Genomic DNA, 114,205 nt, shown 5'->3' with positions numbered 1-114,205 from the left:
CAGCTTCCTGGTATTTTTTATGAAAACCATCCATTGGCTGCTTGTTCTGATGCTGGCGATACAGGTCATACGCTACGTTATGTACGATAGGGTAGAGCATCCGGTGCAGGAAGATTTCCAGCATATCCTGATAATCAACGGCCATTGCGCTGGCGAAAAATATCGCCAGTCTGGGGTGCTGGTTCAGCGCTTCCTCCAGACGGTCACAGTTGCATACCGCCACGGTCAGCGGTTCTTCGGCTACGATATCAAGCTGGCAACGATACCCGGTAAAAAACTCCATTTCGCCAAACAGTTGCTCATCACATTCCATTGCACCCAGTTGAAAACGGCGACCATTCTCCGCGCTATAACGCAGAGAAATTCTTCCTGACTGCACCATGATAAGTCGATCGACTACCTGTCCCTGGCGGTAAAGATAGTCATCTTCCTGGATAATCTGTGTTTCAGAGAGCAACTCCTGGAATATCTTCTCAATTAAGGCATCATCTTGCTGCCAGATATTGTGAAAACGACCTTTTGTGAGGGGCTTAAGCTGCATGGCTCAACGTCTTATTGTTTGAGATAATTCTTATCGCTGACTGTATGCCATCTGCTGCGCAATGTCATTAAGAGCGGGTTGCGGATAATAAAAGGGCCAGCACCATGCTGGCCTTGACACACTAAGGATGGCTGATAAAGCGAGACAATCGCTGGCGCAGCAGGCGGTTTTCCTGCCGCAGTTGAGCGTTCTCTTCCAGCAATGTCAGCGCAACGGCAATTCCCGGCCAGTCAAGTTCCAGCTCCTGACGCAGGCGTATCGCGCGACGCATGACGTTCAGCGCATGATCGTCAAAAGTCTCGTCTTCATGAGGTTCTATCACCCCTAAGCCGACAATCTCATGTAGCTCTTCTTCTGACACACCGGTGTACAGACAAAACTCGGTAATGGTAAAGGTGACGGTGACGTTAGCCATTATGCTTTCCCCCACTCTTTGCGCGGATCAAAGGTTTTTTGTGCATCCGCCAGCTGCTGCCACAGGGCGGCGCTGGCGTCGTCAGGTTTCGGAGGCATGACGATTTTGATCACCGCATACAAATCGCCGGTATGTTTTTTACTTACCAGACCTTTGCCCTTAATGCGTAACCGCTGCCCGGCCTGGCTGCCCGCAGGAATGGTCAGCAGGATGCTCTCTTTTAACGTCGGAACGGTTACTTTCGCGCCCAGCGCGGCTTCCCACGGCGCCAGGGGAACGACCACTTCCAGATCCTGATTAACGATATCGAACAGCGGATGTGGCGCGATATGAATCACCAGCCACAAATCACCGTTTGGCCCACCGTTTTCACCGGGGGTGCCCTGGCCTTTCAGACGAATACGCTGACCGTTACCGACGCCAGCCGGAATTTTCACATTCAACGTTTTAGGAATTTCACGTTCGACCATGCCGAACGCATTGTAAACCGGCAGGGTGTAACTGATCGTGCGGCTATGCTCAGTAAGCGTTTCTTCGAGGAATACGGCGACTTCAATTTCAATATCGTGCCCGCGGCTGGCATGACGCTGGCGAGACTGTTGCGCATGCTGACCAAAAATGGAGGAGAAGATATCGTCGAAATCTTCGGCGTTATAGCGTTGATTCTCTCCTTGTTGGAATTGACGGTTGAACTGTGGGTCGTTGCGGTGCTGCCACAACTGGTCGTACTCGGCGCGTCGCTGTTCATCGCTCAGGACTTCCCAGGCTTCAGCAACCTCTTTAAACCGGGCCTCCGCGTCAGTCTCTTTGCTGACATCAGGATGATATTTACGGGCGAGTCGACGATAGGCGGTCTTGATTGTCTTGAGATCGTCTGTCGGTTTCACGCCCATAATGGCGTAATAATCCTTTAATTCCATAGCGTTCTCTCGTGTAAATCAACACTTGCAGAAGGTGAACCCTGACAACAGGTATCACCGCTAAGTTTAGGGTAATCCTGATAACGGAGAATGCCAACCGGGAAGGGAGGATATTGCTATAAACGATGCGGGCGTTGCACCACCAACAGCGCTTTTTAACGTTATGGCGTCTGTTGTGTGGTGCGAATAGAGAGATTAGCTAAACATCAGGATTTAGTGATCAGGAAGCGGACCGTATCAGCATAGTTTTGTACGAACGCGTTAAGGTCATCAGATTTCAGTCCTTTCGGATTGATCATATATTTACCGTTGATAAAAATGGCGGGCACCCCGGTTAAATCTACGGCTTTAGCCATTTCTTGCTGTTTGGCGGTTAGTGATTTTACGGCAAAACTATTCCATGCGGCATCATAATCACTGGCACTGACGCCCGCGCTGATAAATACGTTACGAATATCGTCCGCCGATTTAATGGTTTGTTTTTTCTGCACGGCATCAAAAAGCAACGGTTTAACTTTATCTTGCACGTTCAACAGCATGGCGACGGACCAGGCGTGCGTCATGTCTTGCCCCAGAGGGCCTAAAAAGTCGACGTGGTATTCGGTGAGTTTGACGTCAGCAGGCAAAACTTTTTTCACGTTATCAGTGATTTCAAAAATTTCATCGTACTGATAGCAGGAAGGACAATAGAATGAGAAAAACTTCAGCGCTGCCGGGGCTGAAGCGACGGGTTTTTCCAATGAGATAAACTCTTTGCCGTCGGTAAATGGTGCTGCCTGAGCGCTAACGGTAAAAAATAACCCAATCAGGGGTAATAAATATTTTTTCATTTCCATATACTCTAAATAACATTCAATAAACAAATTTTCTGCGAATGAATACGCTCTTCATTGCGTCGGGCTATAATACGATAATCACCTAAAAATGCGCTGACCCTTACTTTCATTTACGCATCAATACGTAGCGGACAGTATTTATGTACTGTTCTGCGAATATCCTTTGGTACTCTTCGTAAATAGTGAATGATCACTTCCGTGATATTTTCGTAATTACTTTGGTAATGTTATATTGTAATAAATAAAAACGAAAATATGATTAATTATCATTTAATTTATAAAACGTGAGCAGCAACGCGTTGCGCTATGTTCTGTCAACGCAGCCGTAAGATTTTCTTTTTCTTGTAGCGTTTGAATGAATAGGGTAAGTGTCAGTGATGAGCAACCAAAATGGATATCGCTATGATTGACCACCTGGATCATCTGGTATTGACCTCCAATAATGAAGAGGCATGCGTTCGTTTTTATGTCGAACTTTTAGGGATGAGGCTGGAAACCTTCGCGCAAGGGCGGAAAGCCTTCGTCTTTGGCAATCAGAAAATTAACCTCCACATTCGGGGAAAAGAGTTTGAACCCAAAGCTTACGCGCCAACGCCGGGGGCGCTGGATTTGTGTTTTATCACCACGCGTGCGCTGGAAGAGGTGATAGCCACGTTTCAAACGCACGGGGTAGATATTGTTGAGGGACCGGTTGCACGAACCGGTGCGATGGGACCGATTCGCTCGGTTTATGTCAGAGATCCCGATCTCAATCTGATTGAAATCGCGGTATATCCTGCTGATGACAGGACATAACTTTACAGCGCAAAGGTTGCCAAAACCTGGTGAGTGGTTAAGATAACTCGCATCAATCAGTGAGGGTATAATGGCGAAACGTCAACGGATGGGATGGTGGTTCCTCTGTCTGGCATGTGTTGTGGTGATGGTTTGCACCGCACAACGCATGGCGGGTCTGCACGCGTTGCAGATGGACACCGTTGCCACAAGCGTGGTCGTAAGCGCACAAGCGCAGACCGATGAGGCCTCGTCCGTTACCCCTTGTGAACTGAGCGCGAAGTCATTACTGGCGGCGCCCCCGGTACTGTTCGAAGGCGCTATTCTGGTGCTGTGTCTGCTGCTGTCGCTGCTGGCGCCAGTGCGGGCGTTTCGTCTGCCTTTTTTCCCACCGCGAGCCATCTCGCCGCCCACGCTAAGGGTACATCTGCGATTTTGCGTCTTCCGTGAATGACAGAACAGCCGTTGCTGACTGTTAGATAATTATTCACGGAGAAAATATATGATGACTGTTTTCAGGCAGGCGCTGTTCTGTCTGTTATTGCTATGGCTGCCCGTATCCTGGGCGGCTGAACCCGGCTGGCTGCGTTCACCCGATAACGATCACGCCAGCGTACGGTTACGCGCTGATACGTCCTCAGGCGGCGAAACTCGTCTGTTGCTGGATGTTAAACTGGAGGACGGCTGGAAAACCTACTGGCGTTCGCCGGGCGAGGGAGGCGTCGCGCCATCTATCGCCTGGCAAGGGGAAATACCTGCGGTCGACTGGTTCTGGCCAACCCCTGCACGCTTTGAGGTCGCTAATATCACGACCCAGGGCTATCACGATAATGTGACGTTCCCGATGGTTGTGCGCGGCAGATCGCCCGCCACGCTTAGCGGTGTTTTGACGCTATCCACCTGTAGCAACGTTTGCCTGTTGACGGATTTTCCTTTTTCCGTGACCTCCACGACCCAGGACCCGACTTTTGCGCATGACTATGCGCAGGCAATGGGGCAGATCCCGCTTGCCAGCGGCCTGACCGATACTTTGCGCGCTGGCGCACGGGCCGGCGAGCTGGTCGTCGAGGCTCACCGCGCGGGAGGCTGGGCTGCGCCTGGGCTGTATCTGGACGCCGTTGATGATGCTGATTTTGGCATGCCGCAAATTCACGTCGCAGGTGAGACGTTACGCGCCACGGTACCCGTTCATGACGGTTGGGGGGAAGGCGCGCCGGATTTACGCGGTAAGTCGGTCACGCTGGTGCTGGCAGATAACGGTGTTGCCCAGGAAAGTCGTCTTGCGATTGGCGAAGCCCCGGTTATTGAGAACGCCTCACTCCCATTGTGGCAGGTGGTGCTAATGGCGCTGCTGGGCGGTTTAATCCTCAACCTGATGCCCTGTGTGTTACCGGTTCTCGGCATGAAACTGGGCTCTATTTTGCTGGTTGAGGAAAAAAGCCGTCGCCAGATCCGCCGTCAATTCCTCGCATCGGTAGCCGGGATCCTGGTCTCCTTTATGGCCCTGGCGCTATTGATGACAGTGCTACGTTTAACCAATCAGGCGCTGGGCTGGGGGATCCAGTTTCAGAACCCGTGGTTCATTGGCGTCATGGTCGTGGTGATGCTGACGTTCAGCGCCAGCCTGTTCGGGTGGTTTGAATTCCGCCTGCCTTCGGCGATGACCACCACGCTGGCGACTCGCGGTGGCAACGGCTTGTCGGGACATTTCTGGCAAGGCGCATTTGCGACCCTGCTCGCCACGCCGTGCAGCGCCCCGTTTCTCGGAACGGCGGTAGCGGTGGCATTGACCGCTTCGCTGCCAACGTTGTGGGGACTGTTTATCGCACTCGGCCTGGGGATGAGCTTGCCGTGGCTGCTGGTGGCTCTGCGTCCCGGTCTGGCGCTGCGTTTGCCGCGTCCGGGACGCTGGATGAATATTTTGCGGCGTCTTCTCGGTGTCATGATGCTGGGTTCGGCTATCTGGCTTGCGACGTTGCTGCTCCCACATTTAGGGCTGGCCGGACACGCTAGTGCTAAAGAAAGCGTGAACTGGCAACCGCTTAGCGAGCAGGCGATTGAGGATGCGCTGGCGCAACATAAGCGAGTGTTCATTGACGTCACTGCCGACTGGTGCATCACTTGTAAGGTCAACAAATACAACGTGTTGCATAAAGATGATGTACAGGCCGCGTTGCAACAGCCGGATGTAGTGGCGCTGCGCGGCGACTGGACGCTCCCTTCTGAAGCCATCACCGAATTTCTGAAAAAACGCGGCCAGGTTGCTGTGCCGTATAACCAAATTTATGGCCCCGGTCTGCCGGAAGGCCAGGCGTTACCAACGTTGTTAACCCGCGATGCGGTATTGCAAACGTTGACCGACGCCAAAGGAGTAACCCCATGAAAATAATGATTGTTCTGCTGTTAACCCTGTTTTCTGCCGTCAGCGTAGCGAAAGAACCTGCACCGTTTACCCCGGAACAGGAAAAGCAAATTGAAGCATTAATCCAGGAGGCCCTGTTTAACGATCCCAACAGCCCGCGGATTGGCGCTAAGCAGGCGAAACTGACCCTGATAAACTTCACCGATTACAACTGCCCGTACTGCAAGCAACTGGATCCCATGCTGGAAAAAATTGTGCAGAAATATCCTGACGTGGCGGTAGTGATTAAACCGCTGCCGTTTAAAGGGGAAAGTTCGGAACTGGCGGCGCGGACCGTGCTGACTACCTGGCTTGAGCATCCGCAGCAGTTTCTGGCGCTACATGAAAAACTGATGCAGAAAAAGGGTTACCATACCGACGTCAGTATCAAACAGGCGCAGGAAAAATCGGGAGCCAGTCCGGTGACGTTGGATGCCCAAAGTGCTGAAACGCTAAGCACTAACCTGCAACTGGCGCGACTGGTGGGCGTGCAGGGCACCCCCGCAACGATTATTGGTGATGAGCTTATTCCCGGTGCGGTGCCGTGGGAAACCCTTGAGGAAGTGGTCAAAGAAAAGCTGGCGGCGGCCAATGCTCAGTAAACTGCGCCGCTGGCTGCGCGAAGGGCTGATCTTACTGGCGCTGTTGGCAGGGGCGATGCTGCTGATGGATGTCTGGCGCGCGCCGCAGTTCCCTGGCTCTTTTGACAGCACGCCTTTGCAAACGCTGGATGGTGAAACCGTCACGCTGGCGGCGCTCAGCAAAGACGAGCCGGTGCTGCTTTATTTCTGGGCGAGCTGGTGCGGCGTTTGCCGCTTCACGACGCCGGAAGTCGCCAGGCTGCGTTCGGAAGGGGAAAACGTGATGACCATTGCGTTACGCTCCGGCAGTGAAGCTGAGGTGTCTCGTTGGCTGTCGCGTAAAGGCGTGGACTTTCCGGTCATCAATGATGCGAACGGGGCAATTTCCCGCAGTTGGGCGATTAGCGTCACGCCCACGCTGGTGGTAGTGTCACAAGGTCGGGTGGTGTCAACAACCAGCGGCTGGACCAGCTACTGGGGCATGAAGCTTCGGCTGTGGTGGGCCAAAACGTTCTGATAATGTGCCGGGGAAACCCGGCATTTTTTATATTATTACCCGTAAGCGGGAAGACATATTTCGTTGCCTGGCGAAGCGAGCACCGCGATTAACGTCCAGAATGGGTCATCTTCTCTTTTTCAGGAAAGTGCAACATGACGAGTTCGTTAGCGTTTGGGCCCGCTCTGGTGATGATGATTGCCGCCACGTTTGTCCTCGCCGGGATGGTAAAAGGCGTCACTGGTATGGGATTGCCCACCGTGGCTATGGGGATCATCGGATCGCTTATTTCGCCGGTTGCGGCGGCGGCCATGCTGCTGTTGCCTTCGCTGATTAGCAATCTGTTTCAGTTTGGCGGTGGCGGAAATACGCGTCAATTAGTCAAACGACTGTGGCCGATGTTATTGACGGTGGTGGTGGCGACATTGCTTGCCAGCGCCTGGATTACCGGCGGCGACACCACCCGTACCCAGTTTGCGCTCGGCGTGGCGCTGGTGGCTTACGCTATCTGGACGCTGGCCGGAAAGAAAATCGCAGTGGCTCCGCAGCATGAAAAACCGTACTCCCTCGTCATAGGATTTGTTACTGGCTTATTGACTGGCGGAACCGGTGTATTTGTGATGCCCGCCGTGCCCTGGATCCAGTCATTGGGTTTTGAGAAAGATGAACTGGTTCAGGCGCTCGGGATCTCTTTTACGTTTTCGACATTGGCTTTGGCGCTTGGTCTGTGGTGGCACAACGCGCTGCCCGTACAGTCGTTGAGCTTATCGGCTTTGGCCATTGTTCCTGCGCTGATTGGTCAGTGGTTAGGAACCCGTGTACGACGGGTTATTTCTCCGCTCGTGTTTAAACGTTGTTTTCTGTTTTGTTTGGTCGGGTTGGGTATCGAGATGATGCTGCGTGCGGTATGACCTGTGCGGTGACTTTAGAACGCATTCATGGCATCGTTAATTCAGACATTCAGGGTCAAAGAGGTCGCTATGGCATCAGTGATGTTAAGTGAGGAAGAGGGCGCTCTGGAGTCGCGAATGGCGCTCACCGCGGCGGCGATGGCCGATAAATCGCGCTCGCGAATGTTGTGCGCCCTGATGGATGGCCGCGCCTGGACCGCGACCGAGCTCAGCGCAGTGGCGGATGTGTCAGCGTCGACCGCCAGTGCGCATCTGGCGCGTCTGTGCGAACAACGTTTTGTTGTGGCGCTCGCGCAGGGCAGGCATCGTTATTTTCGCCTTGCAGGCTCTGATATCGCTGAACTGCTGGAGCGCCTGATGGGCGTGGCGTGGGCTACATCTACGCCACGAAAAATCACGACGCCGCCAGGCTTACGACATGCCCGAACCTGCTACGATCATCTCGCTGGCGAGGTGGCGGTGAGGCTGTTCGATACGCTGGTTTCCCGTCAGTGGTTAACGCCGGATGGTGAAACGCTGACGTCTCTTGGGCAGGAAAAACTGGCACAAATGGGGATTGTCCTGGCTGCGAGCGCATCGCGGCGGAAATTAACCTGCGGTTGTCTGGACTGGAGTGAACGACGTTACCATCCCGGCGGCGTGCTTGGCGCATCGCTGCTACGCTGGCTGATTGAAAAACGATGGATAAAAACGGAGCTGAGTGGTCGCCGCGTCACCTTCACCCCGCTTGGCATTCGCAAATTAGAAACCGAGTTCGGTATTAAAACGACACCATAGATGGTGCGTTTTGCGAAAGCGTTCCGGGAAATATGTCATATTTCTGTCACACTCTGTTGTGATTGATAACAACAAGAGGTCGTAGGGATGAATAAATCGTTAATCGCCGCAGCCGTGGCAGGGGCTGTATTAATGTCAACCGCCGCGCAGGCGCAGACCGCGCCGGAAGGCTATCAGCTTCAGCAAGTATTGATGATGAGTCGGCATAACTTACGCGCACCTTTAGCCAATAATGGCAGTGTTCTTGAGCAGTCCACCCCCAAACAATGGCCAGAATGGGATGTCCCCGGCGGACAACTGACCACCAAAGGCGGCGTGCTGGAAATCTATATGGGCCACTATATGCGAGAGTGGCTGGCAGAGCAGGGGATGGTGAAATCGGGCGAATGTCCGGCGCCGGGTACGGTCTATACCTATGCTAACAGCCTGCAGCGTACGGTCGCGACGGCGCAGTTCTTTGTCACCGGTGCTTTCCCGGGTTGCGACGTCCCGGTCCATCATCAGGAAAAAATGGGCACCATGGATCCCACCTTTAACCCGGTGATCACCGATGATTCCGCCGCCTTCAGCCAGCAGGCGGTTCAGGCAATGGAGAAAGAGCGTAGCCAAATGCAGCTCAACGACAGCTATCAGTTGCTTGAGCAAATGACCGACTACAAAGACTCTCCATCCTGCAAAGAAAAACAGCAGTGTTCCCTGACCGATGCCAAAGATACGTTTAGCGCGAAATATCAGCAGGAGCCTGGGGTTTCGGGGCCGCTGAAGGTCGGAAATTCGCTGGTTGATGCCTTCACGCTGCAATATTACGAAGGCTTCCCGATGGACAAGGTCGCCTGGGGCGAGATTAAATCCGATCAACAGTGGAAGGTTCTGTCGAAGCTGAAAAATGGCTATCAGGACAGCCTGTTCACCTCCCCGGAAGTGGCGCAGAACGTCGCCAAACCGCTGGTGAAGTATATTGATAATGCGCTGGTTACTGAACGCGTAAAAGCGCCAAAAATAACCGTGCTGGTGGGGCATGACTCAAACATCGCATCGCTGCTCACCGCGCTGGATTTCAAACCGTACCAGCTTCACGATCAGAACGAGCGTACGCCGATTGGCGGGAAGATTGTCTTCCAGCGCTGGCATGACAGCAACGCGAATCGTGATCTGATGAAAATCGAGTACGTGTATCAGAGCTCGCAGCAGTTGCGTAATGCTGACGTTCTGACCCTGAAATCCCCGGCGCAGCGCGTAACGCTGGAGCTGAAAGGGTGTCCGATAGATGCGGATGGTTTTTGCCCGATAGATAAGTTCGACAGCGTGTTGAATGAGGCGGCTAAGTAAAAGAAAAACTCCCCCGTGTTCGCGGGGGAGTCTGAGCGCTAGACGTTTTTGCGTTCGATAGTCTGTTCACCCCAAAAGAGCGAATCTTTGTCTGTTTTCTTAAAGGCTTTGATGAGCACCTCGTCGCTACCTTCTTCCCAAATTTTTTCCGCCAGTTTCTCGTCATAATGCGCGACTTCAAAAATGGCTTCGGCTATTTCCGGCGATGTATTGCGCAGACTTGCCCATTCGCCGACGCGATGGGCTTTCGCTTCTTGAGTTGGCATTCGAATCCTCCTGTTGAAGATTAGCCGTTGAGTTTTACTGCCAGACCTGCGACATATTCACCCTGATAGCGGGCGATAGATAATTCTTCCTGACTTGGCTGGCGTGAGCCGTCGCCTCCGGCGATGGTGGTTGCGCCGTAAGGGGTACCGCCGCGAACTTGAGAAACATCAAACAGCTCTTGCGCCGCGTAACCGATAGGCACAATCACCATCCCATGGTGAGCAAGCGTAGTCCAGGTTGATGTAATGGTTTGTTCCTGACCGCCGCCGGTTCCTGTCGAGCTGAATACGCTGGCGAGTTTGCCGTACAGGCCGCCTGAAGCCCACAGCCCGCCAGTCTGGTCGAGGAAGGTGCGCATCTGACCGGACATATTGCCAAAGCGTGTGGGGGTACCAAAAATAATGGCATCGTAATCTGCCAGTTCTTGCGGGGTTGCGACTGGTGCGTTTTGTGTTTTGCCACCAGCTTTGAGGAAAATCTCCGGCTGCATGGTCTCTGGTACACGCTTAATAATTACTTCCGCGCCATCTACCTTATTTGCGCCTTCTGCGACTGCATGGGCCATAGTTTCAATGTGTCCGTACATGGAATAATAAAGCACCAGAACTTTTGCCATTTTACACTACTCCTCGAGTTAACCGTGTCCGTAGCGACTCGCTACCTACCTTTAAAGATATGACGTACTGTCAGGAGTGCAAATTTCACAATCACTTCTTTGATTTATAACAATTTTTATAACAACTTCTCTTGTTGCAAAATGATACATATTTAACCGGTTGGAATTTGGTAGTCATAAGAAAGACTTATTGATTTCTCGCTGTGATTATTTCTCTATCACCACCAATCCTGTTGCAGGATATTACAGTTAGCGGCTGCTCAGGCCACGCTTCACTATGCTTAATCCCACGCAGTTATTTTCAGGGTATCGCCCGTAACGCTGCGTGAGGTATCACTCCTCAGTACCTATGCAATATGATGTCTAATCAATGACGGAGGTCAGTAATGGCAAACCATCGAGGCGGTTCCGGCAACTTTGCGGAAGATCGCGAAAGAGCATCAGAAGCAGGTCGAAAAGGTGGCCAGCACAGCGGGGGCAATTTTAAGAATGACCCGCAACGCGCTTCAGAGGCAGGCAAAAAAGGGGGCAAAAATAGCCACGGCAACAACAAATCGTAATTGCCGGGCTAGCTGTCAGATATGCCGTGACGGCTGAGGATCAGAGTCAGACGTTACGTAGCCACCCACCGCCGCCGGTTTCTTCCGGCGGTTTTTTTTGTCTGCAAGGTTGAACTGTAACAAAACGCAACGCAGACTAACGACATTCAGTTAATCGGGTGTCTCATGTCATTACTTTCTCGTTATTCCTTCTCTGTTAAACCTCAGGAAGCGATCCTCATTGTGATCACTATGTTCTGGGGTGGCACGTTTTTGGCAGTGCAATATGCCGTTACCCTGAGCGGACCTTTTTTCTTTGTCGGCGTGCGTTTTGCCACCGCTGCGCTGGCGGTCGCGCTTTTGTCACTATGCACATTGCATAAACTGACGTGGCTGGAAGTCAAAGCAGGCGTTGCGATCGGTATCGCAATTGCGTTGGGCTATAGTCTGCAAACCTGGGGGCTACAGTTTATTCCCAGCAGTAAATCGGCGTTTATTACCGCGATGTATGTGCCGTTGGTCCCGCTTTTACAATGGCTGTGTCTGGGGCGTATGCCCGGCCTGATGCCGTGTGTCGGCATTGTGCTGGCCTTTATCGGGTTGATTTTTCTCGCCGGACCGGGAGGCAATTTGCTGGCTTTAGGCGAAGGAGAGTGGATCACACTCGCCGGCGCGGTGGCGATTGCGGCAGAAATTATCCTGATTAGCGCGTGGGCGGGAAAAGTGGATGTGCGGCGGGTAACGGTGGTACAACTGGCAACCGCTTCGATAGTGGCGTTTATTGCGATGGGACCGGCCGGAGAGACCGTACCCCCGATGTCTACGGGATTGCTGGTGGTGGCGCTGGGGTTGGGGATTTTCAGTGCGATTATTCAGGTTACCATGAACTGGGCACAGCGCAGCGTTTCGCCGACGCGCGCGACGGTCATTTATACCGGTGAGCCGGTGTGGGCGGGGATCTTTGGTCGCCTGGCGGGGGAACGCTTACCGCTACTGGCTTTGCTCGGCGCAGCATTCATTATTGTTGGCGTGCTGGTCAGCGAACTGAAGTTCAAAAAGAAAAAAGGGGTAGTGCAAGAGGCACCGCCGGAGTCGCTTTAATTTAACCATTCACCGCGTGATTTGGTATGCTGACGCCCTCACAAGAAGGAGAGGGCGCATGGTCCAACGCGCAGAGAAAAAAACAGGTAAGCGCTCGCAGGCCGTCAGTGCAAAACGCCAGGCCATATTAACCGCGGCATTAAATATCTTCTCCCAATATGGGATCCACGGCACGCGTCTCGAACAGGTCGCTGAGCAGGCGGGTGTGTCAAAAACGAATCTGCTTTATTACTTCCCGTCAAAAGAGGTGCTCTATATTGCCGTTTTGCGGCAAATCCTCGACGTCTGGCTGGCTCCGTTGAAGGCTTTTCGCGAAGACTTTGCGCCGCTAGTGGCCATTAAAGAATACATTCGCCTTAAGCTGGAAGTGTCGCGCGATTACCCTCAGGCTTCACGACTGTTTTGTATGGAGATGCTGGCAGGTGCGCCTTTATTGATGGCTGAATTAACGGGCGATCTCAAAACGCTAATTGATGAGAAATCGGCGCTGATTGCCGGTTGGATCAAAAGTGGGAAACTGGCTCCGGTCGATCCGCATCATCTGATTTTTATGATTTGGGCTTCAACCCAGCACTACGCCGACTTTGCCCCACAGGTAGAGGCGGTAACGGGCGCAACGCTGCGTGATGAAGCCTTTTTTAACCAAACGGTGGAGAGCGTGCAGCGGATGATTATTGAAGGGATCCGCGTGCGTTAACTGGCTGGCGGTAACGGACAGCTTAAATCGCCCTCTTCGCACTGTAAGAGCGAGGCGAGAAACGCTTCACGCTCGTTGGTTTTATCCGTCAGACACTGGCTGGAAATCATCGCCTGGACGCTACCGCCTTCGGTGCCGGAACTGATTAACGCGCAGTCCGCATCGCGCAGGGTTATCCATGAGATTTGCGCTTTTTTCAGTAAATCGCGCTGGGTTGGGGCGGCGCGCTTAAGCGCATTCTGATAAGTGTCATTAAGTTTGGTGTCGGCCGCCTTAAACTGCTCTGCCGCACAGGTGTTCATCTCAATCTGAGTGTTCGCGTTGGCGCAGTCATCCGCCAGCGCCTGGCCGCTCAACAGCAGCGCTGCACATGTCAGTACGATTCGTTTCATGCTTCCCTCTGGATCCATAAAAAAAGGCCCCGTTACCGGAGCCTTAATTAACCACAACCTTAGCCGATTGTCATCAGGCTGGCGTTCCCCCCGGCAGCGGCGGTATTGACGCTCAGGGAGCGTTCAATGTACAGCCTCTCCAGCAGAATATTGCTTTCGCCACGGGCAAAGCCCTGGACTGATACAATCGCCCCTTCGCGGGCAGCTACCGCTTCGCACAGTGAACGCAGTTGATCGGAATCGCCGTGGAAAATAACGGCATCAAACGGCTGCGTGGTTATGTTGTCCGCTTTGGCAAACTGAATGCGCCCGGAGACCGCGGCAGGCAGACGTTTTGCCAGTTCACGATGGAACGCATCATCTGGCCACAGGATTAAGCTACCAACGGAAGCTACGGCCGCAATCTGTACCAGCGCATCCTGTTCATCATCGGCGATACAGAGTACGCGTTCACGCGGCAACAGCGTCCAGGTATTTCGCTCGCCAGTGGGTCCTGGCAGCAGACGCTGAGTACCGGCCTGCGCCAGTTCGCCAAACTGCTGGCAGAGCGCCTGCAGCGAGGGTCGATCGGTTGCCCATTCGCTGAGCGCTTCCAGCGGCTGAACGAGTGCAGCTTTAAGCTGCGCATCGACCGGGTAGTCGGCATCCTGGCGGGCCAGCGTAATGCCTAACGCATTTTCTGGGCGGTTAGCCAGCAGGCGATACAGATACAGCGGTCCACCTGCTTTTGGCCCGGTACCAGACAAGCCTTCGCCACCGAATGGCTGCACGCCGACGACGGCGCCGACCATATTGCGGTTAACGTACAGGTTCCCCACGTGTGCCGATCCTGTGACCTGGGCAATGGTTTCATCGATACGGGTGTGTACGCCCAGCGTCAGGCCGTAGCCGGAGGCATTAATTTGCTCAATCAGGTTGCCCAGATTGTTACGGGTGTAGCGCACGACGTGCAGTACCGGACCAAACACCTCTTTTTGTAATTCGTCGAAGCTTTCCAGCTCGATCAGCGTCGGAGCAATAAAGGTACCGGTTTGCCATTCACGCGCATCGTCGCTGTTTTCGCGCACGGCCTGAAACACCGGGCGACCTTTGGCGCGCATGGCCTGAATATGGCGCTCAATATTCGTTTTGGCTTCTTCATCAATTACCGGCCCAATATCGGTGCTCAGGCGACCTGGATTACCCATGCGACATTCCGCCATCGCGCCGCGCAGCATTTTCAGCGTATGGTCGGCTACATCATCCTGCAGACACAGGACGCGCAGCGCGGAGCAGCGCTGTCCGGCGCTGTCAAACGCTGAAGCCAGAACGTCGACCACGACCTGTTCCGTCAACGCGGAGGAGTCGACAATCATTGCGTTCATCCCACCGGTTTCGGCGATAAGCGGGATTGGACGTCCCTGAGCATCAAGGCGGGTGGCAATATTGCGTTGCAACAGCGTGGCGACTTCCGTTGAGCCGGTAAACATGACGCCGCGTACGCGCTCATCGGAAGTGAGCTGCGCCCCGACGGTTTCACCCTGACCAGGCAACAGTTGCACCACGCCCGGCGGTACACCCGCTTCGAGCAAAATAGCGATGCCCTGGGCGGCAATTAACGGGGTTTGTTCCGCCGGTTTCGCCAGCACGCTGTTACCCGCCGCCAGCGCGGCGGCAATCTGCCCGGTGAAAATGGCCAGCGGGAAGTTCCATGGGCTGATACAAACCACCGGTCCTAACGGTCGATGGGTTTCATTATCGAAATCATCGCGAACCTGACCGGCATAATAATGCAGGAAGTCTACCGCTTCGCGCACTTCCGCAATGGCGTTGCTGAAGGTTTTACCCGCTTCGCGTACCAGGATGCCAATCAGCTGCTGCATCTGACCTTCCATCAGAACGGCGGCACGATGCAAAATGGCGGCGCGCTCTTGTGGCGGTGTGGCGAACCAGATCGGCGCGTTATTCGCTGCGTTCTGTAACGCCTGTTCCACTTCAGCGTGAGTCGCCTCACGCACGTAACCGACAATATCTTTCGGCTCGGCTGGGTTAACGACTGGCGTCATTTCGCCGTCAGCAACCGGGTGCTCGAGAATGGGTTTAGCGTGCCATTTTTGTAGCGCGCTGTTGAGCAGGGCAGAGGACAGCGAGGCCAGACGATGTTCGTTAGCTAAATCCAGCCCGCCTGAGTTTTCGCGGCCTTTACCGTACAGGTCACGCGGCAGGGCAATCTTCGGATGCGGCAGACCGGCCTGACCTTCTTGCTGCGCGAGTTTTTCAACAGCTTCGACCGGATCGGCAACCAGTTCATCCAGCGGCAGGGTCGTGTCGGCAATGCGGTTGACGAACGAGGTGTTGGCGCCGTTTTCCAGCAGACGACGCACCAGGTAAGCCAGCAGCGTTTCGTGCGTGCCGACCGGTGCATAAATGCGGCATGGACGGTTCAGTTTGCCATCCGCAACTTTGCCGGTGACCTGCTCATACAGCGGTTCGCCCATGCCGTGCAGGCACTGGAACTCGTACTGACCCGGATAGTAGTTTTGACCGGCTAACTGATAAATCGCCGCCAGCGTATGGGCGTTGTGGGTGGCGAACTGCGGGTAGATCAGATTCGGTACGGCAAGCAGCTTTTTCGCACAGGCCAGGTAGGAAACGTCGGTGTACACCTTACGGGTGTAGACCGGATAACCTTCCAGACCGTCCATCTGGGCACGTTTAATTTCGCTATCCCAGTAGGCGCCCTTAACCAGACGGATCATCAGGCGGCGGCGGCTGCGCGTGGCGAGGTCAATCAGATAGTCGATAACATACGGGCAGCGCTTCTGGTAGGCCTGGATAACAAAACCGATCCCGTTCCAGCCTGCCAGTTCGGGTTCAAAGCACAGTTTTTCCAGCAGATCGAGGGAGATCTCCAGTCGGTCAGCCTCTTCGGCGTCGATATTAATGCCGATGTCGTACTGACATGCCAGCAGAGTAAGCGATTTCAGACGAGGATAGAGTTCATCCATCACGCGATCGTACTGCGCACGGCTGTAACGCGGATGCAGTGCCGACAGCTTGATAGAAATACCTGGCCCTTCGTAGATACCGCGCCCGTTAGAGGCTTTACCAATGGCGTGGATCGCCTGCTGGTACGAAACCATATAAGCCTGTGCATCGGCGGCGGTCAGGGCCGCTTCGCCCAGCATGTCATAGGAGTAACGGAAGCCTTTTTCTTCCAGTTTACGTGCGTTAGCCAGCGCTTCAGCGATAGTCTCCCCGGTGACAAACTGCTCGCCCATCAAGCGCATGGCCATGTCGACGCCTTTACGCACCAGCGGCTCACCGCTCTTGCCGATAATACGGTTGAGTGAGCGTGAGAGGCTGGCTTCGTTATGCGTTGAAACCAGACGACCGGTAAACAACAGCCCCCAGGTCGCCGCGTTGACGAACAGAGACGGGCTGCGGCCAATGTGCGACTGCCAGTTACCGTTGCTGATCTTGTCGCGGATTAACGCATCGCGGGTCGCTTTATCTGGAATACGCAGCAAGGCTTCGGCCAGACACATCAGCGCGACGCCTTCCTGTGAAGAAAGGGAGAATTCCTGCAATAAACCTTGTACCATCCCGGCGCGACCGCTGGCGGTCTTCTGGTTACGCAGTTTGTCTGCCAGATCGTATGCCAGCTTATGCGCCTGCTCGGCGATGGGCTGCGGCAGACGAGCCTGCTCCATCAGCATCGGTACGGCGTCAGTTTCGGCGCGGCGGTAAGCAGCGGTGATTGCCGCGCGAGAAACTGACTGCGGCAGGATCTGTTCAGCAAATTCCAGGAAAGGCTGATGCGCTTCATTTTGCAGCGTGGTCGACTCATCGCCCTCATTCGCAGCACCCGCCAGCAGGGCCGGTAGTTCAGGAAGTGCGTCGTCATTTTCCAGTCTTTCGAGATAATTAAAAATGGCTTGTTTGATCAGCCAATGTGGCGTGCGATCGATTCGTGATGCTGCTGTTTTAATACGCTCGCGAGTGGCGTCATCCAGCTTAACCCCCATCGTGGTGGTTCCCATGCCGTTTACTCCTGTTGTACTGAAATACGGGGCTGATAGTTACCGAGAAATATCCACTATGTTGCAACTTTGTGCAACCGTGTTAAATGTGACTTGGTTTGCAAGCTTGGAAATGAATGAAATGTTAATAAACGTGAGTGTTTTGACGGGGGCTATAAAAGTTGCCGAATCTTTTTCTCTGCGGTAGTTAACACTTTTAAAAGGTGCAACCTAAAAAAGTGTGAGAGAGTGCAACCTACAGAAAAATGCTATCTACTCTGGATTAAATTTGATGTAAATGGTGTGTTAAATCGATTGTGAATGACCATCGCTTCCGGCAGGATACGGTCGCCCTGGTAAACATAGATATCTTTGCCACGTTCCGGCAGGGTAATAAAACGGCAAGCCACGGCATTGCTGATACATAATTTTGGAGAGTTTTGATGGCTATTAGCACACCGATGTTAGTGACATTCTGTGTCTATATTTTCGGCATGATATTGATAGGGTTTATTGCATGGCGTTCAACCAAAAACTTTGACGATTACATTCTGGGTGGACGCAGTCTGGGTCCATTCGTGACCGCGTTATCTGCCGGGGCATCTGACATGAGCGGCTGGTTGCTGATGGGCCTGCCTGGCGCGATTTTCCTGTCGGGGATTTCAGAAAGCTGGATCGCTATTGGCCTTATTTTGGGCGCGTGGATCAACTGGAAACTGGTGGCCGGACGTTTACGCGTGCATACCGAATACAATAACAATGCGCTGACGTTACCGGATTACTTTACCGGTCGCTTTGAAGATAAAAGCCGAATTCTGCGTATTATCTCCGCGCTGGTTATTCTGCTGTTTTTCACCATCTACTGTGCTTCCGGTATTGTGGCAGGGGCGCGTCTGTTTGAAAGCACCTTTGGCATGAGCTACGAAACAGCGCTGTGGGCGGGGGCGGCCGCGACGATTATTTATACCTTTATCGGTGGTTTCCTCGCGGTAAGCTGGACCGATACCGTCCAGGCCAGCCTGATGATCTTCGCCCTGATCCTGACGCCGGTGATGGTAGTCATTGGCGTGGGTGGGTTTGACGATTCGCTGGAAGTGATTAAACAAAAGAGCATTGAGAACGTGGACATGTTCAAAGGGCTGAATTTTGTTGCCATTATTTCCCTGATGGGCTGGGGTCTGGGCTATTTCGGTCAGCCGCATATTCTGGCGCGCTTTATGGCGGCTGATTCTCACCATAGCATTGTTCATGCCCGCCGCATCAGTATGACCTGGATGATCCTGTGTCTGGCAGGTGCAGTTGCCGTTGGCTTCTTTGGTATCGCTTACTTTAACAACAACCCACGGCTTGCCGGTGCCGTTAACCAGAACGCCGAACGCGTGTTTATTGAACTGGCGCAAATCCTGTTCAACCCGTGGATTGCCGGTATTCTGCTGTCTGCGATCCTCGCTGCGGTGATGTCGACTCTGAGCTGCCAACTGCTGGTGTGTTCCAGCGCAATCACCGAAGACTTGTATAAAGCGTTCCTGCGTAAAAATGCCAGCCAGAAAGAGCTGGTATGGATTGGTCGCATCATGGTGCTGGTTGTGGCGCTGGTGTCTATCGCGCTGGCGGCGAACCCGGAGAACCGTGTGCTTGGTCTGGTAAGCTACGCCTGGGCCGGCTTTGGCGCGGCGTTTGGTCCGGTGGTTCTGTTCTCCGTAATGTGGTCGCGTATGACGCGTAACGGCGCGCTGGCCGGGATGCTCATCGGTGCGGTGACGGTAATCGTCTGGAAGCAGTTTGCCTGGTTGGGTCTGTATGAAATCATCCCGGGCTTTATTTTCGGCAGCATCGGTATTGTGGTCTTCAGCCTGTTGGGTAAAGCGCCTTCAGCCGCTATGCAGCAACGTTTTGCCGAGGCTGATGCGCATTATCACACAGCTCCGCCATCACGTTTACAGGCAGAGTAATCCGCCTCGCTCCTTAAGCCCGCCGCGTGCGGGCTTTTTTATTTGTCCCCGCTGCAAAACCGCCCTAATCGTTACCCGCCTAACTGTTTACATTAAGTCATCATTCTCAAAACATTCTGCTTGAGTTTTTCTTTGCGGTAATGATAATCACTATCACTGTAATTTACTTTTCTTTTCATCAATTGACTGAGAATAACGTTTAAGGGTTCTTCGCATGTTTGTTCCATTTCTTATTATGTTGCGCGAAGGGTTAGAGGCCGCGCTGATAGTCAGCCTGATTGCCAGCTACCTGAAACGGACTCAGCGTGGTCGATGGATTGGTGTGATGTGGATTGGTGTTCTGCTGGCGGCGGCGTTATGCCTGGCGTTAGGCGTTTTCATCAATGAAACCACCGGTGAATTTCCGCAAAAGCAACAGGAGCTGTTTGAAGGCATCGTGGCGGTCATTGCCGTGGTGATCCTCACCTGGATGGTATTCTGGATGCGTAAAGTTTCGCGCAACGTCAAAGTCCAGCTTGAACAGGCTGTCGATAACGCGTTGCAACGCGGCAATCATCACGGCTGGGCGCTGGTAATGATGGTCTTTTTTGCCGTTGCCCGTGAAGGGCTGGAATCGGTGTTCTTCCTGCTGGCGGCATTCCAGCAGGATGTAGGCATTTGGCCACCGTTAGGTGCGATGCTGGGGCTGGCCACCGCGGTGGTACTGGGTTACCTGATTTACCTCGGCGGCATTCGCCTCAACCTCGGGGCATTCTTCAAATGGACCAGCCTGTTCATTTTGCTGGTGGCCGCTGGTCTTGCCGCTGGGGCCATCCGCGCGTTCCACGAAGCTGGGTTATGGAATCATTTTCAGGATGTGGCGTTTGACATGAGCAGCGTGCTTTCAACGCATTCGCTGTTTGGCACATTGATGGAAGGTATTTTCGGCTATCAGGAAGCGCCGAGCGTCAGTGAAGTCGCCATTTGGTTTATCTACCTGATTCCGGCATTGATTATGTTTGCACTGCCGCCGCGTTCAGGCACTACGGCATCGCGTACCGCACCCTGATAAAAACGCGATGCAGAACACTCCTTAGTTACAACATACTTATTTATAGGGATAGGTTATGACGTTTAATTTTCGCCGTAGTGCGCTGCAGTTGGGTATTGCCGCGCTGTTTGCCTCCGCTTTTTCTGCACAAGCCGCCGATATCCCGCAGGTGAAAGTCACGGTTAACGACAAACAGTGTGAGCCGATGACGATCACGGTTAACGCTGGGAAAACGCAGTTCATCATCCAGAACCACAGCCAGAAAGCGCTGGAGTGGGAGATCCTTAAAGGGGTTATGGTGGTTGAAGAACGTGAAAACATTGCGCCGGGCTTTAGCCAGAAAATGACAGCTAACCTGCAGCCAGGTGAATATGATATGACCTGCGGTCTGTTGACCAACCCGAAAGGCAAACTCATTGTAAAAGGTAGCGCAACGGCGGATGCCGCGCAGGGCGATGCTCTGCTGAGCCTAAGTGGCGCGATTACTGAATACAAAGCCTATGTGACAGCCGAAACTGCACAACTGGTTGCGGGCACCAAAGCATTCACCGATGCGATTAAAGCTGGCGATCTGGAAAAAGCGAAATCGCTGTATGCGCCAACCCGTCAGCATTATGAGCGTATTGAACCGATTGCTGAACTGTTCTCCGATCTCGACGGCAGCATCGATGCACGTGAAGATGATTATGAGCAAAAAGCCGCCGATCCTAAATTCACCGGCTTCCACCGTCTGGAGAAAGCGTTGTTCGGCGACAACACCACCAAAGGTATGGACAAGTATGCCGACCAATTAAACCGCGATGTTCTTGACCTGCAAACGCGTATTAGCGAACTGGCCTTCCCACCGTCAAAAGTGGTTGGCGGGGCAGCAGGACTGATTGAAGAAGTCGCTGCCAGCAAAATTAGCGGAGAAGAGGATCGCTACAGCCATACCGATCTGTGGGATTTCCAGGCCAATATCGATGGCGCGCAGAAAATCGTCGATCTCCTGCGCCCTCAGTTACAAAAATCCAATGCTGAGCTGTTGGCGAAGGTGGATGCGAACTTCAAAAAAGTCGATACCATTCTGAGCAAGTACCGTACCAAAGACGGTTTTGAAACCTATGACAAACTGACCGACGCCGATCGCAATGCGCTGAAAGGGCCTATCACGACGCTGGCGGAAGACTTGTCGCAATTACGCGGTGTTCTGGGTCTGGATTAAGCAAAATGCAGCAAGATAATGAAAACGGCGTGAGCGAACCTTCACGCCGACGTTTACTGAAAGGGATGGGCGCCCTGGGTGGGGCGCTGGCGCTGGCGGGTGGATGTCCGGTTGCCCACGCGCAAAAACCACAAAGCGCGCCGGGAACGTTGTCCCCCGATGCGCGTAGTGAAGTGCAGCCGTTTTATGGTCAGCATCAGGCAGGGATCCTGACGCCACAGCAGGCATCGATGATGCTGGTGGCGTTCGATGTTCTCGCCAGCGATAAGGCTGATCTGGAACGCTTGTTCCGCTTGCTGACCACCCGATTTGCGTTTCTGACCACGGGCGGGCCGGCGCCGGATACGCCGAACCCGCGTTTACCCCCTATGGATTCCGGTATCCTCGGCGCATACATTGCGCCAGACAACCTGACGATGACGTTGTCAGTCGGCGCCTCGCTATTTGATGAACGTTATGGCCTGAAATCGCAGATGCCGAAAAAGCTGCAAAAAATGACCCGCTTCCCGAATGATTCGCTGGATGCGGCGCTGTGCCATGGTGATTTGCTGCTGCAGATTTGTGCCAACACGCAGGACACCGTTATCCATGCGCTGCGCGATATCATTAAACATACGCCCGATCTCCTTAGCGTGCGCTGGAAACGTGAAGGGTTTATTTCCGACCATGCCGCGCGCAGCAAAGGCAAAGAGACCCCGGTCAACTTGCTTGGCTTTAAGGATGGCACCGCGAATCCGGACGCGACGGATGCGAAGTTGATGCAAGACGTGGTGTGGGTTACGGACGGGCAGGGCGAACCTGTCTGGGCGCAAGGTGGTAGTTATCAGGCCGTCAGGCTCATTCAGTTTCGCGTCGAGTTCTGGGATCGTACGCCGCTGAAAGAGCAGCAAACGATATTTGGTCGAGATAAACACACCGGCGCGCCGCTGGGTATGCAGCACGAGCATGATGTGCCTGACTATGCCAGCGATCCCGAGGGTGAGGTGATTGCGCTCGACAGTCATATCCGCCTGGCGAATCCGCGCACGAAAGAGACCGACTCCAGCCTGATGATGCGCCGTGGCTACAGCTATTCGCTCGGTGTGACCCCATCCGGTCAACTGGATATGGGACTGTTGTTTGTCTGCTATCAACACGATCTGGAAAAAGGCTTTTTGACTGTGCAGAAACGCCTCAACGGTGAAGCGCTGGAAGAGTATGTCAAACCAATTGGTGGGGGCTACTTCTTTGCTTTGCCGGGTGTCAAAACCGCAGATCAATATCTGGGACAGTCTCTACTCGAAGCCTGATGATTACGCCCCGTTGTACAGCGGGGCTTTTCCTGACATCTGTATGAATGAACAAATTATTTTTTATGATCGGCACGAGACTGAAATAATTCTGTCATCTCTCTGCAAGAGACTGTCTCTGGTGATTAGATAGAATTTAAGTTAACAGCAAGTAAAAATATTGTTGCATTAACGAAAGATTATGATGTAATTATAAGAAACAGCGGTAGTTCCCAGCGGTGATAGTCGTTCACTATGGAGATCGCGATGGAAAAGTCCTGTATTGGACACATTTTTCACAGTAGCTGCAGTACGTTACGCGGACGTTTCTCTTCCGGTAGCCACCTCGTCACCGCTAAATCTCTCTCCCTTTCACTTCTTATCTTCGTAACTGACACCTTGTACGGTGCGCGTAGCCGTGTGTGGCGTCTTATCCGAAAGCAAGCAATGGCTTACAAGGAAGCCAACCCTCAGATGTTCGTGCGCATAATCGTGCCGCCAACGGCACGTGTGATGTATACCTACAACTCAAGGTGCTATCCATGGGAAGACAAAAAGCAGTGATCAAAGCTCGTCGTGAAGCAAAACGTGTGCTGAGGCGGGATTCGCGTAGTCATAAACAACGTGAAGATGAATCGGTCACCTCGCTTGTGCAGATGGGCGGCGTAGAAGCGATTGGTATGGCGCGTGATAGTCGCGACGCCACGCCAATCACGGCGCGGAATGAAGCTCAGGCCCAGTACCTGAATGCTATCGAGAGTAAACAGCTGATCTTCGCTACCGGTGAAGCCGGGTGTGGTAAAACCTGGATCAGCGCGGCAAAAGCAGCAGAGGCTCTGATCCACAAAGACGTGGACAGGATCATTGTAACCCGTCCAGTTCTGCAAGCTGATGAAGACCTCGGCTTCTTACCTGGAGATGTTTCCGAGAAGTTTGCGCCTTATTTTCGTCCAGTGTATGACGTGCTGGTGAAACGTCTGGGCGCCTCCTTCATGCAATATTGCCTGCGGCCTGAGATTGGTAAGGTGGAAATCGCGCCATTCGCCTATATGCGTGGACGCACATTTGAAAATGCAGTGGTCATTCTTGACGAGGCTCAGAATGTTACTGCAGCACAGATGAAGATGTTTTTGACTCGCCTCGGGGAGAATGTGACGGTGATTGTGAACGGGGATGTGACCCAGTGCGATCTACCCGCCCACGTTCGCTCAGGGCTAAGCGATGCGCTGGCCCGTTTCGAAGAAGATGATATGGTTGGGATTGTTCGTTTCAATAAAGACGATTGCGTCCGTTCGGCACTCTGTCAGCGGACGCTCAATGCTTACAACTGATAAGTACTCCGTCTTCAAGGCCCGGGAAACCGGGCTTTGTTATTTGACGTCAGCAGATTACTTTCTTTTGCTGCTCCAGTAGTTGGCGCAGGCCTGGTCAAACAGCTGGTTATTTTCGTCTATTTTCTTTAGCGCTTGTGCCAGAAAGGTCAGCAGGTCATCCTTATAAATCCCACCTACCGTAGTCTCTTTTCGTAAGATCCCATTGCTGGTGTAGGTTTTTTTAATGGTGACGTTATGCCTGACGTTGCAAATAACCGTTCGCTGATACTCTTCGTAGAATCGGCTGTCAGGATCGAAAAACGTATTTATTTCATTCGGTGTACGTTTGAGGATTTTTCGCGAGAAAACCTTCAACGGAATAAATCCTGCTTCGTCTGCCTGCGACATGATCTCATCAAGCAAAGTTCCTTCTATGTTTAACATGCCGTTATTTTCCTGATTGCTTGAGAAAGCGGTAGTTACAGCATAAGAGTGGTTTAGATAATGTGCAATGGGGCAGGGGATGATGCTTGATAGCGCGATGCTTATCAGACCTACAGGTTAACGCTATTCAGGACGGCTCACATGCGAAAAAAAAAGCCCGTACTTGCGTACGAGCTCTTTCTCGAATATGGCGGTGAGGGGGGGATTCGAACCCCCGATACGTTGCCGTATACACACTTTCCAGGCGTGCTCCTTCAGCCACTCGGACACCTCACCATATTGTTGTTCCTGTGCTACCGGAACGGGCGCTAATTTAGGGAAATACCGCTCCGGCGTCAATCAACTTTTTGAAAAAAACGTGCATTTACACAAACTTCAATCAATATGCAGCTTAAATAAGCGGGAATTGTTTTTTTTGCCAGCACCCTAAAATTTGCTACTCTGATGTTCCCTCGAAAAATGATGATTATAAGTGCGAGTACGTTCCGCATAACAATGTTCAGGAGACGCTATGGATATAATTTTCTATCACCCAACATTCGATACAACCTGGTGGCTAAATGCGCTGACAAAGGCCATACCTGGCGCGCGGGTCCGTGAGTGGAAGGCAGGTGATAATGCGCATGCTGACTACGCGCTGGTCTGGCATCCTCCGGTTGAAATGCTCGCCGGACGAAAATTAAAAGCCGTATTTGCGCTGGGTGCGGGCGTCGATTCTATTCTCAGTAAACTAAACGCTCATCCGGAAATGTTGGATGCGTCGATCCCGCTTTTCCGTCTGGAAGATACGGGGATGGGCCTGCAAATGCAGGAATATGCGGTTAGTCAGGTATTGCACTGGTTCCGTCGCTTTGATGACTACCAGGCATTAAAAAACCAGGCGAAATGGCAACCGTTGCCAGAATATACCCGCGATGAGTTTAGCGTCGGGATCATGGGCGCTGGTGTTTTAGGCGCAAAAGTTGCAGAAAGTCTGCAAGCATGGGGGTTCCCGCTACGCTGCTGGAGTCGTACGCGTAAATCCTGGTCTGGTGTGGAAAGCTTCGCCGGTACCGAGGAACTGGGCGCGTTTTTGAGTCAAACTCGCGTGCTGATCAACCTCCTGCCTAATACGGCAGAAACCGTAGGCATTATTAACGCTGATTTACTAAGCCAATTGCAGGATGGCGCTTACGTGCTCAACCTGGCGCGCGGCGTTCATCTCAATGAAGACGATCTTCTGGCATCGCTGGACAGCGGCAAAGTGAAAGGTGCCATGCTGGATGTCTATAGCCGTGAACCGCTGCCGGAAACCAGCCCGCTATGGAAACATCCGCGTGTGGCAATGACGCCGCATATCGCCGCGGTAACACGCCCGGCAGAGGCGGTGGACTACATCTCCCGTACGATTTTGGACCTGGAAAGTGGGAAATCCGTAACGGGTCAGGTCGATCGCGTTCGGGGATATTGATGGTAACCCGGCAAGTGCCGGGTTTGAGCTAATAAATGGCGACGATACCTGCTATCCTTGACGGAAAATGACTACAGGAGAGAGTTATGTATCCCGTTGACCTGCATATGCATACCGTCGCCAGTACCCACGCCTACAGCACCTTAAGTGATTACATCGCTGAAGCCCATCGCAAAGGCATCAAGCTGTTTGCCATAACCGATCATGGACCGGACATGGCGGATGCGCCTCATCACTGGCACTTTATTAATATGCGCATTTGGCCTCGTATCGTCGATGGCGTAGGGATCCTGCGCGGTATCGAGGCGAATATTAAGAATATTGAAGGCGACATCGACTGTTCAGGTCCGATGTTTACTTCTCTGGATCTCATCATTGCGGGCTTCCATGAGCCGGTTTTTGCACCTCATGATAAAGACACCAATACCCAGGCAATGATAGCCACGATGGCCAGCGGTCACGTGCACATCATCAGCCATCCGGGGAATCCCAAATATCCCGTGGATATCACAGCGATTGCGCAGGCGGCAGCAAAATACCAGGTCGCGCTGGAAATCAATAACTCCTCGTTTTTGCATTCGCGTAAGGGGAGTGAGGACAATTGTCGCGCGGTCGCTGCGGCGGTGCGTGATGCCGGAGGCTGGGTGGCGTTAGGGTCGGATTCACATACCGCTTTCACACTGGGTGAATTTGGTGAATGCCGTAAAATTCTGGATGATGTATATTTCCCGGAAGACAGAATTTTAAACGTCACCCCTAAACGCCTGCTGGCGTTTCTGGAATCGCGAGGCATGGAGCCGATCGCGGAATTTGCTGAACTGTAATTGTTACTAACTGGAATATATCAATGAACGAGTTTTCTATCCTGTGTCGTGTACTGGGCTCGCTGTTTTACCGCCAACCGCAGGACCCTTTACTGGTTCCTCTGTTTACCCTGATTAGTGAAGGTAAACTGTCTGCCAACTGGCCGCTGGAACAGGACGAACTGCTCACTCGTCTGCAGAAAAGCTGCGATATGCCTCAGTTAGCTGCGGATTACAACGCGCTGTTTGTCGGCGACGAGTGTGCGGTGCCGCCTTATCGTAGCGCCTGGGTAGAAGGGGCGAAAGAATCCGATGTTCGTGCTTTTCTTTCTGCCCGCGGAATGCCGCTGGCAGATACGCCTGCAGATCATATTGGCACGCTGTTGCTGGCGGCTTCATGGCTTGAAGACCAGTCTGCGGAAGATGAAAGTGAAGCACTCGAAACCTTGTTTGTGGAATACCTGTTGCCCTGGTGTGGCACATTCCTTGGCAAAGTTGAAGCGCACGCAAACACACAGTTCTGGCGTACCATGGCACCGTTAACGCGTGATGCCATTGGCGCGATGTGGGACGAATTGCAGGAAGATACCGAAGAGTAAATGTGATTTAGATCTCATTAAACTGCAACTCAAATCACATCATTGCATGAATTGTGTGCACGATCTCATTCCCATGCCGTTTTTCTGCTAAGATACGCGGCATGAACATACTTCTCTCAATTGCAATCACAACGGGCATTCTCTCTGGGATTTGGGGATGGGTGGCCGTATCTCTTGGTTTACTCAGTTGGGCTGGCTTTCTGGGCTGCACGGCCTATTTTGCCTGTCCGCAGGGTGGGCTGAAAGGGTTGTGGATCTCGGCGTGTACGCTGCTAAGCGGTGTGGTGTGGGCGTTGGTGATTATTAACGGTAGCGCGCTTGCCCCGCATATGGACATTATTGGTTATGTCATGACGGGAATTGTCGCGTTTCTCATGTGTATTCAGGCAAAGCAATGGTTGCTTTCATTTGTGCCGGGCACCTTTATTGGCGCCTGCACAACGTTTGCAGGGCAGGGTGACTGGCAGTTGGTCGTGCCATCTCTGGCGCTGGGGCTGGTATTCGGCTATGCGATGAAAAACAGCGGATTGTGGCTGGCATCTCGTCGTGAGAATCGGCTATCGTCGACGTTGACCAGTAAATAAAAAAAGCGTGAGGGTTTTCCTCACGCTTTTTATGCTGTATCGACCACTCAGGATTCCGGAGGTACCGACAAATGGCGGTATTTAACCAGGATGTCATTATCAACTTGTTTCTTATCCTGCAAATCCCACAATCCGCGATCAATCCCGTCATTAATCAGGAAGATAACGCCGGTTTCAATTGCTGACATCAGACAAAGCATAACCGGTTCGTTAGAGGTGTAGCCAATTTCACCTTCCAGCAGTCGCTGGTAGTCAATGAAGCGGAATACCCCAGCCTGCACTTCATAAGACAAGATAGTTTTGCTGGTATTCACCGATGAGAGGATTTCACCAGTACTAACGTTAACCACACGCAGGTTGACCGCTATCTGGTCGAGCTGGTACTGCGTATCGGCGCCAATACCGAAATAGCGCGCACCAACGCCACCCGATTTAACGTTGCTTTCATAACCAATAATTGATCCTTCTACCATGATGTTTGCCGCGGTCAGAGACTGCAGAGGGATCCGGTTATTAATGGCAACTGTGCCGTTTTCCTGAGCTGCACGAATGATTTTTCGTTCGTTAAGCAAGTTCTGCAATCCCTGACGTTCCAGCGGAACGAACCAACGAGAATCCTTCAATGCGGTGACAAGCATCGCCGTGGCGCTTTGCGGGACGGCGGTTGAGAAGTTACTTGCCGGATAAGGTTTAAACTGGCCAGTCTCATCCTGAATATTGTATACCGAGACAAAAATCTTACCTGTAGGCATGGGCAGGTGCGTCAAGTCTTTATAGCTTTGGGCTCGGGGCATTAATGTCGGCTTAGCGGCTTCTTGCGGCGGGGCTGTTAAACATCCGCTGAGTAAAATTACTGCCACCATGATAAGTAAGCGCTGCATGATTTTTTCCTTTCGTGGCTATAATTTAGAAATCGGTCGACTGATTTTGTAAACCCGACACTTCAATAGTCGACGTTCTCCCCGTTTTCCTGTCCGTGACATTCAGTTGCAGTTGTCCATCCCGGTTGGCGATATCAACGATAAAATCGCTGGTTACCATCCTTCCCGGCTTACCGGTATTGATATTGGTAAGTAAGCCACCGAGTATTTGTGACTGGATCGCCTGGGTAAAGTTATCCAGCGCTGTTGGGGTTTCAATCCCGTAGTCGCCGGCACTCGGATCTTTATACGAGTTTTGCGCCTGTGCGCTGTTCAGTAAAAAAGAGCCGTTATTTGGGTTACCACCAAAGTTAGGGTTGCGGAACTGGAACGTCATATTTCCGGCCCAACTTAATGGTGAAATCAGCATGAGCAAAACCACTGCATGTTTGACACGCATGAAAGCCTCCGGACAAAATCATGTTTTAGAATTCATCGCGCGCTAAATCGCTCGTGCTTAATAGTGTTTGATCTATTTGCCGACGATTTAATGCTTCCTCAGTTTCTGCCAATGCAAAGACCACAATTTTGTCGAAGTCTCTTTTCGTCGGGAATAAAAAAGTCTGGAAGATAACGTCCTGATTGACCGTTATGGTGATCCAACTTCCCCAACGTGCACTGGGTCTTTCATTAATGGTTAAGTTTCCTGTGTACTTACTTTCCCACTTGTCACTAAAGGCCCGGTAAAAATCATGGCCAATGGAAGAGACAGTGTGGTCAGTTAACAGTCCGGGAACCTCCACCTCTACAGCCGCGTGTAGATTCCCGGCAGCAAGGAACAAATTTGCTGCCACAATCCAGGTCAAATAGCGTTTCATGGCTTTATCGCCTGAGGTTATCATTGGCCCACGAGACCGCCTGCGTACGATTTTTGACAGCTATCTTTTTGAAAAGATTATAAAGATGTGTTTTCACCGTATTTTCACTAATAAATAGTGAACGCGCGATTTCAATATTTGAGGCGCCGATACGCAGTTTATTAAGGATCTCTTTTTCACGGTGCGTAAGTAATGCCGACTCCGTGCTGTTATAGCGGTAGTTCCCGGAATGCGTGATCAGGTAGCTGGCGAGCTTTTGCGAAAAGTAACATTCGCCCCGCAACACACCCTGCAAACCGCTGACTACACGCTGCTCATCTTCAGTTGCGTAAAATACGCCATTGATATGCGGCCAGTTTTCAATATCCCGGTAAGGATAATCATCTGGGGTATTCAACAATAAAGTTTTTATATTGTTGTTTTTTCTGCTCAAATTATCTTGCCAGTAATGGATCAGTTTTTTATCTGCCTCCATCATATCCAGTAAAACAATGCAGCTGGAGGATATATCATCCAGAGAACGTTGAATATTATGTAGTTTTCCGGTTAACGCCAGCGATTGCTTTAAATGCTGTAATAACGCAGTTGCCTGCAGGGATGGTTTAGTGATCAACAATAATGTATGACCATGAATACTATGGACTTCATTAAACATGATGAAACTCCACTTTTTAGTCGCACACCTGACAGTTGCCTCTACTAAAATAGAGGCACCAGAAGTACTGACAGATGTTGCACTGCTGTGTAGAAATAAAACTTCGACCCAACGGGGTGAAAATATTAAAACAAATGGACTTCAACTGATTTCAATCTAGCTATTACAAATCTTAAAGCAAGTGTTAAACATGTTACATAATGTAAATTTATATATTAAAATGTGATTTTTGCGTTTTTGTGGAGTTTAGATTTGATAGTAAAGTTGTACATTTTAGCGTTATTGCATAGATTTAAAAAATCATACAAATTATAATATCTTATTGAATTTTAAGAAATAAAATTATAATTAGATGGTTTTAGATTTCTAATGAATTTTGATTTTTTTGTCTCACTTTAAGTTGAACAATTTTAGATAGAAAAAAATGACACTTGTCACGACTTGTACCGAGGACAATCCCACTACCGTCTGCAAGGCCCAGAAAACGCGGGAAACGCGTTTTTTTGTTACTGCATAGAAATTCACTCATCGGGTTACAAAAGAAATAAAATCCAGAGCTATAACGGTGTTAATTGCTGTTAATTAGTACTTTGGGGTGAATCTGGATATAAAAATACAACTGGTGGGTGAGTTATTTAAAATGTTTCAACGGACATACTCTTCATCGTAACGTGGCGTTAACAAATGTAAGTCACGTTAACAATAATTTGAGTGGTAAATAATTTAACCTTATGTACGACCAGGTCCAGGGTGACAACATGAAAAACAAGTTGTTATTTATGATGTTTACAATGCTGGGTGTGCCTGGGATTGCATCCGCTTCAAGTTATGATTTAGCTAACTCAGAATATAACTTTGCGGTAAATGAATTAAGTAAGTCTTCATTTAATCAGGCAGCCATTATTGGTCAGGTTGGCACTGCGAACAGTGCAAATACTCGACAGGGGGGCTCGAAGTTATTGTCGGTTATTTCGCAAGAAGGTTCTGGTAACCGAGCGAAAACAGACCAGACGGGATCATATAACTTTGCATATATTGATCAAACGGGTAGTTCCAATGACGCGAGTATTAAACAAGGTTCATACGGTAATACGGCGGTAATTATCCAGAAAGGTTCTGGTAATAAAGCCAATATTACTCAGTACGGTACACAAAAAACAGCAGTTGTGGTGCAGAGACAGTCGCATATGGCAATTCGCGTAACTCAACGCTAATCCATTAACGACGATTAAATCAATCCGATGGGGGTTTACCATGAAACTTTTAAAAGTGGCAGCATTCGCAGCAATCGTAGTTTCTGGCAGTGCTCTGGCTGGTGTTGTTCCGCAATGGGGCGGCAATCATCATGGTGGCGGTAGTAATTATGGCCCAGACTCTTCACTGAGTATCTACCAATATGGGTCAAACAACGCTGCGAATGCTCTGCAAAGTGATGCGCGTAAATCAGATGTCACTATTACACAACATGGGCGTGGTAACGGGGCTGTAGTTGGTCAAGGCGCTGATGACAGTACCATTAGCCTGAAACAGACTGGCTTCCAGAACAATGCCACTATCGATCAGTGGAATGCTAAAAATGCTGATATTAGTGTAACCCAGTTCGGTGGCCGTAACGGTGCGTTGGTTAATCAGACCGCGTCTGACTCCAATGTGCTGATTCAGCAAGTTGGCTTTGGCAACAACGCTACAGCTAACCAACACTAATTCAGTTTTCTGACTGATAATAAACAGGGCGTGAGCCCTGTTTTTTTTTCGGGAGAATATGATGCATACGCTATTACTCATTGCCGCGCTGGCAAATCAAATAACATTCAATACTACTCAGCAAGGTGATATGTACACCATTATTCCTCAGGTGACGTTAACCCAACCGTGCGTATGTGAGGTACAAGTCCTTGCCATACGTAAAGGGCAGGGGGGACAAAGCCAGTCGCAGCAGAAAATAAGCCTTTCGGTCCCTGCTAATCGACCGATTGAATTAACCAAACTGAGCTTTAATATTTCATCTGAGGATTCGGTCAAAATTATCGTTACCGTTTCAGATGGGCAGTCTCTGCATCTGTCGCAACAATGGCCTGACTCAAACAGTCACCCATAATTTTTTGCTGTATTTGCATTAAGGGTGTGGCTGGGAATGCGCTGCTGTTCTATGAATATAGAAGCGTGTGAGCGTTTGTATTTGATCGTTAATCGTAGCGGTGAAGGATCATTTCGATCCCTCAAAGATGGCTAATCATTGAGGAACCCTTATGTGTACATTATTAAAGCGTATTTTAAGTACCAGTTTATGTGCTTTTTCTCTTTTAACCCTCCCTGCAATTGCGCAGCAAATCACAACCGGCGGGGTTATTCATTTTCGCGGAGCGATAGTTGAATCACCTTGCGACGTTAACAGACAGCAGCAGCAAATTGAATTGTCATGTATCCGCAACGGCACCAACCAGAATAGTCTTTACAACCCGCAACAGCTCGCGACAGCCCCTCAGAATGTGCAGGAAATTGCCACAGTCAAAATGCACTACCTCAATGAACAGAAAAACATGGCGATTCTTAATATTGAATATAAATGACTCGCTGTGGCGTAGATATGCACACTTACGGTTAAAAAGAGAGATTTAAGGGAAAACCCTGCTGTACACTTAACGAATGGTGTTTTGTCAGGGGGAACTTATGCAATCACGTGTTCATGTGTTACATGGCGATATTACGACTGTCGCTGTTGATGTGATTGTCAATGCGGCGAATTCATCGCTACTGGGAGGCGGTGGCGTCGATGGCGCAATCCATCGCGCTGCCGGACCAGCATTGCTGGAGGCCTGCAAACAGGTTATCCAGCAACAAGGAGAATGCCCGACAGGGCATGCGGTGATCACTCTGGCGGGGGCGCTTGCGGCAAAAGCGGTCATTCATACCGTAGGACCGGTCTGGCAAGGGGGAGGTCATCATGAGGCCGAACGCCTCGAAGAAGCTTACTTAAACACCCTGCAACTGGCCCTGGCCAATGGTTATCACTCCATTGCTTTTCCGGCGATTAGCACCGGGGCTTATGGCTATCCACGCGCCGCAGCGGCAGAAATAGCGGTGAAAACGGTGCTGAAATTTATTACCCGCCGCGCACTTCCTGATCAGATATACTTCGTGTGCTTTGATGACGAAAACGCTCAACTTTATAAGAGATTGCTAACACAACAAGGTGATGATCACACGGACTGATATGACGCGACTTGAGCGTGCCATCACGCCCCTTTGCGAAGACCACCCGGGAGAATGCGGCATTCTTGCGTTGGATGACAGCCTGGATGCGTTTGCTGCTCGCTATCGGTTAACGGAAATGGCGGAACGTACCCTGGATGTGCAGTATTACATCTGGGAAAACGACATGTCCGGGTTATTGCTATTTTCCGTACTGCTGGCTGCAGCGAAGCGAGGCGTACGGGTGCGTTTGCTGCTGGATGATAACAACACGCCGGGTTTGGACGACACGCTGCGTCTGCTGGATAAGCACCCCAATATAGAAGTTCGCCTCTTCAATCCGTTTTCCTTTCGCATCCTGCGCGCGCTGGGCTATTTAACCGATTTTGCCCGGCTTAATCGGCGCATGCACAATAAAAGTTATACCGCTGACGGCGTGGTGACTCTCGTTGGTGGGCGTAATATTGGTGATGCCTATTTTGGCGCGGGTGAGCAACCGCTATTTTCCGACCTGGACGTCATGGCTATCGGGCCGGTTGTCAAAGATGTGGCGGATGATTTTGAGCGTTACTGGCACTGCCGCTCGGTTTCAACGTTACAAAATGTGCTTGAGACGTCCGAGCCAGATTCTGTGCAGCGTATTGAGCTACCCGAATCCTGGTATAACGATGATATTACCCGCCGCTATCTGCATAAGCTGGAAACCAGCCAGTTTATGTCCAGTCTCGATCAAAGATCGCTGCCGCTGATTTGGGCCAAAACGCGTTTGCTGAGCGATGATCCTGCAAAAGGAGAAGGGAAAGCGCCGCGCCACTCGCTATTACCGCAGCGTTTGTTTGACGTAATGGGCTCGCCGACCGAACGTATTGATATTATTTCTGCCTACTTTGTGCCGACGCGTGCCGGTGTGGCGCAGCTCCTGAGACTGGTAAGAAAAGGCGTCAAGATTGCCATTTTAACCAATTCACTGGCGGCGAATGATGTGGCGATCGTCCATGCGGGCTATGCGCGCTGGCGAAAAAAACTGCTGCGCTACGGTGTAGAATTATACGAACTTAAACCGACCCGCGATCGCGTCTCGGTCGTTCACGATCGTGGATTAACCGGTAATTCAGGGTCCAGCCTGCATGCGAAAACGTTCAGTATTGATGATCGCAAAGTGTTTATCGGCTCGCTTAATTTTGATCCTCGTTCGACGCTGCTCAATACGGAAATGGGATTTGTGATTGAGAGTGAAGTGCTGGCCGAATTGATTCATAAACGGTTTATGCAAAGCCAGCGTGATATGGCCTGGCAGCTACGCCTTGACCGTTGGGGGAGAATTAATTGGGTCGACCGACTTTCTGGCAGTGAACAGGTCCTGAAAAAAGAACCCGCCACAGGATTCTGGAAGCGAGTTCTGGTAAAGCTGGCGTCCGTGTTACCCATTGAATGGCTGCTTTGAACCACACAATGATTGAGGGAAAAACTAGCCGGCTACGGCCTTGTTTTTATCCTGCTTAACGGGCGGTTTACCCGAAAAGAGAAACTTCAGCACCGGTATGCGTAAATGGATTTCGTACAGTATTACCGCAATCCCAACCACAAACAGCAGACCGCAGAGAAAACCCAGCAGATTCGACGTGATATGCGGTGTGATGTAAGCGCCAAAAAACAGCGTTAACGGGTGGTGCACCAGATAGATAAACAGCGACGCGTTGACAAAATAGGTCACGCGGGCAGACTGGAAATTAAGCAAACGGTGACCCAACGAAAAGACGACGTTCACCATCCACAGTCCCATGACCATGGTAATGACATATTCGGTTTCATACATCCAGGCATCGCCGTTACCGTAACGCTGATTGAGCAGGTATGCCACAAATGCGAATGCAGCACCGAGCGTGCAACCGCGTGACGGCGTGGTAAACAGCGCTTTCAGATTCGGGTTGATAAACGCCAGTGCGCCGAGCATAAAGAAAGGCGCATAGAACAGCGTTTGCATAACGATAAAATTGAACATGCCATCGCTGAGAATCGAAGGGTAGAGGATGAAAATTGTCCTTCTGACGGCAGCGTAACCGACACCTAACAAGATGAAGATCAGCGATAATTTAGTCATCGACACCGCCGGGGCGCTGGCGGCGTCACTACGCGTCAGTCTGTTTTTCATCTGGGTGAACACCCACATGCTCACGGTCGTTAATACGACCAGAACCAGTAAAAACCACAGATGGGAAATCAGCTCCCAGGCCAGCGCATTGTATTTATCGTAGCCGCTGAGAGTATGCCAACTGTCTGCTTTTCCCTTTACGTATTGCAGCATGATAAATTGCGGCAGCGTAAGTAATGGAATCGCGGTCAGCATCGGGATCCCCACGCGTTCTACACGCACCTTCCACCAGCGCTTTAGCGGATAGCGCAAAAATAGCATGTAGGAAAAATAACCCGAAATGACAAAGAAGACTTGCATGCGAAAAGCATGGATAAAGTCGTTAAACAGGGTCAACCACCACGACGGTTCAGCACTGTTCACGTGCCAGGTGTGGGTCGAGTAAATCAATGAAATATGGAATGGGATCCCTAACAACATTAGCCAGGCACGGATGGAGTCAAGAAAATATTCGCGTGGTGGTGATACAGAGCTCATAGACAGTTATGTATTCTCAGACTTTTCGTCTTATCCCTAAGACGAATAATGGTTACATTCGAGGGCAACCCTACACGAAGTCCAACAACCTGTCTCCAGGATAAGCACGCAAAGTGAAAACAGGTAGTTGAACCTGATTAAACCATGAGCCAGCGCGCGAACAATACAGGGATTCAGTTGTCGGAATACCCGATTATCCATTAAAATGGATCGGATCAATATAAGCACACAAAGGGGGAAGTGCTTACTAATTATGAAACATAAACTACAAATGATGAAAATGCGTTGGTTGGGTGCAGCAGTTATGTTAACGCTGTACACATCATCGAGCTGGGCGTTCAGCATCGATGATGTTGCAAAACAAGCTCAATCCTTAGCCGGTAAAGGCTATGAGGCGCCAAAAAGTAACTTGCCCTCCGTTTTCCGCGACATGAAATATGCGGATTATCAGCAGATCCAGTTTAACCGCGATAAAGCCTACTGGAGCAATCTCAAGACCCCATTTAAGCTCGAGTTCTACCACCAGGGTATGTACTTCGACACGCCGGTCAAAATCAACGAAGTTACCGCTACAGCGGTGAAAAGAATCAAATACAGCCCGGATTATTTTAATTTTGGCGATGTTCAGCATGATAAAGACACGGTAAAAGATCTCGGTTTCGCCGGGTTCAAAGTGCTGTATCCGATCAACAGCAAAGATAAAAACGACGAAATCGTCAGCATGCTCGGTGCCAGCTATTTCCGTGTTCTGGGGGCAGGGCAGGTCTACGGTCTGTCTGCGCGCGGTCTCGCGATTGATACCGCTCTGCCTTCTGGCGAAGAATTTCCCCGCTTCCGTGAGTTTTGGATCGAGCGTCCGAAACCGACTGACAAACGTTTGACCATTTATGCCTTGCTGGATTCTCCGCGCGCAACCGGAGCGTATCGCTTTGTCATCATTCCGGGTCGTGACACGGTAGTCGATGTTCAGTCCAAAGTTTATCTGCGCGACAAAGTGGGCAAGCTGGGCGTGGCACCGTTAACCAGTATGTTCCTGTACGGACCAAACCAGCCTTCTCCGGCGACCAACTATCGTCCGGAACTGCATGACTCTAACGGTTTGTCGATCCACGCTGGCAACGGCGAGTGGATTTGGCGTCCGCTGAATAACCCGAAACATCTGGCGGTGAGCAGCTTTGCGATGGAAAATCCGCAAGGTTTCGGCCTGCTGCAGCGTGGCCGTCAGTTCTCGCGTTTTGAAGATATCGACGATCGTTACGATCTGCGCCCAAGTGCCTGGATCACGCCAAAAGGTGATTGGGGTAAAGGTAAGATTGAGTTAGTTGAAATCCCAACTAACGATGAAACGAACGATAACATCGTTGCGTACTGGACGCCGGATCAACTGCCTGAAGCTGGTAAAGAGATGAACTTCAAGTACACCCTGACGTTCACGCGTGACGAAGACAAGCTTCATGCCCCTGATAGCGCCTGGGTCCAGCAGACTCGTCGTTCTACCGGTGATGTAAAACAGTCTAACCTCATTCGTCAGCCTGATGGCACCATCGCGTTTGTGGTGGACTTTACCGGCACGGATATGAAAAAGCTGCCGCAGGATACCCCGGTTACCGCACAAACCAGTATTGGCGACAACGGCGAGATCGTTGAAAGTACTGTGCGCTACAACCCGGTCTCTAAAGGTTGGCGTTTGGTATTGCGCGTGAAAGTGAAAGACGTGAAGAAAACCACTGAAATGCGTGCTGCCTTGGTCAATGCCGATCAGACGCTGAGTGAAACCTGGAGCTACCAGTTACCTGCCAATGAATAAGACAACTGAGTATATTGACGCAATGCCGCTTTCGGATATCGAAAAAGCGGCACTGCCGAAAACTGACATCCGCGCCGTTCATCAGGCGCTGGATGCCGAGCATCGTACGTACTCGCGCGAAGATGATTCACCGCAGGGTTCGGTGAAAGCTCGCCTGGAGCAGGCGTGGCCGGATTCTCTGGCCAAAGAGCAGTTGGTTAAGGACGATGAGGGGCGCGATCAGCTGCAGGCGATGCCAAAAGCAACGCGTACCTCTATGTTCCCCGATCCCTGGCGTACCAACCCGGTTGGCCGCTTTTGGGATCGCCTGCGCGGGCGCGATGTGACTCCGCGTTATCTTTCGCGTTTGACGAAAGAAGAACAGGAGAGCGAGCAAAAATGGCGTACGGTTGGCACCATCCGCCGCTATACGTTGTTGATCTTAACGCTGGCGCAAACGGTCGTCGCAACTTGGTATATGAAGACGATCCTTCCGTATCAGGGTTGGGCATTCATTAATCCTGTTGACATGATGGGGCAGGATTTATGGGTCTCCTTTATGCAACTGCTGCCCTACATGCTCCAGACCGGCATTCTCATTTTGTTTGCCGTGCTTTTCTGTTGGGTTTCAGCAGGATTCTGGACCGCGCTGATGGGCTTCCTGCAACTGTTGATTGGGCGAGATAAGTACAGTATCTCCGCCTCAACGGTTGGGGACGAACCGTTAAATCCCGAACACCGGACCGCGTTGATTATGCCGATCTGTAACGAGGACGTTGACCGCGTATTCGCGGGACTTCGCGCCACGTGGGAGTCGGTCAAAGCGACGGGCAACGCCGAGCATTTTGATGTTTACATCCTGAGCGACAGCTACAACCCTGATATCTGCGTAGCAGAACAAAAAGCGTGGATGGAGCTGATTGCCGAAGTGCAAGGCGAAGGGCAGATTTTCTACCGCCGTCGTCGTCGTCGCGTGAAGCGTAAAAGCGGTAACATTGATGACTTCTGCCGTCGCTGGGGAAATCAGTACAGCTACATGGTGGTGCTGGACGCTGACTCCGTGATGAGCGGTGACTGTCTGAGCGGACTGGTGCGCCTGATGGAAGCGAATCCAAATGCCGGGATTATCCAGTCTTCACCGAAGGCTTCCGGTATGGATACGCTGTATGCGCGCTGTCAGCAGTTTGCGACCCGTGTTTATGGTCCGTTGTTTACCGCTGGACTTCACTTCTGGCAATTGGGGGAATCGCACTACTGGGGCCATAACGCGATTATTCGCGTGAAGCCGTTTATCGAACACTGTGCGCTTGCGCCGTTACCGGGCGAAGGCTCGTTTGCGGGTTCGATTCTCTCCCATGACTTCGTCGAAGCGGCGTTGATGCGTCGTGCCGGCTGGGGCGTGTGGATTGCTTACGATCTGCCGGGCTCTTATGAAGAGCTACCGCCGAACCTGCTGGATGAACTCAAGCGTGACCGTCGCTGGTGTCATGGCAACCTGATGAACTTCCGTCTGTTCCTGGTGAAGGGGATGCACCCGGTTCACCGTGCAGTGTTCCTGACCGGCGTTATGTCCTATCTGTCCGCGCCGCTGTGGTTTATGTTCCTCGCGTTATCGACCGCATTGCAGGTGGTGCATGCGCTGACGGAACCACAGTACTTCCTGCAACCGCGCCAGCTGTTCCCGGTATGGCCGCAGTGGCGTCCTGAACTGGCGATCGCACTGTTTGCTTCTACGATGGTGCTGCTGTTCCTGCCGAAGCTGCTGAGTATTTTGCTCATCTGGTGTAAAGGGACGAAAGAGTACGGCGGGTTTATCCGCGTCACGCTGTCGCTGCTGCTGGAGGTTCTGTTCTCCGTGCTGCTGGCGCCGGTGCGTATGCTGTTCCATACCGTCTTTGTCGTGAGCGCCTTCCTCGGTTGGGAAGTGGTGTGGAATTCACCGCAGCGTGATGACGATTCCACCCCGTGGGGTGAAGCATTTATGCGTCACGGTTCTCAGTTACTGCTGGGGCTGGTGTGGGCGGTAGGTATGGCCTGGCTGGATCTGCGTTTCCTGTTCTGGCTGGCGCCGATTGTCTTCTCGCTGATCCTGTCGCCGTTTGTTTCCGTGATTTCCAGCCGTTCCACGGTTGGGTTACGTACCAAGCGCTGGAAGCTGTTCCTGATCCCGGAAGAGTATTCTCCGCCGCAGGTGCTGGTTGATACGGATACCTATCTGGTGATGAACCGCAATCGTACACTGGACGACGGCTTTATGCATGCGGTGTTTAACCCGTCATTTAACGCACTGGCAACGGCAATGGCGACTGCACGTCACCGCGCGAGTAACGTGCTTGAGATTGCCCGTGACCGCCATGTGGAGCAGGCGCTGAACGAAACGCCGGAGAAACTAAACCGTGACCGCCGTCTGGTGCTGTTGAGCGATCCGGTGACGATGGCGCGTTTGCACTATCGCGTCTGGAATTCACCTGATAAGTATTCTTCGTGGGTGAATTACTACCAGGGACTGACCCTGAATCCGCTGGCGCTCAGGAAAAAGTAAGCGTTATGTAACGTGAAAATACCGGCCTGGTGCCGGTATTTTTTTATACTAATTAAAAGAGCCGTGAGGTATCAGGTGCGAATATTGGCAGTGGCAATCATGGTGTGCTTGCTGAGCGGATGCGGCAGTATTATTAGCCGAACTATCCCAGGACAAGGGCACGGAAACCAATACTATCCTGGCGTGCAATGGGATGTCCGGGACTCCGCGTGGCGCTACGTCACCATCCTCGACCTGCCATTTTCGCTGGTGTTTGATACCTTGCTGCTCCCGCTCGACATTCACCACGGACCTTACGAGTAGCTATCGCTCATCCCATTCATCGGCCGCGGTCTGACCCTCTTCGGTATCCAGGGGAGGTTCCAGCTGGAATTCACCTTCATCCCATTCGTGAAGTGTGTTTTCTTCCTGCCACTCCTGACGGATTTCAATTTCATCATAGTCGCCATCAAAAACGCTTTGGGCCGCTTCACCACTCAGCATTGGCAGGCATTCACCCTCGCCCTCATCCTCGTCAGCAAAGAATTCCGCCTGCCACATAATGTCACCATCCTGTAGCACGTATTTTTGTACGCTTAGCTGTTGAACGCTGGCTTCGTCGGGCTCAAGGTCAGGGTTATCAGCCAGAAATTCTTCACGAGCGGCATCAATGGCTTCTTCCAGCGTGGCATACATGGTCATCAGAGTCTCCCTTTGATTTAATGAAGTATTCAGGGAAATAATAGTTGATTCTCCGATATTGCAAGTATGAATGCACAAAAATCATCCTGTAGCCTCAGTGCTCCGGCGACGGCGCAGACTATTCCACGAGTAGAAAGCGTTAAACAGTACGACGCCCGCGGTCACGCAGAAGACGGCGCGAAAACCGTAGTTGGCGGAAATTGCCGCCCCCATTAACGGCCCCGTTACGTTACCGATATCGCGAAATGACTGGTTATAACTGAAAATACGCCCGGCGATCTGATTGGTTGAGTTATAGACCAGCAGCGTTTGTACAGCCGGGAGCAGAGCCCCGTCAGCGGCCCCCAATAAAAAGCGCAGAACGGCAAGTTGCCAGGGCGATTGTACAAACGACATTGGAATAAGCAGCAGCACGGAGATGACCAGAGCAACAATCAGGATCTTCTCCGGGCCAATTCGGTCACCTAATTTGCCGAGCCGCGGGGCGCTGATTAACGCAGCCACGCCTGGTACGGAAGCAATCATCCCGCTGATAAAGGCGATGTTACTGACGTTGCCAGCCAACTCTCGAACGTACAGCGTCAGAATTGGCGCGATGGACCCGGTTGCCACCTGGATTATCAGCGTTGTGACAAACAGGCTCAGCACCAGTTTGGGATTTTTTAACGAGGCCACGACTTCGCGAATGTGCAGCATCTCTTTCTTGCTCACCGGTTGGAAACGTTCGCGAATAAAAAATAGCGTCAGGATAAAACAGACCAGCAGTACGCTGGCGGTGATGAAAAATACCGGGCGTAGTCCGTACTGATCCGCGAGCAGCCCGCCTGCCAACGGTCCGAGCAGTGCGCCGCTGACGCCGCCGGTGGAAAGCGTTCCCAGCGCCCAGCCGCTTTTATTGCGCGGAACCTGGGTGGCGATCAGCGCATTGGCGTTGGGAATGAAACCGCCGAGCAGACCCAACAGGGCGCGCAGGACCAGGAACTGCCAGATATTTTGCGCCAGCCCCATCAGCAGCATCACAATCGCCATACCCAATGCGGAACGCAGCAGCATGATTTTTCGCCCTTTGCGATCGGCAAGGCCACCCCAGAAAGGAGAGGCGATGGCGGAAAAGAGAAAAGTGATGCTGAAGACCAGACCTGACCACATATTCAGGGCGCTATGACCCGTGACGCCGAGGCTCTCGACATAGAGGGGCAAAAAGGGCATAACCAGGCTAAATGCTGCACCGGTTAAAAAACAACCCAACCAGGCAACGGTGAGGTTACGTTTCCAGTTTATGGGAGCATCTGAGGGTGACATAGCGTTCCGCAGTGTGGCGCGCTGTTTGCGCTATCGATTGAATATAAGCAAGCAGGCTAATTATGCGCCTGGTAGATAGTTGCTGCAATGCGGATAGCTGTTAAACCTAAAGCGGGCAGGGAAGGTGTTGCAGTCCGCAGGACTGCAACCGTGCTTTAGTACAGGGAAGGTGAACCTTCAGGACGCGTCTTGAAACGACGGTGTAGCCACATGTACTGCTCCGGGGCCATCATGATGCATTGCTCAACAATCTTATTCATCCACGCTGCCGTAGTCTCCGCGTTGTCTAACGGCGGTGAACACTCCGGAGGCAGCATAATCAATTGATAACCTTTACCGTCAGGTTTGCGGCGGGGAACAAACGGTACCAGGCAGGCATTCGACATGCGTGAAAGCATCCAGGTCCCGGAGGTTGTTGCGGCCTGTTCAACAGCAAAAAGCGGGACAAATACGCTGGCGCGGGGACCGTAGTCATGATCCGGCGCATACCAGACCACTTCGCCTTTTTTCAACGCTTTAATCATTCCTTTCAGGTCTTTACGATCGAGCATGGATTTATTAGAGCGCATACGGCCCCAGGTTTGTAGCCAGTCGAGCAGTGGGTTGTCGTTAGGGCGATATACGCCTATCCCCGGCTCCTGCAAACCAAACTGACGCGCCCCCAGTTCAAGGGTCAGAAAGTGCAGACCCACTAACAAAATTCCCCGCTTTTGCGCCTGAACGTCGCGGATATGTTCCATCCCGATAACTTCCGTCCAGCGTGAAATGCGCTTGTCAGACCAAAACCAGGCCATTCCGGTTTCAATCACGCCCATGCCCACGGACTCGAAGTTCTTTATGACCATCTGCTGGCGTTCCTGTTCGCTCATTTGCGGGAAGCACAGTTCCAGATTACGGGAAACAATTTTTGCCCGACGTTTCATCAAACGTAATGCCAGACGACCTAATGCGCAGCCCAACTTGTAAAGAACCGGGTAGGGTAACTGCACGATTAACCAAAGGATGCCAATGCCCAGCCAGGTTAACCAATAACGTGGATGCAGTAACGCAGCCGAAAACTTGGGTAAATTCGTCATGTCTATCCTGTCTTCAAACGACCAATTGCCTGTATTGTCGCATTTTTTCGCGCATATCAAAAATTTGTGACGGGAGAACGGTGATTAAACCAGCAATTGTTGTTGCACTTTTATATTGGAGTAAGAAATGTAGCGTAAAATGTGTGGATGTAAATTGGCGGTGTTTGCTTTATTATGCCGCCGATTTTCATTTTTCCCTATTTGCAGGATACGTACACCATGCCAGTGTTACACAACCGCATTTCGAACGATGCGCTCAAAGCCAAAATGTTGGCTGAGACCGAGCCGCGCACGACGATCTCATTCTATAAATATTTCACCATCGCCAATCCTCAGCACACGCGTGATGCGCTGTACCAGATGTTCACTGCATTGAGCGTCTTCGGGCGCGTTTATCTTGCCCATGAAGGAATCAATGCGCAAATCAGCGTACCGCAAAGCAACGTCGAGGCATTCCGCCAGCAGCTTTATGCGTTTGATCCCGCATTCGCCGGGTTACGTCTGAATATCGCGCTGGATGATGATGGTAAATCGTTCTGGGTGCTGCGCATGAAAGTGCGTGAACGCATCGTGGCGGATGGTATTGACGATCCGCAATTTGACGCCAGCAACGTAGGTGATTACCTGAAGGCGGCGGAAGTAAACGCCATGCTGGACGATCCTGACGCGGTATTCATTGATATGCGCAACCACTATGAATATGAAGTGGGCCATTTCGAGAATGCGCTAGAAATCCCGGCAGACACGTTCCGCGACCAGTTACCGAAAGCCGTTGAAATGATGCAGGCGCATAAAGATAAAAAAATCGTTATGTATTGCACAGGCGGGATCCGTTGTGAGAAAGCCAGCGCCTGGATGAAACACAACGGATTTAGCAAAGTCTGGCACATTGAGGGCGGTATTATTGAATATGCCCGCAAGGCGCGTGAACAGGGGCTTCCTGTGCGTTTTGTCGGTAAAAACTTCGTTTTTGATGAGCGTATGGGCGAAAGGATTTCTGAAGATGTTATTGCGCATTGTCATCAGTGCGGAACGGCGTGCGACAGCCATACTAATTGCAAAAATGATGGCTGCCATCTGTTGTTTATCCAGTGTCCGGCCTGCGCGCAGAAGTATAACGGCTGCTGTAGCGAGTTGTGTAGCGAAGAGAGTAAGTTGCCGGAAGAAGAGCAACGTCGTCTTCGCGCCGGACGTGAAAATGGCAACAAAATTTTTAATAAGTCACGCGGTCGCCTGAATACCAAACTGGGTATTCCTGACCCTGCGCAATAGTCATCATGCCGGATGGCGGTTTTAGCCCCATCCGGCAACTCATACGTTACTTCTGTTGGACGCCTTCCACTGAGATGATCAGATCGACTTCCTGAGACGCCGGGCCGAGATCGGTGGTGATGTTGAAGTCCTTCAGCTTAATTTTACCTTCTGCTTCAAAACCTGCACGCGTGCCACCCCACGGATCGCCGCCCTGACCGATCAGCTTCGCATCCAGCGTAACCGGTTTGGTGACGCCGTTCAGGGTGAGATTACCGGTGATATCCAGGTCGTTCCCCTCTTTCTTCACGCTGGTAGAGCTAAAGGTCGCCTGCGGGAATTTGGCCACGTTAAGGAAATCTGCGCTGCGCAGGTGCTTGTCGCGTTCGGCGTGATTGGTGTCAACGCTGTTGGTTTTGATGGTGACGTTAACCTTATCGGCTGCGGGATTTTTCTCATCAAAGGTAAAAGTCCCGTCGAAATCTTTAAATGTGCCGTACAGCCAACTGTAACCCAGGTGCTGAATACGGAAATTAACAAAGGCATGCTGTCCTTCTTTGTCAATTTTGTAATCTGCCGCCACGGCTGACCCGGTGGTGAATAACAGAGAGGCGAGTGTAAGTCCCAGCAGGTTTTTTTTCATTTTAAGCTCCATAGTCAGATGACGATTTTCCCAACATGCGATTCAGGGTATCGTCGTTATCGATAAAGTGATGTTTCAGGGCCATCAGTCCGTGCAGAAGCGATAAAACCACCACGGTCCACGCAAGCCACAGGTGCAGACTACCGGCGAGGTCGGCCTGAGCGCCCGCATTGGCAAGGGTGGCAGGAATGTCGAACCAACCAAATACGCTTATCGCTTTGCCATCAGCGGTGGAAATCAAATACCCGCTGATGACAATTGAAAAGAGCAATGTGTATAGCGCGAGGTGACCCAGTGCCGCCGCGATGCGGGTGAAACGGGAATAACTTGCCAGCGCAGGAGGAGGAGGGGAGATCAACCGCCAGACGACGCGGATAACCAGCCCCATCATGAGCACAACGCCGATGCTTTTATGCAGTTCAGGGGCCTGGTGATACCAGCCGTCGTAATAGCTGAGCGTGACCATCCACAATCCCAGCGCAAACATGCCATATACAGCAATCGCAATCAGCCAGTGCAAAGCGGCAGACACCACGCCATAGCGTTGTGGAGTATTATTGAATTGCATAAGTGCACCGTTATATATTTCAGAAGTGAATGAAAATGGCGCGTAAAAGACATTAATGCAACTAATAAATAACAATAATGGTGATATTTGTTTCTGATTCAATAAAATTGATTGAATTATGAAGTAATCATCAAGGAATTAGTGGGGGGGATGATGTGAAGCCTTGGTTTGTGGGTGTTTAAGGTGTTTTTCTTGTTCAGTTAATTGCAATGAAAATTAAGTTAATATCAGTTTATGTCAATTAGTGTCAGTGTTGCGGATTCAGAAAAACATAATATATATCACATCCATAATTGCCAGCAGCGACCATAAAATAATGTAGAGCATAAGATGCTCGCGAATATTATTAACCAGATAGTGAAAGATGCGGCGCATCAACGTTATTCCTGTCATTAAAAATGGCCTCACCAACGAGGCCATTCATTTATTATCGCTTAAAACGACTTAGCCTGAAGGGCGTCAGGTCAAAGTCAGACGATTTGTCCTGGGCGAAGTCTGCCGCAATCTCTCCGAGGACGGAGGCAAACTTAAAGCCATGTCCGCTCAGCCCGGTGATGATCAGCGTGTTGTCATGCTCCGGTAGAGTATCAATAATAAAGTCTTCATCTGGTGAGTTATCATAGGTGCAGGACGCACCGTGCAGACAGCAGCCCACGCCTGGCAGAATTGTGCGCAGGAATGGGAAGGCTTCAGAACCATCGCTGGCTACAGCGGCAAACGGCTTGCGCTCTTCTGCCGAATGAATTACCTGTCCGCCATTGTGCTTACCAATTTTTAGCTCGTCGTTTTCTGCCGGGAAACCGTAGAATTGATCGCCATTTGGTAGTTCCCCGGTGAAGGCAGGGAAGTTATTCTTAACGCTGTAACGCCCATCGGCTTGATACCAGGCGAACACTTTGCGTACCGGTTGTATCGGTAGTTCAGGGACTAATGCCTGTACCCAGGTTCCGGCGCTGATCACCGCTTTTTGCGCGTGATAGTCACCATCGGCGGTTTCTACCGTGACGCCATCATCACTATGACGAATTGCGCTGACCGGGCATTTAAATAGCTGCGCACAGCCTGCTTCTTCCGCCAGACGGATCCAGGTTTTAATCGCTAACTCACTACGTAAAAAACCAGACTCCGCTTCAAACAAACCGATATAGTTTTCAGGTACGCGAATCTCTGGCCAGCGCGCCATAATGGCTGCTGCATCCAGTTGTTCAACATTGAGTTGCCACTGTTTTGCGCTTTGCGCCGCGGTCGCTAAGAAGGTTGAATTTGCCGGACCAAGGTTGATGACACCAGAGCGCACAAAAATCGGCTCTTCATTTTGGGTGGATAATTCATCCCATAATGTTTGCGCACGCAGCACCAGCGGAACATATTTTTCACCTTCGCCATAGGCATGACGAATTAATCGAGTGTCGCCGTGGTGGCTGCCCTGCTGATGCGGTGGCATATGCGCATCGATCATCAGAACCTTCAGACCGGCGCGAGTGGCATAGTATCCGGCTGCGGCGCCCACGGAACCGCTGCCAATTATGATTAAGTCGTATTTCATCCGCTTCTCTCTGCAATCGCGATAGTAGCAGGGTAAATAAGTGACCCGGAATATTCAACCTGGAAATAAGAAAGGCACCGGAAAGGTGCCTTTTGATGGTTGGATGTATCAGATTTAATGTCGCTGATACTCATTTACCTGGTAATCGCCGGATTCAATTTTAGCGATTCCTGCTTCTAATATCGAAATAAATTGCCTGGCAACATCAGTGGTTAACCAGAGCGTTTGACCAACTTCAGTCCCATCCGGGTCTGGACGATTCGGGGTCTGGTAGTGCAAACGCAGCATCAGCGCATCGTAGCTATCAACAGTGCTGATGTCCCATCCTACTAACGGATGAGTCTGAATGACTTCATTATTCTTTTCCATCATGCCCCCTAATTCGTGTTACTAGACAACGGTTTTCGAGGTTCAATGCGTTTTTTCTGAAGCAACTTCAGTATATCAATAAATAAGGGTGTTCATTGAAAATTTAAAGAGGTAAGCACATAAAATTTTCGTTTTCAGCGTTATCTGACTAACAAACCGACATGTTATTCATTTTTTTTAAGCATGTTGCACAATTATTTTGGTGTTATGGTTAAAAGATAGACAGGAATTTATTATTAAAATATCAGTTTGCCAGAAGGAATGAACTATTGATTAAAAGATGGTGTGTATAAAAAAGCCGGGGCGACCCGGCAAACAAACATCATTGCATATCATTATTTATTCATTGATGAACCAGTCATCCGCGCTTTCCCAGGTCTCCTGGAGGATCTCGCTGATGCGTTCTTTATCCTCTTTGGTGGCACCAATAACCGACAGATTGTTTGCGCCGGCATAACGGACGGTAACGTTACCTTCGTTATCCGGAAAATGGTGCTGAATACGGCGGGAGAGTTCACCTGCCAGCGCGTCAATTGCACCAGCAGGTAAAGGTGAAGTTTTGGCAATAGTGACTTCAATACGCATAGTAGCCCCCTGTGGAATATACTGTTTATTTATACAGTTATTCTCGCCAGTTGGCTACACTTTTTTTAGCTTTTCACGGACCAGTGTACCGTTTCGCCACCCAGGAAAGGCACCAGCGTATCATCTTGCAGCGCAATGCTCTCCGGGACCTGGTGCTCCACGCGTTCCAGCTCAATAAAGGTTTCATTCACCGGCAAACCGTAGAACTGTGGGCCATTGAGTGAGCAGAAGGCTTCAAAATGGTCCAGTGCATTCATCTCTTCAAACACGGTGGCATAACTGCCCAGTGCGGTCGGCGCATTAAAGCAGCCCGCACAGCCACAGCTTGACTCTTTGCGATGACGCGCATGCGGCGCTGAGTCGGTACCGAGGAAGGCGCGGTTAAACCCGCTGGCGACCAGCTCACGCAGCGCCTGTTGATGGACGTTACGTTTGAGGATCGGCAGGCAGTACAGATGAGGGCGAATCCCGCCGACCAGCATGTGGTTGCGGTTAAACATCAGGTGCTGCGGCGTAATGGTCGCCGCCAGAAGGTCGTTGCCGTCGCGCACGTATTCGGCAGCATCTTTAGTCGTGATATGTTCGAACACCACTTTCAGCGCAGTTAAGCGCTGACGCAGTGGTTCCATCACCGTTTCAATAAAGCGCGCCTCGCGATCGAAAATATCGATATCCGCATGCGTCACTTCGCCGTGCACCAGCAGAGGCATACCCAATTTTTCCATCCGTTCCAGCACTGGCATGATGGCATCAATAGAGGTTACGCCATGCGTCGAGTTGGTGGTGGCATTGGCCGGATAGAGTTTTGCGGCGGTGAACACGCCTTCGTTGAATCCACGTTCCAGCTCATTGGGATCCAGCGTATTCGTTAAGTAGCAGGTCATTAATGGCGTGAAGTCGTGTCCGGCAGGAACCGCGTCAAGAATTCGCTGGCGGTAAGCGATAGCCGCGTCAACCGTGGTGACGGGCGGAGCCAGGTTCGGCATGACAATGGCGCGGCCATAAACTTCGCTGGTATAGGGCACGACAGTTTTTAACATGTCGCCATCGCGAAAGTGAAGATGCCAGTCGTCTGGGCGGCGGATCTTTAAAACCTGGGATGGTGCAGTCATCAATATGCTCCGGCTGAGGATAGTCTTTTTTGCCGGAAACAAAGGATAAGCGGAAACGTTTTCGTTTGCACGAAAAAAAAGGGCGCATCGGCGCCCTCTGTCATATTAGTCGGTGAACGGGATAATGATTTCTCCCGGTTTCACCTCAATGCCTTTCGCCAGTTTTTTCGCCAGCGCTTCCCCCTGGCTGCTGTCATCCCGCAGAATGTACGCTGGCTGCTGGTTGAAATAGTTGCGCAGCGACTGATTTAAATAAGGCATCAGCGTTTGCAGTACCGACTGCATTTTTTCCGGCGTGACGGTAGCGTCCACGACTTCCATTTCTTGCAGATAAATCGCGCCTTTTTCTTTATTGAAAACCGGTAAGGCTTTTAGCTTCAGCTTCATGGTCGCTTTCTGACTGCCAAACAGGGAGTTCATGTCCAGGTTGGCGTCTCCGGTCAGCGTCACTTTATTGGGTTCTTCACGGCCTATCTGGCTGGCGAGATTGTTCAGTACGATATGTGCTTCAGCGACACCAGGCAGACCGATATCTTTTGAAAAGTTATTATTCTTCGCCAGGGCCTGATTAATCTCTTGCTCGCTAACCGTGTATTGCGTGAGTTGATTACAACCAACCAACAGGCCGCTGACAATTAGTGCAGCGGCAAAAAAAAACTTTTTCATGGGGTTCCTCAACATGATGCTTGTGGTGTAATCGTGACACAAAGCATCATCGAGCACCAGCGCTGCGGGTAACAGCAGAAAAAACTGAAAAAAGCACGTACGCCAGATTGGCTATCAGGCGTCAGGCTCCAGCATACCACGCGTTGGGCGTTTGAGACTGAATTGCCAGCCCAGCGCCAGGAAAGTGATGAAGCCGATAATACCGAGCATCATCCAGGGCAGCTCCGGTTGTGCCAGGGCTTTACCCATGTCAAACAGCCAGCCGCCGCCGATATAACCAATGGCGCCGCCGATGGCGAGTCCCAGTCGACTGAAACCCATATAGCTTCCCCGGGCCCGTGCATTCGCCAGCGAGGCGCTCAGGGTCTCACGCGCCGGTTCGGCGATGATTGAGCCAATATAGAACGTGCAAATCAGGGTGAACAACTGCTGCAAATTCCCGACCAGGCCGATGGGCATCATGCTTAAAGACATCACCAGCAGACCAGCCATCAGGCGATGCTCAAGGCGAAAGCGTTTTTCACTCCAGCGGGCAATCGGGTAGAGCAACGTTAAAGAGAGGCACGCCTCGATGGCATACATCCATTTCACTGCGGCCGGTGAGCCAGCGATGTCGTTTACCATTATTGGCAGCATCAGCATCACTTGCACCGCCAGCATATAATAGCCCGCCAGCGTCAGCACATAAGTGACAAAGCGCTTGTCATGCATCACGTGGCTCATTCCTTCGCGCACCGGAATTTTCACCGTTGACAGCTTCCATGCCGGAAGTAGCCAGGCGTTAAACGCCGCGCACAGAACGAACAAAATTGCGCCGGTAGCACACACCAGACGGAAATCGTATTGCAATAACCAACTGCCGAGCAACGCGCCAACCACTGCCCCGGCGCTATCCTGCATCATCAGAATAGAGAAAAAACGCCCGCGCTTTTCCGGACGGATCAGTTTGACCACCAGCGCCGAGCGGGGAGGGTCGAACAACGTGCCGCCCAGCCCGGAAAGAAAGCAGGAAAACCACAGTAGCCACGGTTCATGGGCAATGCCCATGGTGGCGAATCCGGCAGCGCGCATCAGCATGCCGGTGACGATCATCGGTTTTGCCCCGAAACGGTCAGCAATAGCACCGCCGAAGATACCTAAACCTTGCTGGATAAATTGACGTAATCCTAGCGCGATACCGACCATCACGGCGGCCCAGCCCATTTGATCGACGAAACGAATTGAGATCAGCGGGAAAACGACGAAGAAACCCAGCACGACCAGCATGTTATCGATAAGAAGGAAGTATTTACCCAGGTTCCTTGCCTGCGAGACTTGCGACATTTCCCCTCCAGGGAAAAACTCGTCACTCTGGATAGAGTTTAAAAGATAAGCACCTCCTATTCTGCGGTGTCGTCATCGCTTTTCCCACCCTTCGCGGGACAATATTTTTTTATCAAAAGTCCGTCTTGATAGAGAGTTTTCATCAAAATGTGTGAATAATTCAAAAAATGGCATTTTGCTCTTTTCACAGGGCGTATTTGCGCAGGTATAGTAATGCGAATAGCGTATTGAAGACGTTACGGGAAGGAGTAGGTATAGAATGTTTGGCTATCGCAGTAACGTGCCAAAAGTGCGCTTAACCACGGACCGCCTGGTCGTGCGTTTAGTGCATGAGCGTGATGCCTGGCGTCTGGCAGATTATTACGCAGAAAATCGTCATTTCTTAAAACCCTGGGAACCTATTCGCGATGAAAGCCACTGTTATCCGTCAGGCTGGCAGGCGCGTCTGAGCATGATATCTGAGTTTCATAAACAGGGCACCGCTTATTACTTTGCGCTGCTCGATCCGGAAGAAAAAGAGATTATTGGCGTCGCGAACTTCTCGAACGTCGTGCGGGGATCTTTCCACGCCTGTTATCTCGGTTACTCCATTGCGCAGAAGTGGCAGGGGCAGGGGCTGATGTATGAAGCCTTAACCTCGGCCATCCGCTATATGCAGCGCACGCAGCATATTCACCGCATTATGGCTAACTACATGCCACATAATAAACGCAGCGGTGACCTGCTGGCGCGACTGGGTTTTGAAAAAGAAGGGTATGCCAAAGACTACCTGCTGATTGACGGGCAGTGGCGCGATCACGTGCTGACGGCGTTGACCACATCAGAATGGACCCCCGGCCGCTAAGTTTCAGATGCAGCCATGATTAATGGAGAAGACGATGAAATACGAATTAACCGCCACCGAAGCACGGGTGATTGGCTGTTTATTAGAAAAACAAGTGACTACGCCTGAACAGTATCCGCTCTCCGTTAACGGAGTCGTAACCGCCTGCAATCAAAAAACGAATCGTGAACCCGTGATGAACCTGTCGGAATCCGACGTGCAGGATCAGCTTGATAACCTGGTGAAACGGCATTTCCTGCGTACGGTGAGTGGCTTTGGTAATCGCGTCACCAAATATGAGCAGCGTTTCTGCAACTCTGAGTTTGGTAATCTTAAGCTCAGCGCGGGGGAAGTCGCGCTCATTACCACGCTGTTGCTGCGCGGCGCTCAAACACCTGGTGAACTGCGTAGCCGCGCCTCCCGGATGTACGAATTCAGCGACATGGCCGAAGTAGAGTCGACACTGGAGAAACTGGCAACCCGGGAAGATGGTCCTTATGTCGTTCGCCTGGCGCGTGAGCCGGGCAAACGTGAAAGCCGTTATATGCACCTGTTTTGCGGTGACGTTGATGAAGCGATGGCCACGGCAGATGAACTTCCGGCAGCTTCGGGCGATCTACAGGCGCGCGTTGACGCGCTGGAAACAGACGTCGCGGAGCTTAAGCAGCGGCTTGATTCCTTGCTGGCGCACCTGGGAGACTGATGTGAATAAATTACGTATCGGCGTTGTCGGGCTCGGCGGGATTGCGCAAAAGGCCTGGCTGCCCGTGCTGGGTGCTAGTGCAGACTGGACATTGGAAGGGGCATTTTCACCTTCGCGGGAAAAAGCGCAGCGTATCTGTGATACCTGGCGGATACCCTACGTTGATTCACTGGTTAATCTGGCGCAAACCTGCGATGCGGTTTTCGTCCATTCCAGTACCGCAACGCACTATGCGGTGGTCAGCGAACTGCTGAATGCCGGGGTTCACGTGTGCGTGGATAAACCGCTGGCGGAAAACCTGCGCGAGGCTGAACAATTGGTGGAGCTGGCCGAGAGGAAAAAGCTGACGCTGATGGTGGGGTTTAACCGTCGATTTGCGCCGCTGTATCAGGATCTCAAATCCCAGTTGGGCAATGCGGCGTCCGTACGCATGGATAAGCACCGGACGGACAGCGTCGGGCCGCACGATCTGCGCTTCACTCTGCTGGACGACTATCTGCACGTTGTCGATACCGCATTGTGGCTGGCGGGAGAGAAAGCGCAGTTAAATAACGGTACGCTGTTAACCAATGAATCCGGCGCGATGCTCTATGCGGAGCACCATTTTTCTGCCGGGCAAATGCAGATAACGACCAGTATGCATCGCCGCGCCGGTAGCCAGCGCGAGAGCGTGCAGGCGGTGACGGATGGTGGCCTGATTGACGTCACGGATATGCGGGAATGGCGGGAAGAGCGCGGGCAAGGAGTGGTGCACAAGCCGGTAGCAGGCTGGCAAACTACCCTGGAACAGCGTGGTTTTGCCGGATGCGCACGTCATTTCATTGAGTGCGTGCAAAATCAGACGGTTCCCCAGACGGCAGGTGAGCAGGCGCTCCTGGCCCAGCGCGTTGTCGAAAAGCTGTGGCGGGAGGCAATGGCTGAATAACCCCCTGTAACATCTGGCGGTAGTAATTCATTGTAATCCAGGTACTATATGCCAACTCAAAAATAACACCTCTTTTCAACCATAGGCTGGTTTGTCGGCCTGATAAGACGCTACGGCGTCGCCATCAGGCACAGCAAAAGTGCCGGATGGCGGCGCTCATGCCTTATCCGACCTACGGGCAGGTTTGTCGGGGTTTTGCCTCAGAGTCTGGAATACAACATAGATGAATTTATTAAAGTCGCTGGCAGCCGTCAGCTCGATGACGATGTTTTCACGTGTGCTGGGTTTTGCGCGTGATGCGATTGTCGCCAGAATCTTTGGCGCAGGGATGGCGACTGATGCCTTTTTTGTGGCATTCAAACTTCCTAACCTGCTGCGCCGAATCTTTGCTGAGGGCGCTTTTTCGCAGGCGTTTGTGCCTATTCTTGCCGAATATAAAAGTAAGCAGGGGGAGGATGCGACCCGCGTCTTTGTCTCTTACGTTTCCGGGCTGTTGACTCTGGCGCTGGCCGTGGTGACGGTCGCCGGGATGCTGGCTGCCCCGTGGGTGATTTTAGTCACCGCGCCTGGGTTTGCCGACACCGCGGACAAATTTGCGCTGACCACTCAACTGCTACGGATCACCTTTCCGTATATTCTGCTGATCTCACTGGCTTCGCTGGTGGGTGCGATCCTGAATACCTGGAATCGCTTTTCCATTCCGGCGTTTGCGCCGACCTTTCTGAATATCAGCATGATCGGTTTCGCGCTGTTTGCTGCTCCTTATTTTCACCCTCCGGTGCTGGCGCTGGCGTGGGCCGTTACCGTTGGCGGCGTGCTGCAGCTGATTTACCAGCTTCCGCACCTGAAGAAAATTGGCATGCTGGTGCTGCCGCGCGTGAACTTCCGTGATGCGGGGGCGATGCGCGTCGTCAAGCAAATGGGCCCGGCGATCCTTGGGGTATCTGTCAGCCAGATTTCACTGATCATCAATACGATTTTCGCTTCGTTTCTGGCCTCTGGCTCAGTGTCATGGATGTATTATGCTGACCGTCTGATGGAGTTTCCGTCTGGCGTACTTGGCGTCGCGTTGGGGACTATCCTGCTGCCCTCGCTGTCCAAAAGTTTTTCCAGCGGTAATCATGATGAGTATTGCCGTCTGATGGACTGGGGCCTGCGTTTGTGTTTTCTGCTGGCATTACCGAGCGCCGTGGCGTTGGGGATTCTGGCCAAACCGCTGACGGTTTCTCTGTTCCAGTACGGTAAATTTACTGCCTTTGACGCAGCGATGACGCAGCGCGCGCTGGTGGCATACTCGGTAGGTTTGATTGGCTTGATCGTGGTGAAAGTGTTGGCCCCAGGTTTTTATTCGCGCCAGGATATTAAAACGCCAGTCAAGATTGCCATTGTCACGCTGATTATGACCCAGGTAATGAACCTGGCATTTATTGGGCCGCTGAAACATGCCGGGCTGTCGCTGTCGATTGGTCTGGCGGCGTGTCTGAACGCTTCACTGCTGTACTGGCAACTGCGTAAACAGAAAATTTTTACCCCGCAACCGGGTTGGGCCTGGTTCCTGGCGCGACTGGTGATTTCTGTGCTGGTGATGTCGGCGGCGCTGGTTGGGATGCTATACATCATGCCGGACTGGTCGCAGGGAACGATGTTATGGCGTCTGCTGCGTCTGATGGCCGTTGTGGTGGCAGGTATTGCTGCTTACTTCACTGCGCTCGCGGTGCTGGGCTTTAAAGTGAAAGAGTTTGTGCGCCGGACGGCGTAACAGATTAATGCCGGATGGCGGCATGACGCCGTATCCGGCCTACAAAACGCGTAGGCCTGATAAGCAAAACGTTATCAGGCTAGCATCAGATAGAGAATTTTTTCCCGCCGCGGTGCGCAGCAGAGGTTTGACCGTTTGCGCCATACAGCGCCGGTTCCTGGTGCGGTTTCAGCACTTGAATCGCTTGTTGATTGCGCTCGATCTGCCCTTCCAGCAGCCAACCGTTGTGCTGGTTGAGTTCGCGTAGGTCCTGTGTTTTCCGGGTAATGGTCTGCCAACGCTCGGCAATTTCATCATTGGCGCTGCGCGTGGCGTCATGCTCCAGACGGCGCTGCTGCTCCAGATAATCAAGGGTTGCCAGCAAAGAGCTTTTTTCTTCTGTAATACGCTGTAGCTGGCTGCCGTTAATATATCCTGCGGAAAGCTGCTGCTGTTCAGCATCCATTACCGTTTTCAGGTCATTGAGGACGGTCGTCATCTGGTCAAGTATTTCTGACAAACGAGTCATACTTTATTTACTCTGTAAGTAGCTCTGCGCCTCGCGGATCAGCGAGTCGGCAATTTTTCCGGTGTCCATTTTCAGCTCGCCATTACGGATCGCGGTTTTCAGTGCTTCCACGCGTTCCATATTGATGTCATTGGTGCCGGGCTGCATCAGTTTGGCCTGGGCGTCGCTCAGCATGACGCTGGTGCTGGTGGTGGCGGTGGTTTTTTCCTTCCGCGTTTTTTGTACCGGCGCATCGCTGGTTTCACGTGGCTGAACGGTACTTACTGGCTTCAATGGTGAGGTACGATCAATGCTCATTTTGTTTATCCTCATCGAGGGGTTACGCTATAGCGGCCCGCTGTAATCATTGGTTGTTTATCTATCGGCACACGCTAAAAAATCTTTAACCTATTATAGGTTAATAAGAATATTCCCATCAGAATCGACGACACCGCTCACCACCTGGCCTGAAATCATCCGTACTCGGGCATTCTGGGCGACGGCGGCATTGTTCAGCGCTTTACCTTCGGCATTCACCCGAAAGCCATCTCCGTTGGCGATAACCAGGACGCGCTGACCGGCCTTGATTCGCCATGCCTGGCGCAACATGGAAAGCTGTATCGGCTGACCAGGCACCAGATCGCGCAGGCTTACGGCATCCTGCACCTGATTCATATCCAGCACGGCGCGCGGAGGGAGTTGGTCCAGTCGACCTCGTTTCAGCGTTACGCTGGCCGAAGTCAGGGCGCTGCCCCGAGCGACGGGCGCGGCGGCAACAACGTAGTTTCCCGTGGCCTGCACGTTCACCTGCAGATAACGTTTCTCGTTGGCGCAGCGCGCCAGCACGTTCACATTACCCCACAATTTTGCACTCCCGGACACGCTTAATGCTGGTTGTTCGCAGCTCGGCAATAAGTTTGGCGACGTTCGGATAGTAACGACGACCTCATCGCTAAATCCGGCCAGTCGCTGGGAAAACCATGCCGTCAGCTGTGAATTCAGGTCTTGCGCCAGCGTCATAGGACTGAACAGCAGTGCTGCCACGACGACTACACGTTTAAACGTTTGCATCAAAACCTCGCGCTTTTTCAGGTAGTGACAGGATTCTACCTGTGTGACGCAGTCATCAACGCAACAAATAGCGACGCATTTTGCGTTTATTCCGGCGATAACGCGCGCGTAATGGGATTTAAGCTGTCGGCTGAATTTTGTCATTTGCGGAGGAGATATGCTCGATAAGCTCGACGCCGCCTTACGTTTTCAACAGGAAGCGCTGAATTTGCGCGCCCAACGCCAGGAAGTATTGGCGGCCAACATAGCCAATGCCGACACGCCGGGGTATCAGGCGCGCGACCTGGATTTCGCCAGTGAATTAAAAAAAGTCATGGTGCGAGGACGGGAAGAAACCGGCGGTGTCTCGTTGACGCTGACCTCTGCACAACACATTCCGGCCCAGACCGTTTCCGCTCCTTCTACGGAACTGCTCTACCGCATTCCTGATCAGCCGTCTCTCGATGGCAACACGGTAGATATGGACCGGGAGCGTACGCAATTTGCAGACAACAGCCTCAAGTATCAAATGGGGCTGACCGCGTTGGGTGGACAAATCAAAGGCATGATGAACGTGCTGCAAGGAGGGAACTAATTCGTGGCGCTGTTAAATATTTTTGATATCGCAGGCTCTGCGCTGACGGCTCAGTCTAAGCGCCTGAACGTGGCGGCCAGCAACATGGCGAATGCGGATAGCGTCACCGGACCTGACGGTCAGCCCTATCGCGCGAAGCAGGTTGTTTTTCAGGTTGATGCCGCGCCAGGCGCGGCAACCGGTGGCGTAAAAGTCGCTGACGTCATTGAAAGCCAGGCACCGGATAAGCTGGTTTATGAACCCGGTAATCCGCTGGCCGATGCGAATGGTTACGTAAAAATGCCGAATGTGGACGTCGTCGGCGAAATGGTCAACACCATGTCAGCCTCGCGTAGCTACCAGGCAAACGTCGAAGTGCTCAATACGGTGAAAAGCTTGATGCTCAAAACGCTGACGCTAGGCCAGTAAAAGGAGGCGCACATGTCTATTGCTGTAAAAATGAATGACCCGAGCACGACGGGTGTGAATGACGCAACGGGGAAGAGTTCACTGACGGGCAGCAACGCCGCGGACCTGCAAAGCAGCTTCCTTACGCTGCTGGTTGCACAGCTGAAAAACCAGGATCCAACCAACCCGCTGCAAAACAACGAACTGACCACCCAGTTGGCGCAAATCAGTACCGTGAGCGGAATTGAGAAACTGAACACCACGCTGGGATCGATCTCCGGGCAGATCGACAACAGTCAGTCGCTGCAGGCCAGTACGCTGATTGGCCACGGTGTCATGATCCCAGGCACCACCATCCTGACCGGTAAAGGTACGGAAGAGGGCGCAAAAACCACTACCACGCCGTTTGGCGTTGAACTGCAGCAACCGGCAGATAAGGTTACCGCAACCATTACCGATAAAGACGGCAAGGTGGTACGCACCATTGATATTGGTGGGTTGAAAGCGGGCGTTCATACCTTTACCTGGGACGGCACCATGACCGATGGCACGGATGCGCCAAGCGGTTCTTACAACGTGTCAATTGCTGCCAGTAATGGCGGAACACAACTGGTGGCTCAGCCGCTTCAGTTTGCGCTGGTGCAGGGCGTTATTCGCAGTAACGGCGGTAATACGCTGGATCTGGGCACCTATGGAACCACCACCCTCGACGAAGTACGGCAGATCATTTAAGCCTTCACACTTATCAGGAGTAAGTCATGGCCTTTTCACAAGCGGTCAGCGGTCTGAACGCTGCAGCGACCAACCTCGATGTCATTGGTAACAACATCGCCAACTCCGCCACCTATGGTTTTAAATCCGGTACGGCCTCTTTTGCCGATATGTTCGCCGGTTCTAAAGTGGGTCTGGGCGTTAAAGTTGCGGGCATTACCCAGGACTTTACCGACGGTACCACGACCAACACCGGTCGCGGGCTGGATGTCGCTATCAGCCAGAACGGTTTTTTCCGCATGGTAGACAGCAACGGTTCCGTTTTCTACAGCCGTAACGGTCAGTTCAAGCTCGATGAAAACCGCAATATCGTCAACATGCAGGGGCTACAGCTGACGGGCTATCCGGCTACCGGTACACCGCCAACGATACAGCAAGGTGCTAACCCGGCGCCGATCACTATCCCGAATACGCTGATGGCGGCTAAAACCACCACGACTGCGTCAATGCAGATCAACCTGAACTCCACTGACAAGGTGCCAACGAAGACCCCGTTTAATCCAAGCGATGCGGATTCCTACAACAAAAAAGGCTCAGTTACCGTTTTCGATAGCCAGGGTAACGCCCACGACATGAATATTTTTTATGTCAAAACAGGCCCGAACAAATGGGATGTCTACACCCAGGACTCCAGCGTTGCGGGTTCAGTTGCCAACAAGAATGCGGTGATGAACTTTAGTGCTAACGGTACGCTGACCTCAGTGAACAATTATGTTCCAGGGACTGTGCCAGTAGATCCAGCAGATCCGACGGGACCAAAAATCCCCGTTGAAGGCCCAGCTAATGCCCAACCGCAAATTCAGATAACGACCGGTACGATCAATGGCGCAGTTCCGGCGAACTTCTCCCTGAGCTTCCTCAATTCCATGCAGCAAAACACTGGCGCCAACAACATCGTTGCCACGAATCAGAATGGCTATAAGCCGGGCGACCTGGTGAGCTACCAGATTAACAATGACGGTACTGTGGTCGGTAACTACTCCAACGAACAGCAACAGGTTCTGGGGCAGATCGTGCTGGCAAACTTTGCCAACAACGAAGGTCTGGCTTCTCAGGGTGACAACGTCTGGGCAGCTACTCAGTCTTCCGGCGTGGCGCTGCTGGGTACCGCAGGCGAGGGTAACTTCGGCAAGCTGACCAACGGCGCGCTGGAAGCATCAAACGTGGATTTGAGTAAAGAACTGGTGAATATGATCGTCGCCCAGCGTAACTATCAGTCGAACGCGCAGACCATCAAAACCCAGGACCAGATCCTCAACACGCTGGTCAACCTGCGCTAAGCGCCTGACGGGATGGCTTAATGGATCACGCAATTTATACCGCCATGGGCGCGGCCAGTCAGACGCTGAATCAACAAGCGGTGACGGCCAGCAACCTGGCAAACGCCTCAACGCCGGGTTTTCGTGCGCAACTCAATGCGCTGCGCGCGGTTCCCGTTGAAGGATTGTCTTTACCGACGCGTACGCTGGTGGTGGCCTCCACGCCGGGGGCCGATATGACGCCGGGTCAGATGGACTATACCTCACGTCCGCTGGACGTGGCGCTGCAACAGGATGGCTGGTTGGCTGTGCAGACCGCGGACGGTAGCGAAGGATATACCCGAAATGGCGCCATTCAGGTAAGCCCTACGGGGGAACTGACCATTCAGGGACACCCGGTGATTGGCGAAGCCGGACCAATAGCCGTACCGGAAGGTTCAGAAGTCACCATTGCGGCAGACGGCACGATCTCGGCGCTCAACCCTGGCGATCCGGCTAACACCGTTGCGCCAGTTGGGCGACTGAAACTGGTGAAGGCCACGGGGAGTGAAGTGCAACGTGGCGATGACGGTATGTTCCGTCTGACTCAGGCCGCGCAGGCTACCCGTGGCGCTACGTTACAGGCCGACCCCAGCATTCGCGTTATGTCGGGTGTGCTGGAAGGCAGTAACGTTAAGCCGGTAGCCGCGATGAGTGACATGATCGCCAACGCCCGTCGTTTCGAAATGCAAATGAAGATTATCAGTAGCGTGGATGATAACGCGGGTCGCGCCAACCAACTGCTGTCGATGAGTTAATACAGGACATTTTATGATCAGTTCATTATGGATCGCCAAAACCGGCCTGGATGCGCAGCAAACCAACATGGATGTGATTGCCAACAACCTGGCAAACGTCAGTACCAACGGATTTAAGCGTCAACGTGCCGTGTTTGAAGATCTGTTGTACCAGACGATTCGCCAGCCTGGCGCACAGTCTTCTGAACAAACCACACTGCCGTCTGGTTTGCAGATTGGTACCGGTGTGCGCCCGGTCGCGACCGAGCGTTTACACAGCCAGGGGAACCTGTCGCAGACCAACAACAGTAAAGATGTGGCGATTAAAGGGCAGGGCTTTTTCCAGGTCATGCTGCCTGATGGCACATCCGCCTACACCCGTGACGGTTCTTTCCAGGTGGATCAGAACGGCCAACTGGTGACTGCGGGTGGTTTTCAGGTTCAGCCGGCTATCACCATCCCGGCTAACTCGCTCAGTATCACCATTGGACGCGACGGTATCGTCAGCGTAACCCAGCAGGGCCAGGCAGCACCGGTTCAGGTTGGGCAGCTTAACCTGACTACTTTTATGAACGATACCGGTCTGGAAAGCATTGGTGAGAATCTGTACACCGAAACGCAGTCATCCGGTGCGCCGAATGAGAGCACTCCGGGGCTGAACGGCGCGGGTCTGCTGTACCAGGGCTATGTTGAAACCTCTAACGTCAACGTGGCGGAAGAGCTGGTAAACATGATCCAGGTTCAGCGCGCTTACGAAATCAACAGTAAAGCGGTATCGACCACCGATCAGATGCTGCAAAAACTGACGCAACTCTAAAGTGTGGCCCGGTGGGGTGAAAGCCTCACCGGCACACTGATTTTGAAGATGACCGCAATGCGAAAATACGCGCTTCACCCATACCCAATTTTAGCCCTGTTGGTGGTTTCACTGACAGGATGCGCCTGGATCCCAGCCACGCCCCTCGTGCAGGGCGCAACGTCTGCCCAGCCTGTTCCTGGCCCGACGCCGGTGGCGAATGGATCAATCTTCCAGTCGGCCCAACCGATTAACTACGGTTATCAGCCGCTATTCGAAGACCGCCGTCCGCGCAATATTGGCGATACGTTGACCATCGTATTGCAGGAAAACGTCAGCGCGAGCAAAAGTTCTTCGGCTAATGCCAGCCGCGACGGCAAAACCAACTTTGGTTTTGATACCGTACCGCGTTATTTGCAAGGACTGTTTGGCAACGAGCGTGCTGACGTAGAAGCTTCAGGCGGTAACACCTTTAACGGTAAAGGCGGCGCGAACGCCAGCAATACCTTCAGCGGTACGCTGACCGTAACGGTCGACCAGGTACTGGTGAATGGTAACTTACATGTTGTGGGTGAAAAACAGATCGCCATTAATCAGGGCACTGAATTCATTCGCTTCTCCGGGGTCGTTAACCCGCGCACCATCAGTGGCAGCAACTCCGTACCGTCAACTCAGGTTGCGGACGCACGTATTGAGTATGTCGGCAACGGCTACATCAATGAAGCGCAGAATATGGGCTGGTTGCAGCGTTTCTTCCTTAACTTGTCGCCGATGTAAGCGAGGTAGCCAGTGTTTAAATCTTTAGTTGGAATGGTACTGGTGCTGATAACCACCTTTGCGCATGCCGACCGTATTCGTGACCTGACCAGCGTTCAGGGCGTGCGGGAAAACTCGTTGATCGGTTATGGGCTGGTGGTCGGTTTGGATGGCACGGGTGACCAGACCACCCAGACGCCGTTTACTACGCAAACGCTCAACAACATGCTTTCGCAGTTGGGAATTACCGTGCCAACCGGCACCAATATGCAACTGAAAAACGTGGCGGCGGTGATGGTGACCGCGCAATTCCCGGCCTTTGGTCGTCAGGGGCAAACCATTGACGTGGTGGTCTCTTCCATGGGGAACGCCAAAAGCCTGCGCGGCGGAACGTTGCTGATGACCCCGCTGAAAGGGGTCGATAGCCAGGTATATGCGCTGGCGCAGGGGAATATTCTTGTAGGCGGTGCAGGCGCGGCTGCGGGTGGCAGCAGCGTGCAGGTAAACCAGCTCAATGGCGGACGTATTACCAACGGCGCGACCATCGAACGTGAATTACCCAGCCAGTTCGGCGGCGGTAACACCATTAATCTGCAGCTCAATAATGAAGATTTCACTATGGCGCAGCAGATAACCGACACCATTAACCGTTCGCGCGGCTTTGGTAGCGCCACTGCGCTGGACGCCCGGACGATTCAGGTACGCGTGCCAAGCGGCAACAGTTCGCAGGTGCGTTTCCTTGCTGACATCCAGAATATGGAGGTGAATGTCACGCCGCAGGATGCGAAAGTGATTATCAACTCGCGCACCGGATCCGTCGTTATGAACCGTGAAGTCACGCTGGATAGCTGTGCCGTCGCGCAAGGCAACTTGTCGATTACGGTAAACCGCCAGGCGAACGTCAGCCAGCCGGATACACCGTTTGGCGGTGGACAGACCGTGGTGACACCTCAAACCCAGATCGATCTGCGCCAGAGTGGTGGTTCGCTGCAAAGCGTGCGTTCCAGCGCCAACCTGAACAATGTTGTGCGTGCGCTTAATGCGCTAGGGGCAACGCCGATGGATCTGATGTCCATTCTGCAATCGATGCAGAGCGCGGGATGCTTACGCGCCAAACTGGAAATCATCTAATGATTGGTGACAGCAAACTGCTGACCAGTGCCGCCTGGGATGCGCAATCACTGAACGAACTGAAAGCGAAAGCGGGTCAGGACCCGGCGGCGAATATCCGCCCGGTTGCCCGTCAGGTTGAAGGGATGTTCGTACAAATGATGCTGAAAAGCATGCGTGAAGCACTGCCGAAAGATGGCGTTTTTAGCAGTGATTCGACACGTTTGTATACCAGCATGTATGACCAACAAATTGCGCAGCAGATGACCGCAGGTAAAGGTCTGGGACTGGCTGAAATGATGGTTAAGCAGATGACTGAAGGGCAGGCGCAACCCGCAGACGATGCGCCGCAGGTGCCAATGAAGTTCTCCCTGGAAACGGTGACCAGCTATCAAAACCAGGCGCTGACGCAACTGGTCCGTAAAGCCATTCCCCGCGCGACGGAAAGCAATGATGAGCCGCTGTCAGGTGACAGTAAAGACTTCCTCGCCCAGCTATCGCTGCCGGCTAAGCTGGCAAGTCAGCAAAGCGGGGTTCCGCATCATCTGATTCTGGCGCAGGCGGCGCTGGAGTCCGGATGGGGCCAGCGACAAATCCGGCGTGAGAACGGTGAACCGAGCTTTAACATTTTTGGCGTGAAGGCTTCGGGAAGCTGGAAAGGCCCAACCACCGAAATCACCACCACCGAATATGAAAACGGCGAGGCGAAAAAGGTGAAAGCCCGATTCCGCGTCTATAGCTCTTACCTTGAGGCACTGTCGGATTATGTCGGTCTGATATCGCGTAACCCGCGCTATGCGGCGGTAACCGCCGCTGCTACCGCCGAGCAGGGGGCACAGGCTTTGCAGAATGCCGGTTACGCGACTGACCCTAACTATGCGCGTAAATTAACCAGCATGATCCAGCAGTTGAAATCGATGAGCGAAAAAGTGAGCAAAACCTACAGTACGAATATCGATAATCTCTTTTAAATAGCTCAAGTCTACCAACCTGCTGCCGATAATAACGAGTATTGAAGGATTACAAGGAACCTCCATGTCCAGCTTGATTAATAACGCGATGAGTGGACTCGCCGCAGCGCAGGCCGCGTTGAATTCTGCCAGTAATAACATCTCCAGCTATAACGTTGCCGGATACACCCGTCAAACGACAATTATGGCGCAAGCGAACAGCACGCTGGGTGCGGGGGGCTGGGTTGGCAATGGCGTCTATGTTTCTGGCGTACAGCGCGAGTATGACTCCTTTATCACGAATCAGTTACGTGCCGCGCAGAACCAAAGCAGCGGCCTGACAACGCGCTATGAACAAATGTCGAAAATCGACAATCTGCTCTCCAGCAAAACCAGTTCCATTTCGACCTCAATGCAGGACTTTTTTACCAGCCTGCAAACGCTTGTCAGTAACGCGGAAGACCCGGCGGCGCGCCAGGCGCTGATCGGTAAAGCTGATGGTTTAGTCAACCAGTTCAGAACAACCGACCAGTATCTGCGTGATCAAGACAAGCAGGTTAATACTGCGATCAAGGCCAGCGTTGACCAGATCAACAACTATTCAAAACAGATTGCCAGCCTCAACGATCAGATTTCCCGTCTGACCGGCGTCGGCGCGGGCGCATCGCCTAACGATTTACTCGACCAGCGCGACCAACTGGTCAGTGAACTGAACCAGATTGTCGGTGTTGAAGTCAGCGTTCAGGACGGCGGGACTTACAACATAACCATGGCGAACGGTTATTCACTGGTGCAGGGCAGCAATGCACGCCAGCTGGCGGCTGTGCCCTCCAGTGATGATCCCAATCGAACCACAGTAGCCTACGTCGACGGGGTTGCCGGCGAGGTTGAAATTCCCGAAAAACTGTTGAATACCGGTTCACTGGGCGGGCTGTTGACCTTCCGTTCTCAAGAGCTTGACCAGACGCGTAACACGCTGGGCCAACTGGCGTTGGCGTTTGCCGATGCGTTTAACACCCAGCATAAAGAGGGTTTTGACGCGAACGGCGATCAGGGTAAGGATTTCTTTGCTATCGGTAGCCCGGCAGTATTCAACAACGCTAAAAATACAGGAACAGGATCGTTAAGCGCGAAGATTACCGACAGCTCTGCTGTACAGGCGACCGATTATAAAATCGTTTATGACGGGACGGACTGGCAGGTTACTCGCCTGGCGGATAATACCAGCTTCAAAGCTACCGTTACCGGTGGGAAGATGTCCTTTGACGGGATGGAAATCACCGTAAATACTGGCGCAAAAGCAAATGACAGCTTCACAGTGAAACCTGTCAGTAACGCCGTTGTTGATATGAAAGTCATGGTGACCGATGAGTCGAAAATCGCCATGGCCCAGGTCTCAAAAAATGATCCGGACCCGGATATTGATAAGGGAAAAAGCGATAACCGTAACGGTCAGAAACTGCTGGATCTGCAGACCAAAGCTACCGTGGGTAATAAGACCTTCAACGATGCCTATGCCACGCTGGTAAGCGATGTCGGGAACAAAACCGCGACGCTGAAAACCAGCGCCATTACCCAGAACAACGTGGTAACGCAGCTTTATAAGCAGCAGCAGTCTATTTCCGGCGTCAACCTCGACGAAGAATACGGTAACTTACAGCGCTACCAACAGTATTACCTGGCTAACGCGCAAGTGCTGCAAACTGCAAATGCGCTGTTTGATGCACTGATTAATATTCGCTAAGGGAGAGGGACACAATGCGTATCAGCACCCAGATGATGTACCAGCAGAATATGCGTGGCATCACTAACTCTCAGGCTGAATGGATGAAGTTCGGCGAGCAGATGTCAACGGGCAAACGTGTGATCAACCCATCTGACGATCCGATCGCCGCCTCGCAGGCCGTGGTGCTTTCTCAAGCACAGGCGCAGAACAGCCAATATACGCTGGCGCGTTCATTTGCGACGCAAAAAGTGTCGCTGGAAGAGAACGTACTGAGTCAGGTAACGACGGCAATTCAGACCGCGCAGGAAAAAATTGTCTATGCCGCGAACGGCACGTTAAGCGATGACGACCGTGCATCGCTGGCCACCGACCTGCAGGGGATCCGCGATCAACTGATGAACCTGGCGAACAGCACCGACGGTAATGGGCGCTATATTTTTGGCGGATATAAAACAGAATCTGCACCATTTGCTCAGGCAGATGGCGCTTACAGCGGCGGTACAACAAATGTGACCCAGCAGGTCGATGCCTCCCGTACCATGGTGATTGGTCATACTGGCGATAAAGTATTTGTTAATCTGACCAGCAATGCCGTACCGGAACCTGGCGGCGGTACTCAGGAAAAGAACCTGTTCAAAATGCTGGATACCGCTATTGATGCGCTCAAAACCCCGATTGAGGGCAATGACGCGGCAAAAGCTACTGCCTCTGCAGCCATTGATAAAACCAGTCGTGGCCTGAAAAATTCATTGAATAACGTGCTTTCTGTTCGTGCAGAATTAGGGACTCAGCTCAGCGAGTTAAGTTCACTGGATTCACTGGGCGCCGATCGCGCATTGGGCCAGACTCAGCAGATGAGCAATCTGGTGGATGTTGACTGGAACGCAGCGATTTCGTCCTACGTGATGCAGCAGGCCGCACTGCAGGCATCGTACAAAACGTTTACCGATATGCAGGGAATGTCGCTATTTCAACTGAACCGGTAACACCTTTTTGAACATATCATGAAACTGGATATGTTTGTCTGCCCGCTCCTTTAACACCCCGGAGCGGGCATTTTTTTAGGCCACTGTTATTTTCTCAGCGACAGATTCCCCGTTAATCTTATTTCCCACGCAATCGCACCGCTAAAGATTGCCAGCGTAACCACGCCTTCTCAGTTTGTCAGTGTGTAGAGCAGAGATAAAAAAAGCCGACCCGAAGGTCGGCTTTTATGTTGATTATGACTTACTCAACGGGTTGCGGACGCGCTGCTGGCGCAGTCGCCTGGTGCGTGGCGCTGTGTCCACCTGCAGCACCTTTACCTTCAAAGGTGAATTCCGGGCGTTGCCAGTCACTATGACGCGGCGCTTCAGGCACATACTCTGGTGCAGGAGCACGGGTCATCGGGGCGGCCGCGTGGCTGTGAAGATGTTCTGCGTCAACGCGGGTTGCGACAACTTCAGACTTAACGACTGCGTCTTCGACGACCGGTGCGGCAACAACCTCTTGCGGCGCGGCAACTTCTTCAACCACTGGCGCTGTTTCCACAACCTCGGCAATCTCTTCAGCCACTTCAGGCTGAGAAATAACAACCTCCGCAGATTCTTCGACAACCGGCGCAGCCACGATTTCAGCGACAGGTTCGGCTTTCGCCGCGGTATCCTCAGCAACAGGCGCGTCAGATTCAGCGATAATTTGCGGTTGTTCCTCGACCGGAGTAGCGATGACTTCCGGATGCGTGGTTTCAACGACGGTAGCCTGAGGTTCAGCAATGACCACCTCTGGCTGTACGGTTTCAACCGAAGCAGGGGCGTTCACAATATGCTCAACGACAGCTGCAGCAACCTGAGGCTCTACGGCGACTGGCATTTCCTGCTCGCGCTGCTCTGCAACCTGCTGATCCTGAGGACGAGCAACAGGGTAGCGGATCCAGACTTTACCGGACGCTAATTCTGGAGATGCGCAGGCAACCGTTAACGGCATCGGCGACTGAACCGGGTAACGCTCGTCACGATAGCGACGACGGCGTTGTCCACTGACGCGCAGATGGCGAGGTGAGCGACGGGAACGACGCGGCATACCATTAGAGTCACGCGCTTCGCTGTTGTCTTCCTGCTCAGTCGCAACGACGGCAGGCAGATCAACTTTCGCCAGTTCAGTACGCTGTGCCGGTACGGGCTGTTCAGTTGGCTGAGCGACAGCCGTTTCAGCGACCACCTCGACAGTAGAGACTTCGGCTTCAACAGCCGGGCTGTCTGTGTAACGAACTTTCTGAGTCAGCTGACGCTGTTTACGGCGAGTCTGAGGCTGACGAACGCGCTCTTCTTGCTCGGTATCTGGCGCAGGTTGTTCTGCCAGGTTCAGCTCTTTAACTTCCTGCTGCGCCTGACGCTTATCATCGTTGCGACGGCGGTTGCGCTCGCGACGCGGAGCCTGCTGGTCATCACCGGATTTCGCTTTGTCGGCGACGTCAGTAGACTGCTGGCGGTTATCGCGCGCTTCCGCATTTTGCTGCTGCGACTGACGGCGGTTACGGCGGTTATCTTCACGGTTTTCACCGCTTTCTGAACGCTCGTTACGGTTATCACGCTCGCCACGGTTGTCGCGATTATCACGACGATCGTTACGGTCGCGACGATTGTTCTGACGCGGTTTACGACGATCCTGCTGGCGATCGGTTTTCTCTTCAGCTTTCGGCGCAGGTTGTTCAACCGGTTTCACTTCTTCGCTACCGCTGAAGATGGACTTCAGTGCGCCGAAGAAACGGCTAATCAAACCTGGCTGTGCGGCGACGGCCGCGGTCGCTGCTGCGGCTTTAGGCGCGGCGGCCTTCGCAGTAGGTTCCTGCAAAGCAGGGGCTGGCGGCACCTCTGGCATTGCAAAGGTGGCCAATGCCGGCTGCTCTGGCTGTTTACGCTCGACGAACTCTTCTTCCGTCGGCAATGCCATCGCTTCTTCATGCAGTTTTGGCAGCAGGTAGCTCAGGGTTGGTGTTTCTTCCCCTTTGCGTACGCGCAGCACGGAGTAATGCGGAGTTTCCATCTGATCGTTTGGCACAATCACACAGCGCACGCCATTCTGACGTGTCTCGATAGCATTTACCGCGGTACGTTTTTCGTTGAGCAAGTAGGATGCGATCGGCACAGGAACAATAGCGTGAACTTCCTGCGTATTTTCTTTCAGCGCTTCTTCTTCGATCAGACGCAGAATAGACAGCGACAGTGATTCGTTATCACGTACGGTACCCGTGCCGGAGCAGCGTGGGCATACGTGATGGCTGGATTCACCCAGCGACGGGCTCAGACGCTGGCGGGACATCTCCAGCAGGCCGAAGCGAGAAATATGGCTGATTTGAATACGCGCTCTGTCCTGACGCACGGCTTCACGCAGACGGTTTTCAACCGCACGCTGGTGACGAACCGGCGTCATATCAATGAAGTCGATTACAATCAGGCCGCCGAGGTCGCGCAGACGCAGCTGACGAGCAATTTCATCGGCTGCTTCAAGGTTGGTGTTGAACGCAGTTTCTTCGATGTCGCCGCCGCGGGTCGCGCGTGCGGAGTTGATATCGATGGCGGTCAGCGCTTCTGTGCTGTCGATAACGATTGAGCCGCCGGACGGCAGACGCACTTCGCGCTGGAACGCGGACTCAATTTGAGATTCGATTTGATAGTGGCTGAACAGCGGGATTTCACCGGTGTACAGTTTGATTTTGCTGCTGAAATCCGGACGACCCAGCGCGGCGATGTGCTGACGCGCCATCTCCATAACTTTCGGGTTGTCGATGAGGATTTCGCCGATGTCCTGACGTAAGTAGTCACGGAATGCGCGAACGATAACGTTGCTTTCCTGATGGATCAGGAACGGAGCAGGGCGGCTGTCAGCGGCTTTTTGAATCGCTTCCCAGTGCTTCAGGCGGAAACTCAGGTCCCACTGCAACGCTTCGGCAGATTTGCCGACACCTGCGGTACGCACGATAAGCCCCATGCCGTCAGGCAGTTCCAGGCTTGCCAGCGCTTCTTTTAATTCGGTACGGTCGTCGCCTTCAATGCGACGGGAGATACCGCCCGCGCGCGGGTTGTTCGGCATCAGAACGAGATAACTACCTGCCAGGCTGATAAAGGTGGTCAGCGCAGCACCTTTATTGCCGCGTTCTTCTTTATCGATCTGAACAATGACTTCCTGACCTTCGCGCAACACGTCTTTAATGTTGGGACGACCATGGGAGTTGTAGCTAGCGGGGAAGTATTCGCGGGCAATTTCTTTTAACGGAAGGAAACCGTGACGTTCAGCGCCGTAATCAACAAAAGCAGCTTCCAGACTCGGTTCAATACGGGTAATTTTGCCTTTATAGATGTTGGCTTTTTTCTGTTCGTGTCCAGGACTTTCGATATCCAGATCGTACAGACGCTGCCCATCTACAAGGGCGACACGCAACTCTTCCTGCTGAGTCGCGTTAATTAACATTCTTTTCATCGTAACTTACTCATTATTCTTACATTGACGACTAAGCTGCGGGCAGAGTAATGCCTTTCCGGGTGTGAACCGATGGCCTCGTGTCTATTCGCGTCGCCAACCTCACGGTTATCGTCAGCTCAAAGAGGCGCAGAGTGTCGGTTGCCTGTATTTCATACGGAAACACAGCGCAATTATCAGGGGAACAGTCTGGGTGTTACTCTCCAGAGAAGCTTCCATTGTGCTTATCGTCTTTCACGCTGTGGGTGCGTTGGCTTCATCTTCTTACCCCAACCACTTACAGGAGTAAGCACCTGGGGTTCCCAGACTTGCCGCCTTCCTACAACGCGAAATCTATAGAGCACTTACCGGTAAGGACTGCAACCCGCAGCCCGCTAACTGCCTGAAAGATCAATACGTCTTACGCCATTGCTGCGTTGATGATCGGTCGGGCAAAATTGGGTCATTCCGGAAAAGGTCTTGTTTTAACAAGATTCAACACGGAAACAACCTCATTATTCCACTGCTAACCTTGTTATAGCAAGATGACTTTTGCCATTTATCACCCGGTTACTCACAGTTTTTTCACTTCCGCGTAGTGATTGCTTTAATAACCACCAAATCGGCTATGTCAAACTTAAGTAATAAGGTATAGCAGTTAATATAAGCATAGAAAAATGTGTGGCGCGAATCTTGATGGCTATTTAAAATCGGCCCCCATGAAAACAGAGACTCCAGCCGTAAAAACAGTTGCCATTACTGCCGACGAAGCAGGGCAACGCATCGACAACTTTTTGCGCACCCAGCTCAAGGGCGTGCCGAAAAGTATGATTTATCGCATTTTGCGTAAAGGCGAAGTGCGGGTGAACAAAAAACGCATTAAACCCGAGTACAAACTCGAAGACGGGGACATTGTGCGTATTCCACCTGTACGTGTCGCTGAACGTGAAGAAGAGGCCATTTCACCAAATTTGCAGAAGGTCGCGGCGCTGACCGATGTCATTTTATATGAAGATGACCACATTCTGGTGCTTAACAAGCCTTCAGGTACGGCCGTGCATGGTGGAAGCGGGTTAAGCTTTGGCGTCATTGAAGGCTTACGAGCGCTGCGCCCGGAAGCGCGTTTCCTTGAACTGGTGCATCGCCTTGACCGGGATACCTCCGGCGTGCTGCTGGTGGCCAAAAAACGATCTGCCTTGCGTTCGTTGCATGAACAACTGCGTGAAAAAGGCATGCAGAAAGATTACCTCGCGTTGGTACGCGGCCAGTGGCAGTCCCATGTCAAAACCGTGCAGGCCCCGCTGTTAAAGAACATTCTGCAAAGCGGCGAGCGTATCGTGCGGGTGAATCAGGAAGGCAAGCCATCGGAAACGCGCTTTAAAGTGGAAGAGCGTTACGCGTTTGCTACGCTTGTGCGCTGCAGTCCCGTGACCGGACGCACGCACCAGATTCGCGTGCATACGCAATATGCCGGACATCCGATTGCCTTTGACGACCGCTATGGCGATCGTGAGTTCGATAAGCAACTGGCGGATACCGGGCTGAGCAGGCTCTTTTTGCACGCCGCAGCGTTGAAATTTACTCATCCTGGGACGGGTGAAGTAATGCGTATTGAAGCGCCAATGGATAAGCAGTTGAAGCGCTGCCTCGAGGTGTTACGCAGTAAAGGCTGATGCGCATTGATATTATCGCGCATTACCTGTAGGCCTGATGGCGCTGTGCCTATCAGGCCTACAGGATTAGGCCTGTACAGCCGTCAATCCGTCAGGCTTTTAACGGGTTCATATCTTCTCGTCGCAGCATTTGACACAGTGCGATTAGCGGCAAACCGATTAAGGTATTTGGGTCGCGACCTTCCAGGCGCTCAAAAAGTGCAATGCCCAATCCTTCGCTTTTAAAACTACCGGCACAATGCAGCGGGCGCTCTTTGCGCACGTAATCTTCAATTTCCGTTTCGCTTAAGTGACGAAAATGGACGTCGAACGGTTCAACTTCAGTTTGTAAATGTCCGGTCGCAGAATTATACAGTGCCAGTCCGGTATAAAACGTCACAATATTGCCACGGGCTTTGAGTAACTGCTGGCGTGCATTTTCTTCTGTTAACGGTTTGCCGGTTATTTCACCATCGAGAACACAAATTTGATCGGAACCAATAATAAGGTGCGATGGATAACGGTGGGCGAGAGATTGCGCTTTTTTCTGCGCCAGTCGCAAGACTAAGTGCCGGGGGGCTTCGCCCGGTAACGGCGTTTCATCAACCTCTGGTGCTGCGCATTCGAACGGGATTGCCAGTTTTTCTAGTAAAGCGCGACGCCAGGGAGAGGTAGAAGCAAGAATAAGTTGAGGCATATTTTTTCCCTCGCATATAGCGTATTGATGAGAGCCATTTTAAACTATGGACTTCGTCCTACAAGCTGGCTGTAATGGCTTGTGTTGAGCGATTTTAAGTCGATGACCCGCAATGTGTGCGAATTATTGGCAAAAGGCAACCACAGGCTGCCTTTTTCTTTGACTATATGACGTTACAAAGTTAATATGCGCGCCCTATGCAAAAGGTAAAATTACCCCTGACTCTTGATCCGGTTCGTACGGCTCAGAAACGCCTCGATTATGAAGGTATCTATACTTCTGATCTGGTTGAGCGTGTCGCCGATTCTGTAGTCAGTGTGGACAGTGATGTGGAATGCTCCATGTCGTTCGCTATCGATAACCAGCGCCTTGCCGTTATAACCGGTGATGCAAAGGTGTCGGTTACGCTCGAATGTCAGCGTTGCGGGAAACCGTTCCCACTTCATGTTCACACAACATATTGTTTTAGTCCTGTCCGTTCTGACGAGCAGGCTGAAGCACTCCCGGAAGCGTATGAGCCGATTGAGGTTAACGAATTCGGTGAAATCGATCTGCTTGCAATGGTTGAAGATGAGATTATCCTCTCCTTGCCGGTAGTTCCGGTGCATGATTCTGAACACTGTGAAGTGTCCGAGGCGGACATGGTCTTTGGCGAATTGCCTGATGAAGCGCAAAAACCAAACCCATTTGCCGTATTAGCCAGCTTAAAGCGTAAGTAATTGAGGAGTAAGGTCCATGGCCGTACAACAGAATAAACCAACCCGTTCCAAACGTGGCATGCGTCGTTCTCATGACGCTCTGACCGCAGTCACCAGCCTGTCTGTAGACAAAACTTCTGGTGAACAACACCTGCGTCACCACATCACTGCCGACGGTTTTTACCGTGGCCGTAAGGTAATCGCTAAGTAATCACGCATGACTCAATGACTTTCCTACTACGGTGAGAAAGACAAAGAGTACACGCGTGATGAAGCTTAGTGAGGCTTTCCCCGGGTAACTGGGGAAACACCTAACCGGGCAGCGACGATACCTTGACACGTCTAACCCTGGCGTTAGATGTCATGGGGGGAGATTTTGGCCCTACCGTGACAGTGCCTGCAGCATTGCAGGCACTGAATTCTAATTCGCAACTCACACTTCTTTTAGTCGGGGATCCCGATACAATCACGCCATTACTTGCCAAAGCTGACTTCGAACAACGTTCACGTCTGCAGATTATCCCTGCTCAGTCAGTTATTGCCAGTGATGCCCGGCCCTCGCAAGCTATTCGCGCCAGTCGTGGAAGCTCAATGCGCGTTGCCCTGGAGCTCGTGAAAGAAGGTCGAGCGGAAGCCTGTGTGAGCGCCGGCAATACAGGCGCGCTAATGGGACTTGCGAAGTTATTGCTCAAACCCCTTGAGGGGATTGAGCGTCCTGCGCTGGTGACGGTTTTACCCCATCAGCAAAAGGGCAAAACGGTGGTGCTGGATTTGGGTGCCAACGTGGATTGTGATAGCACGATGTTGGTGCAATTTGCCGTCATGGGTTCCGTGCTGGCAGAAGAGGTGGTTGGAATTGCCAATCCCCGTGTTGCGTTGCTCAATATCGGTGAAGAAGAAACCAAGGGTCTCGACAGTATTCGGGATGCTTCTGCAGTGCTAAAAACAATCCCTTCTATCAATTATATCGGCTATCTTGAAGCCAATGAGTTACTGACTGGCAAAACTGATGTGTTGGTCTGTGACGGCTTTACAGGTAATGTCACATTAAAGACGATGGAAGGTGTTGTCAGAATGTTCCTTTCACTGCTGAAGTCTCAGGGTGAGGGCAAAAAACGGTCGTGGTGGCTGCTGTTATTAAAACGTTGGTTACAAAAAAGCCTGACAAGGCGATTTAGTCACCTCAACCCCGACCAGTATAATGGCGCCTGTCTGTTAGGATTGCGCGGCACGGTGATTAAGAGTCATGGTGCGGCCAATCAGCGAGCATTTGAAGTCGCGATTGAACAGGCAGTGCAGGCGGTGCAGCGACAAGTTCCTCAGCGAATTGCCGCTCGCCTGGAATCTGTATACCCAGCTGGATTCGAACTGCTGGACGGTGGCGAAAACGCAAACTCGCGAGCACACAGATAACCGTGCGTTTGTGAATGCTGCCAACGTATCAGCGATTTGCTCGTGGCGGTATATAACCAAAAAGTGACTGAGCGTACATGTATACGAAGATTATTGGTACTGGCAGCTATCTGCCTGAACAAGTGCGTACTAACGCCGATTTGGAAAAAATGGTTGAGACATCTGATGAGTGGATCGTCACTCGCACAGGTATCCGTGAACGCCATATTGCAGCGCCAAATGAAACAGTTGCGACGATGGGCTTTGCCGCCGCAAACCGTGCAATTGAAATGGCGGGCATCGACAAAGAACAAATTGGTCTGATTGTGGTTGCCACCACATCATCCACACACGCATTTCCAAGTGCGGCATGCCAGATCCAAAGTATGCTGGGGATCAAAGGCTGTCCGGCGTTTGACGTTGCAGCCGCTTGTGCCGGTTTCACCTACGCCCTGAGCGTTGCCGACCAGTACGTTAAGTCTGGCGCAGTGAAGCATGCTCTGGTGGTTGGCTCAGATGTCCTCGCTCGTACCTGTGATCCAACCGATCGCGGGACGATCATTATTTTCGGCGATGGCGCAGGTGCGGTTGTACTGAGCGCATCAGAAGAGCCCGGCATTCTTTCTACGCATCTGCACGCTGATGGTCGCTATGGCGAACTGTTGACGCTGCCTAATGCCGATCGCGTGAACCCGGAAAACCCGATCCACCTGACGATGGCGGGTAACGAAGTATTTAAAGTCGCGGTGACCGAGCTTGCACACATCGTTGATGAAACGCTGGAAGCAAATAATCTCGATCGTTCTGCACTGGACTGGCTGGTGCCGCATCAGGCAAACCTCCGCATTATTAGCGCAACCGCGAAAAAGCTGGGTATGTCGATGGATAATGTTGTCGTGACGCTCGACAGACATGGCAATACCTCCGCGGCCTCCGTACCGTGCGCGCTGGACGAAGCCGTCCGCGACGGGCGTATTAAAGCTGGGCAGTTGATATTGCTTGAAGCCTTTGGGGGTGGATTCACCTGGGGCTCTGCGCTGATTCGTTTCTAGTATAAGGATTTAAACATGACGCAATTTGCATTTGTGTTCCCGGGGCAGGGTTCCCAGACCGTTGGGATGTTGTCTGAAATGGCAGCAAACTACCCAATTGTTGAAGAAACTTTTGCTGAAGCATCAGCTGCGCTGGGCTATGATCTGTGGGCGTTGACTCAGCAGGGACCGGCCGAAGAGCTGAATAAAACCTGGCAGACGCAGCCAGCACTGTTGACTGCCTCTGTTGCGCTTTATCGCGTATGGCAGCAGCAGGGTGGTAAAACACCTGCGCTGATGGCTGGTCACAGCCTGGGCGAATACTCTGCGCTGGTGTGTGCGGGTGTTATCGGTTTTGCCGATGCCGTACGTCTGGTTGAACTGCGTGGCAAATTCATGCAGGAAGCGGTACCGGAAGGCACTGGCGGCATGTCTGCTATTATCGGTCTGGACGACGCTGCTATCGCTAAAGCGTGTGAAGAGTCTGCCGAAGGTCAGGTGGTTTCACCGGTAAACTTTAACTCACCAGGTCAGGTGGTTATTGCCGGGCATAAAGAAGCCGTAGAACGTGCCGGCGCAGCCTGTAAAGCGGCTGGCGCTAAGCGTGCTCTGCCACTGCCGGTCAGCGTTCCTTCTCACTGCGCGCTGATGAAGCCAGCTGCTGAGAAACTGGCCGTTGAACTGCAAAAAATCACTTTTAACGCGCCGACTGTTCCGGTTGTGAACAACGTCGACGTGAAGTGCGAAACAGACGCAGACGCTATTCGCGATGCGCTGGTTCGCCAGCTGTACAGCCCGGTTCAATGGACTAAAACCGTTGAATTCATGGCGTCCCAGGGCGTAGAGCACCTGTATGAAGTTGGTCCGGGCAAAGTTCTGACCGGTTTGACGAAACGTATTGTTGACACCCTGACTGCTTCGGCAATGAATGAGCCGGCGGCATTATCTGCGGCGCTAGAGCAATAAAAGAGGAAGACCATGAGTTTTGAAGGAAAAGTCGCGCTGGTTACCGGTGCAAGCCGTGGCATTGGCCGCGCAATTGCTGAAACACTCGTTGCCCGTGGCGCGAAAGTTATCGGTACTGCAACCAGCGAAAGCGGTGCGCAGGCCATTAGCGATTACTTAGGTGCAAATGGTAAAGGTCTGATGTTGAATGTGACCGATCCGGCATCTATCGAATCTGTTCTGGGAAATATTCGCGCAGAATTTGGTGAAGTCGATATCCTGGTCAATAATGCCGGGATTACTCGTGATAACCTGTTAATGCGCATGAAAGATGACGAGTGGAACGATATCATCGAAACCAACCTGTCATCTGTTTTCCGTCTGTCAAAAGCGGTAATGCGAGCTATGATGAAAAAGCGTCATGGGCGTATTATCACTATCGGTTCTGTGGTTGGTACCATGGGAAATGCGGGTCAGGCAAACTACGCTGCGGCGAAAGCGGGTCTGATCGGCTTCAGTAAATCACTGGCGCGCGAAGTTGCGTCTCGTGGCATTACTGTAAACGTTGTTGCTCCGGGCTTTATTGAAACGGACATGACGCGTGCGCTGTCTGATGATCAGCGTGCGGGTATTCTGGCGCAGGTTCCTGCGGGTCGCCTTGGCGGCGCTCAGGAAATCGCCAGTGCGGTTGCATTTTTAGCTTCTGACGAAGCAAGTTACATCACAGGTGAGACTTTGCACGTCAACGGCGGGATGTACATGGTTTAACCACGAGATAAAAAAATTTGCGTTATTAGGGTGAATGCCCTCAAAATAACGTAAAATCGTGGTAAGACCTGCCGGGATTTAGTTGCAAATTTTTCAACATTTTATACACTACGAAAACCATCGCGAAAGCGAGTTTTGATAGGAAATTTAAGAGTATGAGCACTATCGAAGAACGCGTTAAGAAAATTATCGGCGAACAGCTGGGCGTTAAGCAGGAAGAAGTAACCAACAATGCTTCCTTCGTTGAAGACCTGGGCGCAGATTCTCTTGACACCGTTGAGCTGGTAATGGCTCTGGAAGAAGAGTTTGATACTGAGATTCCGGACGAAGAAGCTGAGAAAATCACTACCGTTCAGGCTGCCATTGATTACATCAACGGCCACCAGGCGTAAGTGAACATCTCCAGGCGGTCATTCGACCGCCTGAGTTTTATCTTTTTATCCCACTTGAATTATTTTCCCTCCCTGGAGGACAACCGTGTCTAAGCGTCGTGTAGTTGTGACCGGACTGGGCATGTTGTCTCCTGTCGGCAATACCGTAGAGTCTACCTGGAAAGCTCTCCTTGCCGGTCAGAGTGGCATCAGCCTGATCGACCATTTCGATACTAGCGCCTATGCAACGAAATTTGCTGGCTTAGTAAAGGATTTTAACTGTGAAGACATTATCTCGCGCAAAGAACAGCGTAAGATGGATGCTTTCATTCAATATGGAATTGTCGCTGGCGTTCAGGCCATGCAGGATTCTGGTCTCGAAATTACGGAGGAGAACGCTCACCGTATTGGCGCCGCTATCGGCTCTGGTATTGGCGGTCTCGGATTGATCGAAGAAAACCACACCTCTTTGGTGAATGGCGGTCCACGTAAGATCAGCCCGTTCTTCGTTCCGTCAACGATTGTTAACATGGTGGCAGGTCACCTGACCATCATGTACGGCCTGCAAGGGCCAAGCATCTCCATTGCGACCGCCTGTACCTCAGGTGTGCATAACATTGGTCATGCAGCACGTATCATTGCATACGGCGATGCAGACGCGATGGTTGCGGGTGGTGCAGAAAAAGCCAGTACCCCGCTGGGCGTGGGTGGTTTTGGTGCGGCACGTGCGCTGTCTACACGTAATGATAACCCGCAAGCGGCAAGCCGTCCGTGGGATAAAGAACGTGATGGCTTTGTGCTGGGCGACGGTGCAGGCATGGTGGTACTGGAAGAGTACGAGCATGCGAAAGCGCGCGGTGCAAAAATCTATGCTGAAGTCGTTGGTTTTGGCATGAGCAGCGATGCTTACCACATGACGTCACCACCTGAAAACGGTGCGGGCGCTGCGCTGGCAATGGTCAACGCACTACGCGATGCGGCTATCGAAGCGGGTCAGATCGGCTATGTCAACGCGCATGGCACGTCTACTCCTGCTGGCGATAAAGCCGAAACCCAGGCAGTGAAATCTGTCTTTGGCGATGCGGCAAGCCGTGTGATGGTAAGCTCCACTAAATCCATGACCGGACACCTGTTGGGTGCGGCGGGCGCGGTAGAGTCTATTTTCTCTATCCTGGCGCTGCGCGATCAGGCTATTCCGCCAACCATCAACCTGGATAACCCGGATGAAGGTTGTGACCTGGACTTCGTACCTCACGAAGCGCGTCAGGTTAGTGGTCTGGAGTACGCACTGTGTAACTCCTTCGGCTTTGGCGGGACTAACGGTTCGTTGATCTTTAAACGCGTTTAGTTATTTACACTGCAAAAAAGCGGAGCGCCCAGGCGCTCCGCTTTTTTTTCTTGTGTTTACTGATAGGTGAAGGTGAGCTGTACGGTAGTACGAAACTCACCCGCTGTTACCTGGCCGGTTGGCGTGTACATTCTTGCTGAAAGTGGAAACACGACGTTATGGCTGCTATCAATGCTAACCTGATAAACAGCTCCTGGTGAGATCTCGGTGAGATGATCTCGCGTCATTATTTGCAATGCCATTCCGCTTGCATCACCCTGAGTATTCGCAAACTTGGTGGCATCGTCATTGTCTACTTCGCCACTGAAAAGGGCGGTTACTTTTGTTGTTGATGCAGGGCAGGCAGAAAGCGTTAGCTCAAAGTCCTGCCATTCACTGGTATCACCGATATTAGGGTAATCAACGGCGCGCGCCTGTTCGAAATTAACCGTCTGATCGACCGTGTTAGTATCCACTGTACAGGCGGAAGCGACGACAGTACCACTCAGATTGATGTCCGTAGCTTGTACGGATTGCATGCCGCTTACTGCCCACAAACAGGCCAAAACAGGCAGCACTTTTTTTATCTGTTGCACCATTTTCCCATCCTGAATTACTGGTAGGTAAAGGTAGCTTGTACTTGGCCGACGATAGTACCTGGCATCACGTTACCTTTGGATACTGCACGGGCGCGCATTTCCAGGTCATAGGCGTGGGTAGCACTGGGAATCGTGACGTTGGCAAGAGAAGCACCATTTTTGTATACAGCGTTACCGACATTATCGGTGAGTTCAAGTTTGAGGTTGGTCGCTGTGCCCGTGTTTTGGTAGAAATCCGGGTCTGTGTCTGCGGTTCCAGCAAACGACACAGTGAAAGAGCTGGTTGATGCCGGGCAGTTGGTTAATTTTAAGATAACGTCTTTCCATGCTGTTGCACTGCCGGCGGTCGCGAGGTCGTTAGCTTGAATGGACGTACCTAAATCGACGGCAAGAGAAGTATTACTACTGTTAACCACACACGGTGATGCGATAACCTGCCCGGTAATGTCAATATTCACCGCCTGGCCCGCCGCCTGGCTGGTGGCAGAAAATAATCCACTGCAGGCCAGAATAAATATTGTCGCTGTTTTTCCATTGATAATTTTCATACGCAGTCCTTTTAATTATAGGTTACTTGAAGCTCAATAGCTGTTTTTACAATACCGGCAGTGACAGCTTCGGTATTATCAATAAAATATCCCACTTTAAAATCAGGGATGTCATAATTACCGGAACCGTCATAATTATTGATTGCAATAGCGCTATTCGCCGGATGCGGTGTTCCATCCGTATTTTGCAGTTGTATATAAACATTGCTTGCATAGCCTTGCCCAGTCATGGTGTTTAACACACCATTTGCTTCATTATGGGTTCCATAAACAGCAGTGAAACGATAAGAAATACCATCAACAGCGCCAGGGCAAGAATTTAAAGAAATTTTTGGTGCTTGAATAACGTTTTGTGCACCATTTTGCAATTGATTGCCATATAAGTTCGGAAGCTTAATTTCGCTTGGCGCAACAATAGTACATGCATCAATCGGAATGTCTGAATATATACCTGACAGAATAAGTCCAGAGCTTTTCGGGAGTGACGCTATTTCAGTCGCAGACCCATTATGGATGTTTAGCGTTACATTTGGCAGAGTGGTTACTTTTCCCGCAGGTACTTTTTCAAGTAATCTGACCAAGCGATACTTGAGGTGGTAGTAACCGCCGACACCGTATGTTCCCTCACCGCTAGTCTTCGTTAGATACAGGGGATAGTTAGGCGCGGTTAAGTTTCCCAAAGAATTTAAGACAGGGCTTAATCCGTTGGAAACAGTAACATAATATTGCACCCCGACACCAGGGTTATTCGTAGCCCAGGTAACGCCATCACCTAGCAGAGTGCCATTAACTGTCAGGTCTATATAGGCATCCCGATTGCTATAAGGGGCGGTATACATTAAAATTGAGCCTCTTTCAGTCCAGCCGCTTACACCACCAACCGCAGCAGGGATATGCAAAGGAGCAAGCGCATAATTCATGGTACTCCAGCTGACGCTGGAGACATAATCTGCCAATGCCGGTGTAATATTCAATAAGCAACTCGCAGTCAGGGTCACAATGGTTAATAGCTTCTTCATATATTATTTCCTGTTATCGGCAGTTTGCTTTGACTACAATGATATTACTAGTCGGTGCACTGTTCGGTAATTGCCATTGCGCCTGGCACTGCTCATTCGTTCCACGTCCCCATTTTGCTGTGACTGTACCCGCGTCTTTCATCCCCGTGAGGTAGACAATACCGCCATCACCCACAATGGAACCAGATGTATTTGGTGTACTGCTGTCCGTAACCATTGCACCGAATGGAACGTTCTCTCCGTTGCTACGAACTAAAGTCATCAGCACGCGTTTGCCAATTCGAGTATCAAAATGCGCTCGAACTATTGCACCACGGGTAGGGGTGATTGTTTGGGTCGTCAGTTCAATATCTGCGTCTTCGGGGAGTGTTTCAGTGTTCAACGAGATTGTGCTTTCGCGGTAAGGCGAAACATACGGAACGACGGTATAACCCCGAAAATCGGTTTTAACACCGTTCTGATTGTTTATCGCTACCCCTTCCGTTCCCGGCGCTTCTACCAGTACAGCGGTTTCACCGAGCGCCTGACTCAGTGTGATACCGTGGGCATGGGCCACCATTCCGCCTTCAATACCGTAGCTCACGCGTTTTTGGTCATGATCGTAGCTGTAGGCAGAGTTAAGGCGTGCGTAGGTTCCCTGATAATCCAGGCTAGCGTAACCACCGCTGCCTTCACCATGATTAGTTTCGCTTTCCTGCACATTCCAGTTCAGGTTACGTTCTTCCAGCGCTGAGCCGCTCAAGCCGACCGTATGGCTGGTATCGCCTTTTTTGCTGGTATTGAAACCATAGTTTGCGTAGCTGTTGCTTAACCAACGATCAAGAGGGATATTCATGCTGAGCGAGAACACCTGATCTTCGTTGTATATCTTTTCATGCTCATAGTTACGACTGCTACTACTGTTATCGGTGGTATTACGGTTATAGCTATAGTTGAGGTTCCAGGAGATGCCAGCCCAGTTGTTGCTGTAACCCACGCCAATGGATTGCATCTGACGATCGCTGTTCCAGTAATCTTCACTTATCGCATTCAATGACAGCGAACCCAGGCTTTCACCTATATTCTGGTTGAGCTGAAATTCGGCCCGATTACGGCGGCGATGATTATTGGTTCGCCATTCATCATCACGCCAGGTGTCGAGAACTTCCTGTAGGGTGTAGTAGCCTGAGGTCGAATAGCGATAGCCTGAAATGGATATATTCGTACCGGTTGCGAGGATGTTTTTGCTGTAACGAATACGCCAGGACTGACCTCCTTCTTTATCCTGATCTTTCTGTGTTGACCAAGCCTGGGTTCCATCAAGGGAAACTGCACCTAACGTACCGAAGTTCTTACCAAACCCGGAGAGCAGTGACTGGTAGTGTTGCGAGAACTGCCCACCACCATAGACCGTAAATCCATCCGGAAGGCCATAAATGACCGATGCCTGAGTAAACATCTCTTGTTCAATATCGCTGTCATACGGGCGATATTGTCCGCTGGTCAGGTTGTATTTCAGACGACCTTCACGCTGTAGAACGGGGAGGGAGGCGAATGCCACAGTCTGATGCTGTTCGCTGCCGTCAGCTTCTTTGATGGTGACATCAAGGTCACCGCTGCTGCCGGTTGGGTACATGTCGGTAATTTCAAATGCACCGGGGGAGACATAACTCTGGTAAATGGTGTAGCCATTCTGTTTGATAACGACCTGGGCATTTGTTCGCGCAATGCCTCTTACCACGGGTGCATATCCGCGAAGACTGTCGGGTAACATGTCATCATCTGAAGCTAACTGTATACCGCGAAATGGCACGCTGTCGAACATATCTGAAGGCGCGGTGCTGTCGCCCAGAGTTAACTGGCCTTTAAGCGAAATAACGTCGTGCTGGGCATAGGTATAGAGTGAATCCCAGCTTTCCTGAGCGTTGCCGTCATTGACGTCACGATTCCAGGTACTGTAGTTGCGAATGCGCCAGGAACCGATATTTAACCCAGGCTGGAGACTCAAATAATAACTTTCGTAATCGCTCATGTCGTTAGTGCGCGCTTGGGTATCCGCACCGGTAAAGTTGTAGTTGAGCAGTAGAGCATTAATCCCTGCGTCGAGCCGCTCTGGGGCGATGTAGCCTCGTGCGAGGTTATCGATGGCGGCTTGAGGAATAGAAAACAGCAATTGCTGGCGCTCAAATGCAAATTCTGCGCTGGCCTGGGGAATTGCAGAGAGGTTAGCGCAGTCGCCGTTGGCGGCTAATCGTGGGAATGCCTCAGTACGGATACCAAACTCGCGCAGCATATCGATACTCAAACAAGGCTGCAAGGTGGATTCACCCTGTGCATTTTTGTGTGTCACAAAGTCAATATTACGCACACCTACTGAGGTTTTGTTGACTATCACGTCAACACGATAAGTACCGGGTAACTGACCGATGCCTTCTTCAAAGGCTGAGAGGTCCGTTAACTCTTTTCCTGGCCCATCAATCCCTAACAGTGCAGGGTTAAAATAATCGCGAGCCATCGCGGAGTGAGAAATTGGCAGCATACACTGTAGCGCAATAAACCACGCTAATCGGCTAAATTTCATGTTTTTTTTAATACTATTTGCATTCATTCCGATGTCCTTTCGGCGGAGTAATCACCTTGCGCCAGAATTAACGCGAGCGGTGTTCCGCTCCTGCGGAACCGAAGTCATTGATAATGACCCAACTGATATCACCACTGGCACCTGCTGGAAGGGTAAAAGTGGCGCGACTCATTGGTGCGACGTAGCTGGCGTCTTTCACCGTGCTGCCACCCACTTTGACGGAGCTAAAGTTCATGTAGTACGGTGTTGGGTTGGTAACGGTGACTGAATTGCCGCTGCGCTGCCAGGTCAGTTTGTCGGTGAATTTTTCAGGCTGTTCAGTCAGCGATTGCGGCCGATAGATCAATTTAATGCGTGTTTTTACGGCAATTTGCAGCGTGTTCGCGCTGTCATTTTTTTCGGTCGCTGGGATGGATTTGATATTCATCCAGTACAATGATTCCCTATCTTCAGGAAGGTTGCCACCAGCGCGAATAATACGCAGCGTGTTTTCCTGCTCCGGGCCTAAGCGAAAAAGTGGTGGGGTAATCATAAACTGCGTTTTATCACCGTTTTTTTCCCCCGTGTCGCTCCAGGACTGGATTAAATAAGAGGTTTTATCCGGGTTTTTAACGCTAATCGAGGTCTCCTTTTTATCGCCTTTGTAAATAATTCGTGTTCCACCGACAATAATCCCGGCCTGCGCGGAACTCATTACTAGTAGCAGCGCCGCGACAGTAAAAGGAATAGATTTCTTCATGTGTTCTACCTCGAAGAATAAAGCCGGAGCAACCCGGCTTAGTTAATTACTAATGATGGGGATTAATTTCAGCGCAATTAGTTGTAGGTCAGAGTAAAGTTGACCGTACCGTTTGCATCACCAGCGGTGACAGCTGATTTTGTTGAAATATAACGGGCAAAGAAGTCGAGTTCAGTTTCTGCTGCTGCATCAGCATTGATAGTGACTGCATTAGAAGCAGTCCCCAGCGCTAATGGGGTGCCATCAGTGTTCAGTAACTGGATAGCTACGCCATCCGCTACGCCTGTGTTACCATAGTTGGTCAACTGAAGATAATCGTTATCGGTTATATCAGGAGTACCGTCATATTTTACAGCGACGGGTTTACCTAGCAGATCTGCCGGACAGGCGGACAGTACCATAGAGAATTTAGTGGTCGCAGCCGTATCGCCGGCGTTGGTAAATGCAGTTTTAGCTACTTCGCCCAGTTTAACGTTCTGGGTGCTGGTAACGGAGCCGTTAATCTGGCAACCTGCTTCAATAATTTTACCGGTGAAGTTTACTTGACCATCCTGGGCCATTGCAGAAGATGCGACACCCATAAAACCCAAAAACGCGACAGCAGCCAATTTTCCTTTCATTATAAAAATCCCTTTGAATTGATGTAAAAATTAATTGATATATATTTACCTTAACGTAAATATATGCTGGAAGTATGCCGTAATGTAATAGGTATTAACACAAATAATATCTTAAGATTGATTTCATTTTTTCTAAATACATTAAAATTTAGTATTGTATTTGTTTTTTGTATTTAACCTGTTTACGTATATCTTTTTTTTATTGGGGTATTTCGTCTCGATGACGTTGATATGATATAGATTGTTCTGTTGGTGTTCGTTCCGGAAAACATAAATGATGCCGATAAAATGCTTGCGAACCCTGCCTTCACCTGACAATCTGAGATATAAAATTCGGAGGGTGAATGTATCTTATCAATGGTGAGCCGATTGAGCGCGTGGCGGTAAACGATCGTGGACTGCTCTTTGGGGATGGTTGTTTTACAACGGCACGTATTATTCATGGGAATATTACGTTGTTTTTTTCCCATTTAGCTCGTCTCGAAAAAGCCTGTGCGCGGCTCGCGATCCCATTTCTCGACTGGGCTACGTTAGCGGAGGAAATGCGTCTTGTTGCGCGCACACAGCAAGACGGCGTGCTTAAAGTCATTATTACTCGTGGGGTCGGTACGCGTGGCTATAGCACAGTAGGTTGCGTGCAGCCCACGCGAATAATCAGCACCTCCTCATACCCCACGCATTACGCCCGCTGGAAAGCCGAGGGCGCAACCCTTGCGCTTAGCCCGGTTTCGCTGGGACGTAATCCTTATCTCGCGGGTCTCAAACATTTGAATCGCCTTGAACAGGTGCTGATCCGCGCTCATCTTGAGCAGACAAACGCCGATGAGGCGCTGGTCCTTGACAGCGAAGGGTGGCTTACGGAATGCTGTGCCGCGAATTTATTCTGGCGCCGGGGAATGGATGTGTTTACCCCGTGTCTTGATCAGGCGGGCGTTAACGGTATTATGCGCCAGCACATTATCAGGCAGCTCGCCGCTTCGCCATATCGGGTGGCTGAAGTTGCCGCTCGCCTTGAGACGCTGGTCGATGCGGACGAAGTTTTTATCTGCAATGCACTGATGCCGATTGTTCCGGTGCAAAAATTTGAGGGCCAACGCTGGCCGTCGCGCGAACTTTACCAATATTTAGCCCCACTGTGTGAGTTGTCTGATTAGCATGAAGAAATTGTTAGGCGTTTTATTATTGTTGCTGGTAGTGATGGGTATCGCTGCCGGGTTCGGCGCGTGGAAAGTTCGCCAACTGGCGAACAGTACGCTACTCATCAAAGAAGAGGCTATTTTTTCCCTGAAGGCAGGCTCCGGGCGTCTGGTGCTGGGCGAGCAACTTTATCGCGAAAAAATCATCAATCGTCCGCGTGTGTTCCAGTGGCTGCTGCGTGTGGAACCCGAACTGTCGCATTTTAAAGCCGGAACCTACCGTTTTACGCCCGACATGACAGTCCGGGATATGTTGCAACTGCTGGAAAGCGGTAAAGAGGCGCAGTTCCCGTTACGTCTGGTTGAAGGGATGCGTTTGAGCGACTACCTCAAACAGCTTCGTGACGCCCCGTACATCAAACATACGCTGAGCGATGATAATTACGAGACCGTTGCTCAGGCGCTGAAGCTGGAGAACCCGCAATGGGTGGAAGGCTGGTTCTGGCCAGATACCTGGATGTATACCGCCAATACAACCGACGTGGCGTTGCTAAAACGCGCGCATCAGAAAATGGTTAAAGCGGTAGACTCGGTCTGGGAAGGGCGCGCTGAAGGCCTGCCTTATCAGGACAAAAATCAGCTGGTAACCATGGCCTCTATTATCGAAAAAGAGACTGCGGTTGCCAGCGAGCGTGACCAGGTGGCTTCCGTCTTTATTAACCGCTTACGGATTGGCATGCGTTTACAGACCGATCCGACGGTGATTTACGGGATGGGGGCACGGTATAATGGCAAGTTGTCGCGTGTGGATTTAGATACCCCGACCGCCTATAACACCTATACCATTACGGGGTTGCCGCCTGGCCCGATTGCCATGCCGGGAGAGGCCTCATTGCAGGCCGCGGCGCATCCGGCAAAAACGCCGTACCTCTATTTCGTGGCTGACGGTAAAGGCGGTCACACGTTTAACACCAATCTTGCCAGCCACAACCGGTCCGTGCAGGATTACCTGAAAGTGCTTAAGGAAAAAAATGGGCAGTAACTATATCGTCATCGAGGGCCTGGAAGGCGCCGGAAAAACCACTGCGCGTAACGCGGTGGTAGAGACACTTGAGCAACTCGGTATTCGTGACATGGTTTTTACCCGCGAACCGGGGGGAACTCAGCTCGCGGAGAAACTAAGAAGTCTGGTGCTGGACATTAAGTCGGTGGGTGACGAGGTCATCACTGACAAAGCTGAAGTTCTGATGTTTTACGCCGCGCGCGTACAGCTGGTCGAAACCGTTATTAAACCTGCGCTGGCAAAAGGCACATGGGTAATTGGCGACCGTCACGATTTGTCGACCCAGGCGTATCAGGGGGGCGGACGCGGCATCGATCAAAACATGCTGGCAACCCTGCGCGATGCTGTGCTCGGTGATTTTCGCCCGGACCTGACGCTCTATCTGGACGTGACTCCAGAAGTCGGATTGAAGCGTGCCCGTGCACGCGGCGAGCTGGATCGTATTGAGCAGGAATCTTTCGATTTCTTTAATCGCACCCGCGCGCGCTATCTTGAACTGGCTGCCAAAGATGCCAGCATTCGTACCATCGACGCTACGCAGCCGCTGGAAGCTGTGATGGCTGATATCCGCAATACCATCACCCAGTGGGTGCAGGAGCAGGGCGCATGAAATGGTACCCATGGTTACGGCCAGATTTTGAAAAACTGGTAGCCAGCTACCAGGCGGGTCGTGGTCACCATGCGTTACTGATTCAGGCATTACCCGGAATGGGTGACGACGCGCTGATTTACGCGCTCAGTCGCTATTTAATGTGCCAGCAGCCGGAAGGGCATAAAAGCTGCGGACACTGCCGGGGCTGTCAATTGATGCAGGCGGGGACGCATCCTGATTACTATTCGCTGCTGCCGGAAAAAGGCAAAAGCACGCTGGGGGTTGATGCGGTACGTGAAGTGAGTGAAAAGCTGTACGAGCATTCACGCCTTGGCGGTGCGAAAGTGGTGTGGATCCCTGATGCTGCCCAGTTAACTGATGCTGCTGCCAATGCTCTGCTAAAAACGCTGGAAGAACCGCCAGCACAAACCTGGTTTTTCCTCGCCAGCACAGAGCCTGCGCGATTGCTGGCGACATTGCGCAGCCGCTGCCGGTTACACCATCTTGCGCCGCCGGCTGAGTCGTACGCAATCTCCTGGCTCGCCCGCGAAGTGACCGCATCTCCAGAAGCTCTGTTGAGCGCATTACGCCTGAGCGCGGGTTCGCCTGGTGCGGCACTCTCGTTGTTACAGGCTGAAAGCTGGGCGCATCGCACAGATTTTTGTGCGGCACTGGCAAACACATTAAACGCAGGTGACTGGTATATCCTGCTCGCGGCGTTAAACCACGATCAGGCCGCCGCCCGTTTACACTGGCTGGCAACGTTGTTGACGGATGCCTTGAAGCGTCCGTATGGGGTTTCCCATTTAACCAATCCTGATGCGCTGGACCTGATATCTTCTATCGCAGAACGGTTATCCGTCGCCCGGATACAGGCGATACTCGGTGACGTTTGTCATTGCCGTCAGCAGTTGCTGAACGTAACAGGCGTAAACCGTGAACTGGTGTTAACCGATCTTATCCTGCGTATTGAGCATTACCTGCAACCAGGCACCGTACTGCCTGTTCCCCATCTTTGAGAGAGACATTATGTTTTTAGTCGACTCACACTGCCATCTTGATGGCCTGGATTATCAATCTCTGCATAAGGACGTGGATGACGTGCTGGCGAAAGCAGCCGCACGCGATGTGAAATTCTGTCTTGCCGTCGCGACCACTCTGCCAGGATACCGCAGTATGCGCGAACTGGTCGGTGAACGTGACAATGTGGTGTTCTCCTGCGGCGTGCATCCGTTAAATCAGGATGAAGCCTATGATGTTGAAGACCTGCGCCGTTTTGCCGCCGAAGAGGGCGTTGTGGCGATGGGGGAAACCGGGCTGGACTATTTCTATACGCCGGAAACAAAGGTGCGCCAGCAGGAATCTTTTATCCATCATATTCAGATTGGCCGTGAGTTACAAAAGCCAGTTATCGTACATACCCGCGATGCGCGGGCCGATACGCTGTCTATTCTGCGCGAAGAAAAAGTGACGGATTGTGGTGGCGTACTACACTGTTTTACAGAAGACAGAGAAACGGCGGGCAAATTGCTGGACCTCGGATTTTATATCTCGTTTTCCGGCATCGTCACGTTCCGTAACGCAGATCAGCTCCGTGATGCCGCCCGCTATGTTCCTCTGGATAGGTTGCTGGTTGAGACGGATTCTCCCTACCTTGCGCCTGTTCCGCATCGTGGAAAAGAGAACCAGCCTGCCATGACCCGTGACGTTGCGGAGTATATGGCCGTAGTGAAAGGTGTTGCCGTTGAAGAACTGGCGCAGGCAACCACTGATAACTTTGCCCGCCTGTTTCACATCGACGCTTCTCGCCTGCAATCCGTTCGTTAACTGACTTTTTTTAAAGCTCGTAATTAATAAGCAAAGCGAGTAAAGTTCACCGCCTCAAAATGGGCGGTGAATAACCGGTTTGACACATTCAGAAACGCATTTTATCGGAATGTGCGGATTTTACGGCCATCCACGACTGAATTGTGATAGCCGTCAAACAAAAACAAACTGAATTATTTTACTCTGTGTAATAAATAAAGGGTACTTAGATGCCCTGTACACGGCGAGGTTCTCCCCCCTCGCTAATGCGTGAGAACGTAGAAAAGCACAAATACTCAGGAGCACTCTCAATTATGTTTAAGAATGCATTTGCTAACCTGCAAAAGGTCGGTAAATCGCTGATGCTGCCGGTATCCGTACTCCCGATTGCAGGTATCCTGCTGGGTGTCGGTTCCGCTAACTTCAGCTGGCTGCCAGCCGTTGTATCGCACGTAATGGCAGAAGCAGGCGGTTCTGTTTTTGCAAACATGCCGCTGATTTTTGCCATCGGTGTCGCGTTAGGCTTCACCAATAACGACGGCGTATCTGCACTGGCATCCGTTGTTGCCTACGGCATTATGGTTAAGACCATGGCTGTTGTTGCGCCGCTGGTTCTGCATTTACCTGCTGAAGAGATCGCAGCTAAACACCTTGCTGATACGGGTGTTCTCGGGGGGATTATCTCCGGTGCGATTGCAGCGTATATGTTCAACCGTTTCTACCGTATCAAATTGCCTGAGTATCTTGGCTTCTTTGCGGGTAAGCGCTTCGTTCCTATCATTTCTGGTCTGGCCGCTATTTTCACCGGTGTGGTTCTGTCCTTCATTTGGCCGCCGATCGGGACTGCTATTCAGACGTTTTCCCAGTGGGCTGCATACCAGAACCCGGTCGTAGCGTTCGGTATCTATGGCTTCATTGAACGCTGCCTGGTGCCGTTTGGTCTGCACCATATCTGGAACGTTCCATTCCAGATGCAGATCGGTGAATACACCAATGCTGCGGGCCAGGTATTCCACGGCGATATCCCTCGCTATATGGCGGGTGACCCGACTGCGGGCAAACTGTCTGGTGGCTTCCTGTTCAAAATGTACGGTCTGCCGGCTGCCGCTATCGCTATCTGGCACTCTGCTAAACCAGAAAACCGCGCGAAAGTGGGCGGTATCATGATCTCCGCGGCGCTGACCTCGTTCCTGACCGGTATTACCGAACCGATCGAGTTCTCGTTCATGTTCGTGGCACCGATCCTGTACATCATCCACGCAATTCTGGCTGGTCTGGCATTCCCGATCTGTATCCTGCTGGGTATGCGTGACGGTACGTCGTTCTCCCACGGTCTGATCGACTTTATCGTTCTGTCCGGTAACAGCAGCAAACTGTGGCTGTTCCCGATTGTCGGTATCGGTTATGCGATTGTTTACTACACCATCTTCCGTGTGCTGATCAAAGCGCTGGACCTGAAAACTCCGGGCCGTGAAGATGCTACCGAAGACACCAAAGCGGGTGCGTCCGGCGAAATGGCTCCGGCCCTGGTTGCGGCATTCGGCGGTAAAGAAAACATCACTAACCTCGATGCGTGCATCACTCGTCTGCGTGTCAGCGTCGCTGACGTTGCCAAAGTGGATCAGGCTGGCCTGAAGAAACTGGGTGCGGCGGGCGTTGTAGTGGCGGGTTCCGGTGTTCAGGCTATCTTCGGTACTAAGTCCGATAACCTGAAAACTGAAATGGATGAGTACATCCGTCACAGCTAAGCAGTAAAAAGTTGGGGAGAATTAAGGCAGCCTGCGGGCTGCCTTTTTTAATGCATTAATTGGCCTGAACGCGAATCGGCGCAGTGGCGGCGAACAACCACGGACGAGCCTCTGCGTTCACGCGTGGGGATAACGTCTCTCTGACCTGCTGGTGATAATCATCAATCCACTGCTTTTCAGCCTCACTTAGCAGATGCAGTTCAACCAGACTTAAATCAATTGGCACCAGCGTCAGCGTTGAGAAGCGACAGAAGCCAGGACGACTGTTGATAATCTCCACCTGATTCTCAATACGGATCCCATATTCTCCGGCCAGATAATAACCCGGCTCGATGGTAATGATATTGCCCGCAACCAGAGGCCAGGGGTTTACTTTTTTGGCAATGCGATGGGGCTGCTCATGGATCAGGAGCTGATGGCCTACGCCGTGTCCCGTACCGTGATCAAAATCCAGACCCAGATCCCACAGCGCCCGACGGCTAAAGGCATCCAGTTGATGACCCTGAGTGCCGCTGGGAAATTGCAGCGAGATAAGCGACAAAAAGCCTTTTAACACAGCGGTGTAATGCAGACGACGCTGCGGATCCTGTGGACCAAACGCGAGGGTGCGCGTTGTATCCGTCGTACCATTATGGTACTGGCCGCCGGAATCATTCAGATACATGGCCTGAGAGGTAATGGGCGTATTGGTTTTTTCGCTGGAATGGTAATGGCACATTGCGGCATTGCTGGCTGAGGCCGAAATCGTGTTGAAGCTTTGCTCGATAAATCCCGACTGCTGCTGGCGAAATTCCAGTTGCCTGGCCTGCGCTTCCAGCTCAGTGACCGGATTGCCTGCCGCTTCGCGCAAGGGAACTTCATGCGTAAGCCATGCCAGAAAGTTAACCCAGGCCGCGCCATCTTGTTCATGGCATTCCCGATAGCCCGCCAGTTCAACGTCATTCTTGTGCGCTTTCATCAAGGTGATGGGATCGGGTGCCCATAAGACTTCGCCACCGTGTTCTACAATGGCAAAACGCAGCGCGACCGGGGCGTAGTCTTTATCGACCAAAAAGCGTTTCCCTTTGGCCAACTGCTGGCAGCGGGCAAGAAAACTCTCTTGTGGGGCCAGCGTGAGCGTATTCAGCAGTGCAGCAGGGAGCTGCTGTGTTTTGTTGCTATCCACAAACCATTCCAGCTCGCCGCTGCGATGGAGCAGGGCGAACGAAAACGGCACTGGCACCATTGGCAGATCGGAACCGCGCACATTCAGCAGCCAGGCAATGTTATCCGGCAGCGTGATCGCCAGAACGTCGGCCTGTTGTTGCGTGAGCAGATCCACGACGCGGGCTCGTTTTTGTGTGCTGCTTTCCCCGCTGATTTCAATGGGCATTTCACGAATGATGCCGCAGGGTGCAGCCGGGCGGTCAAGCCATACCTGGTCGAAAGGATCTTGCTCAAGAGGCACCAGCTCGCAATGGGTCGCCGACAGTGCTTCAAACTGGCTGTTGACCATCAGCAACGGTTCAAAACCGATACGCGCGCCCGCAGCAACGTGAGACTGCAAATAGTCGGCCAGCGGTTCGTCATGTAAATGGTGAATTTCAAAATCATCCAGCGAGACTTCATTGCGCACCTGGACCTGATAGCGTCCATCGACAAACATTAATGCGCGGTCGCGCAGGACCAACGCGAGACCAGCGGAGCCGCTAAAACCGGTCAGCCAGGCCAGCTTATTGTCATGCGGTGTACAATCTTCGCTTTGGTGAGCGTCGGCGCGCGGAACAATCATGCCATCCAGCCCTTGCGCTAACAGCAGGTTGCGCAGAGCGGAAAGAGGAGTTGAGTTGTGCATAGTTACCTTCAGGCCTTAACGGAACGGCGGTTCGTTGAACGTACGTAATTTACGGGAGTGCAGTCGATCGCCTTCAGCACGCAGACGATCGATTGCCCGGATACCTATTTGCAGGTGCTCGGAAATGGCACCTTCATAAAAACGGTTGGCCTGACCAGGCAGTTTGATCTCGCCGTGCAGCGGTTTATCGGAAACACACAGCAGCGTGCCATAAGGGACGCGGAAGCGGTAGCCCTGGGCGGCAATGGTGGCGCTTTCCATATCAATAGCCACCGCGCGACTGAGGTTAAAACGCAGCGCAGAAGCTGAATAGCGTAACTCCCAGTTGCGATCGTCGGTGGTGACGACGGTACCGGTACGCAGGCGCTGTTTAACTTCTTCGCCGGGCATGCCGCTGACTTCTTTGGTGGCGTCATACAGTGCGCGTTGTACTTCCGCAATGCTCGGAATCGGAATATCCGGTGGTAGCACGGCATCCAGCACATGGTCGTCACGTAGATAAGCGTGGGCCAGAACATAGTCGCCAATCGCCTGACTTTCGCGCAGGCCGCCACAGTGTCCAATCATCAGCCAGACGTCAGGGCGTAGGACGGCCAAATGATCGCAAATGGTTTTAGCGTTAGACGGGCCAACGCCGATATTGACCAGCGTGATCCCCTGACCGTCGGCGGTGATTAAATGCCAGGCGGGCATCTGATGTTTCTTCCAGGCGAGATCGGAGATGGCCTCTTCCGGAGCTTCCGTTTCAGCGGTGATCCAGATCCCGCCTGCGCATGACAGCGCGATATAGGGGCTGTTCGGATCGAGGATCTGGCTGCAGCCCCAGCGCACGAACTCATCGACATAGCGGGTGTAGTTGGTGAACAGCACAAATGGCTGGAAATGTTCAACCGGCGTTCCCGTGTAGTGACGCAGTCGTGCGAGCGAAAAATCAACTCGTCGGGCGTCGAAGTGCGACAGCGGGGAGAATTCCGCCGGATGATAGGTACCATCGGCTGTTTCGTCGCCAATTTGTGACAACTCGGTAGTGGGGAAATGGCGCGTTAATCCGGCGCTCATCGAGCGGTCGAGCGTCAGCTCAGAACCGTCGATCACATAGGGATAAGGGATTTCATGCTGCGACGGTTCGACGGAGATATGCGCATCATAATCCTGATACAGCAGCGTGAGTTGTTCTTCAAGATAGGGACGAAAAAGCGACGGACGGGTGATCGTAGTGGTATAGCTGCCCGCATGGGTAAAACGGCCATAGGCGCGGGTTTTCGGAGGATTGGTGGCGCTGCCATCCCAGGTGACACAAAGCGATGGGTAAACAAAAAGACCATTATGGCGGGCGATTATGTCAGGGAGCGTCCCTGTTTCAATGTACTTACCAATGGCGCTACGCAGTGCTTTAACCGACTGCTCGTACAGCGCGTCCAGTTTATCCAGTGCCTGAGTTGGGGTCAGGCTGGAGCCCTTATTGTTCATGTCTGTCTCCTTGTTCCACAGATGTACTGCTCTCCCGATAGTATGTCACAGGAATATGAAACAAAAGTCAGACGTTGAGGAAGATTGTGCGAAGGCCGAATGACCTTCGCATCAGGGCTTAACTGTGCTGCTTATCCCGCATCAGCAATGCAGTGGCGGCGGAAATAAGACACCCGGCCATCAGATAAATGGCCACGCTGTGCCAGTCTCCGGCCGAGAATGTTACCAGTGCTGCAGCAATGAAAGGGGTAAAACCACCGCCAACCACGCTTGCCACCTGATAGCCAACGCCTGCGCCGCTGTAGCGATAACTTGCGCCAAACAAACCGGTAAACATAGGCTGTTGTACGCAGACCACCATATCGTGCGCAATATTGGCCAACATAATCGCGAAGAACACGATCCAGAAAATAGACTGTGCTTCCAGCGCCATAAAGAACGGGAAGGCGCTCAGCGTACCGACCAGTGCACCGGTAATGTACACGCGCCGTCGACCAAAGCGGTCGGCAAGCCAGGCAAAGCAGGGGATGGTCAGACAGCTCAGTCCTCCCACTAACAAACCGATATTCAGAAACAGCTCGCGGGGTAGGCCCAGGTTCTGCGTAGAGTAATTAAGGGCAAACGCGGTGACGATATACATCGTCAGCAGTTCACATAAGCGCAAGCCGATAATTTTTAAGAATGCGCCCGGATGGCGGATTAACGCCTCGACCACCGGTAACCGCTTTTTCTCGGGTTGCGGTTCCTGCTGTTGCTGTTCGAATTCGGCTGATTCATCCATTCTGTTACGCATCCACAACGCGCCCAAAACCAGTACGATGCTGAACAGGAACGGAATACGCCAGCCCCAGCTCAGGAACTGCTCATCGGTAGTTTGCGAGCTAATCAGTGATACCAGACCGGTAGAAAGCAGCAGTCCGACGCCGTAACCGACCTGAACGCCACTGCTGTAGAAGGCTTTTTTATTTTTCGGCGCGCTTTCGACCGAGAGCAACGCCGCGCCGCCCCATTCACCACCAACGGCGAATCCCTGAATGGCGCGCAGCGTCACCAGCAGCACAGGGGCCCACCAGCCAATAGTGTCAAAAGAAGGAATAATCCCTATCAGCGCAGTGGCAATCCCCATCATCCAGACGGTGAGCATCAGCATGCGTTTACGGCCAAGGCGATCGCCAAAGTGGCCGAAGATAACCCCGCCTAACGGACGGAACAAAAATCCGACGCCAAAGGTGGCAAATGCGGCAAGTGTTCCCATTGCCGGGCTAACCTGCGGGAAGAACTCGCGATTAAAGACCAGTGCGGCGGTGATGCCATAAAGCAGAAAATCATACCAGTCGACCACGGCGCCAGCGAAGCTACCAAGCGCAGCGCGTCGGGCACGATGAAGCGAAGAGACGTCCTCTTGGGGACCCGCGGAGGTGAGAGTGGAATCCATAGTTATCCTGTCTGTACTGTCTTTTAGTTATTAGTATTTGAATTGGGCTACACACATTGCAGTCGATATATTAACGACCGTTATGAGATTACCGCGACAGACGGGAAGAGAAAACGATTATCTCCCTCACCAGAGGGCTACATGAAAAATAAGACGAATGAAAAACAGAAAAGCAAAAAGCCTGCTTAGTTTCCTAAGCAGGCTTCTTAAATTTGGCTCCTCTGACTGGACTCGAACCAGTGACATACGGATTAACAGTCCGCCGTTCTACCGACTGAACTACAGAGGAATCGTTTGAACGAGGCGCATATTAGCGAGGGCGATGAGGCTTGTCAAAGGGGGAAATACATTTGTGCGTTCGTTTGCTGACAAAATCAGCAAAGCGGCGATCTTTCCGTCTTTTTATGCTTTTGCCCCATTCTGGTGCGCGTCTACCTCTTCCAGGGCAGCCAGAATGAGAGGTTCAGGTGTGCAAAAAGTCCATTCTTCACCTTTGAGCCTGACTTTACGCGGTTTTAACCGTAAAACACGGCTGCTGGCTAAACTGGCAAGCATCTTGCAATCCTGAATTAATGACTGCCAGCACGGGTTCTGGTATTCCGACAGGAGGCAAAATGAACTTCAGACGACTGAAATATTTCGTGAAAATCGTCGATATTGGTAGCCTGACCCAGGCAGCGGAAGTGTTGCATATCGCGCAACCTGCGCTGAGCCAGCAGGTTGCTACGCTGGAAGGCGAACTGGATCAGCAACTGCTGATTCGCACCAAGCGCGGCGTCACACCGACGGAAGCGGGGAAAGTGTTGTATGCCCATGCGCGGACGATTTTACGCCAGTGCGAGCAGGCGCAACTTGCGGTCAATAACGTAGGTCAGACCCTGGGGGGACAGGTCTCTATTGGCCTGGCGCCGGGGACGGCGGCGTCAGCCATCACTATGCCGTTATTACAGACAGTACGAGCAGAGCTGCCCGATGTGCTGGTCTATTTGCATGAAAACAGTGGGGCGGTGCTGAATGACAAGCTGCTCAGCGGGCATTTAGACATGGCGGTGCTCTACGAGCGCTCACCCGTGGCGGGTATCAGCAGTCAACCGTTGCTTAAAGAGGATCTGTACCTGGTCGGGACGCGTGATTGCCCGGGGCAAAGCGTCGATTTAGCCGCGGTGGCGCAGATGAATCTGTTTTTGCCACGGGATTACAGCGCAGTTCGCCTGCGTGTAGATGAAGCTTTTTCGCTTCGTCGCCTGACGGCCAAAGTGATTGGCGAAATTGAATCTATCGCCACCTTAACGGCTGCCATCGCCAGTGGGATGGGCGTCACAGTGTTGCCTGAGTCGGCGGCCCGTTCATTATGTAATGCCGCTAACGGCTGGATGGCGCGGATAACAACCCCATCGATGAATCTGCCATTATCGCTGAACGTCTCAGCCAGAGGGAGCTTATCGCCGCAGGCACAGGCCGTGAAGGAGATCCTGTTGTCGCTGGTAAGCCGTCCGGCACTGGAAAACCGCGAGCTACAGCTGGTCAGCTAAACCTTATTCCCTCCAGGAATAAGATGCGGGTTTTTATTATTTGTTATGCCGGGCATCAGACTTTAACAATAGCGTAATGTCTGATGCGCCCGGAGCGAAAAGTGAATTTCCAGCAACTTAAAATAATCCGCGAGGCGGCCCGTCAGGATTACAACCTGACGGAAGTCGCGAATATACTGTACACCTCGCAGTCGGGAGTCAGCCGACATATTCGTGAACTTGAAGATGAACTTGGCATTGAGATTTTTATCCGTCGCGGTAAACGCCTGCTGGGCATGACCGAACCGGGCAAAGCCTTGCTGGTTATTGCCGAGCGTATTCTGAATGAGGCCAGCAACGTTCGCAGACTGGCGGATCTGTTTACCAATGACACGTCCGGTGTACTGACGATTGCCACCACGCATACACAGGCACGCTATAGCCTGCCCGCGGTGATTAAAGCCTTTCGTGAGCTCTTCCCTGAGGTGCGTCTGGAACTGATCCAGGGTACACCGCAGGAGATTGACGTACTGTTGCAAAACGGTGGGGCAGACATCGGGATTGCCAGCGAGCGACTTAGCAGTGATCCGCTGTTGGTAGCTTTTCCCTGGTTTCGTTGGCACCACAGCCTGCTTGTTCCTCACGACCATCCCTTGGTGAAAACGTCTCCTCTCACACTGGAATCTATCGCCCACTGGCCATTAATTACGTATCGTCAGGGGATTACGGGGCGTTCCCGTATCGATGAGGCATTTGCCCGTAAAGGGTTAGTGCCGGATATTATCCTCAGCGCCCAGGACTCGGATGTGATTAAAACCTATGTGTCGCTGGGGCTGGGAATCGGGCTGGTGGCAGAACAATCCAGTGGAGAGCAGGAGGAGGGGAGCTTAACCCGTCTGGATACCCGGCACTTATTTGATGCAAATACCGTCTGGCTGGGCCTGAAACGCGGACAACTGCAGCGCAACTACGTTTGGCGATTCATTGAGCTATGCAACGCAGGGTTATCCGTCGATGAAATCAAGCGCCAGGCGATGGAGCCAGATGAAGCCGTGATTGATTATCAGATATAATGCAAAAAGCCTGCTTAGTTTCCTAAGCAGGCTTCTTAAATATGGCTCCTCTGACTGGGATCGCCGTAGCCATTAACTGGCTGATTGCTAAGGAAGGTGCGAACAAGTTCCTGATATGAGATCATCATATTCATCCGGAGCGCATCCCAGAGGGACATCATGAGCCATCAACTCACCTTCGCCGATAGTGAATTCAGCACTAAGCGCCGTCAGACCCGAAAAGAGATTTTCCTCTCCCGCATGGAGCAGATTCTGCCATGGCAGAATATGACCGCTGTCATCGAGCCGTTTTATCCCAAGGCGGGCAATGGCCGACGGCCCTATCCGCTGGAGACCATGCTGCGTATTCACTGCATGCAGCATTGGTACAACCTGAGCGACGGTGCCATGGAAGATGCCCTGTACGAAATCGCCTCCATGCGCCTGTTTGCCCGATTATCCCTGGATAGCGCCCTGCCGGATCGCACCACCATCATGAATTTCCGCCACCTGCTCGAGCAGCATCAACTGGCCCGTCAATTGTTCAAGACCATCAATCGCTGGCTGGCCGAAGCAGGCGTCATGATGACCCAAGGCACTTTGGTGGATGCCACCATCATTGAGGCACCCAGCTCGACCAAGAACAAAGAGCAGCAACGCGATCCGGAGATGCATCAGACCAAGAAAGGCAATCAGTGGCACTTTGGCATGAAGGCCCACATTGGTGTCGATGCCAAGAGTGGCCTGACCCACAGCCTGGTCACCACCGCGGCCAACGAGCATGACCTCAATCAGCTGGGTAATCTGCTTCATGGAGAGGAGCAATTTGTCTCAGCCGATGCCGGCTACCAAGGAGCGCCACAGCGCGAGGAGCTGGCCGAGGTGGATGTGGACTGGCTGATCGCCGAGCGTCCCGGCAAGGTAAAAACCTTGAAGCAGCATCCGCGCAAGAACAAAACGGCCATCAACATCGAATACATGAAAGCCAGCATCCGTGCCAGGGTGGAGCACCCGTTTCGCATCATCAAGCGGCAGTTCGGCTTCGTGAAAGCCAGATACAAGGGGCTGCTGAAAAACGATAACCAACTGGCGATGTTATTCACCCTGGCCAACCTGTTTCGGGTGGACCAAATGATACGTCAGTGGGAGAGATCTCAGTAAAAACCGGAAATAACGCCAGAAATGGTGGAAAAAATAGCCTAAATAGGCTGATTCGATGTGTTTGCGGGAAAAAAATCGGCCCAGATCCGCGAAATTTTAATCAGCGAGTCAGCTTGGGAAGAAATGACCTGCTTATTCGCACCTTCCCTAAGCTAAACCTAAAAATTGGGGTTGTCAAGACCACCAGAATGACCACCTTTAAGCGGCTTACCTATAATAACATATCAGAAGCATCTACCTATTCCAGGCGGAGATATGATTAATAACGAATTCAATCATCTTCGATAGATTAGAGCCTGAGTTATAGCTTCCCTTAAACTCAGTGACGGTATTTTCAAAATAGGCCGCAACATCCATTTTCGTTTTACCGTTTTTCAAGCTGGTCTTATCCGTTGTTACATCGAAAAACGTACTAAGCACTGGTTCGGGTAAGTAGTTTTCTATTGTATAACCCTGCGTAATCCATGTGGGTAGGTTTTGCCGGATTGCTTCTTTTGCCGTTTTAGCACTTAGTAAAATGGGATTCGCAGGCGTGGTCATATCATAATCATTATCACGGTCAGCGATAAAAATGCAGTTCTTGTTGATCATCAGCGCTTGAATGGTGTTAGCACTTTCCGCCGAGTAGTGTTTTAACATTGCGCCGCCATAGGGAATGAACGCATAGTGAACGTTTTCAATTGGGGTATCAAGGCCGTTTTCCTCACAATACAGTTTCAGCCAGTGCCGGATATAAATGCGATCGCTAACGCCCTCTACCCAGATTACTCCATTGGCTTGAAAAATCTCGCTTGGCCGCATCCCCATAGCAGAAAGAAAAGCTGCGGACCGGGTGAAGTCTTTGACTCCATACCCATCAGCCTCGTACAGACTGACTGGAATGTTGTCCCAAATTCCATACTCAAGAAAAACGGTTGAGTGCGTGCTAATAAATAGCTGGAGGCATTTTTCGGCTGTGATTTCTTTTATTTTTTTAACCAGAATACGCTGAAGGCGGGGATGAATATGTACTTCTGGCTCTTCTATAACACAGATTGTGAGTGGGGCCTGCTGAGAAAGCCAGGTCAGAAGCCCGGCGAATGCTTTCCAGCCCGCAGGTATATCCTCGATGGTTATGATATTAGACTGAAGTTCATCATCGTGCAGCCAGACGCTGAGTGCATTCGGGCCGCTATCTGAAACAGAGAAGCAGTGTTCAAGGATATACTCTGAAAAGCTTTGCTGCCTGGGGGGACGTTTGTAGCGAAAGGCGGTCTCTTTTAATCCTGATGCAGCAGTACCCGGAAGATAGCGTGCATCTTTATTGAGATACATAACGACTTTTTCCAGCGAGAGGCCGGTAATATCATGACCAGAGCGGTAAGCTACATTCTGCTGTAGCGCTTTCATGCATTGCACATAGCCAGAAGGAAATGGCTGTGATGAATGAGAGCTGATGATGTCCTCATGTATCAATTCCCCGGTAGAATGCTTCGCCATCACACCCACATGCGATTTACCGATACCCTGAGAAGTGAATAGGGCAACAAGAATGGTATTATTGTCAAACTCTAACCGAAAAAATCCTGTGGTATCACTTCGCATGTTCTCTCTGCCTAGCGAAACCAATTTGGTGGGATCCGAAATGGTACGTAGGATATCAAGAACCGTTGATTTACCACTTCCGTTGGGGCCTGAAATAATATTGATTTGAGCTGGCTGAAGGATATTCCCATCTGGCAGAGGGGTATGATGCGAGTTGGTGAAGGCTACTTTTCTGAGATTTGCGAATGATAAATAGATCACCGGCATAGTATTCTTCCTTGAAGGGCAAGTAGTTAATGTGTATGAGGTTTATAATACCTCTCTTTGAAGTCCTACTGGTCTCTTCTGCTTGTCATGGGCCATGTCGTGTATCAAGAGCCGCGACATCATGGCAATAATGATTAGCTTTTCAGCGCCAGGGATAGGCTATGTGGTCGTACCTCAACGGCAGATTTGATGCACATGCCTGAATGTGATGCAGTCCTAATAGAAAAACAGATACGCAGGAAATCATAACATGTTGAACAGACGAGTTAGGCAGATTCAGCCCCAAGAGAATAAGGAGAGCCAAACGAAGACGTTTGGTGATTATTCGGAATTTCCTAATATTGTACTGCTTGGCGATCCGGGAGCCGGGAAAACCCATCTTTTCAAACAGTTTGCAGCAAAGAATGGAGCGACCTATTTAAAGGTCCGTCAATTTATCAACGGCGTTCCGTTAGATGGATTTCAAACGCTATTCATCGACGCCTTGGATGAAAAAAGGAGTGGCCACAACAGTGATGATGTGGTTGATGACATTGTTCGCCGCCTATTTTCCCTACTGCCACAAAAGGTCAGAATCTCCTGTCGCTCTCAGGACTGGTTGGGTGAGTCAGATCTCTCAGCATTTTTGCCCTATTTTGAGCGGACAGGGGGATATGTCGTTTTACATTTGCAGCAGTTATCAAGGGAAGAGCAGATAGCGATTCTGCATGCTCATGGCATAGAGCATCCCGAGAAGTTTCTGGAGGAAGCAGAAAAATACTCTGCCTATGAGTTTCTTCACAACCCACAAAATCTGCTTATGCTGGCTGAGGCCGTCAAAGAGGGAAACTGGCCTCAGACGAGGTCAGAACTTTTCCACTCAGCGACACAGCTTCTTTTAACTGAACATAGTAAAGAGCATACGTGGCAAAATTCGGGGATTTATACCAGCGACGAGTTAGAGCACCCTGCTGGGTCTATTTGTGCGTTGCGTATACTGAGTGATGTTTCTGGAATTTCTCTGCTTCCGAATGATATCCGATCAGAATATCCTAGCTATAGAACCATACCGTTTTTCTCACATGAAATAATAAAAGCGACGTTATCCCGACGCGTTTTTTCCGCTGGGGATGAACCCGAAACAGTTGATTACAGCCATAGGACAATTGCCGAGTATTTGGCAGCGAAATGGTTAGCGAGTATCGTTGAAAAGGGACTACCCTTGGGACGTTTGAGAAGCCTGCTGGGGTTTGAGGGCTATCCGTCATCAGAATTAAGAGGATTACACGCATGGTTGGCGGTCTTTTTACCACAATACGCCAATGTCTTCATTCAAGCCGATCCTTATGGTGTACTGACTTATGGCGATGCAGCTTCGTTATCCACTGTAGATAAACAAAGTTTACTTGTGGCACTGTCCAAACTTTCGGAAAGCGATCCTTGGTTTAGAAATCACGGCTTTTCTTCTAATTTGAATGGCTTCGTGAGCGAGGAGATGGAAGCACACTTGCGCGTGATTATCCATGATCCAAAATCGCGATTTTCTCTGCGTATGCTTATTCTCGAATCTCTATCCGTTACAACCCCAACATTGTCATTGAATCAGGATTTAATTGATGTTATTAAATCTGAACGTCATTCATATGCCGAAAAAGAAGTAGCGATAACGGTATTAATACACTCGGGCCTATCAGGTATTAAAGAAGTCGTCGGAATTTATTCTGAATTGAAAGATATAAATCACGACAGTATTCGATTGCGTAACCACATTATTCAGTTACTTTATAAAGATTATTTCTCCGCGTTAGATGTAGCGCAACTCCTGACTGACACTTTAAGTGTTACTGAGGAACGTTTACCGGTAGGGTCTCTATGGGGAATTATAGATGTTGTTCCTGCCGAGGATATAATGACAATATTTGAATGTCTCTATCAATATCAAAATGAAAATATAGATAACCAGTATTCATCATCAATAAATCGCCATGAAATTTTGTATTATATTGAAAGTGGTCTGATGATTATTCTTAATACGAAGGAGCAGTACACTGCTGAGCAGATATGGGTATGCCTGAGTGTTCATTACTGGTATAAAGAACATTATAGTCATTTTGACAGTAAAGTAGCTCAGATTGTCCAGTTGCTAAAAGAACGTGAATGGCAGTATGAAGATATTATAGATGCCGCAATAGTATCTTTTACTAGGTATAATACAGGATATCTGTTTTTACATGAGTTTGGACAAAGTACATTTGGTGTTATTCCTCGTGAGCTTTTATTATCCCGCTTCATGCACTATTTATCAAGTAATAGAGGTGGTATTCTTGATAAGACGAGATTTATTTATCGATTAGCATTTCCTACTCTTTGGAATTGTGATACACCGTCACAGCAGGTATTTAATTTTCTTATTACTTATGGTGGAATGAGTAATGAGCTTTTTTCTATTTTAGAAGCTGCATTAGTCTGTGAGATTGATGATTGGCGGGTAAAAATTAATATCAGCAGGATAGAAAGTGAGAGAGAAAAAAAGGATATTATTGATTCAAATAAAGTGGATTTTCAGCAAGTAAGAGAACAGATTGCTTCGGGTGAACATTTAGGATGGCTTAAGCATATTGCGTATATTTATTATGCATTATATAACGATGTAGATGAAAAACTAACCTGCTTTGAGCGTCTTTCATCAAGTCTTGGGGACAATTATACTATAGATGCCATTTCTGGTCTTGTGGCTCTATTAGGCCGTGCAGATCTCCCGTCTATAGATGATATTAATAACTCCTTAATAAAAGGTGAATATTATGAATGGTGGTATGCTATATTGGCGGGAAGTGACGAACTATGGAAACTGAATGGTGATATAACTCTTTGGGATAATGAATTGCTAAAAATGTTAATAACATTGGATGCAAGATTATCAATCCATGTAAAAGAAGACAATGTTATCACTATATATTCACTACCATGGAAAAAGTATGTAATACTTTATCGAGAAGTTCTCTTCATAGAAACATATAGTTATATAATAGACTTTTGTATAAAAAATAAATTTCAGCATATTGTGGCATTGAACTATATTCTACATGAGAAATCACTACAAGATTCTCACGTCATCCCTTTAGTTATGTATTTTGCTAAAAAATATCCTGATGATATTAATCATACACAAAGCTTAGTTGAATGGCTGCTAGAGCGTCCACAGATACGTGGAGAGCTGCTGGAACTATCCCAACTTATGGTTAATAGACGAGGTGTGTTAAAGAAGGTTAATTATCATATTTGGTTAGTATGCTGTTATTTGTTAGAGCCCGAACAGGCTTATGATTTATTTGTATCTGAAGCTAAATCAGATCCTGAGATCATTTGGCTTGTGCGTGAGTTAACTGGTAATGCCAGAAGGCGGAGAGAAAATAATAATCAAGAGCTTTCTTTAATTCAATTAGAAACCATCATTAAAGTTTCAGCAACACATTTTCCTAACGCTTATCATCCAGTGGAGGGAAGTCATGGTTCAAGAAATAGTTGGGATTATGCAGAATTTATCAGAGCATTGATTAACGAAATTTCTGCTATTTCTTCATACGATGCCAGTGAAGTGCTTGAGCGTTTATTATTGCTGCCTGAATGCGAAAGCTACCGGGATCATCTCTCACATGCCAAAAGTAATCAGATAATTCGTTATAGAGAGTCCCAGTTTTATCATGCTGCCTGGAAGCAAGCAGTAAGTACATTAGTGAATGAAACGCCTGCCAACGTAATGGATCTTTACTCATTGTTGCTTAATCATCTACGGGATATTTCTAACAGAATTACTTACGAAAATACCGATATTTATAAACAATTCTGGAATGAAGACAGTTATGGTCGTACCTTGGTGCCTAAACCGGAAGAGAGCTGCCGTCATATTTTTCTGGAGTTACTCCGTACCCGGCTTAATTCATTAAAAATAAGCTGTGAACCAGAAGGTCACATGGTTTCTGATAAAAGGGCAGATATCATTGTTTCACTACCGGGTATAAAAATACCTATTGAGATAAAGCGTGATTATCATCGTGATGTCTGGACTGCGCTTAACGGACAGTTGGACAAGCTTTATACTAAAAACCCCGATGCTGCTGGTTATGGTATTTATCTGGTTTTTTGGTTTGGTTCTGCTCGGCCGAATACCCTGCCTCGTTTGTCGAAAAACATACTTCAACCTGAAAACGCCAGTACAATGGAGAATATGCTTAATGAAACTGTACCGTTTGAAAAAAGAGACCGCTTATCAGCGATAGTGATTGATGTCTCCGGTGAGGTCATACCTCCTGTGGAAGAGCCGAAATCATCTGTATAAGGAAGATTTATTTTGATAACTAAAGAACTTGTCGATGAAAGTTATATTATACGCCAACTTGTTGATGTAGGGGATTTTGATGAATCATATAGACTTTCAGTTATATTCTTAGATAAGCTAGAAAGAATCACAACTAAGAGTGATAATTATTTTATTTTACTGGCAAATATCGCTGGTAATCTTGTTGATATCGGTCAAATGCAAAAAAATAGTGAGGCATCAAAACTCGGTTTTAACTTGATGAAAAAGAATCAGGAAGAATTTATCAAGGTACAGGGCGAGTGTCATTTTTATTATAATTATGGCAACGCGATGTCCAACCTTGTCAGAGTAAATAATCCCCATGATCATACATTTCAGACAATAGAGGAGATGGTTTCTTTAAAAAATATTTATTGGCGAGCTTTCATACTATCTTTTGATGAGCCGGAAGAATATCGAGCCGAGCTTGCAGTCAATCTAGCCAATTCACTAAGAAGCCAATTTAGACTTAGCGAATCTTTGAGATATTATGATCTTACTAATCGTAAGGAATTAGATATACCACAGGCTTGGGTCAATCGTTCAGCATCACTTATTGAATTAAATTTTATTTCCTCTTCATTCTCAATTAAACAACTAAAAGAGATAAGAGAGGGATATATCCGGGCATCTGTTTCAAAAAATATTCCACCGCAATGGGAATCATTCTATCTGGGTCGCATAGCACAAACTAACGATAAAATCGCAGAATATGCAGTTGATGATGAAACGGATGAACACGATGAAGCACTTACACAACAAGAGTTCGAAGCGTTAAGCCCATACCGACAGTTTTGTCTTAGAAATCATCTGACTTTATCAGAACATGGCCTGTATTGCTCATGTGTAGGAAGTGCTACAGATAACCTTGTTATTTCTTCGGGAGGCGGCGTAACAGGTGATTTTATCATTCCCATGGAGATGGTATTAAATCGCCTCAAATCGGAGTTTTCACTCGCACGCCATCTTTATTTTGATTATCTTTATCCACACAATACGGATTACATTAAGTACGAAAGTCATTTTCTGGAATTGTATAATGATGAAGTTTTAGGGATAGAAATTGAAAAGATCAGGACGGCATTTCGTCTTTGCTTTGGTATTCTAGACAAAATTGCGGTAGCCATATGTGAACTTTATAATCTTTACCCAATAACAAAAAAAGGGACACCTCAGAAGAATATCTATTTCCAGAGTTTCTGGCAGTTGGATGTTGATAACAGAAGGCAATTATTTGAAAAGGTAAAATCACCCGGACTTCTGGCGTTATACAGTATTGCTACCGATCTGAATAAAGATAAGGGCGGGGAGTTAGCTTTTTATAAAGAATGGCGAAATAGTTTGGAGCATAAGTTTTTAGTTGTACATAAAGGTGATAAACCTGAGGATGTTTACGAATCTTATCAATTAATCAAAGATATTCTTTTTATCAAAGAAAGTGATTTTATCCACCATTTCGAACATTTACTTCAGATAACGCGTTCAGCAATTTTTTCGTTTGCTTTTATGGTCAGGTATGAAGGAATGAAAGAAAAAAAGGAGGGTATTCACTATATGACACGAGAATTACATACGAAAAACTATTCAGCAGACTGAGAGTAAAGTGAGTATACGTGCCGCCTTCGTTGACAGGAACTATTGTGCATATTTATAACAGGCTCTAACAATCTGCGATCTTCCTTCCACGACTTCCCCTTGCCGTTTTTGACTGAAAGCGGTATCTTAAACCCGCACCTGCAAAATCAGGCGCCGGGATTGGAACCCCGAAATATAACCATACTGGCGACACGTGACGCGTCTGCGTCTTTTTTTATGTCGCGCGCTTAGCTACACCAAAATTATGGTGGGCTGGGCGGGGGCACCGTAAGGTGCGCCGGTTCCAGTATGGCCGGTAGTTCCAACCCCGTTCAGTCCACCACCCATGAGATTGGAACCTCTGGTGGTGGTTTTCAAACTACATACTGGAGGTTGCCACCATGGCTACGATCCCTATTCAAACACATCCGCTGCTTGCTGTTCCCTTTAATACCACCACGGATTTCACCGTACTGGCCGATCACTGTGGAAACTTTGCCGAAACCCTGATTGAAAGCAACGATCCCACACTCAAAATGGCGCTCTGCGGCAGAATCAACACCTGTCTGACGCTGCTGCAACCCACACTGTTAGAGCCTGTTCCTCCCCATCTGGTTGAAAGTCTGACCGTTGACACGCTTCCTGTGAATGCTCCGCGTTTCGATCCTGAATGCACTGAACTTTGTCGCTACTGCCTTGCCCTGACGCAAACCCTGTCGGGGCTGGGGTTCGCCTCTGAAACGGAGAAGTACCTTAGCTGGCTGTTGTACGACCTGATTAACTACTTTGCTGCGGAAATGAAAGCGCCGCGCTGGCTGCGTACAGCCGGTGGAGTGAAGTTTATCGACGGTGTGGAGATCAAAGCATGATGAAGTCTGACTGGCATCCTGCCGACATTATCGCAGGGCTGAAAAAACGTGGCACTTCGTTGTCAGCGCTTTCGCGTCAGGCCGGGCTGGCGTCCTCCACGCTGGCAAATGCGCTTACCCGCCGCTGGCCTAAAGGAGAGAAATTAATTGCCGAAGCGTTAGATGTTGCGCCTGAGAACATCTGGCCATCACGCTACCGTAAACCAGAATACCGATAAGACAAACGGTTTCTCCCGATCTTTTGCCTGCCCTTGCAGATGGGAGATCGGGAGAATGCCAGTGACGTGCGGCAACTCAGCATTTAATCAAATTAACGGGAAATGTTTTTCAGGCAAAAACAGTTTCCTCTTTCGGCACCAGTCACATTCGCATTATTTTCTCTCTGCAACAAATGGCCCTCCGGGGCGCCCTTATACGCTTCACGACCTGCAAGAAGCGGCCTGATTTCAGGCTGGTCGTCCCTTTACCGACAATACCTTTGAAAATGTCGGACTGCGTTGCAGTTAAGGTCACTCTTCACATTGCGTCAATATCTGAACTGGTTTTACGGTACAGATAGTAAAACGGTGAATGCCGTGCATGCCATTCACTGAAATACCCGAATGCGTCTCCAGCTTTTCAGCAACGACGCATGAATCCCTCATTCCATCGTTTCATAATCATTTTATAGCTTTACACCTATATAGCATTTAACCTATATTGCTCAGGAGGTCCCGTGTGGACGATTAAAACAACGGATATGTTTGATCACTGGTTTTCCTCGCTCAATGATATCGATCGGGCCAGCGTGCTTGCAGCGCTGTTGGTCCTGCGGGAAAAGGGGCCGGGTTTGTCCAGACCTTATGCCGATACGCTTAGAGGCTCCCGCTTTAGCAACATGAAAGAGTTGCGCATTCAGAGCCGGGGCGATCCGATACGGGCATTTTTCGCTTTTGATCCAGCCCGTACCGGCATTGTACTTTGTGCCGGAAATAAGGTCGGCAATGAAAAACGTTTTTACGATGAGATGATCCCGGTTGCAGATCGGGAATTCACGAACTGGCTGAACACAATAAAAGAGAAGGAGTAACGCGATGGGCAGAACGCTGGAACAGCTTATTGCGGATGAAAAACCTGAAGTCGTGGCCGAAGCTCAGGCGATGGCGACGGACATCCTGCTCAACATTCACCTTGCCGAACTGCGCGAGAAAGTGCAGAGAACGCAGGTCGAAATGGCGAAGGCGCTGGGGATCAGGCAACCTACCGTTGCAGGAATGGAAAAACCGGGGCGCGACCTGAAGCTTTCCACGCTGAAACGCTACGTTGAAGCGACCGGCGGCAAGCTACGCCTTGATATTGAACTGCCGGATGGTTCTCACTACGGATTTGTACTATAAACACTGACGCTCCCTGAACCGGAGCGTCAGTCCCCTCTGTATAACGGACTGCGGCCTGCATTGCCGAAGGCTTTGCTGCCGCGTGACCGTAAAACTGCACCAGATATCTGTTTTTTAGCACTGCACCAGTCCAGTGCGTCACTTTAACCGCGCTGAGCGGGAAAGTGACGCACTCAGCCCTTTCGCCTTGCACCAGATAACTCAACTGCGCCAGCCACTGGCTGGACTCTGACACCGCCTTTTCAGGCCATTTGACCAATAAGGAGAACATGAACCGATACCGAGGCGGATCAGGACGATCCGGGGGATAACCCGCGAAAGCGGGCGGCTGCTCAGAGAGCACAACCGAAGCCCCACCACACCTCAACGGCTGCCGCCCCGGCGCTCAGGTATCGTTCGCAGCCCCGACAAAACTCAGGGGCTATCGGCCTGTGCGCCGGGGAAAGCTGTATCAGGTTTTGGGTTATGAATTTGCGGCAATCATGAAAGGGGGAATGTATGGGAATACTGGAGCAGGAAATGAAACGGCTGGCGCAGCAGGCGGGCGGCAGCCACAAGACCGTTCACGACCGCATTAAGCTGGCGCAGCGGTTTTGTGAGCGTTTAGTCGTGGCGCAAAACGTGCAGATCCGCCGGATAGAACAGCTAAAAGCGCGGCATATTGAGGGCTATATCCGGGAACGACTGGCGCAGGGCATGACAAAACGTTCCCTGCAAAATGAGATGGCGGCGATCCGTAATTTGCTGAAACAGGCCGGGCGCGACAGGTTGGCGCAGAGTGAGCGGCTGAATAACCGTTCGCTGGGTCTGTCCGGCGCATCCCGCAACGGTACGCGGCAGGCCATTACGCCGGAGCATTACCGCCATGCGCTGGAAACCGCCCGCGCAAAAGACGCGGGACTGGCGGCAGCTCTGGAGCTCTCAAGGTTGATGGGGCTACGCTCGCAGGAAGCAGTGCAGAGTGCCCGGTCGCTGAAAACGTGGCAACAGGCGCTGGATCGCGGTGAGTCCCGGTTAACGGTGGTGTTCGGCACCAAAGGCGGACGACCCCGCGAAACGGTGATCCTGGATACTGGCGCAGTCAGGAAGGCGCTGGATAACGCCAACTCTGTCGCAGAAAGCCGTCACGGCAGGCTGATCGACAAGCCCGATCTGAAGAGTGCGATGAAATACTGGCACAGCCAGGCGTCACGTATTGGTTTAACAGGCGTGTATTCCCCACACTCGTTACGCTATGCGTGGGCGCAGGATGCGATCCGTCATTATCTGGCGCAGCGGTTCAATGAGAAGGAAGCGCTGGCAATGACGGCGATGGATTTGGGCCACGGTGACGGGCGCGGGCGGTATGTGGCGCAGGTTTACGGGCGAAAGGAGGACACTGATTGATAGTCATTGCCCTGAAAAAATTGGGTTATTCATCGGTTTTCGTACAAAATTATTTGCCCTCAAATAATTTTGGGTGATTTCCTATTAATCCCGGGTTATCCATCGGTTTTCGTACAAAAAATTTTGGGGGCAAAATTTTTTGTACGCTTTCCTATCAATACTGACTAAATCAATAATTATCGGCAATTAACTTATTGGTTTTGGTTATTTTTGATAGGCATGAGTTTATAACACATCCTCTATCCATCGTTATCCACCGAAAAAATTTCGACGTAGAAATTTTTTGTACGTTTTCCTTTCAATAATGGTATTTCGAAAGGTATGGCCGATTAGGGGCTGCCAGGCGTTTTCAGATGTCATCCAGCATCACTCTGGTACAGCATCATGCTCCCGCTCTCCTGTTGACCGCTGCGCCAGTAAAAGGAAAAAGGCCGAAAGGGTAAGGGGCGGCTAAGGGTAACAGCGCCAGACCGGAAAAGGCCAAAGGGCTTAAAAGGCTGTAACTGGCGCAGATCGATATGTATCCGGTGATATCTGGCGCAGCTCTGCCGTATACAGGCGACGGCAGACTGGTGCAGCTATGGCGTATCGATAAATCGGTTTCTGGTGCAGATTGTCTGGCAACTATCACTTCAAATAATTTCGATATTTACCGATTGATCCGTAAGGTATTGATAGATTTTCGTACAAAATTATTCTATGTCGAATAATTTTGTACGTTTTCCGATTAATAATAAAAAAGTTGAAGATAATTCCTTTCAATGTAAAAAGCAGATCTGGCTCCCGTCAGGATCTGCTTTTTTATTTTCAACAAATTATGCAATGGCTGGTTCAGGCCGCCTTATACTGCCGCGCATAAATATACGGCGCAACATAACTTTCCCGGCACATGTCCAGATAATCCGACCACCACTGCATCATGGCCTTGCGGGCGTCAAGATGTTCGGCGCGATGAACATACGCCGCCCGCACGCTGTTGCGTTCCTGATGGCTCATTTGCCGCTCCACGGCATCCCGCGACCAGAGTTCAGATTCCACTAACGCGCTACAGGCCATTGCCCTGAAACCGTGACCACAGACTTCTGTTTTGGTGTCATAGCCTATCAGACGCAGCGCCCGGTTGGTCGTGTTCTCACTCATAGGCTTACAGGGATCGTGATCGCCGGGAAACACCAGTTCCTGATGACCGGAGAGTTCCTGTATCTGTTTCAGAATGGCAATTGCCTGACGGGAGAGCGGCACGATGTGCGGTGTACGCATCTTTGCCCCGCGACCTGAGAAACGGACTTTATCTATGACCTCGCGGGTGGCGGGGATAGTCCAGATTTTGTTTCTGAAATCAATCTCGCTCCAGTGGGCGAAACGCAGCTCACTGGAGCGGATAAACAGATGCAGGGTGAGCAGAACCGCCAGCCGCGTCAGTTGTCGTCCCTGCTGGTAATCGCCGATACGCTCAAGCAGTTCGGGCAGGCGCTCCAGCGGCAGGGCCGGGTGGTGATTTTTAACCGGTGGTGCCGTGACGCCTTCCAGATGCTGCGCCGGGTTGTTTTCGGTAAGCCCCTGCTGCACGGCATAACGCATGATGTTGCAAAGCCGTTGCCGGGTACGGGATGCGACTTCAAGGTGGCCTTTTTCTTCGATAACCTTCAGTAACACCGTGAAATGCTGCGTTTTCAGCAGGGTGACGGGCAGATGACCAATCGCCGGAAAGATGTGATTGTGCATACTGGCGAGAGTGCGCTCCGCATAGTCTTTCGACCATTTTTTGTTGGTCTTAAGCCAGTCGAGCGCCACGGTCTGAAAGCATTTGTCCGGCGAAGCGGCCGCTTTTTCAGCAATACGCTGCTGTGCGGGATTGATATTCTGCGCCAGTTGCCTGC

General features: G+C 51.2%; 114 protein-coding genes and 2 tRNA genes (2 of these 116 running past the window's edge). 71 read left to right on the top strand and 45 right to left on the bottom strand.

The features are described from left to right. The 4 genes from HV229_RS15620 to dsbA all read right to left on the bottom strand — a co-directional run. A protein-coding gene (locus HV229_RS15620; RefSeq protein ID WP_065554518.1) for a Crp/Fnr family transcriptional regulator crosses the window boundary here: on the bottom strand, positions 1 to 541 show its 5' portion. 146 nt of this gene lie to the left of the window's left edge; only the first 541 of its 687 coding nucleotides appear in the window; its start codon is at positions 539 to 541; the stop codon falls past the left edge of the window. Positions 542 to 662: 121 nt separating this feature from the next. Beyond that, a complete protein-coding gene (gene cbpM / locus HV229_RS15615; RefSeq protein ID WP_016156156.1) occupies positions 663 to 956 on the bottom strand; it encodes a chaperone modulator CbpM in 294 nt (97 codons plus the stop codon). Continuing rightward, positions 956 to 1,876 carry a curved DNA-binding protein gene (cbpA, locus tag HV229_RS15610; protein WP_016152571.1) on the bottom strand — a complete coding sequence of 307 codons (921 nt, stop codon included), beginning with the start codon at positions 1,874 to 1,876 and terminating at the stop codon, positions 956 to 958. Before cbpA ends, cbpM begins: the two co-directional genes overlap by 1 nt. A gap of 206 nt (positions 1,877 to 2,082) precedes the next feature. After that, positions 2,083 to 2,706: a thiol:disulfide interchange protein DsbA gene (gene dsbA / locus HV229_RS15605; RefSeq protein ID WP_065554552.1), complete on the bottom strand. Its 624-nt coding sequence runs from the start codon at positions 2,704 to 2,706 to the stop codon at positions 2,083 to 2,085. Between the two features lie 396 nt (positions 2,707 to 3,102). Here dsbA and HV229_RS15600 point away from each other — a divergent pair, with 396 nt between their 5' ends. The 8 genes from HV229_RS15600 (at position 3,103) to agp (ending at position 9,981) form a co-directional block, all read left to right on the top strand. After that, on the top strand, positions 3,103 to 3,507 hold the full coding sequence (locus HV229_RS15600; protein WP_016156158.1) for a VOC family protein: 405 nt from the start codon (positions 3,103 to 3,105) through the stop codon (positions 3,505 to 3,507). Positions 3,508 to 3,577: 70 nt separating this feature from the next. Further along, positions 3,578 to 3,940 (top strand): hypothetical protein, encoded by a 363-nt coding sequence (locus tag HV229_RS15595; protein WP_016152574.1) that lies wholly within the window; start codon positions 3,578 to 3,580, stop codon positions 3,938 to 3,940. 48 nt (positions 3,941 to 3,988) lie between these two features. Next, positions 3,989 to 5,869 carry a protein-disulfide reductase DsbD domain-containing protein gene (locus HV229_RS15590; RefSeq protein ID WP_181545806.1) on the top strand — a complete coding sequence of 627 codons (1,881 nt, stop codon included), beginning with the start codon at positions 3,989 to 3,991 and terminating at the stop codon, positions 5,867 to 5,869. Further along, positions 5,866 to 6,489 (top strand): DsbA family protein, encoded by a 624-nt coding sequence (locus HV229_RS15585; protein WP_046274457.1) that lies wholly within the window; start codon positions 5,866 to 5,868, stop codon positions 6,487 to 6,489. Before HV229_RS15590 ends, HV229_RS15585 begins: the two co-directional genes overlap by 4 nt. Continuing rightward, complete coding sequence (locus tag HV229_RS15580) at positions 6,479 to 6,985, top strand: protein disulfide oxidoreductase (protein ID WP_065554516.1); 507 nt, start codon at positions 6,479 to 6,481, stop codon at positions 6,983 to 6,985. The genes HV229_RS15585 and HV229_RS15580 overlap by 11 nt, the downstream gene beginning before the upstream one ends. A gap of 134 nt (positions 6,986 to 7,119) precedes the next feature. Then, a complete protein-coding gene (locus HV229_RS15575) occupies positions 7,120 to 7,875 on the top strand; it encodes a sulfite exporter TauE/SafE family protein (protein ID WP_065554515.1) in 756 nt (251 codons plus the stop codon). Positions 7,876 to 7,944: 69 nt separating this feature from the next. Beyond that, entirely contained in the window at positions 7,945 to 8,652 is a 708-nt protein-coding gene (locus tag HV229_RS15570) for a winged helix-turn-helix domain-containing protein (protein ID WP_016152579.1), read from the top strand. Positions 8,653 to 8,739: 87 nt separating this feature from the next. Next, entirely contained in the window at positions 8,740 to 9,981 is a 1,242-nt protein-coding gene (agp, locus tag HV229_RS15565; protein WP_016156163.1) for a bifunctional glucose-1-phosphatase/inositol phosphatase, read from the top strand. Between the two features lie 38 nt (positions 9,982 to 10,019). Here the strand turns inward: agp and HV229_RS15560 are convergent, their stop codons facing one another. Further along, positions 10,020 to 10,247 carry a YccJ family protein gene (locus tag HV229_RS15560; RefSeq protein WP_016152581.1) on the bottom strand — a complete coding sequence of 76 codons (228 nt, stop codon included), beginning with the start codon at positions 10,245 to 10,247 and terminating at the stop codon, positions 10,020 to 10,022. Between the two features lie 20 nt (positions 10,248 to 10,267). Beyond that, complete coding sequence (gene wrbA, locus HV229_RS15555) at positions 10,268 to 10,864, bottom strand: NAD(P)H:quinone oxidoreductase (protein ID WP_003832057.1); 597 nt, start codon at positions 10,862 to 10,864, stop codon at positions 10,268 to 10,270. 386 nt (positions 10,865 to 11,250) lie between these two features. Between wrbA and HV229_RS15550 the strand changes: the two genes are divergently transcribed. From HV229_RS15550 to rutR, 3 genes are all read left to right on the top strand, one after another. Next, positions 11,251 to 11,424, top strand: a complete 174-nt coding sequence (locus HV229_RS15550; RefSeq protein ID WP_003036022.1) for a general stress protein — start codon at positions 11,251 to 11,253, stop codon at positions 11,422 to 11,424. Positions 11,425 to 11,589: 165 nt separating this feature from the next. Continuing rightward, positions 11,590 to 12,504 carry a DMT family transporter gene (locus tag HV229_RS15545; RefSeq protein ID WP_046274460.1) on the top strand — a complete coding sequence of 305 codons (915 nt, stop codon included), beginning with the start codon at positions 11,590 to 11,592 and terminating at the stop codon, positions 12,502 to 12,504. A gap of 58 nt (positions 12,505 to 12,562) precedes the next feature. Further along, positions 12,563 to 13,201: an HTH-type transcriptional regulator RutR gene (gene rutR, locus HV229_RS15540; RefSeq protein ID WP_016156165.1), complete on the top strand. Its 639-nt coding sequence runs from the start codon at positions 12,563 to 12,565 to the stop codon at positions 13,199 to 13,201. On the opposite strand, the gene HV229_RS15535 is transcribed toward rutR, so the two are convergent. Both HV229_RS15535 and putA read right to left on the bottom strand, forming a co-directional pair. Further along, positions 13,198 to 13,593: a lysozyme inhibitor LprI family protein gene (locus HV229_RS15535; RefSeq protein WP_016152584.1), complete on the bottom strand. Its 396-nt coding sequence runs from the start codon at positions 13,591 to 13,593 to the stop codon at positions 13,198 to 13,200. The genes rutR and HV229_RS15535 overlap by 4 nt on opposite strands. A gap of 59 nt (positions 13,594 to 13,652) precedes the next feature. After that, a complete protein-coding gene (gene putA, locus HV229_RS15530; RefSeq protein WP_181545804.1) occupies positions 13,653 to 17,615 on the bottom strand; it encodes a trifunctional transcriptional regulator/proline dehydrogenase/L-glutamate gamma-semialdehyde dehydrogenase in 3,963 nt (1,320 codons plus the stop codon). A gap of 422 nt (positions 17,616 to 18,037) precedes the next feature. On the opposite strand from putA, the gene putP reads away from it, so the two are divergent. The 6 genes from putP to phoH all read left to right on the top strand — a co-directional run bounded on the left by putP (position 18,038) and on the right by phoH (position 24,379). Continuing rightward, positions 18,038 to 19,546, top strand: coding sequence for a sodium/proline symporter PutP (gene putP, locus HV229_RS15525; protein WP_181545802.1), 1,509 nt, complete (start codon positions 18,038 to 18,040; stop codon positions 19,544 to 19,546). A gap of 214 nt (positions 19,547 to 19,760) precedes the next feature. Beyond that, complete coding sequence (gene efeU, locus HV229_RS15520) at positions 19,761 to 20,594, top strand: iron uptake transporter permease EfeU (protein WP_181545800.1); 834 nt, start codon at positions 19,761 to 19,763, stop codon at positions 20,592 to 20,594. Positions 20,595 to 20,652: 58 nt separating this feature from the next. Next, a complete protein-coding gene (gene efeO / locus HV229_RS15515; protein ID WP_016156169.1) occupies positions 20,653 to 21,780 on the top strand; it encodes an iron uptake system protein EfeO in 1,128 nt (375 codons plus the stop codon). A 5-nt stretch (positions 21,781 to 21,785) separates the two neighbouring features. Beyond that, positions 21,786 to 23,069: an iron uptake transporter deferrochelatase/peroxidase subunit gene (gene efeB, locus HV229_RS15510; RefSeq protein WP_181545798.1), complete on the top strand. Its 1,284-nt coding sequence runs from the start codon at positions 21,786 to 21,788 to the stop codon at positions 23,067 to 23,069. 246 nt (positions 23,070 to 23,315) lie between these two features. Next, positions 23,316 to 23,612 (top strand): hypothetical protein, encoded by a 297-nt coding sequence (locus tag HV229_RS15505; protein ID WP_016152591.1) that lies wholly within the window; start codon positions 23,316 to 23,318, stop codon positions 23,610 to 23,612. Further along, entirely contained in the window at positions 23,591 to 24,379 is a 789-nt protein-coding gene (gene phoH, locus HV229_RS15500; protein WP_016152592.1) for a phosphate starvation-inducible protein PhoH, read from the top strand. The genes HV229_RS15505 and phoH overlap by 22 nt, the downstream gene beginning before the upstream one ends. Positions 24,380 to 24,436: 57 nt before the next feature. On the opposite strand, the gene HV229_RS15495 is transcribed toward phoH, so the two are convergent. Together HV229_RS15495 and HV229_RS15490 are read right to left on the bottom strand one after the other, a co-directional pair. Continuing rightward, entirely contained in the window at positions 24,437 to 24,805 is a 369-nt protein-coding gene (locus HV229_RS15495; protein WP_046274772.1) for a hypothetical protein, read from the bottom strand. Between the two features lie 188 nt (positions 24,806 to 24,993). Beyond that, a tRNA-Ser gene (locus HV229_RS15490) sits at positions 24,994 to 25,081 on the bottom strand. Positions 25,082 to 25,316: 235 nt separating this feature from the next. Here HV229_RS15490 and ghrA point away from each other — a divergent pair. The 4 genes from ghrA to HV229_RS15470 all read left to right on the top strand — a co-directional run bounded on the left by ghrA (position 25,317) and on the right by HV229_RS15470 (position 28,241). Then, complete coding sequence (gene ghrA / locus HV229_RS15485; RefSeq protein ID WP_016152594.1) at positions 25,317 to 26,255, top strand: glyoxylate/hydroxypyruvate reductase GhrA; 939 nt, start codon at positions 25,317 to 25,319, stop codon at positions 26,253 to 26,255. An 86-nt stretch (positions 26,256 to 26,341) separates the two neighbouring features. Continuing rightward, the gene (locus HV229_RS15480; protein ID WP_181545796.1) at positions 26,342 to 27,079 is read left to right on the top strand and encodes a phosphatase; all 738 of its coding nucleotides are present in this window, start codon (positions 26,342 to 26,344) and stop codon (positions 27,077 to 27,079) included. A 23-nt stretch (positions 27,080 to 27,102) separates the two neighbouring features. Further along, complete coding sequence (locus tag HV229_RS15475) at positions 27,103 to 27,657, top strand: molecular chaperone (protein ID WP_016152596.1); 555 nt, start codon at positions 27,103 to 27,105, stop codon at positions 27,655 to 27,657. Positions 27,658 to 27,758: 101 nt separating this feature from the next. Continuing rightward, positions 27,759 to 28,241: a DUF1097 domain-containing protein gene (locus HV229_RS15470; RefSeq protein ID WP_080858585.1), complete on the top strand. Its 483-nt coding sequence runs from the start codon at positions 27,759 to 27,761 to the stop codon at positions 28,239 to 28,241. Positions 28,242 to 28,288: 47 nt separating this feature from the next. Here HV229_RS15470 and csgG read toward each other — a convergent pair whose 3' ends face one another. From csgG to csgD, 4 genes are read right to left on the bottom strand one after another with little or no spacing between them, the layout of a single operon-like run. After that, complete coding sequence (gene csgG, locus HV229_RS15465; protein ID WP_016152598.1) at positions 28,289 to 29,122, bottom strand: curli production assembly/transport protein CsgG; 834 nt, start codon at positions 29,120 to 29,122, stop codon at positions 28,289 to 28,291. A 25-nt stretch (positions 29,123 to 29,147) separates the two neighbouring features. Beyond that, positions 29,148 to 29,561 (bottom strand): curli production assembly/transport protein CsgF, encoded by a 414-nt coding sequence (gene csgF, locus HV229_RS15460; RefSeq protein WP_016152599.1) that lies wholly within the window; start codon positions 29,559 to 29,561, stop codon positions 29,148 to 29,150. 25 nt (positions 29,562 to 29,586) lie between these two features. Further along, positions 29,587 to 29,979 (bottom strand): curli production assembly/transport protein CsgE, encoded by a 393-nt coding sequence (gene csgE / locus HV229_RS15455; protein ID WP_016152600.1) that lies wholly within the window; start codon positions 29,977 to 29,979, stop codon positions 29,587 to 29,589. Between the two features lie 4 nt (positions 29,980 to 29,983). Continuing rightward, positions 29,984 to 30,634, bottom strand: coding sequence for a biofilm master transcriptional regulator CsgD (gene csgD / locus HV229_RS15450; RefSeq protein WP_003036091.1), 651 nt, complete (start codon positions 30,632 to 30,634; stop codon positions 29,984 to 29,986). Between the two features lie 758 nt (positions 30,635 to 31,392). Here csgD and csgB point away from each other — a divergent pair. From csgB to HV229_RS15420, 6 genes are all read left to right on the top strand, one after another. Beyond that, positions 31,393 to 31,848, top strand: coding sequence for a curli minor subunit CsgB (csgB, locus tag HV229_RS15445; protein WP_103771474.1), 456 nt, complete (start codon positions 31,393 to 31,395; stop codon positions 31,846 to 31,848). A 40-nt stretch (positions 31,849 to 31,888) separates the two neighbouring features. Then, the gene (gene csgA, locus HV229_RS15440; RefSeq protein ID WP_006685125.1) at positions 31,889 to 32,338 is read left to right on the top strand and encodes a curli major subunit CsgA; all 450 of its coding nucleotides are present in this window, start codon (positions 31,889 to 31,891) and stop codon (positions 32,336 to 32,338) included. Between the two features lie 61 nt (positions 32,339 to 32,399). Further along, complete coding sequence (csgC, locus tag HV229_RS15435) at positions 32,400 to 32,732, top strand: curli assembly chaperone CsgC (RefSeq protein WP_016152602.1); 333 nt, start codon at positions 32,400 to 32,402, stop codon at positions 32,730 to 32,732. A 151-nt stretch (positions 32,733 to 32,883) separates the two neighbouring features. Further along, positions 32,884 to 33,204 carry a type 1 fimbrial protein gene (locus HV229_RS15430; RefSeq protein ID WP_016152603.1) on the top strand — a complete coding sequence of 107 codons (321 nt, stop codon included), beginning with the start codon at positions 32,884 to 32,886 and terminating at the stop codon, positions 33,202 to 33,204. 100 nt (positions 33,205 to 33,304) lie between these two features. Continuing rightward, the gene (gene ymdB, locus HV229_RS15425; RefSeq protein ID WP_016156177.1) at positions 33,305 to 33,847 is read left to right on the top strand and encodes an O-acetyl-ADP-ribose deacetylase; all 543 of its coding nucleotides are present in this window, start codon (positions 33,305 to 33,307) and stop codon (positions 33,845 to 33,847) included. Continuing rightward, positions 33,831 to 35,270, top strand: a complete 1,440-nt coding sequence (locus HV229_RS15420) for a phospholipase D family protein (protein ID WP_276569461.1) — start codon at positions 33,831 to 33,833, stop codon at positions 35,268 to 35,270. Before ymdB ends, HV229_RS15420 begins: the two co-directional genes overlap by 17 nt. A 24-nt stretch (positions 35,271 to 35,294) precedes the next feature. Here HV229_RS15420 and mdoC read toward each other — a convergent pair whose 3' ends face one another. Further along, positions 35,295 to 36,455, bottom strand: a complete 1,161-nt coding sequence (gene mdoC / locus HV229_RS15415; RefSeq protein ID WP_104651944.1) for a glucans biosynthesis protein MdoC — start codon at positions 36,453 to 36,455, stop codon at positions 35,295 to 35,297. A 271-nt stretch (positions 36,456 to 36,726) separates the two neighbouring features. On the opposite strand from mdoC, the gene mdoG reads away from it, so the two are divergent. The 3 genes from mdoG (at position 36,727) to HV229_RS15400 (ending at position 41,086) form a co-directional block, all read left to right on the top strand. Then, complete coding sequence (gene mdoG, locus HV229_RS15410; RefSeq protein WP_087121841.1) at positions 36,727 to 38,262, top strand: glucans biosynthesis protein MdoG; 1,536 nt, start codon at positions 36,727 to 36,729, stop codon at positions 38,260 to 38,262. Continuing rightward, a complete protein-coding gene (mdoH, locus tag HV229_RS15405; protein WP_019076449.1) occupies positions 38,255 to 40,783 on the top strand; it encodes a glucans biosynthesis glucosyltransferase MdoH in 2,529 nt (842 codons plus the stop codon). The genes mdoG and mdoH overlap by 8 nt, the downstream gene beginning before the upstream one ends. A gap of 75 nt (positions 40,784 to 40,858) precedes the next feature. Beyond that, on the top strand, positions 40,859 to 41,086 hold the full coding sequence (locus HV229_RS15400) for a YceK/YidQ family lipoprotein (protein ID WP_016152609.1): 228 nt from the start codon (positions 40,859 to 40,861) through the stop codon (positions 41,084 to 41,086). On the opposite strand, the gene HV229_RS15395 is transcribed toward HV229_RS15400, so the two are convergent. From HV229_RS15395 to HV229_RS15385, 3 genes are all read right to left on the bottom strand, one after another. Further along, complete coding sequence (locus tag HV229_RS15395; RefSeq protein ID WP_016152610.1) at positions 41,087 to 41,464, bottom strand: MysB family protein; 378 nt, start codon at positions 41,462 to 41,464, stop codon at positions 41,087 to 41,089. An 81-nt stretch (positions 41,465 to 41,545) separates the two neighbouring features. Then, the gene (gene mdtG / locus HV229_RS15390) at positions 41,546 to 42,766 is read right to left on the bottom strand and encodes a multidrug efflux MFS transporter MdtG (protein WP_046274768.1); all 1,221 of its coding nucleotides are present in this window, start codon (positions 42,764 to 42,766) and stop codon (positions 41,546 to 41,548) included. A 155-nt stretch (positions 42,767 to 42,921) separates the two neighbouring features. Further along, positions 42,922 to 43,842: a Kdo(2)-lipid IV(A) acyltransferase gene (locus tag HV229_RS15385; protein WP_181545794.1), complete on the bottom strand. Its 921-nt coding sequence runs from the start codon at positions 43,840 to 43,842 to the stop codon at positions 42,922 to 42,924. Between the two features lie 219 nt (positions 43,843 to 44,061). Between HV229_RS15385 and HV229_RS15380 the strand changes: the two genes are divergently transcribed. Continuing rightward, positions 44,062 to 45,114, top strand: a complete 1,053-nt coding sequence (locus tag HV229_RS15380; protein ID WP_016156181.1) for a rhodanese-related sulfurtransferase — start codon at positions 44,062 to 44,064, stop codon at positions 45,112 to 45,114. Between the two features lie 46 nt (positions 45,115 to 45,160). On the opposite strand, the gene HV229_RS15375 is transcribed toward HV229_RS15380, so the two are convergent. The 9 genes from HV229_RS15375 to mdtH form a co-directional block, all read right to left on the bottom strand. Further along, entirely contained in the window at positions 45,161 to 45,736 is a 576-nt protein-coding gene (locus HV229_RS15375) for a YceI family protein (protein ID WP_047359340.1), read from the bottom strand. Between the two features lies 1 nt (position 45,737). Further along, positions 45,738 to 46,304, bottom strand: coding sequence for a cytochrome b (locus HV229_RS15370; RefSeq protein WP_016152615.1), 567 nt, complete (start codon positions 46,302 to 46,304; stop codon positions 45,738 to 45,740). A gap of 261 nt (positions 46,305 to 46,565) precedes the next feature. Then, positions 46,566 to 46,679 (bottom strand): YceO family protein, encoded by a 114-nt coding sequence (locus HV229_RS15365; protein ID WP_003036148.1) that lies wholly within the window; start codon positions 46,677 to 46,679, stop codon positions 46,566 to 46,568. A 52-nt stretch (positions 46,680 to 46,731) separates the two neighbouring features. Beyond that, complete coding sequence (gene solA, locus HV229_RS15360) at positions 46,732 to 47,850, bottom strand: N-methyl-L-tryptophan oxidase (protein WP_153690529.1); 1,119 nt, start codon at positions 47,848 to 47,850, stop codon at positions 46,732 to 46,734. Between the two features lie 114 nt (positions 47,851 to 47,964). Beyond that, positions 47,965 to 48,219: a biofilm formation regulator BssS gene (gene bssS / locus HV229_RS15355; RefSeq protein WP_003036154.1), complete on the bottom strand. Its 255-nt coding sequence runs from the start codon at positions 48,217 to 48,219 to the stop codon at positions 47,965 to 47,967. A gap of 339 nt (positions 48,220 to 48,558) precedes the next feature. Next, complete coding sequence (dinI, locus tag HV229_RS15350; RefSeq protein ID WP_003036157.1) at positions 48,559 to 48,804, bottom strand: DNA damage-inducible protein I; 246 nt, start codon at positions 48,802 to 48,804, stop codon at positions 48,559 to 48,561. 65 nt (positions 48,805 to 48,869) lie between these two features. Next, a complete protein-coding gene (gene pyrC, locus HV229_RS15345; protein ID WP_181545793.1) occupies positions 48,870 to 49,916 on the bottom strand; it encodes a dihydroorotase in 1,047 nt (348 codons plus the stop codon). A gap of 105 nt (positions 49,917 to 50,021) precedes the next feature. Next, positions 50,022 to 50,582, bottom strand: a complete 561-nt coding sequence (locus HV229_RS15340) for a lipoprotein (RefSeq protein WP_016152618.1) — start codon at positions 50,580 to 50,582, stop codon at positions 50,022 to 50,024. A 114-nt stretch (positions 50,583 to 50,696) separates the two neighbouring features. Beyond that, positions 50,697 to 51,905 (bottom strand): multidrug efflux MFS transporter MdtH, encoded by a 1,209-nt coding sequence (gene mdtH, locus HV229_RS15335; RefSeq protein WP_016156184.1) that lies wholly within the window; start codon positions 51,903 to 51,905, stop codon positions 50,697 to 50,699. Positions 51,906 to 52,164: 259 nt separating this feature from the next. On the opposite strand from mdtH, the gene rimJ reads away from it, so the two are divergent. From rimJ to murJ, 4 genes are all read left to right on the top strand, one after another. Further along, positions 52,165 to 52,749 (top strand): ribosomal protein S5-alanine N-acetyltransferase, encoded by a 585-nt coding sequence (rimJ, locus tag HV229_RS15330; protein WP_006685101.1) that lies wholly within the window; start codon positions 52,165 to 52,167, stop codon positions 52,747 to 52,749. A 34-nt stretch (positions 52,750 to 52,783) separates the two neighbouring features. Further along, positions 52,784 to 53,431, top strand: a complete 648-nt coding sequence (locus HV229_RS15325) for a YceH family protein (protein ID WP_181545791.1) — start codon at positions 52,784 to 52,786, stop codon at positions 53,429 to 53,431. A 1-nt stretch (position 53,432) separates the two neighbouring features. Further along, positions 53,433 to 54,356 carry a Gfo/Idh/MocA family oxidoreductase gene (locus HV229_RS15320; RefSeq protein WP_049282342.1) on the top strand — a complete coding sequence of 308 codons (924 nt, stop codon included), beginning with the start codon at positions 53,433 to 53,435 and terminating at the stop codon, positions 54,354 to 54,356. A gap of 223 nt (positions 54,357 to 54,579) precedes the next feature. Beyond that, positions 54,580 to 56,115 carry a murein biosynthesis integral membrane protein MurJ gene (gene murJ, locus HV229_RS15315; protein WP_181545789.1) on the top strand — a complete coding sequence of 512 codons (1,536 nt, stop codon included), beginning with the start codon at positions 54,580 to 54,582 and terminating at the stop codon, positions 56,113 to 56,115. Between the two features lie 85 nt (positions 56,116 to 56,200). Here murJ and flgN read toward each other — a convergent pair whose 3' ends face one another. The 3 genes from flgN to flgA all read right to left on the bottom strand — a co-directional run bounded on the left by flgN (position 56,201) and on the right by flgA (position 57,673). Beyond that, on the bottom strand, positions 56,201 to 56,623 hold the full coding sequence (gene flgN, locus HV229_RS15310) for a flagella biosynthesis chaperone FlgN (protein WP_016152623.1): 423 nt from the start codon (positions 56,621 to 56,623) through the stop codon (positions 56,201 to 56,203). A 3-nt stretch (positions 56,624 to 56,626) separates the two neighbouring features. Next, positions 56,627 to 56,920, bottom strand: a complete 294-nt coding sequence (flgM, locus tag HV229_RS15305; protein ID WP_016152624.1) for a flagellar biosynthesis anti-sigma factor FlgM — start codon at positions 56,918 to 56,920, stop codon at positions 56,627 to 56,629. A gap of 93 nt (positions 56,921 to 57,013) precedes the next feature. Continuing rightward, positions 57,014 to 57,673, bottom strand: coding sequence for a flagellar basal body P-ring formation chaperone FlgA (gene flgA / locus HV229_RS15300; protein WP_181545787.1), 660 nt, complete (start codon positions 57,671 to 57,673; stop codon positions 57,014 to 57,016). Between the two features lie 157 nt (positions 57,674 to 57,830). Here flgA and flgB point away from each other — a divergent pair, with 157 nt between their 5' ends. From flgB to flgL, 11 genes are all read left to right on the top strand, one after another. Beyond that, entirely contained in the window at positions 57,831 to 58,247 is a 417-nt protein-coding gene (gene flgB / locus HV229_RS15295) for a flagellar basal body rod protein FlgB (RefSeq protein WP_016152626.1), read from the top strand. 3 nt (positions 58,248 to 58,250) lie between these two features. Next, positions 58,251 to 58,655, top strand: a complete 405-nt coding sequence (gene flgC / locus HV229_RS15290) for a flagellar basal body rod protein FlgC (RefSeq protein ID WP_006685091.1) — start codon at positions 58,251 to 58,253, stop codon at positions 58,653 to 58,655. 12 nt (positions 58,656 to 58,667) lie between these two features. Then, positions 58,668 to 59,366, top strand: a complete 699-nt coding sequence (flgD, locus tag HV229_RS15285) for a flagellar hook assembly protein FlgD (RefSeq protein ID WP_016152627.1) — start codon at positions 58,668 to 58,670, stop codon at positions 59,364 to 59,366. 26 nt (positions 59,367 to 59,392) lie between these two features. Then, entirely contained in the window at positions 59,393 to 60,685 is a 1,293-nt protein-coding gene (flgE, locus tag HV229_RS15280) for a flagellar hook protein FlgE (protein WP_046274760.1), read from the top strand. A 20-nt stretch (positions 60,686 to 60,705) separates the two neighbouring features. After that, a complete protein-coding gene (locus HV229_RS15275; protein ID WP_016156188.1) occupies positions 60,706 to 61,461 on the top strand; it encodes a flagellar basal body rod protein FlgF in 756 nt (251 codons plus the stop codon). Positions 61,462 to 61,474: 13 nt separating this feature from the next. After that, positions 61,475 to 62,257 carry a flagellar basal-body rod protein FlgG gene (flgG, locus tag HV229_RS15270; RefSeq protein ID WP_003036202.1) on the top strand — a complete coding sequence of 261 codons (783 nt, stop codon included), beginning with the start codon at positions 61,475 to 61,477 and terminating at the stop codon, positions 62,255 to 62,257. Between the two features lie 57 nt (positions 62,258 to 62,314). After that, complete coding sequence (gene flgH / locus HV229_RS15265; RefSeq protein ID WP_016152630.1) at positions 62,315 to 63,013, top strand: flagellar basal body L-ring protein FlgH; 699 nt, start codon at positions 62,315 to 62,317, stop codon at positions 63,011 to 63,013. A 33-nt stretch (positions 63,014 to 63,046) separates the two neighbouring features. After that, a complete protein-coding gene (locus HV229_RS15260) occupies positions 63,047 to 64,123 on the top strand; it encodes a flagellar basal body P-ring protein FlgI (protein WP_019076467.1) in 1,077 nt (358 codons plus the stop codon). Beyond that, positions 64,123 to 65,073, top strand: coding sequence for a flagellar assembly peptidoglycan hydrolase FlgJ (flgJ, locus tag HV229_RS15255; protein WP_016152632.1), 951 nt, complete (start codon positions 64,123 to 64,125; stop codon positions 65,071 to 65,073). Before HV229_RS15260 ends, flgJ begins: the two co-directional genes overlap by 1 nt. Positions 65,074 to 65,137: 64 nt before the next feature. Further along, entirely contained in the window at positions 65,138 to 66,796 is a 1,659-nt protein-coding gene (gene flgK / locus HV229_RS15250; protein ID WP_016152633.1) for a flagellar hook-associated protein FlgK, read from the top strand. Between the two features lie 14 nt (positions 66,797 to 66,810). Next, positions 66,811 to 67,764, top strand: coding sequence for a flagellar hook-associated protein FlgL (flgL, locus tag HV229_RS15245; RefSeq protein WP_016152634.1), 954 nt, complete (start codon positions 66,811 to 66,813; stop codon positions 67,762 to 67,764). Between the two features lie 241 nt (positions 67,765 to 68,005). On the opposite strand, the gene rne is transcribed toward flgL, so the two are convergent. Then, positions 68,006 to 71,236, bottom strand: a complete 3,231-nt coding sequence (gene rne / locus HV229_RS15240; protein WP_181545784.1) for a ribonuclease E — start codon at positions 71,234 to 71,236, stop codon at positions 68,006 to 68,008. Between the two features lie 698 nt (positions 71,237 to 71,934). Here rne and rluC point away from each other — a divergent pair. Continuing rightward, entirely contained in the window at positions 71,935 to 72,888 is a 954-nt protein-coding gene (rluC, locus tag HV229_RS15235; protein ID WP_049259723.1) for a 23S rRNA pseudouridine(955/2504/2580) synthase RluC, read from the top strand. Between the two features lie 91 nt (positions 72,889 to 72,979). Here the strand turns inward: rluC and HV229_RS15230 are convergent, their stop codons facing one another. Further along, positions 72,980 to 73,564: a nucleoside triphosphate pyrophosphatase gene (locus HV229_RS15230; protein WP_016152637.1), complete on the bottom strand. Its 585-nt coding sequence runs from the start codon at positions 73,562 to 73,564 to the stop codon at positions 72,980 to 72,982. Between the two features lie 197 nt (positions 73,565 to 73,761). On the opposite strand from HV229_RS15230, the gene yceD reads away from it, so the two are divergent. The 8 genes from yceD to fabF all read left to right on the top strand — a co-directional run bounded on the left by yceD (position 73,762) and on the right by fabF (position 80,117). Beyond that, positions 73,762 to 74,283 carry a 23S rRNA accumulation protein YceD gene (gene yceD, locus HV229_RS15225; RefSeq protein WP_003036239.1) on the top strand — a complete coding sequence of 174 codons (522 nt, stop codon included), beginning with the start codon at positions 73,762 to 73,764 and terminating at the stop codon, positions 74,281 to 74,283. 16 nt (positions 74,284 to 74,299) lie between these two features. Then, positions 74,300 to 74,473: a 50S ribosomal protein L32 gene (rpmF, locus tag HV229_RS15220; RefSeq protein WP_003036242.1), complete on the top strand. Its 174-nt coding sequence runs from the start codon at positions 74,300 to 74,302 to the stop codon at positions 74,471 to 74,473. Between the two features lie 122 nt (positions 74,474 to 74,595). Then, on the top strand, positions 74,596 to 75,675 hold the full coding sequence (gene plsX / locus HV229_RS15215) for a phosphate acyltransferase PlsX (protein WP_071601761.1): 1,080 nt from the start codon (positions 74,596 to 74,598) through the stop codon (positions 75,673 to 75,675). Between the two features lie 77 nt (positions 75,676 to 75,752). Further along, positions 75,753 to 76,706, top strand: coding sequence for a beta-ketoacyl-ACP synthase III (fabH, locus tag HV229_RS15210; RefSeq protein WP_016152639.1), 954 nt, complete (start codon positions 75,753 to 75,755; stop codon positions 76,704 to 76,706). A 15-nt stretch (positions 76,707 to 76,721) separates the two neighbouring features. Then, positions 76,722 to 77,651, top strand: a complete 930-nt coding sequence (gene fabD, locus HV229_RS15205) for an ACP S-malonyltransferase (protein WP_046274754.1) — start codon at positions 76,722 to 76,724, stop codon at positions 77,649 to 77,651. A gap of 12 nt (positions 77,652 to 77,663) precedes the next feature. Further along, entirely contained in the window at positions 77,664 to 78,398 is a 735-nt protein-coding gene (gene fabG, locus HV229_RS15200; RefSeq protein ID WP_016152641.1) for a 3-oxoacyl-ACP reductase FabG, read from the top strand. A gap of 155 nt (positions 78,399 to 78,553) precedes the next feature. After that, positions 78,554 to 78,790, top strand: coding sequence for an acyl carrier protein (gene acpP / locus HV229_RS15195; RefSeq protein ID WP_000103754.1), 237 nt, complete (start codon positions 78,554 to 78,556; stop codon positions 78,788 to 78,790). An 85-nt stretch (positions 78,791 to 78,875) separates the two neighbouring features. Then, complete coding sequence (fabF, locus tag HV229_RS15190) at positions 78,876 to 80,117, top strand: beta-ketoacyl-ACP synthase II (RefSeq protein ID WP_016152642.1); 1,242 nt, start codon at positions 78,876 to 78,878, stop codon at positions 80,115 to 80,117. A 56-nt stretch (positions 80,118 to 80,173) separates the two neighbouring features. Here fabF and HV229_RS15185 read toward each other — a convergent pair whose 3' ends face one another. The 6 genes from HV229_RS15185 to HV229_RS15160 all read right to left on the bottom strand — a co-directional run bounded on the left by HV229_RS15185 (position 80,174) and on the right by HV229_RS15160 (position 86,181). Then, positions 80,174 to 80,695: a fimbrial protein gene (locus tag HV229_RS15185; protein WP_181545782.1), complete on the bottom strand. Its 522-nt coding sequence runs from the start codon at positions 80,693 to 80,695 to the stop codon at positions 80,174 to 80,176. A gap of 14 nt (positions 80,696 to 80,709) precedes the next feature. Next, entirely contained in the window at positions 80,710 to 81,243 is a 534-nt protein-coding gene (locus HV229_RS15180; protein ID WP_181545780.1) for a fimbrial protein, read from the bottom strand. 11 nt (positions 81,244 to 81,254) lie between these two features. Continuing rightward, positions 81,255 to 82,262, bottom strand: a complete 1,008-nt coding sequence (locus tag HV229_RS15175) for a fimbrial protein (RefSeq protein ID WP_181545777.1) — start codon at positions 82,260 to 82,262, stop codon at positions 81,255 to 81,257. A 13-nt stretch (positions 82,263 to 82,275) separates the two neighbouring features. Further along, entirely contained in the window at positions 82,276 to 84,849 is a 2,574-nt protein-coding gene (locus tag HV229_RS15170; protein ID WP_181545775.1) for a fimbria/pilus outer membrane usher protein, read from the bottom strand. Positions 84,850 to 84,889: 40 nt separating this feature from the next. Then, complete coding sequence (locus HV229_RS15165; protein ID WP_046274796.1) at positions 84,890 to 85,561, bottom strand: fimbria/pilus periplasmic chaperone; 672 nt, start codon at positions 85,559 to 85,561, stop codon at positions 84,890 to 84,892. 77 nt (positions 85,562 to 85,638) lie between these two features. Next, complete coding sequence (locus tag HV229_RS15160) at positions 85,639 to 86,181, bottom strand: fimbrial protein (RefSeq protein WP_047359328.1); 543 nt, start codon at positions 86,179 to 86,181, stop codon at positions 85,639 to 85,641. Positions 86,182 to 86,525: 344 nt separating this feature from the next. On the opposite strand from HV229_RS15160, the gene pabC reads away from it, so the two are divergent. The 6 genes from pabC (at position 86,526) to ptsG (ending at position 92,526) form a co-directional block, all read left to right on the top strand. Continuing rightward, positions 86,526 to 87,335 (top strand): aminodeoxychorismate lyase, encoded by an 810-nt coding sequence (gene pabC / locus HV229_RS15155; RefSeq protein ID WP_181545773.1) that lies wholly within the window; start codon positions 86,526 to 86,528, stop codon positions 87,333 to 87,335. Between the two features lies 1 nt (position 87,336). Then, positions 87,337 to 88,359: a cell division protein YceG gene (yceG, locus tag HV229_RS15150; protein WP_181545771.1), complete on the top strand. Its 1,023-nt coding sequence runs from the start codon at positions 87,337 to 87,339 to the stop codon at positions 88,357 to 88,359. Next, a complete protein-coding gene (gene tmk / locus HV229_RS15145; protein ID WP_181545769.1) occupies positions 88,349 to 88,990 on the top strand; it encodes a dTMP kinase in 642 nt (213 codons plus the stop codon). Before yceG ends, tmk begins: the two co-directional genes overlap by 11 nt. After that, complete coding sequence (gene holB, locus HV229_RS15140) at positions 88,987 to 89,991, top strand: DNA polymerase III subunit delta' (protein WP_016152653.1); 1,005 nt, start codon at positions 88,987 to 88,989, stop codon at positions 89,989 to 89,991. Before tmk ends, holB begins: the two co-directional genes overlap by 4 nt. 10 nt (positions 89,992 to 90,001) lie before the next feature. Next, positions 90,002 to 90,799 (top strand): metal-dependent hydrolase, encoded by a 798-nt coding sequence (locus HV229_RS15135; RefSeq protein WP_016156196.1) that lies wholly within the window; start codon positions 90,002 to 90,004, stop codon positions 90,797 to 90,799. A 293-nt stretch (positions 90,800 to 91,092) separates the two neighbouring features. Continuing rightward, positions 91,093 to 92,526 (top strand): PTS glucose transporter subunit IIBC, encoded by a 1,434-nt coding sequence (ptsG, locus tag HV229_RS15130; RefSeq protein ID WP_016152655.1) that lies wholly within the window; start codon positions 91,093 to 91,095, stop codon positions 92,524 to 92,526. A gap of 55 nt (positions 92,527 to 92,581) precedes the next feature. On the opposite strand, the gene HV229_RS15125 is transcribed toward ptsG, so the two are convergent. The 5 genes from HV229_RS15125 to HV229_RS15105 form a co-directional block, all read right to left on the bottom strand. Then, on the bottom strand, positions 92,582 to 94,360 hold the full coding sequence (locus HV229_RS15125) for an aminopeptidase P family protein (protein ID WP_181545767.1): 1,779 nt from the start codon (positions 94,358 to 94,360) through the stop codon (positions 92,582 to 92,584). A gap of 15 nt (positions 94,361 to 94,375) precedes the next feature. Continuing rightward, positions 94,376 to 95,830 carry an AMP nucleosidase gene (locus HV229_RS15120; RefSeq protein WP_016152657.1) on the bottom strand — a complete coding sequence of 485 codons (1,455 nt, stop codon included), beginning with the start codon at positions 95,828 to 95,830 and terminating at the stop codon, positions 94,376 to 94,378. A 118-nt stretch (positions 95,831 to 95,948) separates the two neighbouring features. Beyond that, positions 95,949 to 97,265, bottom strand: a complete 1,317-nt coding sequence (gene shiA / locus HV229_RS15115; RefSeq protein WP_181545765.1) for a shikimate transporter — start codon at positions 97,263 to 97,265, stop codon at positions 95,949 to 95,951. A gap of 213 nt (positions 97,266 to 97,478) precedes the next feature. Next, positions 97,479 to 97,554 (bottom strand) — tRNA-Asn (locus tag HV229_RS15110). Positions 97,555 to 97,667: 113 nt separating this feature from the next. Next, positions 97,668 to 97,820 (bottom strand): hypothetical protein, encoded by a 153-nt coding sequence (locus HV229_RS15105; protein ID WP_181545763.1) that lies wholly within the window; start codon positions 97,818 to 97,820, stop codon positions 97,668 to 97,670. Positions 97,821 to 97,879: 59 nt separating this feature from the next. On the opposite strand from HV229_RS15105, the gene nac reads away from it, so the two are divergent. The 3 genes from nac (at position 97,880) to HV229_RS15090 (ending at position 100,989) form a co-directional block, all read left to right on the top strand. Continuing rightward, positions 97,880 to 98,797: a nitrogen assimilation transcriptional regulator NAC gene (gene nac / locus HV229_RS15100; RefSeq protein ID WP_016156200.1), complete on the top strand. Its 918-nt coding sequence runs from the start codon at positions 97,880 to 97,882 to the stop codon at positions 98,795 to 98,797. Between the two features lie 101 nt (positions 98,798 to 98,898). Continuing rightward, positions 98,899 to 99,849, top strand: coding sequence for an HTH-type transcriptional regulator Cbl (gene cbl, locus HV229_RS15095; protein ID WP_016152661.1), 951 nt, complete (start codon positions 98,899 to 98,901; stop codon positions 99,847 to 99,849). Between the two features lie 159 nt (positions 99,850 to 100,008). Continuing rightward, complete coding sequence (locus tag HV229_RS15090; RefSeq protein WP_000019445.1) at positions 100,009 to 100,989, top strand: IS5-like element ISKpn26 family transposase; 981 nt, start codon at positions 100,009 to 100,011, stop codon at positions 100,987 to 100,989. A 234-nt stretch (positions 100,990 to 101,223) separates the two neighbouring features. Here the strand turns inward: HV229_RS15090 and HV229_RS15085 are convergent, their stop codons facing one another. After that, a complete protein-coding gene (locus tag HV229_RS15085; protein ID WP_181545761.1) occupies positions 101,224 to 102,780 on the bottom strand; it encodes an ATP-binding protein in 1,557 nt (518 codons plus the stop codon). Between the two features lie 250 nt (positions 102,781 to 103,030). On the opposite strand from HV229_RS15085, the gene HV229_RS15080 reads away from it, so the two are divergent. The 7 genes from HV229_RS15080 to HV229_RS15050 all read left to right on the top strand — a co-directional run bounded on the left by HV229_RS15080 (position 103,031) and on the right by HV229_RS15050 (position 112,325). Further along, positions 103,031 to 107,098: a hypothetical protein gene (locus tag HV229_RS15080; protein ID WP_181545759.1), complete on the top strand. Its 4,068-nt coding sequence runs from the start codon at positions 103,031 to 103,033 to the stop codon at positions 107,096 to 107,098. Between the two features lie 12 nt (positions 107,099 to 107,110). After that, on the top strand, positions 107,111 to 108,715 hold the full coding sequence (locus HV229_RS15075) for an LA2681 family HEPN domain-containing protein (RefSeq protein WP_103283715.1): 1,605 nt from the start codon (positions 107,111 to 107,113) through the stop codon (positions 108,713 to 108,715). Between the two features lie 380 nt (positions 108,716 to 109,095). Beyond that, entirely contained in the window at positions 109,096 to 109,563 is a 468-nt protein-coding gene (locus tag HV229_RS15070) for a hypothetical protein (protein ID WP_181545757.1), read from the top strand. After that, positions 109,560 to 109,781 carry a helix-turn-helix transcriptional regulator gene (locus HV229_RS15065; RefSeq protein ID WP_053390180.1) on the top strand — a complete coding sequence of 74 codons (222 nt, stop codon included), beginning with the start codon at positions 109,560 to 109,562 and terminating at the stop codon, positions 109,779 to 109,781. The genes HV229_RS15070 and HV229_RS15065 overlap by 4 nt, the downstream gene beginning before the upstream one ends. Positions 109,782 to 110,278: 497 nt before the next feature. Further along, positions 110,279 to 110,632, top strand: a complete 354-nt coding sequence (locus tag HV229_RS15060; protein ID WP_053390179.1) for a type II toxin-antitoxin system RelE/ParE family toxin — start codon at positions 110,279 to 110,281, stop codon at positions 110,630 to 110,632. Between the two features lie 4 nt (positions 110,633 to 110,636). Then, positions 110,637 to 110,939, top strand: a complete 303-nt coding sequence (locus HV229_RS15055) for a helix-turn-helix domain-containing protein (RefSeq protein ID WP_181545755.1) — start codon at positions 110,637 to 110,639, stop codon at positions 110,937 to 110,939. Positions 110,940 to 111,437: 498 nt separating this feature from the next. Further along, positions 111,438 to 112,325, top strand: coding sequence for an integrase domain-containing protein (locus HV229_RS15050; RefSeq protein WP_103283719.1), 888 nt, complete (start codon positions 111,438 to 111,440; stop codon positions 112,323 to 112,325). An 831-nt stretch (positions 112,326 to 113,156) separates the two neighbouring features. Here the strand turns inward: HV229_RS15050 and HV229_RS15045 are convergent. Continuing rightward, a protein-coding gene (locus tag HV229_RS15045; RefSeq protein ID WP_181545753.1) for an integrase arm-type DNA-binding domain-containing protein crosses the window boundary here: on the bottom strand, positions 113,157 to 114,205 show its 3' portion. 214 nt of this gene lie beyond the right edge of the window; the window shows 1,049 of its 1,263 coding nt (coding positions 215-1,263); the start codon falls outside the window, past its right edge — the gene reads right to left on this strand; it ends in the stop codon at positions 113,157 to 113,159.

It is taken from the genome of Citrobacter sp. RHBSTW-00524, assembly GCF_013747755.1.
GTDB classification, from domain to species: Bacteria; Pseudomonadota; Gammaproteobacteria; order Enterobacterales; family Enterobacteriaceae; genus Citrobacter; species Citrobacter braakii.
Note: the sequence above shows the minus strand (reverse complement) of the source record. Positions and strands in the feature narration are given on the sequence as shown.

Excerpts from the sequence above, each read along its gene's own strand:
- HV229_RS15125 (WP_181545767.1), bottom strand. The coding sequence starts at position 94,360 with ATGCACAACTCAACTCCTCTTTCCGCTCTGCGCAACCTGCTGTTAGCG.
- csgA (WP_006685125.1), top strand. The coding sequence starts at position 31,889 with ATGAAACTTTTAAAAGTGGCAGCATTCGCAGCAATCGTAGTTTCTGGC.
- csgF (WP_016152599.1), bottom strand. The coding sequence starts at position 29,561 with ATGCGTGTCAAACATGCAGTGGTTTTGCTCATGCTGATTTCACCATTA.
- ptsG (WP_016152655.1), top strand. The coding sequence starts at position 91,093 with ATGTTTAAGAATGCATTTGCTAACCTGCAAAAGGTCGGTAAATCGCTG.
- HV229_RS15575 (WP_065554515.1), top strand. The coding sequence starts at position 7,120 with ATGACGAGTTCGTTAGCGTTTGGGCCCGCTCTGGTGATGATGATTGCC.
- ghrA (WP_016152594.1), top strand. The coding sequence starts at position 25,317 with ATGGATATAATTTTCTATCACCCAACATTCGATACAACCTGGTGGCTA.
- flgA (WP_181545787.1), bottom strand. The coding sequence starts at position 57,673 with ATGCAAACGTTTAAACGTGTAGTCGTCGTGGCAGCACTGCTGTTCAGT.
- putA (WP_181545804.1), bottom strand. The coding sequence starts at position 17,615 with ATGGGAACCACCACGATGGGGGTTAAGCTGGATGACGCCACTCGCGAG.
- solA (WP_153690529.1), bottom strand. The coding sequence starts at position 47,850 with ATGAAATACGACTTAATCATAATTGGCAGCGGTTCCGTGGGCGCCGCA.
- efeU (WP_181545800.1), top strand. The coding sequence starts at position 19,761 with ATGTTTGTTCCATTTCTTATTATGTTGCGCGAAGGGTTAGAGGCCGCG.
- HV229_RS15580 (WP_065554516.1), top strand. The coding sequence starts at position 6,479 with ATGCTCAGTAAACTGCGCCGCTGGCTGCGCGAAGGGCTGATCTTACTG.
- HV229_RS15180 (WP_181545780.1), bottom strand. The coding sequence starts at position 81,243 with ATGAAAATTATCAATGGAAAAACAGCGACAATATTTATTCTGGCCTGC.
- rimJ (WP_006685101.1), top strand. The coding sequence starts at position 52,165 with ATGTTTGGCTATCGCAGTAACGTGCCAAAAGTGCGCTTAACCACGGAC.
- HV229_RS15585 (WP_046274457.1), top strand. The coding sequence starts at position 5,866 with ATGAAAATAATGATTGTTCTGCTGTTAACCCTGTTTTCTGCCGTCAGC.
- csgB (WP_103771474.1), top strand. The coding sequence starts at position 31,393 with ATGAAAAACAAGTTGTTATTTATGATGTTTACAATGCTGGGTGTGCCT.
- HV229_RS15055 (WP_181545755.1), top strand. The coding sequence starts at position 110,637 with ATGGGCAGAACGCTGGAACAGCTTATTGCGGATGAAAAACCTGAAGTC.
- HV229_RS15480 (WP_181545796.1), top strand. The coding sequence starts at position 26,342 with ATGTATCCCGTTGACCTGCATATGCATACCGTCGCCAGTACCCACGCC.
- phoH (WP_016152592.1), top strand. The coding sequence starts at position 23,591 with ATGGGAAGACAAAAAGCAGTGATCAAAGCTCGTCGTGAAGCAAAACGT.
- HV229_RS15560 (WP_016152581.1), bottom strand. The coding sequence starts at position 10,247 with ATGCCAACTCAAGAAGCGAAAGCCCATCGCGTCGGCGAATGGGCAAGT.
- mdtH (WP_016156184.1), bottom strand. The coding sequence starts at position 51,905 with ATGTCGCAAGTCTCGCAGGCAAGGAACCTGGGTAAATACTTCCTTCTT.
- HV229_RS15165 (WP_046274796.1), bottom strand. The coding sequence starts at position 85,561 with ATGAAGAAATCTATTCCTTTTACTGTCGCGGCGCTGCTACTAGTAATG.
- HV229_RS15105 (WP_181545763.1), bottom strand. The coding sequence starts at position 97,820 with ATGCTTGCCAGTTTAGCCAGCAGCCGTGTTTTACGGTTAAAACCGCGT.
- HV229_RS15065 (WP_053390180.1), top strand. The coding sequence starts at position 109,560 with ATGATGAAGTCTGACTGGCATCCTGCCGACATTATCGCAGGGCTGAAA.
- HV229_RS15050 (WP_103283719.1), top strand. The coding sequence starts at position 111,438 with ATGGGAATACTGGAGCAGGAAATGAAACGGCTGGCGCAGCAGGCGGGC.
- HV229_RS15175 (WP_181545777.1), bottom strand. The coding sequence starts at position 82,262 with ATGAAGAAGCTATTAACCATTGTGACCCTGACTGCGAGTTGCTTATTG.
- holB (WP_016152653.1), top strand. The coding sequence starts at position 88,987 with ATGAAATGGTACCCATGGTTACGGCCAGATTTTGAAAAACTGGTAGCC.
- cbpA (WP_016152571.1), bottom strand. The coding sequence starts at position 1,876 with ATGGAATTAAAGGATTATTACGCCATTATGGGCGTGAAACCGACAGAC.
- efeO (WP_016156169.1), top strand. The coding sequence starts at position 20,653 with ATGACGTTTAATTTTCGCCGTAGTGCGCTGCAGTTGGGTATTGCCGCG.
- HV229_RS15475 (WP_016152596.1), top strand. The coding sequence starts at position 27,103 with ATGAACGAGTTTTCTATCCTGTGTCGTGTACTGGGCTCGCTGTTTTAC.
- HV229_RS15160 (WP_047359328.1), bottom strand. The coding sequence starts at position 86,181 with ATGAAAGGAAAATTGGCTGCTGTCGCGTTTTTGGGTTTTATGGGTGTC.
- HV229_RS15365 (WP_003036148.1), bottom strand. The coding sequence starts at position 46,679 with ATGCGCCGCATCTTTCACTATCTGGTTAATAATATTCGCGAGCATCTT.
- fabH (WP_016152639.1), top strand. The coding sequence starts at position 75,753 with ATGTATACGAAGATTATTGGTACTGGCAGCTATCTGCCTGAACAAGTG.
- rne (WP_181545784.1), bottom strand. The coding sequence starts at position 71,236 with ATGAAAAGAATGTTAATTAACGCGACTCAGCAGGAAGAGTTGCGTGTC.
- csgD (WP_003036091.1), bottom strand. The coding sequence starts at position 30,634 with ATGTTTAATGAAGTCCATAGTATTCATGGTCATACATTATTGTTGATC.
- HV229_RS15570 (WP_016152579.1), top strand. The coding sequence starts at position 7,945 with ATGGCATCAGTGATGTTAAGTGAGGAAGAGGGCGCTCTGGAGTCGCGA.
- csgG (WP_016152598.1), bottom strand. The coding sequence starts at position 29,122 with ATGCAGCGCTTACTTATCATGGTGGCAGTAATTTTACTCAGCGGATGT.
- shiA (WP_181545765.1), bottom strand. The coding sequence starts at position 97,265 with ATGGATTCCACTCTCACCTCCGCGGGTCCCCAAGAGGACGTCTCTTCG.
- HV229_RS15545 (WP_046274460.1), top strand. The coding sequence starts at position 11,590 with ATGTCATTACTTTCTCGTTATTCCTTCTCTGTTAAACCTCAGGAAGCG.
- putP (WP_181545802.1), top strand. The coding sequence starts at position 18,038 with ATGGCTATTAGCACACCGATGTTAGTGACATTCTGTGTCTATATTTTC.
- HV229_RS15070 (WP_181545757.1), top strand. The coding sequence starts at position 109,096 with ATGGCTACGATCCCTATTCAAACACATCCGCTGCTTGCTGTTCCCTTT.
- rutR (WP_016156165.1), top strand. The coding sequence starts at position 12,563 with ATGGTCCAACGCGCAGAGAAAAAAACAGGTAAGCGCTCGCAGGCCGTC.
- flgJ (WP_016152632.1), top strand. The coding sequence starts at position 64,123 with ATGATTGGTGACAGCAAACTGCTGACCAGTGCCGCCTGGGATGCGCAA.
- HV229_RS15230 (WP_016152637.1), bottom strand. The coding sequence starts at position 73,564 with ATGCCTCAACTTATTCTTGCTTCTACCTCTCCCTGGCGTCGCGCTTTA.
- HV229_RS15260 (WP_019076467.1), top strand. The coding sequence starts at position 63,047 with ATGGTACTGGTGCTGATAACCACCTTTGCGCATGCCGACCGTATTCGT.
- flgH (WP_016152630.1), top strand. The coding sequence starts at position 62,315 with ATGCGAAAATACGCGCTTCACCCATACCCAATTTTAGCCCTGTTGGTG.
- fabD (WP_046274754.1), top strand. The coding sequence starts at position 76,722 with ATGACGCAATTTGCATTTGTGTTCCCGGGGCAGGGTTCCCAGACCGTT.
- flgE (WP_046274760.1), top strand. The coding sequence starts at position 59,393 with ATGGCCTTTTCACAAGCGGTCAGCGGTCTGAACGCTGCAGCGACCAAC.
- mdtG (WP_046274768.1), bottom strand. The coding sequence starts at position 42,766 with ATGTCACCCTCAGATGCTCCCATAAACTGGAAACGTAACCTCACCGTT.
- fabG (WP_016152641.1), top strand. The coding sequence starts at position 77,664 with ATGAGTTTTGAAGGAAAAGTCGCGCTGGTTACCGGTGCAAGCCGTGGC.
- HV229_RS15380 (WP_016156181.1), top strand. The coding sequence starts at position 44,062 with ATGCCAGTGTTACACAACCGCATTTCGAACGATGCGCTCAAAGCCAAA.
- HV229_RS15370 (WP_016152615.1), bottom strand. The coding sequence starts at position 46,304 with ATGCAATTCAATAATACTCCACAACGCTATGGCGTGGTGTCTGCCGCT.
- HV229_RS15185 (WP_181545782.1), bottom strand. The coding sequence starts at position 80,695 with ATGGTGCAACAGATAAAAAAAGTGCTGCCTGTTTTGGCCTGTTTGTGG.
- HV229_RS15085 (WP_181545761.1), bottom strand. The coding sequence starts at position 102,780 with ATGCCGGTGATCTATTTATCATTCGCAAATCTCAGAAAAGTAGCCTTC.
- yceD (WP_003036239.1), top strand. The coding sequence starts at position 73,762 with ATGCAAAAGGTAAAATTACCCCTGACTCTTGATCCGGTTCGTACGGCT.
- nac (WP_016156200.1), top strand. The coding sequence starts at position 97,880 with ATGAACTTCAGACGACTGAAATATTTCGTGAAAATCGTCGATATTGGT.
- HV229_RS15135 (WP_016156196.1), top strand. The coding sequence starts at position 90,002 with ATGTTTTTAGTCGACTCACACTGCCATCTTGATGGCCTGGATTATCAA.
- HV229_RS15395 (WP_016152610.1), bottom strand. The coding sequence starts at position 41,464 with ATGACCATGTATGCCACGCTGGAAGAAGCCATTGATGCCGCTCGTGAA.
- HV229_RS15275 (WP_016156188.1), top strand. The coding sequence starts at position 60,706 with ATGGATCACGCAATTTATACCGCCATGGGCGCGGCCAGTCAGACGCTG.
- flgG (WP_003036202.1), top strand. The coding sequence starts at position 61,475 with ATGATCAGTTCATTATGGATCGCCAAAACCGGCCTGGATGCGCAGCAA.
- HV229_RS15420 (WP_276569461.1), top strand. The coding sequence starts at position 33,831 with ATGATCACACGGACTGATATGACGCGACTTGAGCGTGCCATCACGCCC.
- HV229_RS15430 (WP_016152603.1), top strand. The coding sequence starts at position 32,884 with ATGTGTACATTATTAAAGCGTATTTTAAGTACCAGTTTATGTGCTTTT.
- HV229_RS15375 (WP_047359340.1), bottom strand. The coding sequence starts at position 45,736 with ATGAAAAAAAACCTGCTGGGACTTACACTCGCCTCTCTGTTATTCACC.
- HV229_RS15550 (WP_003036022.1), top strand. The coding sequence starts at position 11,251 with ATGGCAAACCATCGAGGCGGTTCCGGCAACTTTGCGGAAGATCGCGAA.
- HV229_RS15090 (WP_000019445.1), top strand. The coding sequence starts at position 100,009 with ATGAGCCATCAACTCACCTTCGCCGATAGTGAATTCAGCACTAAGCGC.
- cbpM (WP_016156156.1), bottom strand. The coding sequence starts at position 956 with ATGGCTAACGTCACCGTCACCTTTACCATTACCGAGTTTTGTCTGTAC.
- bssS (WP_003036154.1), bottom strand. The coding sequence starts at position 48,219 with ATGGAAAAGAATAATGAAGTCATTCAGACTCATCCGTTAGTAGGATGG.
- agp (WP_016156163.1), top strand. The coding sequence starts at position 8,740 with ATGAATAAATCGTTAATCGCCGCAGCCGTGGCAGGGGCTGTATTAATG.
- mdoC (WP_104651944.1), bottom strand. The coding sequence starts at position 36,455 with ATGAGCTCTGTATCACCACCACGCGAATATTTTCTTGACTCCATCCGT.
- HV229_RS15120 (WP_016152657.1), bottom strand. The coding sequence starts at position 95,830 with ATGAACAATAAGGGCTCCAGCCTGACCCCAACTCAGGCACTGGATAAA.
- csgC (WP_016152602.1), top strand. The coding sequence starts at position 32,400 with ATGCATACGCTATTACTCATTGCCGCGCTGGCAAATCAAATAACATTC.
- HV229_RS15590 (WP_181545806.1), top strand. The coding sequence starts at position 3,989 with ATGATGACTGTTTTCAGGCAGGCGCTGTTCTGTCTGTTATTGCTATGG.
- csgE (WP_016152600.1), bottom strand. The coding sequence starts at position 29,979 with ATGAAACGCTATTTGACCTGGATTGTGGCAGCAAATTTGTTCCTTGCT.
- flgK (WP_016152633.1), top strand. The coding sequence starts at position 65,138 with ATGTCCAGCTTGATTAATAACGCGATGAGTGGACTCGCCGCAGCGCAG.
- efeB (WP_181545798.1), top strand. The coding sequence starts at position 21,786 with ATGCAGCAAGATAATGAAAACGGCGTGAGCGAACCTTCACGCCGACGT.
- HV229_RS15470 (WP_080858585.1), top strand. The coding sequence starts at position 27,759 with ATGAACATACTTCTCTCAATTGCAATCACAACGGGCATTCTCTCTGGG.
- flgM (WP_016152624.1), bottom strand. The coding sequence starts at position 56,920 with ATGAGCATTGATCGTACCTCACCATTGAAGCCAGTAAGTACCGTTCAG.
- HV229_RS15535 (WP_016152584.1), bottom strand. The coding sequence starts at position 13,593 with ATGAAACGAATCGTACTGACATGTGCAGCGCTGCTGTTGAGCGGCCAG.
- HV229_RS15495 (WP_046274772.1), bottom strand. The coding sequence starts at position 24,805 with ATGTTAAACATAGAAGGAACTTTGCTTGATGAGATCATGTCGCAGGCA.
- HV229_RS15505 (WP_016152591.1), top strand. The coding sequence starts at position 23,316 with ATGGAAAAGTCCTGTATTGGACACATTTTTCACAGTAGCTGCAGTACG.
- tmk (WP_181545769.1), top strand. The coding sequence starts at position 88,349 with ATGGGCAGTAACTATATCGTCATCGAGGGCCTGGAAGGCGCCGGAAAA.
- HV229_RS15595 (WP_016152574.1), top strand. The coding sequence starts at position 3,578 with ATGGCGAAACGTCAACGGATGGGATGGTGGTTCCTCTGTCTGGCATGT.
- rluC (WP_049259723.1), top strand. The coding sequence starts at position 71,935 with ATGAAAACAGAGACTCCAGCCGTAAAAACAGTTGCCATTACTGCCGAC.
- flgB (WP_016152626.1), top strand. The coding sequence starts at position 57,831 with ATGCTCGATAAGCTCGACGCCGCCTTACGTTTTCAACAGGAAGCGCTG.
- mdoG (WP_087121841.1), top strand. The coding sequence starts at position 36,727 with ATGATGAAAATGCGTTGGTTGGGTGCAGCAGTTATGTTAACGCTGTAC.
- pyrC (WP_181545793.1), bottom strand. The coding sequence starts at position 49,916 with ATGACTGCACCATCCCAGGTTTTAAAGATCCGCCGCCCAGACGACTGG.
- dsbA (WP_065554552.1), bottom strand. The coding sequence starts at position 2,706 with ATGAAAAAATATTTATTACCCCTGATTGGGTTATTTTTTACCGTTAGC.
- HV229_RS15325 (WP_181545791.1), top strand. The coding sequence starts at position 52,784 with ATGAAATACGAATTAACCGCCACCGAAGCACGGGTGATTGGCTGTTTA.
- wrbA (WP_003832057.1), bottom strand. The coding sequence starts at position 10,864 with ATGGCAAAAGTTCTGGTGCTTTATTATTCCATGTACGGACACATTGAA.
- HV229_RS15600 (WP_016156158.1), top strand. The coding sequence starts at position 3,103 with ATGGATATCGCTATGATTGACCACCTGGATCATCTGGTATTGACCTCC.
- dinI (WP_003036157.1), bottom strand. The coding sequence starts at position 48,804 with ATGCGTATTGAAGTCACTATTGCCAAAACTTCACCTTTACCTGCTGGT.
- flgN (WP_016152623.1), bottom strand. The coding sequence starts at position 56,623 with ATGACTCGTTTGTCAGAAATACTTGACCAGATGACGACCGTCCTCAAT.
- HV229_RS15340 (WP_016152618.1), bottom strand. The coding sequence starts at position 50,582 with ATGAAAAAGTTTTTTTTTGCCGCTGCACTAATTGTCAGCGGCCTGTTG.
- yceG (WP_181545771.1), top strand. The coding sequence starts at position 87,337 with ATGAAGAAATTGTTAGGCGTTTTATTATTGTTGCTGGTAGTGATGGGT.
- HV229_RS15385 (WP_181545794.1), bottom strand. The coding sequence starts at position 43,842 with ATGACGAATTTACCCAAGTTTTCGGCTGCGTTACTGCATCCACGTTAT.
- mdoH (WP_019076449.1), top strand. The coding sequence starts at position 38,255 with ATGAATAAGACAACTGAGTATATTGACGCAATGCCGCTTTCGGATATC.
- acpP (WP_000103754.1), top strand. The coding sequence starts at position 78,554 with ATGAGCACTATCGAAGAACGCGTTAAGAAAATTATCGGCGAACAGCTG.
- flgL (WP_016152634.1), top strand. The coding sequence starts at position 66,811 with ATGCGTATCAGCACCCAGATGATGTACCAGCAGAATATGCGTGGCATC.
- ymdB (WP_016156177.1), top strand. The coding sequence starts at position 33,305 with ATGCAATCACGTGTTCATGTGTTACATGGCGATATTACGACTGTCGCT.
- murJ (WP_181545789.1), top strand. The coding sequence starts at position 54,580 with ATGAATTTATTAAAGTCGCTGGCAGCCGTCAGCTCGATGACGATGTTT.
- HV229_RS15170 (WP_181545775.1), bottom strand. The coding sequence starts at position 84,849 with ATGAATGCAAATAGTATTAAAAAAAACATGAAATTTAGCCGATTAGCG.
- pabC (WP_181545773.1), top strand. The coding sequence starts at position 86,526 with ATGTATCTTATCAATGGTGAGCCGATTGAGCGCGTGGCGGTAAACGAT.
- HV229_RS15080 (WP_181545759.1), top strand. The coding sequence starts at position 103,031 with ATGTTGAACAGACGAGTTAGGCAGATTCAGCCCCAAGAGAATAAGGAG.
- rpmF (WP_003036242.1), top strand. The coding sequence starts at position 74,300 with ATGGCCGTACAACAGAATAAACCAACCCGTTCCAAACGTGGCATGCGT.
- flgD (WP_016152627.1), top strand. The coding sequence starts at position 58,668 with ATGTCTATTGCTGTAAAAATGAATGACCCGAGCACGACGGGTGTGAAT.